The organism is Comamonas nitrativorans, assembly GCF_042654765.1.
Lineage (GTDB): Bacteria > Pseudomonadota > Gammaproteobacteria > Burkholderiales > Burkholderiaceae_C > Comamonas > Comamonas nitrativorans.
Map to the genome: position 1 here is coordinate 1 of NZ_JBHSEW010000002.1, position 115343 is coordinate 115343.

Here is a 115343-nt window from a genome sequence, read left to right on the forward strand (position 1 = left end):
CTTCGGCCGCCGACTCAAGACGCTCAAGGGCCTGACACCTTACGAATTCATCTGCAAGCAGTGGACAGATGAGCCCGAACGCTTCACGATCAATCCTATCCATCAAATGCCGGGACTGAACATCTTATGCCTCTGCCGCCTGGGTGATCTGCTCGATTTCCTCGCTCAGTTCCAGCCAGCGCTCCTCGCACTGCTCCAGCGCATCGCCCACGGCTTTCAGGCGCTTGCCGGCTTCGGCAATCTCTGCCGGGGGCAGGGGGGTGGCCAGCTTTTCTTCCAGGGCGGCTTTTTCCTCGCCCAGTTGCGCCATGCGGGCGTCGATTTTTGCTAGCTCTTTTTTCAGCGGCCTGGTCTTGTCGGCCAGCGTCTGGCGGGCCTGGGCGGCCAGGCGGCGGGCTTCGCGCGGGTCGATGGTCGGGGCGGCGGCGCTGACCGGCTCGGGGCTGGCAGCGGCATCGGCGGCCTTGGCGCTTTCTTTGGCCGCCTCGCGCAGGCGGCGTGATTCTTCCAGCAGGTAGCGCTGGTAGTCGTCCAGATCGCCGTCGAAGGTGTTCACCTGCCCGCGCCCGACCAGCCAGAAATCGTCGGCCACGGCCCGCAGCAAATGCCGGTCGTGGCTGACCAGTAGCACCGTGCCGTCGAAATCGTTCAGCGCCATCGCCAGCGCTTCGCGCGTGGGCAGGTCGAGGTGGTTGGTCGGCTCGTCCAGCAGCAGCAGGTTGGGGCGCTGCCAGACGATCATCGCCAGCACCAGCCGGGCTTTTTCGCCGCCGCTCATGCTGCCCACGCTTTGCGCCACCATGTCGCCGGTAAAGTTGAAGCTGCCCAGCCAGTTGCGCAAATCCTGCTCGCGGCTGGCCGCCGGGGCATCCGCACCCAGGTCACGCGCCAGGCGCACCATGTGCTGCAACGGGTTTTCGTCCGGGCGCAGCACGTCCAGCTCTTGCTGGGCGAAGTAGCCGATGCGCAGACCCTTGCCCTCCGTCACCTTGCCCGAAAGGGCGGTGATCTCCCGCGCAATGGTCTTGACCAGGGTGGATTTACCCTGGCCGTTGGCCCCCAGGATGCCGATGCGCTGGCCCGCCAGCACCGTGCGGCTGACGCCCTGCAGGATGGTGGTCACATCGCCCGCTTCGCCGGTGTAGCCAAAGGCCGCATCGGTAATCGCCAGCATCGGGTTGGGCAGATTGGTCGGCTCCTGAAAGGCAAAGGTGAAGTCTGCGCTGGCCAGCACGGGGGCCACTTTCTCCATGCGCTCGATCTGCTTGACGCGGCTTTGCGCCTGCTTGGCCTTGGTGGCCTTGGCCTTGAAGCGGTCGATAAAGCTTTTCAGGTGGGCGATTTTTTCCTGCTGGCGCTCGAATGCCGCCTGTTGCAGCACCAGTTGCTGGGCGTGCAGTTCCTCGAACTTGCTGTAGTTGCCGCCGTAGCGCGTCAGCCGCCCCTGGTCAATGTGCAGGGTGACGTTGGTGGTGGCGTCCAGAAACTCGCGGTCGTGGCTGATGATGATGAGCGTGCCGCTGTAGCGTTTGAGCCAGGCTTCCAGCCACACCAGCGCGTCCAGGTCCAGGTGGTTGGTCGGCTCGTCCAGCAGCAGCAGGTCGGACGGGCACATCAGGGCGCGTGCCAGTTGCAGGCGCATCTGCCAGCCGCCGGAAAAGCTGCCCACTGGGCGCTCCAGCTCGCTGGTCTTGAAGCCCAGCCCCAGAATCAGCGCCTGGGCGCGGGCCGTGGCGTCGTGCGCCCCGGCGTCCTGCAAATCCGCGTGCAACTGGGCAATCTGCATCCCGTCGCCCGTCACCTCCGCCGCCGCCAGCCGCCCTTGCAGCCCCTGCAGGCGCGTATCGCCCGCCAGCACAAAGGCGGTGGCGCTGTCGTCGGTATCGGGCAGGTGCTGGGCCACCTCGGCCATGCGCCACTGCGGGGGAATGAAAAAGTCGCCGCTGTCTTCATGCAGCCGCCCTGCCAGCAGCGCAAACAGCGAAGACTTGCCCGCGCCATTGCGCCCGATCAGGCCGACATGCTCGCCGGGATGGATGGTGGTGGAGATACCGTCCAGCACCAGCTTGGTGCCCCGGCGCAGGGAGATGTTTTTCAGGGAAATCATGGGGGCAGGATTATCGCCGTGCCTGCTGTGCTGCCGGGGAAGGCTGCGCCGATCCCCTGCAGCGCCTGGGCCAGATGCTCCACCAGCGCCCGCACCCGGCGGGGAACGAAGCGGCTGCTGGGCAGCAAGGCGTGCAGCGGGTAGGGGGCCGTGCGCCAGCCGGGCAGCAGCGGCACGAGGCGGCCGGCACGCAGGTCGGCCTGCAGGTCGATGTGGGATTTGAGGGCGATGCCATGTCCGGCCACCGCCCACTGGCGGGCCAGGGAAGCATCGTCCGTGCTGCGGTTGCCCTGCACGCGCACTTCCTGCCACTGGCCGCCGCGCTCGAAGCGCCAGACGGCGTGCAGCCGCCCGCTGCGCTGGGAGGTCAGGCAGTTGTGCTGCAGCAAATCCTGCGGGTGCTGGGGCGTGCCGTGGCGGGCCAGGTAGTCGGGCGCGGCGCAGGCCAGCGGCCGGGCATCGGCCAGGTGCCGGGCCACCAGGCGCGAGTCGGCCAGCTCGCCGTAGCGGATGGCCACGTCCACCGCATCGTGCAGCACGTTGCGCGGCTGGTCGCCGACGGCCAGCGACAGTTGCACGCCGGGGTGCCGTGCCAAAAAATCGTCCAGCAGCGGCAGCAGCACCTGCCGCGCCAGATCGGACGGTGCCGCCAGCCGAACGGGGCCGCGCAGTGCGGCGTGTTCGCTGTCGAGCTGGGCTTCGGCCTCGTCCATCAGCTCCAGCGCCCGCTGCATCTGGCCCAGCCAGCCCTGCCCGGCCGGTGTGGGGCGCACGTTGCGGGTGGAGCGCTCGAACAGGCGTGTGCCCAATTGCCCCTCCAGCCGCTTCAGTGCGGCGCTGGCGGTCTGGGGACTCAGCCCCAGGGCGTGGGCTGCCGCCGTGATCGAGCCGTGCCGGGCAATGTGCAGCGCCAGTTGCACGTCGAGCAGATTTTCAATTTTCATTTGAAAGTGATTCTTTGAAGTGATGGATTATCAATCCTTGCTGGATAGCCTAGAGTACGCTCATCCGTTCCACTCTTCCCCCTGAAATCATGAAAGCCATTGCCTTTACCCACTGTTTGCCCGCCACCGATGCCGCTGCCTTGCAGGACATCGAACTGCCCCGGCCGCAGCCCGGCCCGCACGACCTGCTGGTGCGCGTCCATGCCGTCTCGGTGAACCCCATTGACACCAAGGTGCGCAGAACCGCCCCGCCGGCCGAGGGCCAGCCGCGCGTGCTGGGCTGGGATGCGGTGGGCACGGTGGAGGCGCTTGGCCCGCAGGCCAGCGGCTTTGCCGTGGGGGACCGTGTGTATTACGCCGGGGCCATCAATCGCCCTGGCAGCAATAGCGAGTGGCAGCTGGTCGATGCCCGCATTGCCGCGCACGCGCCGCGCAGCCTGGGCGATGCGCAGGCTGCCGCCCTGCCGCTGACGACGATTACTGCGTGGGAGTTGCTGTTCGACCGCCTGGGCGTGCCCCAGGGCGGCGGGGCCGGGCAGACGCTGCTGATCGTCGGCGGTGCGGGCGGTGTCGGCTCCATGCTGATTCAGTTGGCGCGGCAATTGACGCAGTTGCGCGTGGTGGCCACCGCCTCGCGGCCTGAAACCGTGCAGTGGTGCCGGGAGCTGGGGGCGCACGATGTGATCGACCACCGCCAGCCGCTGGCCCAGGCGCTGCGCGAACAGACCGGGCTGGCCCAGGTGGAACTGGTCACCAGCCTGACGCAGACCGACCGGCACTTCACCCAGATCGCGGAACTGCTGGCCCCGCAGGGGCGGCTGGCCCTGATCGACGACCCGCAGGCCGTGGACATCCGGGCGCTCAAGCAGAAATCCATCGCCCTGCATTGGGAGTCGATGTTCACCCGCTCGCTGTTCCAGACCGCCGATATGCCCGTGCAAGGGCAAATCCTGGCCACTGTCGCCAAGCTGGTGGACGAGGGCCGCATCCGCAGCACCCAGCGTCAGCACCTGGGCCGCATCACCGCCGAAAACCTGCGCCAGGCCCATGTGCTGCAGGAGAGCGGCACCAGCATCGGCAAGACGGTGCTGGAGGGGTTTTGAGGCCGTAGGGGTAAAAAGCTCAATACGTGGCGCAGTGCGTCACGGTTGCAGCTCCAGCAGCGCCTGCCGGGTTATCAGTAGTACCTGATCGGCCCCGGCGCTGGTGTCCAGCCAGAACACCGGCAAACCGGGAAAGGCCGCTTCAAAAAAGGGCCGTTCGTTGCCGATTTCCAGCACCAGCACGGCGTTTTCCGTCATGCAGGCGGGGGCGGCTTGCAGCAGGGGGCGGATGAAGTCCATGCCATCGCTGCCCCCGGCCAGGGCCAGTTCGGGTTCGGCCAGATATTCGGCGGGCAGCCGCCCCATGCTGGCGCTGTTCACATAGGGCGGGTTGCACAGGATCAGGTCCCAGGGGCCGGGCGTTTGCGCCAGACCGTCGGACTGCACCAGGGTGACGCGCTGCTGCAAGCCGTGCCGGTCCACGTTGATGCGGGCCACGGCCAGGGCGTCGGGCGAGATGTCGGCGCCGGTGACGCGAACGTCGGGCCAGGCCATGGCTGCCAGGCAGGCCAGCGAGCCGTTGCCGGTGCAAAGGTCAAGCACCTGCCGGGTCTGGTCGGAGAGGAAGTCGTCGATGCTGCCGTCGGCCAGCAGCTCGGCAATGAAGCTGCGCGGCACGATGGCGCGTTCGTCCACGTAGAAGGGCACGCCCACCAGCCAGGCTTCGCGCGTGAGGTAGGCGGCGGGTTTGCGGCTGGTAATGCGCTCTTCAACAAGCGTAGCTACTTGCGCTTGCTGGGCGGGCGCTACAGGCTGATTTTCTATGGAATTTTCATCGTCGCCCAGGGCGCTGTCCAGCGGCAGGCCCAGGCGCCAAAGCACCAGCCAGGCCGCTTCCTGTGCCGCATCCAGGGTGCCGTGGCCAAAGCCGACGCCGGCATCCTGCAGGCATTGGGTGGCGGTACGAATAAGTTGCCCCACGGTGGTGCCGTGGGGCAGGGTGTAGTGGTGTGTCATGCGCTGAAGTGAAAGGGCGCGAAGGCGGGAGAACGGCTAGGACTTGCCTTCGGTGTCGAGTAGGAAATCGTGGAACGAGGCGCTGGAGATGGCCGGGATGGCCTGGGCCTGCTGTTTGGGTTCCACGGTTTTTTTGGGGGCAAAGGCGGCATTTTGCAGGCGCCAGGTCAGGTTGGTGGGCGAGTCGGCGTTGGCCAGCCCTTCTTCGCGGGAGATGGTGCCGCTCTGGATCATGCGGCACAGGTCTTCTTCAAAGGTCTGCGAGCCTTCGGCCATGGATTTTTCCATGTAGTCGCGCACGCCGGAGAAGTCGCCTTTCTCGATCAGTTCGGACACCAGCTTGGTGTTGAGCAGCACTTCCGCAGCGGCAATGCGCCCGCCTTCGACGGTGCGCACCAGGCGCTGGGTAATCACGGCCTTGAGCGAGGAGGACAGGTCGCCCAGCAGGGTCGGACGCACTTCGACGGGGTAGAAGCTCAGGATGCGGTTCAGCGCGTGGTAGCTGTTGTTGCCGTGCAGGGTGGCTAGACACAGGTGGCCCGATTGGGAGTAAGCGATGGCGGCGGACATGGTTTCGCGGTCGCGGATTTCGCCGATCAGGATCACGTCCGGCGCCTGGCGCAGGGCGTTTTTCAGGGCGATCTGCATGGACTGGGTGTCGGAGCCGACCTCGCGCTGGTTGACGATGGATTTCTTGTTGCGGAATTGAAATTCGATCGGGTCCTCAATGGTCAGGATGTGGCCGCTCATCTTTTCGTTGCGGCTGTCGATCATGGCGGCCAGCGAGGTGCTTTTGCCCGAGCCGGTGGAGCCGACCACCAGAATCAGCCCGCGCTTTTGCAGGATCAGCTCGCCCAGCACGGTGGGCAGTTGCAGCGATTCGAGCTTGGGCACGTGCTGCGAGATGAAGCGGATCACCACCGCGATCGAGCCGCGCTGGCGCATGGCGCTGATACGAAAGCGCCCCACGCCTTGCAGGGGCACGCCGATGTTCAGCTCCCCCGTTTCCTTGAGGGTTTCCATGTCGCGCGGCGTGACGATTTCCGCCAGCAGCGAGCGCGGCCCGTCCGGGGGCAGCAACTGGTTGTTGATGGGCAGGCACTCGCCGTTGATTTTGATGAGCACGGGCGAGTTGACGGCCAGATAAACGTCCGAAGCTTTTTTGTCGGCCATTAAACGCAGGATGCGCTCCATCGTACTCATACATACCTCTCGTAAATTCAGGCAGGGGGGATTGTGCGGGATGTCGGCACGCTTTTGGGGATTGCGCCCGGGTTCCGGGGCGGTATGCAAAATTTACTGACGCTGCACTGACATTCTCAGGCTTTCTTTATTGTTGGAATCACTAGGTGACCCTAAAGAACTTCATGTAATAAAGTGTTGCCAGGATTCAGGTATTTCTCGCCTGAAAAGGAGTTCAGACAGTGCTTGTGACGGCGCCAGCCATGTGGATGTTGAAGCGATTGGGGCTGAAAGGCAAGTTTGCCCTGGTCAGTGTTTTAGGGGTCGGCAGCATCGCGGCAGTGTGCTGGGCAGCCAATGATTTGGCGGCGGGGCAGGCAATGCTGGTGGCGCTGGCGGCTGCGGTGGTGCTTCTTTACTTTTTGTGGGCCTTGCAATGCAGCCTGGCCAGACAGTTGAGCCAGCTGGCCCAGGCCATGGAGAAAACCACGATCGGGGATTTGACCGTGCGGGTCGAGCCGGAGGGCCAGGACGAGCTGGCGCAGATGGCCCGGCTCCTGGACAAGATGGTGGTGGCCCTGTCCAGCATGGTGGCCGACATCCTGAGCAACGCGGCCCTGGTGTCGTACACCGGCTCGTCGCTGCTGCGCGACAACGAGCTGCTGGCCGAGCGTACCGACCAGCAGGCCAGCAACGTGGTGCAGACCGTCTCCAGCGTCGAGCAGATCACTGCCGTGGTGCAGAACAATTCCCAGGCCGCCACCGCTGCCGAGCAGCAAGCGCAGCAGGTGCGCACCAGCATGGATGCGGGGGTGGCGGTGATGGACAAGGCGGTCGGCTCGGTCGAGTCGATCGAGCGCAATGCCAGCCGCATGTCCGAGATCATCGGGGTGATCGACGGCATTGCGTTTCAGACCAACATCCTGGCGCTCAACGCTGCGGTCGAGGCGGCCCGTGCCGGGGAGCAGGGCCGGGGCTTTGCCGTGGTGGCTTCGGAAGTGCGCACCCTGGCCCAGCGCTCTGCCGACGCGGCCCGGGAAATCCGCGGGCTGATCGAGGAATCGGTACGCCAGGTCAGCGACAGCACCCGGCTCATCCGGCAGGCCGGGCAGGACATGCGCAAGGTGGCCCAGGGCATTCACGACGTGGCCGGGCACGTGCAGGCCATCGCCCAGTCGACCAGCGAGCAGGGGCACGGGCTGACGCAGATCAGCCAGGCCATTCACCAGATCGACCAGCTCACTCAGGACAACGCACAGATGGTGCGTGCCGTGGTGCAGCAGGCGCAAAGCCTGGAGGCCCGCGCGGGCACGCTGGGGCAGGCGGTCGATGGCTTCATCCTCCAGCAAGGCAAGCCGCAGGAGGCCATGCAGCTGGTGCAGCGGGCGGCGGATTTGCGCCGCAACCATGCCGCAGGGCCGCAGTTCTGGAAGATGCTCTCCGACCCGCAGCAAGGCTTGTTCAACAAGGATATGTATGTTTTTGTCCTCGATGCCCTGGGCAACTACGTGGTCTTTGCCGGCAATCCGGCCAAAGTCGGCACCAGTGTGAACGATGTGCCCGGCGTCGATGGCCCCGGCCTGCTGCGGGCCATCGTGGCCCAGGCGGAGTACGCGCCCGGCTGGGTGGAGTACGACTTCACCAATCCCGCCTCCGGGAAGGTGCAGACCAAGATGTCCTACGTGCGCAAGCTGGACGACGGCTACCTGGGCTGCGGCGTCTACAAGAAATTCGCGGGCTGATCGGGAAACCGGGCCGCAGTCACTACACCGGCGGCGTGCGCCGCGCCCGCGCCTTGGCCAGGGCGTTGGCAATGGCCGAGGCTTTGGCGCTGGCCGGATCGGCCCGAGCGGGCAGGGCAGCCTGTGGCGCAGCCGGCGGCGGTGCCAGCCGCGCCTGGTGCCGGGCGTAGCGCTGGCGGGCCTGCATGGCCTGTGCCTCGCTCCAGGCCTGCCAGCCGCTGGCCCCGGGCGTGACCACTTCCAGTTGAATGCAATCGACCGGACAGACGGGAATGCACAGTTCGCAGCCCGTGCAGTGCGCAGCCATGACGGTGTGCATGTATTTGTTCGCCCCCAGGATGGCATCGACCGGGCAGGCCTTGATGCACAGCGTGCAGCCGATGCACCAGTCTTCGTCGATGCGGGCCACGGTCAGCGGCCCTTCGATGCCGAAGTGCGGGTTCAGCGGCTGCTCCGGCTGACCGGTGAGGGCGGCCAGACGCTGCACGCCTTCCTGCCCGCCGGGAGGGCATTGGTTGATGGCCGCTTCCCCCGCAGCGATCGCCTGGGCGTAGGCAGCGCAATCGGGGTAGCCGCAGCGCGTGCACTGGGTTTGCGGCAGCGTTTGGTCAATGAGAAAAGCCAGCCCGGCCAGGGCTGGCTTTGGTGCGGAGGACTCGGGCATAGCGCCGTAGTTTAGCGCTTGGCGTTACGCCCTTTGTCCTTGCGCGAAGGCGCTGCGGGCCGCGCAGGCACAGGCTTGGCGACGGGCGCAGCCGCTGCTGCAGGGGGGGCCGTCGGCGTTGCCGAAGCAGCCGGCACAGCCGCAGATTTGGCAATTTCTGTAGCTTCTTCCGCAGATTGCAGCTTGATTTCAGATTGATTGTTGTCTGAAATCTTTTGTTCACCAGCGGAAGGTGCTACTTTATTTTCATCAGGGGCTGCCTGGACGGTTGCCACCTGCGCTGCGGCAGGCACAGGCGTGGATGCCGGTGCGGGCGTTTCTGCTGTTTTGGCCGCTGCGGGCTGCGCAGCGACTTGGTGGTGGCGCAGGATGAAGTCCCGCACCTGCGGATAGACCACATTGCGCCAGCGGCTGCCGCTGAAGATGCCGTAGTGACCGGCACCGGCGATTTCCAGGTGCTGGCGGGCATCCTGGGCGATATTGGCGCACAGGTCATGGGCCGCCTGGGTCTGGCCCAGGCCGGAGATGTCGTCCAGCTCGCCCTCGATGGTGAGCAGGGCGGTGGTACGGATGTCCTGCGGGCGCACGCGCTCCAGTTGCCCTTCGGGGTTGCGGATGTCCCAGGTGCCGCGCACCAGGCTGAAGTCCTGGAAGACCACGCGGATGGTTTGCAGGTAGTAGGGCGCATCCAGGTCCAGCACGGCGTTGTATTCGTCGTAGAACTTGCGGTGCTGCTCGGCGCTGGCCTCGTCGCCGCGCGTCAGGCTCTTGAAATAGTCGTAGTGGCTGCTGGTGTGCCGGTCGGGGTTCATCGCCACGAAGCCGGTGTGCTGCAAGAAGCCGGGGTAGACCCTGCGGCCTGCGCCGGGGTAGTTGTCCGGCACGCGGTGAATGACGTTGTTCTCGAACCACTCGAAGCTGCGCTGCATGGCCAGGTTGTTCACCGAGGTGGGCGAGCGCTGGGCGTCGATCGGCCCGCCCATCATGGTCATGGTCAGCGGGGTGGTCTCGCCCCGGCTGGCCATCAGCGAGACGGCGGCCAGCACCGGCACGGTGGGCTGGCACACGCTGATGACGTGGCAGTTGCCGTACCGTGCCTGCAGGTGGCGGATGAATTCCTGCACGTAGTTGATGTAGTCGTCCAGGTGAAATTCCCCTTCGGACTGGGGAATCATGCGGGCGTTTTTCCAGTCGGTGATGTAGACCTTGTGGTCGCCCAGCATGCTGCGCACGGTATCGCGCAGCAGGGTGGCATAGTGGCCGGACAGCGGGGCCACGATCAGCACGGCCGGCTGGGTCAGCAGGGTGTCCAGCGTGGCGGGGTGGTCGGAAAAGCGCTTGAAGCGGCGCAGCTCGCAAAACGGCTTGTCGATTTCCACGCGCTCGCGGATGGTCACGTCCACGCCATTGACCTGCACGGCGGTAATGCCGAACTGGGGTTTTTCGTAATCCTTGGCCAGACGGTAAAACAGGTCGAACGCCGCCACGGTGCGCTGCGTGATGGCCGACTTGGACAGAGGGGTCAGGGGGTTGCTGTAAAGCTTGGCGGTGGCTTGCGCAAAATCTGCAAACGGCTCGAGAAGGGCGCGTTGTGCTTCGTAGATGTGGTACAGCATGAATTTGAAAAAATGTTGCGGTGCAGCAAATATAGCAAGAGCGACTTTTCTCTGGCAAGAGGTATCGCTTTTCTTGACATTTGATTTTTTAAAAGAGATTTTGAAAAGTCTTAGTGCAATAAGGGTGTTTTGCTATCAACTTGCGTCAGGCCGAGTGTTGGCGATTTGCGAAACTTCCTGCGCAGAAAAGTCTTTCAAACGATGATTGCTCCAGGTCTGGCGCCAATGGCGGGCGCCGGGCAGGCCGTGGCGCAGGCCCAGCATGTGCCGCGCAATGGCGTACCAGTGCGTGCCGTGCGCGGCGGCTTCGCGCTGCATGTAGGCGACCATCTGCGCCTCCACCTCCTGGTGGGTCAGGGTGAAGGGCGCTGCGCCGAAGAACTGCGCATCCCACCGGGTCAGCCACCAGGGGTTGTGGTACGCCTCGCGCCCCACCATGACCCCATCGACCCGGGCGAGCTGCTCGGCCACGGTGGCGCTGTCCCTGATGCCGCCGTTGATGGCAATCGTCAGGTGCGGAAAATCCTGCTTGAGCCGTGCCACCACGCCGTAGCGCAGCGGTGGAATGTCGCGGTTTTCCTTGGGGGACAGGCCCTTGAGCCAGGCATTGCGGGCATGAACGATGAACACACCGCAGCCTGCCTCGGCCACCGTGCCGACGAAGTCGCGCACAAAGGCATAGCTTTCTTCCTGGTCGATGCCGATGCGGTGCTTGACGGTGACGGGGATGTCCACCGCATCGCGCATGGCCCGGACGCCATCGGCCACCAGATTCGGCTCGCGCATCAGGCAGGCGCCGAAAGCGCCGCGCTGCACACGCTCGCTGGGGCAGCCGCAGTTCAGGTTGATCTCGTCATAACCCCAGTCCTGTCCCAGCCGCGCCGCGCGGGCCAGATCGACCGGTTCGCTGCCGCCCAGTTGCAAAGCCACCGGGTGTTCCTCGACGTTGAAACGCAAATGCCGCGCCACGTCGCCATGCAGCAGCGCCCCGGTCGTCACCATCTCGGTATACAGCAGCGCCCGGCGCGAAAGCAGGCGGTGCAGGTATCGGCAATGCCGATCACTCCAATCGAGCATCGGCGCCACCGAAAGCCGCCAGGGCGAGTGCGATGCAGCGGCGGTCATGGATTGGTGTTCCAGCGGGTTTTGAAGTCGAACTCCAGCCGTTCGCAGTCTTCCTTGCCTTTGAAGTGAAGCGGCTTGTCGTCGTCGGGCTTGCGCTGCAACTCTTTCCAGCACTGGCGGATGGTTTCGCGCTCCACCCATTGCGCCTCGGTGTCGGGCGAGGCGGTAAACAGCACTTTGCTGACCAGCATCAGGATGGCAAAGAAACCGACCGGCAGGCCGATGGCCCAGCGTACTACGTTGATTTTCGAGGGGTCTTTTTCGGCAGGTGCGTTCATGGTGATCAAGCCCAATGCAAAAAGCCTGCTTCGGCAAAGCAGGCTTCAGGGAAGTGAATTATTTCAAGGTGCCAAGGAATAGTTGGCCTGTCCGGAAGCCGTCAGGCCAGGGGCGGTTGCCACACGGCGAGCGCCATTGAAACGGGTACGCCAGTACCGGGTATCCATGCTTTCGATTCGCACGCTGGCGCCGGAACGTGGGGAATGGATGAACTTGCCTTCTCCGAGGTAAATACCGACGTGGCTGAACGTTCTGCGCATCGTGTTGAAGAACACCAGGTCGCCTGGGCGCAACTCGTTTTTCTCGATCTTGGTGGTGGCTTTGGCCTGGTCGCGGGCCACCCGGGGCAGCACCAGACCCAGGGCCTGGGCGTAGACGTTGCGCACAAAGCCGCTGCAGTCAAAACCGGATGCGGCGTTGCTGCCACCACGGCGGTAGGGGGCACCGATCAGCCCCATGGCGGTACTGATGAGCTGCCCGGTGCGGTTGGCAACGGCTTCGCCCGCATGGGTGATTTCCGGCAGCCAGTCGTGTTTGGCGGCCACGTTGGGGGTGGTGCCTGCCGGCATGGCAGCGAACGATTCTGCGGCGATATCCAGATCCAGCGTCAACGGCGCCGTCATCGGGGCGAAGGTGTCTTCCAGCGCGTAGGAAAAGGACTGCACCAGGGTGGCGTTCTCGGCGACCGGGGCGGTTTGTGCCTGGGTGGCGCAGCTGGCAAACAGCGTCAGAGCAAAAAGGCATCGGAAAAAAGGCATCCGGCAAGGTTACCACGTTTGTTTTTCGTAGCGCAGGCCTTGAAGGCCTGAAAAACGGTAAAAATGCCCGCTTTCCCCGTGCCCGATTGGGTCGAGGTGCGGGCTGTGAATAGGGCGTTTGAAGGAGATGCGCAATGCTGTTGGATGTCGATGAATGCCAGTTGGTGCTGGTCGATTACCAGGAAAAATTGATGCCGGCGATGCTCGGCGGCGAGCAGGTCGTGGCCAACGCCTTGAAGTTGGCCCAGGCCGCGCGTTGGCTGGCGGTGCCGGTATGGGCCACCGAGCAGAATCCGCAGAAGCTGGGCGGCAACGTTCCGGCGCTGGCAGCGCTGGCCGACAAAACACTGCACAAGATGAGCTTCAGCGCTGCAACGCCAGAGCTGTTGAACGCCTTGCGCCCCCCGGCGCGTGCCGCATCGGGCAATGCACGCAGCCTGCCCAAGCATTTGCGCAAGCCCCAGGAGGCCGAGCCCGAGCGCCCCACCATCGTGCTGGCGGGCTGTGAAACCCATGTGTGCTTATTGCAAACGGCGCTGGATTTATTGACCGAAGAAATGGATGTCTGGGTGGTCACCGATGCGTGCAGTTCCCGCACCGAGCGCAACCGCGATGCCGCATTCGACCGTTTGGCTGGTGCCGGTGCCGAGCTGGTGACAACCGAAATGGTGCTGTTCGAATGGCTGCGTGATTGCGAGCATCCGCAGTTTCGCGAGATCCTTCAATTGATTAAGTGATGGCTTAGAACCTGTTCACGCCCGCAAGGCAACCCAAAGCCGCACTCGTCGTTGCGCACCTTTCTTAGATCGTAAACACGTTCTTACGGCGCCAGGCGTTCGCGCCGCCAGGCCCCGGCGTCATCGGCAAGGTAGCGCAGCCGGTCGTGCAGGCGGCTTTTGCGGCCTTGCCAGAACTCCCACTGCTGCGGCACCAGCCGGTAGCCGCCCCAGTGCGGGGGGCGCGGCGGGTTGAGCAGAAACTGGGCGCCGTACCTGGCGGCGTTGGTCACCAGCACGCTGCGGCTGGCGATCACCTGGCTTTGCGGGCTGGCCCAGGCGCCGATGCGCGAATCCAGTGGGCGGCTGTGGAAGTAGGCGTCGCTTTCTTCGGCGCTGACTTTTTCGACCCGGCCTTCGATGCGCACCACCCGCTCCAACTCCACCCAGTGAAACTGTAGTGCTGCAAACGGCACGGCAGTCAGCTCCTGGGCCTTGCGGCTCTGGTAATTGGTGTACCAGACGATGCCGCGCTCGTCATAGCCCTTGATCAGTACCACCCGTGTGCTGGGGCGCAGGTCGCCACTGACGGTGGCCAGCGTCATCGCATTCGGGTCGGGGAGTTCGGCGTTGATGGCTTCTTGCAGCCATTGCTCGAAAAGTGCGAGGGGATTGCCGGGGGCGCTGGATTCGTTGAGCTGCGCACGGCCATAGCTTTTGCGCAACTGGGCGATGGTATGGGGTAGGTCGGACATAAGAGTGGGCAAAGGAGAGGCCGCCCGATGTATGGGCGGCGCGTCGATTGTGCCACCAGGGTGGGTCACTACAATGGCGCTGCGCGGGCGTCGGCCTGGAGCCGTCCGGCAGGCTCTTGCTGCGCCTGATTCCATTTTTATTTCAAGGAGTTCCTTTATGTCCCGTGCGACAGACGACGATGATCAGCAACGCTTTGCGCTGGGTCTGGTGTTTACTTTGGTAGCCGTTGTGGTGGCCAGCGTGGTGGGTTTTGCCGCCTACCGCAGCACCGGCCCGTCTGCCGCAGGTGCGGATGCCGCCGCAGCCATGGCCGTGGCCCCGGCACCCGCAGAGCCGGCGGCCCTGGCGCCTGCTGCCGTGGTGTTGACCGAGCAGGCCGCCGTGCGGGTCGATGGCAATGTCGTCAAGTTCTTTTTTGCCACGGGCAAGACCGAAGTTGCCGCAGGTGCGCACGATGCGCTGGTCGATGTCGTCGAAGGGGCCAAGGCGGGCAAGCGCGTACAGATTTCGGGTTTCCATGATGCGACGGGCGATGCCGCAGTGAATGCCGATCTGGCCAAGCGCCGCGCCCAGGCGGTGCGCGATGCCTTGCAGGGGCTGGGCGTGGCAGAAGCCCAGATCGAACTGGCCAAGCCTGCGCAAACCCTGGCCAGCGGCAGCAACGACGAAGCCCGCCGCGTGGAAGTCTTTCTGCTCGACTGACCGTTCGGCTGTGCTTTTTGCCGAGTGAAAAAAGGCCGCTTGCCCAGTATGCAAGCGGCCTTTTGCGTTTTTGCATGGCTGGTGCACGCCAGCCATGCAGGGGCATCAACGGTCGAAATCTTCCTCGTGCAGCTGGGGGGCCGCGCGGCGAAAGCCCTTGGTCAGCCAGCCCAGGTAAATCAGCCCGACGGCAGCCCAGGAGATACCGGCCTTGAGCGAGGTTTCCTCCACTTCCAGCCACAGGGCGCCGATCGAGGCAAAGCCCAGCAGCGGCATGACGAAGAACTGCCAGATGTCCCGGGGCGTTTTCAACCGGCCATCGCGAAAGCCGTAGCTGCTGATGACCGACAGGTTCACGAAGCTGAACGCCGTCAGGGCACCGAAGCTGATCAGGGCGACGACGAACTCCAGGCTCAGGAAACCGGCGGTCAGGCACACCGCGCCGGCCAGCCAGATGTTGTAGGAAGGGGTGTAGCCCTTGGCCGAAATGTGGCCGAAGAAGCGTTTGGGCAGCACGCCGTCACGGCCCATGACGTACATCAGGCGCGAGACGCCCGCATGGGCGGCAATACCCGAGGCCATGACCGTCACGATGGCGAAACTCAGCACCACCGACTGGAACAATGCGCCGCCAACCAGCAGCAGGATTTCCGGCTGGGTTTCGTCCACCAGCTTGAAGTACTGGGCCGGGTCGCCGGGGAAGAACAGTTGCAGGAAATAGGTGCTGAAAATGAACAGCAGGCCGGAGATCAGCGCCGTCAGGAACATGGCCTTGGGCAGCGTCTTCTTGGTGTCCTTGGTTTCTTCGGCCAGGGAGCTGAGGGAGTCGAAACCGGTGAAGGAGAAGCACAGAATCGTCGCCCCGGTCACCAGTGCGCCCACCTGGGTTTTTTCACTCCAGAACGGGTTGAAGCTCCACAGCCCGTCCGCGCCCTGGCCGGCAATCGCGCCCAGGGCGTTTTGCCCGGCAGCGAGCTTTTCGTAGATCAGGAAGGTGAAGATGCCGATGATCAGAATCTGCAACACCACGATCAGGCTGTTGAAGTTGGCCACGAAGCGGATGCCGCGCAGGTTCACGCCCACCATGAACAGGGTCAGCCCGATGATCCAGACCCAGTGGTTCACCTCGGGGAACATGTCCGTCAGGTAAATACGCGCCAGCAGGATATTGACCATCGGCGAGAGCAGGTAATCCAGCAGCGACGACCAGCCCACCATGAACCCAGCGTTGGGGTGGATGGACTTTTGCACGTAGGTGTAGGCCGACCCGGACGAGGGGTACTTGCGGATCATGTGCCCGTAGCTGATCGACGTGAGCAAGACCGCGCCCAGGGCGAACATGTAAGCGGTGGGAACGTGCTGAAGGCTGTCGCGCGACACCATGCCGAAGGTGTCCAGCAAGGTCATGGGCTGGATATAGGCCAGGCCGATCATGATGACCTGCCACATGACCAGGGTTTTTTGCAAGCGGGCGACGGCGTGGGGAGGGTGCGAGGGGCTCACGGCAGTGCTTTCCTGACGGGTTAGAACAAGGGGGGCTTGGCGCCGGGACGGTGGGAAGCCGGGCAGGCAAAGTGCGTGGCGTGATCGATGGTGTGCGGGGCGGGGCGCTGGGGCATGGGAATCCTGCAAGCAAACACCCTGCTTGCGTGGGCAGAGCAGGGTGGTGGGGTTTTTGGAAAAAAGCGCCGGATTCTACACAGCCGCTGCCATTGGCCCGGGCTGCCAGGTATTGCAGCAATCTTTATTCAAAAATGGAATAAACAAAAAAAAATATATTGTTTTGAGTTTTAAGTACGGATTTGCACAATCGTCGCATTCATAACACTTCAGGGATGCCTGCGATGCTCTCCACCACTGTGAAATCTGTTGTTTTGGCGGCCGCCTTGGCCATCGGCGGTACGGCCCTGGCGCAGGACAAGCTTCTGAACGTCTCCTACGACGTGGCGCGGGAGTTCTACAAGGACTACAACGCCGCCTTCGTCGCCCATTACAAGAAGACCACCGGCAAGGACGTGAAGATCGACCAGTCCCACGCCGGCTCCAGCGCCCAGGCCCGTGCCGTCAATGACGGGCTGGAGGCCGACGTGGTCACCTTCAACACCACCACCGACGTGCAATTCCTGGCCGACAACGGCGTGGTCGCCAAGGACTGGGCCAGCCAGTTCCCGCACTCGGCAGCGCCTACGGCCTCGACCATGCTGTTCCTGGTGCGCAACGGCAACCCCAAGAACATCAAGGACTGGGAAGACCTGACCCGCCCGGACGTGAAAGTCGTCGTCGTGAACCCGAAAACCGGCGGCAATGGCCGTTATGCCTACCTGGGCGCCTGGGGCAGCGTGCGTGAAAAGGGCGGCAGCGATGCCGATGCGGCCGATTTCATCGCCAAGCTCTACAAGAACGTGCCCGTGCTGGCCAAGGGCGGGCGCGATGCCACGGCCACTTTCCTGCAACGCAACATCGGCGACGTGCTGATCACCTTTGAATCGGAAGTGGTGTCGGTCGAGCGCGAGTTCGGCAAGGGCAAGGTCGATGCCGTCTACCCCTCGGCCAGCATCATTGCCGAGAACCCCGTTGCCGTGGTGCAGCGCACCGTGGCCAAGCGCGGCTCGGGTGCGCTGGCCAAAGCCTATCTGGACTACCTGTATTCCGACGAGGCCCAGGAAATCGCCGCCAAGCACGCCATCCGCCCCCGCTCCGAAGCCGTGCTGAAAAAGCACCAGGACCAGTTCAAGCCCATCCAGCAGTTTGCCGTGAGCAAGTATTTCGGCTCCCTGGCCGAAGCGCAGAAGGTGCATTTCAACGACGGCGGTCAGTTCGACAAGCTGTACCAGGGCGCCAAGTAAGCAAGGGCTGGCAATGACTTCCATGGTGCTCGGCGCGACCGCCGACCGCAGCCCGCGCAAAGGCCCGGGCCGGGTGCTGCCCGGCTTTGGCCTGAGCCTGGGCTACACCCTGTTCTACCTCAGCGTGATCGTGCTGATTCCGCTGCTGGCGCTGTTCCTGAAAACCTTCACCATGACCTGGCCGGACTTCGTCTCTGCCGTCACGGCCCCGCGTGTGCTGGCGGCGTACAAGCTCTCGCTCGGCGCGTCGCTGCTGGCGGCCAGCGTCAATCTGGTGTTCGGCCTGCTCATCGCCTGGGTGCTGGTGCGTTACGAATTTCCGGCGAAAAAGCTGGTCGATGCCCTGGTCGATCTGCCCTTTGCCCTGCCCACGGCAGTGGCCGGCATTTCGCTGACGGCGCTGCTGGCCGGCAACGGCTGGGTCGGCCAGTACCTGGAGCCGCTGGGCATCCAGCTGGCCTTTCAGCCCGGCGGGATCGTGATTGCGCTGATCTTCATCGGACTGCCCTTCGTGGTGCGCACGGTGCAGCCGGTGTTGCAGGACTTTGAAAAAGAGCTGGAAGAAGCCGCCACCAGCCTGGGCGCCAGCCGCTGGCAGATTTTCAAGCTGGTCATCCTGCCCAGCATCACCCCCGCGCTGCTCACCGGCTTTGCCATGGCCTTTGCGCGGGCGCTGGGCGAATACGGCTCGGTCATCTTCATCGCCGGGAACATGCCCATGGTTTCGGAAATTACGCCTCTCATCATCATCGGCAAGCTGGAGCAGTACGACGTGCCCGGCGCGACGGCCGTGGCCGTCGTCATGCTGGGGATTTCGTTCGTGATGCTGCTGGTCATCAATCTGCTGCAAGCCTGGCAGCGCCGCCGTGCGGGGATGCAAGCATGAGTGCCCCATCTACTACCGACAACCGCCGTGCCCAGGCGGGCACGACCGAGGCGGCCTGGATACGCTGGCTGCTGATCGGCCTGAGCCTGGCCTTTTTGCTGCTGTTCCTGGTGCTGCCCCTGGCCGCCGTCTTTACCGAGGCGCTGCGCCAGGGCTGGGACGCCTACCTGGACGGCCTGCGCGAACCCGATGCCTGGTCGGCCATCAAGCTGACCCTGCTCACGGCCATCATCGCCGTGCCGCTGAACCTGGTGTTCGGCGTGGCGGCGGCGTGGTGCATTGCCAAGTTCGAGTTTCGCGGCAAGGCCTTCCTCGTCACCCTGATCGACCTGCCGTTTTCCATCTCGCCCGTCGTGGCCGGCCTGATGTACGTGCTGGTGTTCGGGGCCAACGGCTGGTTCGGCGGCTGGCTGGCGGCGCACGACATCAAGATCATCTTCGCCGTGCCGGGCATCGTGCTGGCCACCGTGTTCGTCACCTTCCCCTTCATCGCCCGCGAGCTGATTCCGCTCATGCAGGCACAGGGCAACGACGAGGAGCAGGCCGCCGTGGTGCTGGGCGCCAACGGCTGGCAGACCTTCTGGTACGTCACCCTGCCCAACATCAAATGGGGGCTGGTGTACGGCGTGATTCTGTGCAATGCCCGGGCGATGGGGGAGTTTGGCGCGGTCTCCGTCGTCAGCGGCCACATCCGGGGGCAAACCAACACCATCCCGCTGCACGTGGAGATTCTCTACAACGAGTACCAGTCCGTCGCTGCCTTTGCCGCCGCATCGCTGCTGGCGCTGCTGGCCCTGGTCACGCTGGTCATCAAGACCGTGGCCGAATGGAAGGCCGAGCAGCAGCTGAAGGCCGCCGCGCAATTGCCGCCGGAACGGCCAGCTACCATTGAAGTAGCTGCTACCGCTGGTATTTAAACGTTTTCATATATAAAACAACCTAAGTTTGTTGATTTACAAGCGGTAAAAGCTATTAAAAATGAGTATTGAAATACGCAATATCGACAAGCGCTTCGGCAATTTCCACGCCCTGCGCAATGTGAACCTGGATATCGCCTCCGGCGAGCTGGTCGCGCTGCTGGGGCCGTCGGGCTGCGGCAAGACCACGCTGCTGCGCATCATCGCCGGGCTGGAAGCGCCGGACAGCGGCAGCATCCACTTCAGCGGCCAGGACACCACCGGCGTGCATGTGCGCGAACGCGGCGTGGGCTTCGTGTTCCAGCACTACGCCCTGTTCAAGCACATGAGCGTGTTCGACAACGTCGCCTTCGGCCTGCGCATGAAGCCGAAAAAAGAGCGCCCCAGCGAAGCGCAGATTCGCGCCAAGGTGATGGAGCTGCTCTCGCTGGTGCAGCTCGAATGGGTGGCCGAGCGCTTTCCGGCCCAGCTCTCCGGCGGCCAGCGCCAGCGCATCGCCCTGGCCCGCGCCCTGGCCGTGCAGCCGCAGGTGCTGCTGCTGGACGAACCCTTCGGCGCACTGGACGCCAAGGTGCGCAAGGAGCTGCGCCGCTGGCTGCGCCGCCTGCACGACGAGTTGCACGTCACCAGCATCTTCGTCACCCACGACCAGGAAGAGGCGCTGGAAGTGGCCGACCGCGTGGTCGTCATCAACCAGGGCCAGATCGAGCAGGTCGGCACCCCGCAGGAAGTGTGGGACAACCCGGCCAGCCCCTTCGTCTACGGCTTCCTGGGCGACGTGAATTTGTTCCAGGGCCGCGCCCACGACGGCAGCGTCAAGTTCGACACCGGGCTGGAGCTGACCAGCGCCGAAGCCCAGGGCGCCAACGACGCCCAGGCCTGGGCCTACATCCGCCCGCACGAGCTGGACGTGGCCCGCCCCGTGCCCGGCCACACCGATGCACCCGGCGGGCTGCGTGCGCAGCTGGACCGCGCCATCGTCGTCGGCCCCGTCGCCCGGCTGGAACTTATTGCGCAGGATGCGCCCGAAGTGACCCACAATCGCGCTTCGGAAAAGCTCATCGAAGCGCACATTTCCGCCCACCAGTTCCACACCCTGGGGTTGCGCGAAGGGGAGACGCTGATCGTCACCCCGCGCCGCGCCAAGGTCTTTGTCGATCAAGGGGCTGGGATTTAATCGGCCTTGCAGACCTTGGAACGTAAACACGTTCTTAGGCGGGCTGCAGGGCAGCTTTCATGCAAGGACTTTTATGCAGTGGATTTTTACGGCCCCGCGCCGCGCCCTGGCACTGGTCAGCGCCATCTGTGTTGCCATGCTGGCCTTCGGCCTGTACCTGCAGCACGCCGTGGGGCTGGACCCCTGCCCGATGTGCATCGTGCAGCGCTATGCCCTGGTCGGCGTTGCCATCACCACCGGGCTGGCCAGCCTGAAGCCGCAAACGCTCTGGATCAAACTCTGGAGCCTGCTGGCCCTGCTGCTGGCCGGATTTGGCGCGTTTACAGCCGCCCGCCAAAGCTGGCTGCAGTGGAACCCGCCGGAGTTCGCCACCTGCGGGCGCGACTTTTACGGCATCGTTGAAAACTACTCCTTCAGCCGCGCATTGCCGATGATCTTCCGGGGCTCGGGCGACTGCTCTGCGGTGGACTGGACCTTTCTGGGCGGCACCATCGCCAACTGGTCGTTCCTGTGGTTCAGTGCCTTTGCCTTGTTCCTGCTGGCGCTGCTGGTGCGCCGCAGCCGTGCCTGATTGGCGTCGATGCCGCGCTACATCCTGTTCCACAAACCCTACGGGGTGCTGTCGCAATTCACCCCGGAAGACGGCGCACGCAGCCTGGCCGAATTTGGCCTGCCCGGCGGACTTTATCCCGCAGGCCGCCTGGATAAAGACTCCGAAGGGCTGCTGCTCCTGACCGACGATGGCCCGCTGATCGCGCAATTGCTGAATCCCCGCAACGCCAAGCCCAAAACCTACTGGGCCCTGGTCGAGCGCGTGCCCGATGCCGCTGCCTTGCAACGCCTGCGCAGCGGCCTGCGCATCGAGGACTACCAAACCCGGCCCTGCCAGGCGCACATCCTTACGCCCCAGCCCGAGGTGGCCCCGCGCGATCCGCCCGTGCGTGTGCGCAAGACGGTGCCGGACGTATGGCTGGAAATCACCGTGGTCGAAGGCAAAAATCGCCAGGTGCGCAAAATGACCGCCGCCATCGGTCACCCCACGCTGCGGCTGGTGCGTCGCAGCATCGCCAACCTGGCATTGGGCGATCTGCCCCCCGGCCAGTGGCGCGAAATTGCCCGCGCCGACATTGCCTGGGGCCAGGCCGTGCAAGGGCGTGCTGTGCAAAAAAAGCCACATTCGGCACAGTGGCGTCGGTAAAAACCCGGGGCAGCACGGCACAATGCCGACTTTCTTTCTGGAAGGCGGTACCCGATGAAGAAGTGGATGGCGTGTTTGCTGGCCGGCGTGTGTTCTGTCGCCTCGGCGGATTTGGTCTTTAAAAATGTTCCTCAGGACTTGGAAGTCCCCCTGCAAGGCCATGCCCTGACCCTGGCCGAAAAGGACGCGCAGGGCGTGCTGCAACTGCACAGCAGCAAGCCGGTGATTTCCGAGCTGGAATACAACAACTTCGTCATGCACGGCATCTGCTCCCACCAGTGGCGCAACCCGGCACGCTTTGCATCGTGGAACCTGTCCACGGTGCAGCTGTGGGCAGCCGACGGGCAGAAAGGCTATGCCTTCGATGCCAGCGGCGACGTCTGCGAGCAACTGGGCAAGTTCGGCCAGCCCGGACAGAACTACCGCAAGCTGGTGGCCGAGCGCACCACCGTGTGTCAGCAAGGGCAGTGCGGCAAGTGAACGCTCTCCAGGCAAGGGCACTTTGCAGAAATAAAACAAGGTTATAATCGGCGGTTTTCGTGCTTTTGGTACTTGGCCTTCTGATTGTGCTGGTGCGCTGTCAGCTTCTTGCTTGCATTGAATACACAAGACTGCTTCCAGTTGCTGTGTGCAAGGCTCCCCGTCAAGGCACCCATTCCTGATTCAAGAGATTTGCACACATGGCAAAAGAAGAACTGATTGAAATGCAAGGGCAGGTCACCGAAGTGCTGCCCGATTCGCGCTTTCGCGTCACCCTGGACAACGGGCACCAGCTCATCGCCTACACCGGCGGCAAAATGCGCAAGCACCACATCCGCATCCTGGCCGGCGACAAGGTCTCGCTGGAAATGTCCCCCTACGACCTGTCCAAGGGCCGGATCACTTTCCGCCACCTGGCTGGCCGGGGCCCCGGGCCAGCCAGCCGCTAAGACATCGGCGCTTTCCTTGCAAAACCTCAACCCTGTGTTGAGGTTTTTTTATGGAACAAACATGGCCAAGGTATTTACCTTTTGTTTCAGTGGATTACACTTCGACGCAACATAAACTGTTTAACGTCTGGTCTCATGTCTTTTTGGCCTCGAACGCTCAAGCGTAAAACAATCTGGGGGGTGGTGCTGGTTGCTTTGCTGGCAGTCGGTAATGTGGTGACCCTCCAGCTTATGCTTCGTCGCTCGGACGACATTGGTGCCACGGTGAATCTGGCTGGAAAGATCCGGATGCTCAGCCAGCGTATTGCGCTGGAGACTTTTGCCGAGTATCTGGCGCCTGGTGGCAATTGGCCGCATATCGTGTCGCGATATGCCAGCTTTGAAGAAACCTATACGGCGCTGCGTTCGGGAGGAACGGCCTACGGGTTAACCGTGCGTCCCGTGAGCCCGGCCTTGCAGCCCGCGCTGGAGCAATTGCATACGTCGTGGCAGCGCTTTCAAGATACGCTCAATGCCGCCTATGCAGAAATGCCGGGAGCTGCCCCGATTGAACATGCCCGGGTGCTGGAGATTATGGCCGCCAGCGACCACCTGTGGGCCCAATCCGAAAATCTGCTCAATCAACTGGTGGATTTTTCCAACCGCGTCCAGCAACGTGCCTTATGGGTCAGTCTGGTGCTGTTCTGGCTGGATATATTGCTGCTTTTGCTCGGTTATTTCCTGATCAAATCCCGGATACTCAATCCCATACAAGTGCTTTCCAATCAATGCACGGAAATGGCGGCAGGAAACTACAGCATACGATCGTCGATAAAAATAAACGATGAGCTGGGGCAATTGGGAGGGGTGCTGAATAAATCGGCAGCGCATATCGAACAGCTTCTGCTGGACATCGCCAAGGAGCGCAGTGCCGTGGCCCAGGTGCAGGCCATGTTCAATGGCCTGGCCGACAACGAGGTATCGGGCATTTATATGATTTCGCCCCGGATGGAGCTGATTTATGCCAGTCAGCAACTGGCAAAAATGCTGGGTTATCCGAGGGAGGTTCTGATGGGAAATTTCCCGCTGGAGCAGATGTTTGCCCCTGCATGTATGGGCAACGTGCGCGAAAGGGTGCTGGCCCGACTGGAAGGGCGGGTACGTTCCTCGCGGTATGAATCGATTGCAGTGCGTGCGGATGGATCGCAGTTTGAAGTCGAGGTGTTTGGTTCCGCAATGGAATACCAGGGGCGCACGGCCATTATTGGAATGCTGATCGATATCAGCACCCGCAAGCGTTCGGAGGCATCCATGCGCCGCGCGGCCTTGGTCTATGCCTATACCAGCGAAGCCATGGTGGTGACCGATCCGCATGGCGTGGTCCTGGACATCAATCCGGCTTTTTCCGAAATTACCGGCTATGCCGCCAATGAAATTATTGGGCGGCGCCTGAACGTACTCAGTTCTGGCCGGCACGATAGGGAGTTCTATCGTGCCATGTGGAACGATCTTCGTACCAAGGGAGGCTGGTCGGGTGATATTTACAATATCAGAAAAAATGGCGAAGAATTTATCGAGCGGCTGACCATTACCACTTCTTATAATGAAGACGGAGCGGTCGAAAATTATATCGGCCTGTTCACCGACGTCACCAGGTTGCGCCAGCGGGAGGCTGTAATCTGGCGCCAGGCCCACTATGATCATTTGACCCAGTTGCCGAATCGGCAAATGTTCCAGGAAAACCTGCTCTGTGCCATCGAGGAATCTCGCCGCAGGGAAAAAGTCTTTGCGCTGGTCTTTCTGGACCTCGATTTTTTCAAGGAAGTGAATGACACTTTCGGGCATGACGAAGGGGACGAGTTGCTGCGCCAGGTGGCGGCACGCCTGCAATCATGCGTGCGCAGCACGGATCTGGTGGCCCGGTTGGGTGGGGATGAATTTGTTCTTATTCTGCACGATACAAAAAGCCAGGAAGATATTTTTAATGTGTGCCATAAGGTATTGGATTTGATTGCCAAGCCTTATCGTCTGGCGAACAATACCGTCAATATCTCGGTCAGCGCAGGGGTTACTTTTTATCCCCAGGATGGGCAGGATGGTGTCAGCCTGCTCAAGCACGCAGATTTGGCAATGTATGCAGCCAAGGAAAAAGGACGGAATCAGTTTTCCGTCTTCGATCCGAGCATGGAAGAGGAAGCACAAAGCCGACGTCTGATGCTGCGTGATTTGCAAAAAGGCCTGGATAAGCAGGAATTTTTACTTTATTACCAGCCGATTGTTGCCATGCAGACCGGGCGAACGGTCAAGGCGGAAGCGTTGATCCGCTGGGACCAGCCTGTGCGCGGGCGCGTCAATCCCGGGGACTTTATTCCGCTGGCAGAAGAATCGGGCCTGATCGTGCCATTGGGAGAGTGGATCTTCAAGGAAGCCGCCCAGCAAGTGACGGCCTGGCGCAAGAGTTTTTCGCCTGATTTTGTCTTGAGTGTCAATGTTTCCCCGGTCCAATTGCTCAGTACCGAGCTGGATTGTTCCGCTTGGCTGAAGAATATCAAAGCGCTTGAAATACCGCCCAGCGCCTTGATAATGGAAATTACGGAGCGTATGCTGCTCGAATCGGATAAAGCCAGCGATGAGAAAATAACCGAACTGCAGGCAGCCGGGGTTCAGCTGGCACTGGATGATTTTGGAACCGGCTATTCTTCATTGTCGTACCTGAAACGGTTCAGCATTGACTACATCAAAATCGACCGCAGCTTCGTCTGCAACCTGCACCGCGATTCTGAGGATGTGGCGCTGTGCCAGGCCATTATCGTGATGGCCCATCAATTGGACATCCAGGTGGTTGCCGAAGGGGTGGAAACGCAGGAGCAGCACAATATATTGCTGGAAGCCGGATGCGATTTTGGGCAAGGCTATTGGTACTGCAAGCCGGTGACGGCAGCAGAGCTGACCCAGCGCCTGCAGAAAGAGTGTGAGCAGTCCTAAAATGGACACTAAAAAGTGGTTATAATGGACAGCTTAGTCGGAGCGTAGCGCAGCCTGGTAGCGCATCTGCTTTGGGAGCAGAGGGTCGCGAGTTCGAATCCCGCCGCTCCGACCATAAAAATCAAGGGCTTGCATCGTTTCGGTGCAAGCCCTTTTGTTTTTCCGATGCGTGGCACCCTATCCATGCTCTTTAGCGGTTCCGAAATTCCGAAGGGGACATGCCCGCGTAGGCCTTGAAAGCACGGCTGAAGTGGGCGCTGTTGTTGAAGCCGCAGGCCATGGCGATGTCGGTGATCGTGTGCTGGGCCAGTTCGGGCTGGCGCAGTTCGCGCATGACCAGTTGCAAGCGGCTGTGCTGGATGAATGCGCCCAGGCTGGTGTCTTGCCCGGCAAAGCCGTTGTGGACGTGGCGCTTGCTGCAGTTGAGGGCGGTGGCAATGGCCTCCACCGACAGGCCGGGGTCACGCAGGTGCGTGGCCACATACGCACAGATGCGATCGTGCAAGGCCTGGCGCTGGGTGCGGGCCGTGCCTTTGCCAGCCAGTTCCTGCAGAGACAGGTGGACCATTTCCACCAGCAGTTCGCCCGCGCGGTGGGCCAGGGGGGCGGACATGGTGCCCAGCTCCTGGTAGGTGCTGCGCATGGTTTCCAGCGCGATGCGGGCAATGCCGCTGCTGCCGCCGATGTTGCGCCCCATCAGCCCCTCCGGGTTCAGGCCGCGCTGCACGATGCTGCGCCGGGGCAGCATCAGGATCAGGTGTTCGGTGTGCTGGGGATTGGCCACCTCGTAGGGATGCGAAGTGTCGTAAATCACCCAGCTGCCATTGCTGGCGCTGGCCTGCTGCCCGTTCTGATGCACCTGGGCGGTGCCAGACCAGGGGGCCACGATTTTGAGGTAAGCCTCTTCGCTGTCGCGCAGGCGGTGGCTGTCGCGCACGACGCGGTGGCGCCCGGCATCGAGTCGCGTGAGGACGACCTCGCCGGCCGAGGCGACGTACAGATGGCCGTCGAACCGGGTATCGCCGTACAGGTCGGTTTGCAGCCCGTTGAACAGCTGCGCCATCCAGTCACGCCACGCAGGCGCGGTGTCCTGCTGCGGTATGCCATCGGTACTCAGTACACGCGCTGTGCTCATAGCTTGTCTCCTCATGCCTGCGGTCATTGCCGAGGCCCGCATTATCAGCACTTGCCCGGCAAGCGTGCCTCGGAACGCACCCAGCCAGGGCGGACTACTAGGGAAAGCCCTTGATCGCTTGCATGATTCATCAAGTGATTTATGCACGCTGTGCACAGCGTGACAAAGGGGCAGTTTTTATCATCCGCCCATCCCTAGCCGAAAAATTCACTCGATGGCAAGGCGATATGTCAAAAGTTTGCTGAAAAGCACTTGGGATGGCGGTTTTTTTCGATCTGTATCAAAAAAACCGGGCCATGCCTTTCCAGGCCGACCGCCTGTCGTTATCCCAGAGAACCAAGGAGAGACTTCCATGATTGAACAACCCATGCTGATTGGCGGGCAGGTTGCACAAGCCAGCAATGGCGCAAGCTTCGAGCGCAGGAATCCGCTGGATGGCAGCGTGGCCACCCGTGCACCGGCGGCGACGGCTGCCGATGCCGTGCGGGCCGTCGAGGCGGCCCAGGCCGCTTTCCCCGCGTGGGCTGCCGTGGGCCCCACGCAGCGGCGCCAGATGCTGATGAAAGCGTCCCAGGCCCTGGCGGCCAAGGCCGATGCCTTTGCTGCTGCCATGGCGGCAGAAACGGGGGCATCGGGTATCTGGGCCGGCTTTAACGTGCACCTGTCCGCCAACATGCTGCTGGAAGCGGCGGCGCTGACCACGCAGATCAACGGCCAGGTCATCCCTTCGGACGTGCCGGGCAGCATGGCCATGGCCGTGCGCCAGCCCGCCGGTGTGGTGCTGGGCATTGCGCCGTGGAATGCGCCCGTCATCCTGGCCACCCGGGCCATTGCCACGCCGCTGGCCTGCGGCAATACCGTGGTACTCAAGGGCTCGGAACTGTGCCCGGCCACCCACGGCCTGATCATCGAAGCCTTGCAGGAAGGCGGGCTGCCCCCGGGCGTGGTGAACTTCGTCACCAACGCCCCCGAGGATGCCGGCACCGTGGTGGAAGCCATGGTGGCGCACCCGGCGGTGCGCCGCGTGAACTTCACCGGCTCCACCCGCGTGGGCCGCATCATCGGCCAGACCTGCGCCAAGTACCTCAAGCCGGCGATTCTGGAACTGGGCGGCAAGGCGCCGTTCCTGGTGCTGGACGATGCCGACATCGATGCCGCCGTGGCCGGTTGCACCTTTGGCGCGTTTGCCAACTCGGGGCAGATCTGCATGTCCACCGAGCGCATCATCGTCGATGAGGCCGTGGCCGAAGAATTTCTGGCCAAGCTGGTGGCACGCGCCACCACGCTGCCGCTGGGCGACCCGCGCCAGGGGCCGGTGGTGCTGGGGTCGGTGGTGGACATGACCACCGTTGCCCGCGTCAACGAACTGATCGACGATGCCGTGGCCAAGGGCGCAAAGCTGCTGTGCGGCGGCAAGGCCAGCGACACGCTGATGCCCGCCACGCTGATCGACGGCGTGACGCCGCAAATGCGCATCTTCCGCGAGGAGACTTTCGCCCCGGTCAAGGCCATCGTGCGCGTGCGTGGCGAGGAAGAAGCCATTGCCATGGCCAACGACAACGAGTTCGGCCTGTCCTCGGCCGTCTATACCCGCGACGCCGCACGCGGCTGGCGCGTGGCGGCCCGCATTGAAGCCGGTATCTGCCACGTCAACGGCCCGACCGTCCACGACGAAGCGCAAATGCCTTTCGGCGGCGTGAAGAACTCGGGCTATGGCCACTTTGGCGGCCAGGCCGGCATCGATGCCTTTACCGATACCCGCTGGATCACCGTGCAGACCCAGCCGCGTGCTTACCCCTTCTGATCAAAAGGCCCTTGCCCGCACTTCCAAGGAGAACTATTCAATGTCCTTTTCCCTTTCTTCCACCCGTCGCTGGGCGCTGGCAGCCAGTCTGTCGGGCGTGGCGCTGGCAGCCGCTGCCGCCCCGCCGCAAGACATTGGCCCCGGCCAGCGCTATTACGAAAAAATCTGCGCCAAGTGCCATGAGGCCGGTATCGGCCCGGTACTCAAGGGCCGGGGCCTGTCGCCCGAAACCGTGATTGCCTTTGCCCGCATCGGGGTGAATGCCATGCCCGCTTTCCGCGTCACCGATATCGATGACGCCACCCTGCGCGACGTGGGGGTGTACCTGTCCAAAACCCCGGCGCCGCCACCGGCGGCCGCCAAACCGTGAGCGGAGGGCATGTGATGCACAGTGACCGCCGTTTCCTTCTGAAAAGCCTGGCGGTAACCGGCCTGGCCATCTCCGGCGTGGGCTGGGGAGCGTGGGCGCAGGCCACGCCTTTGGCGGGTCTGCCGACGGGTGTTGCCCCCGTGGACGCTGCTGCCGACGTGCTGGCGCTGACTTCGGGCCTGTCCGCCAGTGCCGGGGCGGGCGCACTGGACAGCGCCTTCATCACCGGCGTGCGCAGCGCTGCGCAAGCGGCCAGCCACACCGCCTTGCACGGGCTGGACAGTGCCCCCTTCCAGCGCCTGGGCCGGTTGCTCGGTGATGAGCGCAGCACCTTGCTGGTGGGCCTGCTGGACGATGCCAGTGCCACGCTGGTGCTGGATTTGGTGCGCTCTGCGGGTGGCCGTGTTCTGAGCGAACAAACCCATCGCATCGACGGCGATGCCGCCGCCTGGACGCAGGCACTGGGCCAGGCGCTGGCACTGGGCCAGCCTGTGCCCGCCGCCCCCGTGGCCGCCGGCGCACCGGCCCGCGTCGCCTTCCGCTGCCTGATTTAAGAAAGACATAGCACATGACAAGCAAATACATGGCCTTGCCCCAAGGCATGAACGAAAGCCAGTTCGATGCCGCCATTGCCCGCTTCCAGGCGGCCCTGGGCGCCGACAACGTGATGATCGACGGCGACCTGGTGCGCCCCTACAACAAGGTGATGATGGCCGTGCCCAGCGAGGAGCACACGCCGTCCGCCGTGGTCACCGCCACCACGGTCGAGCAGGTGCAGGAAGTCGTCAAGATCTGCAACGAGTTCAAGGTGCCGGTGTGGACCATCTCGACCGGGCGCAACTTCGGCTACGGCTCGGCCGCCCCGGTGCAGCGCGGCCAGGTGGTGCTGGACCTGCGCAAGATGAACAAGATCATCCACGTCGATCCCGAGTTGTGTACCGCCCTGGTCGAGCCGGGCGTGACCTACCAGCAGCTCTACGACTACCTGGAAGAGAACAACATCCCGCTGATGCTGTCCTTCTCTGCCCCTTCGGCCATTGCCGGGCCGCTGGGCAACACCATGGATCGCGGCGTGGGCTACACCCCGTATGGCGAACACTTTCTGATGCAGTGCGGCATGGAAGTGGTGCTGGCCAACGGCGACGTGCTGCGCACCGGCATGGGTTCGGTCAAGGGCGACAAGGCCTGGCAGGTGTTCAAGTGGGGCTACGGGCCGACGCTGGACGGCATGTTCACCCAGTCCAACTACGGCATCTGCACCAAGATGGGCTTCTGGCTCATGCCCAAGCCGCCGGTGTTCAAGCCGTTTGAAATCCAGTTCCCCGAGGACAGCGACATCAGCGAGATCGTGGAATTCATCCGCCCGCTGCGCATCGCCCAGGTCATCCCCAACTCGGTGGTGATTGCCGGCGTGCTGTGGGAAGCGGCCACCTGCAACACGCGCCGTTCGGACTACACCACCGCGCCGGGGGCCACGCCGGACGCCATCCTCAAGCAGATTCAGAAAGACAAGGGCCTGGGCGCCTGGAACGTCTACGCTGCCCTGTACGGCACGCCCGAGCAGGTGGAGGTGAACTTCAACATCGTGCAAGGCGCCCTGAAGCAGTTGGGCAAGGGCCGCCTGATTACCCAGGAGGAGGCGGGCGAGACCCAGCCGTTCAAGTACCGCTCGCAGCTGATGTCCGGCGTGCCCAACCTGCAAGAGTTCGGCTTGTACAACTGGCGTGGGGGCGGTGGCTCGATGTGGTTCGCCCCCGTGTCGCAGGCCCGGGGCAGCGAGTGCGACAAGCAGAAATCGCTGGCCAAGAAAATCCTGAACAAGCACGGCCTGGACTATGTGGGCGAGTTCATCGTCGGCTGGCGCGACATGCACCACGTCATCGACGTGCTGTACGACCGCTCCAACCCCGAAGAAACCCAGCGTGCCAACGCCTGCTTCAACGAGCTGCTGGACGAGTTCGAGAAGGAAGGCTACGCCGTCTACCGCGTCAATACCGCCTTCCAGGAGCGCGTGGCGCAAAGCTACGGCACCGTCAAGCGCAACGTGGAGCGCACGCTCAAACGGGCGCTGGACCCCAACGGCATCCTGGCGCCGGGCAAGTGCGGCATCGACATCTAAAACGAGAGCGGCGGCAACACAGCACCTACCAAGGTGGGCGCGGTGTTGCCGCCGTTGAAATAGGAGACAAACATGAAGTTTTCACACATTGCCAGTGCCGCAGCACTGGCCGCCTGGCTGGCGTCGGGCAGCGCCTGGGCAGACGGGCACTACGTTCCCGGCGTGGAGGGGCTGCAAGGCGCCAGCGTTCCTGGCCCCGGCGTGTATTACCTGGGCTATCTGGTGAACTACAACATCGACAGCCTGCGTGCGCCGGGCAGCAGCGCCGACATTCCCGGGCACAACACCGGCACCGTCACGGCCCTGGCCAATCGCCTCGTCTGGATGACGGGCCACAAGCTGCTGGGCGCCGATTACGGCATGGAAACCATCATTCCGGTGATGCGTACTTCGCTGACGTTCAACGCGGCAGGCATTTCCGATTCGCGCTCCGATGTGGGCGATGTCTACGTCGGCCCGCTGGTGCTGGGCTGGCATGGCCCGCAGTGGGATGCGGTGGCTGCTGCCGGCCTGTGGCTGGACAACGCCAGCGACCGCCACCCCGCTTCTGCGGGCAAGGGCTTCAAAAGCACCATGCTGACGGGCGGGCTGACTTATTACTTCGACGGGGCCAAGACCCTCTCCGGCTCGGCCCTGGCGCGTTACGAGTTCAACAGCAAAAAGGACGGCGGCTTTCGTCCCGGCCAGCAACTGACGCTGGAGTGGGGGCTGGGCAAATCGTTTGGCAGCTTTTCTGCCGGTGCGGTCGGCTACAGCCAGTGGCAAACCAGCAACGACAAAGGGCCGGGCGCCACCGATGACCGCGCCCGCCGCCATGCGCTGGGGGCGGAGGTGGTGTACCCCGTCCCTGGTGCCGGCATCTTCCTGAAAGGTGCGGCCTACAAAGAGTTCAGCGCCCGTGGCGGCAGCCAGCCGCAGACCAAGGGCACGCTGGTGCGCCTGAGTCTGGTGAAGGCGTTTTGATTTTTCCGGCGCATTGAAAAAGCCGATGGATGTTCTCCATCGGCTTTTTTGTGGCTGTTTTTTGTGGCAATTTTTTTAAAAAAGGAGCTGCTTGCGCAGATAAAAAAAGGGTTTCAGGTAGTTTTCTACCTGAAACCCTTTCAATAACAGCGGTAACAGCTATTTTTTCAGACAGCGCAGCAGGCTGGTAGCCGCATCACGCCGCGTTCAGTTGCTGCTCCAGCTGGTGCAGCACGCGGTAGCAGGGCAGCACCTGGGCCACGCTGGCGTTGGCTTCGCGGCCTTCGCGGATGGCGGCGAAAAATTCGCGGTCCTGCAGTTCGATGCCGTTCATGCTGACGGCCACCTGGCTGACGTCGATCTTTTCTTCCTTGCCGTTGAACAGGTCGTCATAGCGGGCGATGTAGGTCGCGCTGTCGCCGATGTAGCGAAAGAACGTGCCCAGCGGGCCGTCGTTGTTGAACGACAGGCTCAGGGTGCAGATGGCGCCATTGGCGGCCTTGAGCTGGATGCTCATGTCCATCGCAATGCCCAGCTCCTTGTGGATCGGCCCTTGCAGGGCGTTGGCCTGCACGATGGGGCTGCCTGCCTGGTAGGCGAACAGATCGACCGTGTGCGCGGCGTGGTGCCACAGCAGGTGGTCGGTCCAGCTGCGCGGCTGGCCCAGGGCGTTCATGTTGGTGCGGCGGAAGAAGTAGGTCTGCACATCCATCTGCTGGATGTTGAACGCGCCGGCCTGCACCTTCTGATGCACGTACTGGTGGCTGGGGTTGAAGCGGCGCGTGTGGCCGCACATGGCCACCAGCCCGGTCTGTTGTTGCAGGGCCAGGACTTTTTCGCCTTCGGCCAGCACGTCGCACAGGGGGATTTCCACCTGTACGTGCTTGCCCGCTTCCAGGCAGGCGATGGTCTGGCTGGCGTGCATCTGCGTGGGGGTGCAGAGGATGACGGCGTCCACTTCCTTGATCGCCAGGCTGTCGGCCAGGTCGGTGGTGACGTGGGGGATGCCGTATTTGTCGGCCACTTCCCGGGTCTTGCCCAGGTCGCGGCTGACGAGGGAGACGACTTCCACGTCCGGGATGTTCTTGATGCCGTCCAGGTGCTTGATGCCGAAGGCGCCTGCCCCGGCCAGGGCTACTTTGATAGTCATAGGTTGTTCTCCAGAATCAGGTGGCCCACTGCGGTGTTGCTGGCGGGCACGTGGAAAAAGCGGTGCGCGACGGTGGGGGCGTTGCCGCCGGCCACGTCGGCCATGGCACCCCGGGCGATGAGCCACATCACCAGCTCGATGCCTTCGCTGCCGGCTTCGCGCACGTAGTCGATGTGGGGCATGGTGGACAGGCCCTTGGGGTCGGCGATCAGGCGGTCGAGGAAGGCATTGTCCCATTCGGCATTGATCAGGCCGGCACGCGGGCCTTGCAGCTGGTGGCTCATGCCGCCCGTGCCCCAGATTTGCACGTTCAAAGGCTCGTCGTAGCTTTCGATGGCCTTGCGGATGGCCTGGCCCAGGGCAAAGCAGCGGGCGCCCGAGGGCACGGGGTACTGCACCACGTTGACGTGGAAGGGAATCACCAGGCAGGGCCATTCGGCAGGGCTGCCGAACATCAGGTTCAGCGGCACGGTCAGGCCGTGATCGACCTTCAGGTCGTTGACGATGGTCAGGTCAAAGTCCTGCTGGATGACCGACTGCGCGATGTGCGAGGCCAGGCGCGGGTGGCCCTTGACCTTGGGCACGGGGCGCGGGCCGTAGCCTTCGTCGGCAGGCTCGAACTCGGCGGCGGTGCCGATGGCGAAGGTGGGGATGACGCTCAGGTCGAAGTTGGTGGCGTGGTCGTTGTAGACGAGGAAGATCACGTCCGGCGTGTTCTTCTTCATCCAGTCCTTGCTCGGCTCGAAGCCTTTGAACATGGGCGCCCAGTAATCGTCGCCGGTCTTGCCGTGGTCCACCGCCGCGCCGATGGCCGGTACGTGCGAGGAATAGACCGAGGCGGTGACCCGCGCCTGGCCCGGCGTGGCGTTCTGGCTGGCGGCATCGGCCTGCTCGATGGCCTGGGCCAGTTGCTGCTGGGCCTGCCATTCCTTCCAGGCGTCGGACTGGCTCATCGGGCCTTGCGCGTCGCCGTCTTCGCCGACGAAGCGGTTGCCCTCGGGGCTGCGGCCGCCGGCGAGCATCATGGCGCGGTACTGCTGCTCGGTCATGCCGGTCATGCTGCCGGCCATTTGCTGGAAGCTCAGGCCGTCGGTGGCGCCCAGCTTGGACAGGAAGTAGATGTTGCCGCCGGTGCGCATCATCCAGTTCAGGTCACGCGCCCGCACGGCGGCACGCTGCTCGTCGGTCATGGGCCATTCGGCCAGATAGGCGTCTTCGTCGGCCTTGAAGCGGGTGCGGTTGTCCGCCTGCATCAGGCTCATGCAGAACTGGTTGAGCCAGTAGCCTTTGCGGCTTTGGTCGGCATCGAAAATCGTCGTGCCGGGCACGTTCAGATAGGGTTTTTCCAGAGCCATGTTTGTCTCCTTGGTTGCGGGTGTGGGTCAGGCGGCGGGGCCGGCCTCGTCAGGCCAGTACAGGCGCATCGGGTTGTCCACCAGCAGCTTGCGTTGCAGCTCGGCGGTAGGGGCGATGTGGGGGATGAAATCGACCAGCAGACCGTCGTCGGGCATGTGGTCCTTCAGGTTGGGGTGAGGCCAGTCGGTGCCCCACAGCACGCGGTCGGGGAACTCCTGCACCACGCGGCGGGCAAACGGCACCACGTCGCGGTAGGCGGCCTGTTCGCCATCCAGCGCCCTGGGGCCGGTGACGGACAGGCGCTCGGGGCAGCTCACCTTGCTCCAGACGTTGGGATGCTCGCGCATGAACTTCAGGAACAGGGCAAATTCTGCGCTGTCCACGCCCTTGGCTATATCGGGGCGGCCCATGTGATCGACCACCACGGTGGTGGGCAAGGCGGTGAAGAAGTCCCACAGCTCGGGCAGGTCCACGGCCTCGAAGTAGATCACCACGTGCCAGCCCAGTTGGGCGATGCGCCCGGCAATCTCCATCAGCTCGTCCTTGGGCGTGAAGTCCACCAGGCGCTTGACGAAGTTGAAGCGCACGCCGCGCACGCCGGCATCGTGCAGGGCTTGCAGTTCCTCATCGGTCACGCTGCGCTTGACGGTGGCCACGCCCCGGGCCTTGCCGCCGCTGGCAATGCAGGCATCGACCATGGCGCGGTTGTCCGCCCCGTGGCAGGTGGCCTGCACGATGACGTTGCGGGCAAAGCCCAGGTGGTCGCGCAGGGCAAAGAGCTGCGCCTTGCTGGCATCGCAGGGCGTGTATTTGCGCTCGGGCGCAAAGGGAAACGCGCTGCCGGGGCCGAAGACGTGGCAGTGCGCGTCCACGGCACCGGCGGGCAGCTTGAACTGCGGCTGGCTGGGGCCGGCGTACCAGTCCAGCCAGCCGGGGGTTTTTTCAAAGGCGCTCATGGCGGTGCCCCCTTAGTCGATGTAGCGCAGCCCGGCCTTGGCCAGACCTTCGCGCATCTTGTAGTAGTCCAGGCCCAGCACGCCGCTGGCGAAGATGTCGCGCTTGCCCGCTTCGTTGGCTTCGCGCTTTTGCGCGGCGTCCAGCGTGGTGGCGGCCTTGTCGCGCGGCACGCAGACGATGCCGTCGTCATCGGCCACGATCACGTCGCCGGGGTTCACCAGCATGCCGGCGCAGACGATGGGGATGTTCACCGAGCCGAGCGTGGCCTTGATGCAGCCCTTGCTGCTGACGGCCTTGCTCCACACGGGAAAGCCCATTTCCTGCAAGGTTTTCACGTCGCGCACGCCGCCGTCGATGACGAGGGCGCGGGCGCCCCGGGCCTGGAAGCTGGTGGCCAGCAGGTCGCCGAAAAAGCCGTCCGTGCATTCGGCGGTGACGGTGGCTACCACCACGTCGCCGGGCTGAATCTGCTCGGCAGCGACGTGCATCATCCAGTTGTCGCCCGGTTGCAGCAGCACGGTGACGGCGGTGCCGGACACCTGTGCGCCGGGGTAGATGGGGCGCATATAGGGCTTGAGCAGGCCGACGCGGCCCATGGCCTCGTGGACGGTGGCCGAGCCGAAGGCGGCCAGCGCATCGGCGGTGGCGCGGTCGGTGCGCTCGATGTTGCGGTACACCACTCCCAGTTCGTACATGGCAGGATTCCTTTGCAGTATTTCTATGGTTTCAGGAGCTTCTTCCGATGGATTTGCAAGGATTTCAGGTTTGAAACTATCTGAAGTCCATTGTTTTCAAGCGCAAGAAGCTATCTTTTATGGGTTTACAGCCCTTTGGCCTTGAGCGCCGCATCCAGGCGCGTGAACACGCGGCGGGCGTTGCCTTCGTAGACCGCGTGCTTTTCCTCGGCGGTGAGGTTCTGCGTGGCCTCGATGTAGCGCTTGGTGTCGTCGTAGTAGTGGCCGGTCTGCGGGTCGATGCCGCGCACCGCGCCGATCATTTCGCTGGCGAACAGGATGTTCTTCACCGGAATCACCTCGGTCAGCAGGTTGATGCCGGGCTGGTGGTACACGCAGGTGTCGAAGTAGATGTTGTTCAGCAGATGCTCTTCCAGCAGGGGCTTTTTCAGCTCCTGCGCCAACCCCCGGTAGCGGCCCCAGTGGTAGGGCGCTGCGCCGCCGCCGTGGGGGATGAGGAATTTCAGCGTGGGAAAGTCCTTGAACAGATCGCCCTGGATGAGCTGCATCACCGCCGTGGTGTCGGCGTTGATGTAGTGCGCCCCGGTGGTGTGAAAGCACGCATTGCAACTCGTGCTGACATGTACCATGGCGGGGATGTCGTACTCCACCATCTTTTCGTAGATGGGGTACCAGCTGCGGTCGGTCAGCGGCGGGCTGGTCCAGTGGCCGCCCGAGGGGTCGGGGTTCAGGTTGATGCCCACGTTGCCGTACTGCTCCACGCACTTGACCAGCTCGGGGATGCAGGTCTTGGGATCGACGCCGGGCGACTGCGGCAGCATGGCGGCGGGGATGAAGTGATCGGGGAACAGTTCGCTCACGCGAAAGCACAGCTCGTTGCACAGGGCGGCCCAGGTGCTGGAGGTTTCGAAATCGCCGATGTGGTGCGCCATGAAGCTGGCGCGGGGGCTGAAGATGGTCAGGTCGCTGCCGCGCTCCTTCATCAGCCTGAGCTGGTTGGCCTCGATGGTTTCGCGGATCTCGTCGTCGCTGATCTTCAGGTCGGCTGCCTTGGGCTTTTTGCCGGGGTCTTTCAAGGCGGCAATCTGCAGATCGCGCCAGGCGCCCAGGGCGGCGGGGGCCGTGGTGTAGTGGCCGTGAACGTCAATAATCATGGCAAGGTCCTTTCAAAAAACTTCGGGTCAAACGGGTGCGGCAGCAGCCTGCGGGGCGGCCTTGGGGCTGGCGATCTGCTTGACGATCAGCGCCGCCATGGCGATCAGGCCGGGGACGGCCAGCACCGTGAAAATCTGGCTGAAGCCCAGTTCCCGCGCCGCCAGCTCGGCCACCAGGAACGAGCCGGCAATGCCGCCGAAACGGCCAATGCCCAGCATCCAGGCCACGCCGGTGGCCCGTCCCTCGGTCGGGTAGAAAGCAGCGGCCAGCGCCGGCAGCGACGATTGCGCGGTATTCATGATGGTGCCCGCCACAAACACCGCCACCACCAGCCAGCCCAGGTTGCCGACGGCCTGGCCGATCCACCAGATGGCGGCTGCCGTCAGCGCGTAGCCGATGGCGATGATGCGGTTGGCCTCGAACCGGTCCATCAGCCAGCCGAAAGCGATGGCACCGACGCCGCCCAGCGGGAACAGTGCCGCCACCAGGGTGGCCGTCTTGGGGTTCAGGCCGCCGTCCTTGAACAGCACCGGCATCCAGTTCATCAGCGCATAGAAAATCACCAGCCCCATGAAGTAGGCCACCCACAGCATCACCGAGCCGACCCAGTACGGACGCGACAGCACCACGCCGATGCCGCTCTTGCCCTGGACTGCGGGCTTGTTCTCGGTCAGCACGAACTGCCGGACACCGGCCACGGCAGAACCGGCAATGCGCGTGAGCACGCGGCGGATGCGCTCCGGCGCCTGGCCGCGGGCCACCATGTAGCGCACCGATTCCGGCAGCAGCAGCACCAGCAACACCACCAGCAGCAGCGGCACGATGCCGCCCAGGTGCAGCACGCTGCGCCAGCCCCAGAGCGGAATCATCCACGCCGCCAGAAAGCCGCCGAAGGCCGCGCCCAGCGGAAAGCCGCAGAACATGGCGTTGGTGATCATGGCGCGGCGCTTGTCCGGGCAGTATTCGCTCATCAGCGTGACGGCATTGGGCATGGCGGCGCCCAGGCCCAGGCCGGTGACGAAGCGCCACACCGTCAGCTGATCGAGGTTGTGGCTGTAGCCCGATGCCAGGCAGGCCAGCGCAAACACCAGCACCGAGGCGACCAGCACTGCCTTGCGGCCAAAGCGGTCGGCCAGCGGCCCGGCGCACAGGGCGCCCCCGGCCAGGCCGAACAGCGCGGCGCTGAGTACCGGGGCCAGCGCGGGCTTGGCGATGCCCCATTCGGCCATCAGCGAAGGGGCGATGTAGCCGATGGCCGCCGTATCGAAGCCGTCCAGCAGCACGATGCAGAAGCACAGGGCAAAAATGATCCACTGAAAGCGGGAGAAGGGGTGTTCGTTGAGTACGGCCTGCACGTTGGCGGTGGCCGATGGGGTGTCGTTCATTGCAATGTCTCCGAATATTGTTGTCAAAACCAGCCAGAAAAGTGGCTTAGAACGTGAACACGTTCTTACACCGGCTGCATTCCCTGGCGCTGTTTGGCCGGTGCCGCCTGGGCGCTGGCTAGAAAGGCCAGGAAATCCCGCACCGCACCCGGCGCCGGGGAGCCCGTGACCACCGCGCCCGAGAACACGGTGTCGATCGCCACGGCCGGCGGCAGCGTGCCCAGCACCGTGATGCCGGGCACGTGCAGCAATTCGCTCAGCTGCTGAAAGCCCAGGGCCGCTTCGCCCTGCGCCACCAGTTGCCCCACCGGCACGCCCGGACGGGCCTGCACCAGCCGGGGCTGCAACTGCGCAGTCATGCCCCACTGCTCGAACAGGCGCAGCAAGGCCGTGCCGCTGGGGCCGGTGGAGTAGCCGATGCGGGGCGCGGCCAGCACGGCAGCCTGCAGGGCGGCCTCACTGCCGATGTTCGGCAGCGCAGCACCCTCGGGCACGGCCACGGCGGTGCTGGAGCGCACCCAGTCGACCTTGCTGCCTGCCACGGCATGGCCGTCGGCCAGCAGCTTGTCGATGGCATCGCTGGCCAGCAGCACCATGTCCAGCGCCTCGCCGGCCTGCACGCGCCGGGCCGCATCCACCCCGCCGACCGATTCGATGGCGACCGGCTGGCCGCCTGCGGCCTGCCAGGCCGTCGCCAGATCGGCCAGTACCTGGCGCGTGGCCATGGAGGAAATACCGCGAAGGGGAGGGGGCATAGCGTGGCCTCGGGCTGGGTTGGGATGTCTGCATTGTTGTGACTTCACCGCGCTTGCGCCAACCCGCAGCGGGCACTAGCAGCTATGCCGAAGCAGCATAGCTTGGCGGGCCAATCATTCATTCAATGGAGTCCTTTGTTTTTCAGGGGCGAGGAGGGCATGGCGTGCGGTTTTTCCGGCTGGCAGGGCTTCACCTAGGGTAAGCACCATATTGCGACGGTGCAAAATAGTTATTTATCATAACTAAATCGCAATCCGTCAGGCCCAGGGATTTCACTCAGCAAACCTTGTCCTGGCATTTTTCAACCCAAGGAAAATCTCTTATGACAACCTCTCCCCGTACCGAAGAGCAAACCGTTGCCTGCACCGTGGAAAACCGCATCGCCTGGGTGCGCTTCAACCGCCCCGAAAAGCGCAACGCCATGAGCCCCGCGCTGAATCGCCAGATGATGCGCGTGCTGGACGAGCTGGAGTTCCGCGACGACGTGGGCGTGCTGGTGCTGACCGGCGAAGGCACGTCCTGGACGGCCGGCATGGACTTGCAGGAATACTTCCGCGAAACCGAAGTCCACGGCCTGGGCGGCACGCGCAAGGCCCAGCGCGAGAGCTATGGCTGGTGGCGCCGCCTGCGCTGGTACCAGAAGCCCACCATCGCCATGATCAACGGCTGGTGCTTTGGCGGCGGCTACGGCCCGCTGTTTGCCTGCGACCTGGCCTTTGCTGCGGACGAGGCCAAGTTCGGCCTGTCCGAAATCAACTGGGGCATCCTGCCCGGCGGCGGCGCCTCGAAGGTGGCGGCCGAGCTGCTCAACTTCCGCCGCGCCATGTACCACGCCATGCTGGGCGAGAACATCGACGGCAAGACCGCTGCCGAATGGGGCCTGGTCAATGAATCGCTGCCGCTGGCCGACTTGAAGACCCGCGTCACCGCCGTGGCCGAGGCGCTGCTCAAGAAGAACCCCGTGGCGCTCAAGGCCACCAAGGATGCCGTGCGCCGCGTACGCGAAATGACCTACGACAACGCCGAGGACTTCCTGGTGCGGGCGCAGGAAGCGGCCAACAGCTACGACGACGAGGGACGCAAGGAAGGCCTGCGCCAGTTCCTGGACGAAAAAACCTACAAGCCCGGCCTGGGCGCTTACGACCTGAGCAAACAAAAAAGCGTGTAACCCACCGACGACCGGGCGCGGGGCACGCCATGCCCCGCGCCCATCTGCCCTGCAGGAGACATCCGTGACCCATTCCCCCCAGGCCGCGCAGAGCGCAGCGGCTTCCCCCATCGGGCGCATGTTGCGCCCGCGCTCCATCGCCATCGTGGGTGCATCGCCCACGCCCGGTGCCCTGGGCGCCAAGCTGCTGGCCAATCTGGAGCGCAACGGCTTCGGTGGCGCCATCCACCTCATCAACCCCAAGCGGGCCGAGATCAACGGCCGCCCCTGCCTGGCCTCGGTCGATGACCTGCCCGAAGGCGTGGACGTGGCCGTGCTGGCCATTCCGCAGCCAGCCGTGCTGGACGCCGTGCGTGCCCTGGCCCGGCGCAAGACCGGTGCGGTGGTGATTTTTTCCGCCGGTTTTGCCGAAGGCGGGGCCGAAGGCCTGGCCCAGCAGCAGGAGATGGCCCGCATCGCCCAGGAGGCGGGCATGGTCATCGAAGGCCCGAACTGCCTGGGCAGCATCAACTACCTGGATCGCGTGCCGCTGACCTTCATCGACACCGACATCAGCGCCGCGCAGGCCGCCTTCAACCGCGCCCAGCCCAGCATCGCCTTCCTCTCGCAAAGCGGCGCGATGATGGCCGTGGTGGCCCGCACCCTGGCCGACCGCGCCCTGCCGATGTCGTTTGCCGTCTCCACCGGCAACGAGGCCGCCAGCACCATCGAGGATTACCTGGAATACGCCCTGGAAGAACCCGGCACCCGCGTGCTGGCGCTGTTTGCCGAGTCGTTCCGCCATCCGCAGCGCCTGCTGGCCGCGGCCCGGCAGGCGCAGGCGCTGGGCAAGCTGGTGGTGCTGCTGCACCCCGGCAAGAGCAGCGCCGCCCGCGAATCCGCCGCCACCCACACCGGCGCACTGGCGGGCGACTACGCCGTGATGCGGGCCAAGGTGGAGCGTGCCGGTGTGGTGTTTGCCGAAACGCTGGAGGAGCTGGGCGACATCGCCGAAATCGCGCTGCGCTGCCAAAACCTGCCCCGGCAAGGGCTGGCCGTGGTGGGCGAATCGGGCGCGTTCAAGGCGCTGTGCCTGGACTGGTGCGAGGAACTGGGGCTGGAACTGCCGGTCGTGCAGGACGCCGATTCGCCCGCGCTGCGCGAGGCCATTCCGCCCTTTGTGGCCTTGAGCAATCCGCTGGATTTGACGGCCCAGGGGCTGGTAGACCCCGACCTGTACCGCCGCACGCTGGCCGCGCTGCTGGGCGATGCACGTTTCAACGCCGTGGTGATCAGCGTGATTCAGCGCGACGCCATTGAAGTGAAGATGCCGCCCATCATCCAGGCACTGCGCGAATCGGGCAGCGCCGCGCACAAGCCGGTGATCGTCGTGGGGCTGGATGAAGGCGCGGATGTGCCTGCGCATTTCATTGCCGAGTTGCGCACGCTGGGCGTGCCGTACTTCCCCAGTTCGGAACGGGCGCTACGTGCCTTGCAGCGTTTGACGGCGCTGGCCGAGCGCAGCTTTGAGGGCAGCGGCAGCGCTCCGGCTGCTCTGGCTTTGCCCGCGCACCGCAAGGTGGTGCCGGAATACGAGGCCAAGGCGCTGCTGGCCCCTGCCGGCATCGCCTTCGGCGCCAGCCGGTTCGCCCGTGACGTGGAAGAAGCCGTGGCCGCTGCCGATGCGCTGGGTTGGCCCGTGGCGCTGAAGGCGCAGTCCGAGCAGCTTTCGCACAAGAGCGATGCGGGCGGCGTGGCGCTGAACATTCAGAACGCCGATGCGCTGCGTGCCGCCTGGGCGCAGATGCAGGACAGCGTGCGGGCCTACGACGCCAGCATCGTGCTGGACGGCATCCTGGTCGAGCGCATGGGCCAGCGCGGGCTGGAGCTGATCGTCGGCGCCAAGAACGATCCGCAATGGGGGCCGGTGATCCTGGTCGGCCTGGGCGGCGTGACGGCGGAAGTCATCCAGGACGTGCGCCTGCTGGATGCCGACCTGTCGCAGGCCGAGATCGTGGCCGAACTGAACCGGCTGAAGAGTGCGGCGCTGTTCCACGGCTTCCGGGGCGCTCCGGTGCTGGACGTGGCCGCCGTCGCCGCCCTCATCGAACGCCTGGGCCAGGTGCTGCGCGGCACCCCGGCCATCCGCGAGATCGACCTGAACCCGGTCATCGTCTACCCGCAAGGGCAGGGCGTGCTGGCGCTGGATGCATTGATGCTGCTGGAATAAAAAAAGGAGCTTCTACCGCATGTTTTTAAAAGGTTTCATAGGTAAAACAATATGAAATCTAATGAATACCAGCGGTAGAAGCTCCTTTTTCAGAAGTATTTCATCCCATGCCAAGGAATCAAGGAAGCAAGGAATCCGCATGAGCGACCACAGCCACTACACCCCTCCGCTGGCCGACATGGCCTTTGTCATCGACCACTGGCTCGACGCCCCGGCCGACTGGCAGCGTATTCCGGCTTTTGCTGCCGTGGATGCCGATACCGCCCGCATGGTCTGCGAAGCGGCGGGCGATTTCTGCGCCGGGCAGTTGGCGCCCCTCAACGGCAGCGGCGATCTGCAAGGCTGCACGCTGCAAGGCGGCCAGGTGCAAACCCCCGAGGGCTTTGCCGCCGCCTACCGCGCTTATGTCGAAGCAGGCTGGCCCGCGCTGGCCTGCGACCCCGAGGCAGGCGGCCAGGGCCTGCCCGGCCTGCTGGATGCGGCGCTCAATGAAATGATCGCCAGCAGCAACCACGGCTGGGCCATGTATCTGGGCATATTGCACGGCGCCTATGCCTGTCTGCACGCGCATGGCAGCGACGCACTCAAAGCCCAATATCTGCCCAAACTGGTCAGCGGCGAATGGCTGCCCACCATGTGTTTGACCGAACCGCAAGCCGGTAGCGACCTGGGCCTGCTGCGCACCCAGGCCGTCCCCGCAGAGGACGGCAGCTACCGCATCAGCGGCAACAAGATTTTTATCTCGGGCGGCGAGCAGGACTGGACGGACAACATCGTCCACCTGGTGCTGGCCCGCCTGCCCGATGCGCCGCCAGGCACCAGGGGCATCTCGCTGTTCCTGGTGCCCAAGCGCATTCCCCAGGCGGATGGCAGTTTCAGCCCCAATGCGGTGTTTTGCGACGGTATTGAAAAGAAGATGGGCATCAAGGCCAGCGCCACCTGCGCCATGCGCTTCGAGCAGGCGCAGGGCTGGCTGATCGGCCAGCCGCACCGGGGGCTGGCCGCCATGTTCGTCATGATGAACTCGGCCCGCCTGCACGTCGGCCTGCAAGGGCTGGGCCATGCCGAAACCGCCTACCAACTGGCCCTGGCCTATGCCCGCGAGCGCCAGCAGATGCGGGCCGTGGTGCGCCCCGCCGGTGCCGCAGGCGCGGCGGATGCCATTGTCCACCACGCCCCGGTGCGCCGCATTCTGTGGAATTTGCGCGTGTGGACGCAGGGCATGCGGGCGCTGGGCTACTGGTGCGGCCATGTGATCGACCTGGCCGCCCATGCCCCAGATGCCGGGGAACGCGCCCGCGCGGCGGCGCTGGCCGCGCTGCTTACGCCCGTGGTCAAGTCCTTCTTCACCGAGCGCGGCTTTCAACTGGCCAGCGATGCGCTGCAGGTGTTCGGCGGCTACGGCTACGTGCATGAATACCGCATCGAGCAGACCCTGCGTGACAGCCGCATCGCCATGATTTACGAGGGCACCAACCAGATTCAGGCGCTGGATCTGTTGCAGCGCAAGGTGCTGGCGGCCTCCGATGGACAAGGGCTGGCCCCGCTGCTGGAGGCCTTCCGGGCCGAAGCGGCCCTGCCGTCCGTCCATGCGGCGACGTTGCACAACTGGTGCGGCAAGCTGGCCCAGGCCACCGATGCGCTGGCCCGGGACGCCGCACAGGATGCCGAACTGCCCGCCCGCGCTGCCGAGGACTACCTGCGCCTGATCGGCACCGTGGCCCTGGCCTTTGCCTGGTGCCGCGCCGCCCGCGTGGCGGATGCGGCCCACGCCGACAAGCGCGAAAGCGCCCGCTACTTCTTCGACTACGTGCTGCCCGATGCCGAGCATTGGTTGCGCCTGGTGCAGGCCGCACGCCACCCCGTCGCGCCGGTGTGATGCCGGTGCGGCACTTTTATCAAAGCAAAAGGAGACAACGATGAAACCCACAATCCGCAAGCGCGGCATGGCAGTGGCCGGCATGGCGTTATTGGCCGCCGGGGCGGCCAGCGCCCAGAGCAATGTGCAGGTCTACGGCATGGTCGATGCCGGGGTGGAATACCTCAGCCGCGTCGGCGGCAGCGGCTCGCTGATGCGGATGCCGACGGTCACCTCCGGCATCATGCCTTCGCGTGTGGGCTTTCGTGGCACGGAAGACCTGGGCCGTGGCCTGAAGGCCGTGTTCGTGCTGGAAATGGGCCTGGCGCTGGACAGCGGCGAGCTGATGCAAAGCGGCCGTGGCTTTGGCCGCCAGGCCTACGTCGGCCTGTCGGGCGACTGGGGCGCGCTGACGCTGGGCCGCCAGTACGCCATGGGGTTGTACGCCATGATGGGTTCCGACCTGATGGGGCCGGCAGTGTTCGGCCTGGGCTCGCTCAATGCCTACATCCCCAACCAGCGCCTGGACAACGCCGTGGCCTACCGGGGCAAATTCGGCCACTGGGAGGTGGGTGCGCTCTACTCGGCCGGGCGCGATTCCCTGCGGCCGTCCAACTGCGCCGGGGAAAACGGCAGCAGCGACTGCGATGCCTATTCCGCCATGGTCAAGTACGCCACCCCGGCCTGGGGCGCCACCCTGGCACACGACCGGCTCAAGGGCGGGGCCGGTTCGGCCTTCTTCGGCCAGCCTGCGGGCCTGGCGATCGGCAAGGGCAGCCGGGACGACCACACCTATCTGACCGGCTACTACCTGCTGGACAAGACGCGCCTGGGCGCCGGCGTCATCCACCGCAGCCTGAAGGCCGTAGGGGAAACCTACCGTAGCAATCAGTACTACCTGGCCGCCAGCCACCCCGTGACCGACAGGGTGGTGCTGGATGCCACGTACACCTACCTGGATGCCAACCGCAAAAAGGCCAACGCCCAGCTGCTGTCCGTGCGTGGCAATTACCTGTTCAGCAAGCGCACCAAGGCCTATGCCTTGATCGGCACGGTACACAACGATGCCAACGTGGGCTACAGCGTCTCCGGGGGCACGGCAGCCCCGGCCTCGCCCGGACTGGGCAAGGGCCAGACGGGGGTGATGGTCGGGCTGTTCCACGCTTTCTAAGCCAGTCGTACGCCGCACTGTTGCCAAGGCGGCCGGTGCGGCGTGGACATTTTTGACAGAGGCAGAGGATGCAAGACATAACGGTAGATGGGGCAGCGCCGGGGGCCGCCGGGCCGGGGCGGCCTGCTTCCCGCTTCGGCATCGGCCGGCAGCTGGTGCTGGCCTTCGGATTCGTGCTGTTGGTGATGTGCGTCTTTGTCGGTGGCGCATTGCTGCAGCAGAAAGCCATCGAAGCGTCCCTGCACAAGTTCGGCGCGGTGGAAATCGACCGCATCCGCAAGGTGGACTACTGGATTCGCATTTCCGAAGATGCCGCCCTGCGTTTCATGGCGGTGAACAAGTCCAACGACCCGGGCATCCAGGAGTTTCTGGGCACGGCGCTGGACGAACACATGCAGCAGGCCGAGGCCCTGGCCGTTGAAATCACCACCGCTGCCGCCACGCCGCAGGAGCAGGCCTGGCTGGCCGATTTCACCCGGATACGCGCTGCGCTGCACACGGCGCTGCAAGCGGTCGATGGCTACAAGAAGATCGGTGACGCCGCAGGCGCCAGCGCCTTGTTCGATACCGAATTCGTCCCGGCCCAGCAGGCCTACAGCGCGGCCCTGCACCGCTATGGCGAGTTGCAGCGCCAGGGCCTGGAGGCCCGGCTGGAGGAGGTGCAGGCCTCTGGCCGCCGCAAGGCGCTGTTTGCCGCCGGCGCGGCCCTGCTGATGACCTTGCTGGGCGGCGTGCTGGCCTGGCGCATCGTGCGGCACATCCAGCGTTCGCTGGACATGGCGGTGCGTGCCGCCAAGCGCGTGGCCCGGGGGGACTTGTCGCTGGCCGTCAAGGTGTCCGGGTCGGACGAGTTCGCCGCGCTGATGCACGCCATGGCGGCCATGAATGCCGGGCTGGAGCGCATCGTCGGCGAGGTGCGGGCCGGTACCGAAGGCATTGCTGCCGCCGCGCAGGAGATTGCGCAGGGCAACGGCGAGCTGTCCGACCGGACGCAGCAGCAGTCCGCCAGCCTGGACCAAACCACCACGGCGATGGAGCAGCTCACCGGGGCCGTGCAGCGCAACACCGCCACCGCCGGCAAGGCCGATGCCCACGCCCGCGAGGCCACCGGGGTGGCCCGGCAGGGCGATGCCGTGATGGCCCGGCTGGTCGGCACCATGGCGGGCATCGACCAGGCATCGCGCCGGATCGAGGAAATCATCGGCGTCATCGACGCGATTGCCTTCCAGACGAACCTCCTGGCCCTGAACGCCGCGGTCGAAGCCGCCCGCGCCGGCGCCCAGGGGCGCGGCTTTGCCGTGGTGGCCCAGGAAGTGCGCGGCCTGGCCCAAAGCGCGGCCCAGGCCGCCCGGGAGATCAAGGCGCTGATCGCCGACTCTGCCCGCCAGGTGCGCAGCGGCAGCACCGAGGTCGAGCAGGCCCGCGACGCGATGCAGCAGACCGTGGCCACCATCCAGAACGTCAGCACGCTGATGGGCGACATGAGCATGGCCGCCGCAGAACAGGCCACGGACATCGGCCATGTGCATGCCTGCATAGGGCAACTGGAGGCGATCACGCAGCAAAACGCCGTTCAGGTCGGGCAGGCCTCGGCGGCGGCCCGGCGCCTGCACCGGCAGGCGCAGCGGTTGCAGGGGGCGGTGGCCTCTTTCCGTCTGGCATCGGCAGCCCTGCCGGAAACAGCGCAGTGAAATCACTATCATCGCCGGGCAGAAAATGCCGCGAAACGCTACCGGCGTTGATTTTTCGAATTTCTGGAGAGCCGTATGCCATCCCCCCGCCCCTTGGGGCCTTTCACCGTGCAGCACGTCGGCCTGGGCTGCATGAACCTGAGCCACGCCTACGGCCAGCCGCCCAGTGCCGAGCAGGCGCACACCCTGCTGCACGCCGCACTGGATGCGGGCGTGACCCTGTTCGACACCGCCGCGCTGTACGGCTTTGGCGCCAACGAGCGCCTGGTCGGCCCGGTGCTGGCCCCGCACCGCGATCGCATCACCCTGTGCAGCAAGGGCGGCATGGCCGGAGTGGCGGGCGAGGACGGCGTGCTGCGCCGCGTGATCGACGGCCACCCGAAAACCCTGCGCCAGAACTGCGAAGACAGCCTGCGCCGCCTGGACACCGAGGTGATCGACCTGTATTACCTGCACCGCTGGGACCCGCGCGTGCCCATCGAAGAATCGGTGGGCGAAATGGCCCGCCTGAAGGAGGAGGGCAAGATTCGCGCCCTGGGCCTGTCCGAAGTGGGGGTGGCGACTTTGCGCCGCGCCCACCGCGAGCATCCGATTGCCGCGCTGCAAAGCGAATACTCGCTGTGGTCGCGCAATGCCGAGCTGGGCACGCTGGCCGCGTGCCGGGAACTGGGCATTGCCTACGTGGCCTTCAGCCCGCTGGGCCGCGCTTTTTTGACCGGCGCCTTGCAGGACGTGACCAGTTTGGTGGCAGGCGACATCCGCGCCGCCATGCCGCGCTTTGCCCCGGCGGCCTATGCCCGCAACCTGCAACGGCTGGCGCCGATGCAGGCCATCGCGCAGGAGGCGGGTTGCACCCTGGCCGAGCTGGCCATCGCCTGGGTGCTGCACCAGGGTGAGCACATCATCGCCCTGCCGGGCACGACCAGCGTGGCGCATCTGCACGAAGACCTGCGCGGTGGCACCGTCGCCCTGAATGCGCAGACCCTGGCGGCGCTGGATGCGCTGTTTCCGCCCGAGGCCATCGTGGGCGACCGCTACGGCCCCCAGGGCCAGCGCGAGGTGGATACGGAAAAATTCCCCTTCGAGCAGCGCTGACGCGCAGGGCCGGGCGTTGCCATGAATTTGCAGCAGATCGAAACCTTTGTGCGCGTGGCCGAGGCGGGTAGCTTCAGCAAGGCCGCCGTGCTGCTGGACGTGGCCCAGCCGGCCCTGAGCCGCCAGGTGCGGGCGCTGGAGCTGGAGTTGCGCGAGACGCTGCTCATCCGCACCGGCCGGGGCGTGCAGCCCACCGATGCCGGGCGGCGGCTGCTGGAACACGGCCACGCCATCCTGCAACGCGTGGCGCTGGCCAAGGAAGATTTAGGCGCCCTGCGCGACGAGCCGGTGGGCCGCATCACCGTGGGCCTGCCGCCCAGCATGGCGCGGTGCCTGACGCTGCCGCTGGTCGAAGCCTTCGCCCAGACCATGCCCAAGGCGCGGCTGGCGCTGGTGGAGGGCTTTTCCGTGAACATCGCCGAATGGCTGGCCACCGGGCGCATCGACCTGGGGCTGGCCTACACGCCCGAGCCGCACCCGCTGATCGAAATCACTCCGGTGTTACAGGAGAACCTGTGCCTGATCGGCCCGGCGCAACGGCTGGCGGGCCGGGCCAGCGTGCCGTTTTCCCGGCTGGGGGAGTTCCCGCTCATCGTGCCGCAGCGCGGGCAGGTGTTTCGCAAGCTGATGGAGGCGCAGGCCGCGCTCTCGCAGGTCAAGCTGGACGTGGTGTGGGAAGTCTCCAGCGTGCCCGCCATTCTCGATCTGGTGCGCGGCGGCCACGGCTTTGCCGCCCTGACCAACAGCGCCGTGCGTGGCGATGCGGGCAGCGCCGCCCCGTTGCCGGGACTGGTCAGCGTGCCCATTGGCGGGCCGCGCATCGTCAGCACCTTGTGCCTGGTGCAGTCGGCCAAGAAAAAAACCACCCCGCTGGTGCGCCGCACCGCCGAGCTGCTGCGCAGCCTGAGCGTCCAGGTCTGCACGCAGGCAGGGCAGGACGATTAAAAAAGAGCTTCTTCCGCATGGTATGAAAGGATTTCAGATGGTTTTTGCATTGAAATCCATGTATCACGAGCGGAAAAAGCTCTTTTTTTGAAAGCAATCAATCCGCTGTCGCCGTGCTGGCCGCCCCCAGGTAGGTGTCGATGACGCGGGCGTCGTGCGCCAGTTCGTGGGCCGGGCCATGCAGGCTGATCTCGCCCATCTCCAGCACGTAGCCGTAGTCGGCCACTTCCAGCGCGGCGCGGGCGTTCTGCTCGACCAGCAGGATGGAGACGCCCGTCTCGCGCAGCGCCTGCACGTTGGCCAGGATTTCCTGCACCACCAGCGGGGCCAGGCCCAGGCTGGGTTCGTCCAGCATCAGCAGTTGCGGGCGCGACATCAGGGCGCGGCCCACGGCCAGCATCTGGCGCTCGCCGCCCGAGAGCGTGCCGGAGACTTGCAGCCGCCGCTCCTTCAGGCGCGGGAACAGGGCATACACCTCGTCGATCTGCGAGCGCCACTGGCGCTGGCCCAGGCGCATCTGGCGAAAGCCGCCCAGCACCAGGTTGTCTTCCACCGTCATGGTGGCGAATAGCTCGCGCTTTTCCGGCACCAGGGCGATGCCGAGCATGACGCGCTCTTCCAGCGTCATGGTCTGCACCGGCTGGCCGCCGTAGGCGATGCCGCCCTGGCCGGGCAGGATGCCCATCAGCGTGTTCAGCAGCGTGGACTTGCCCGCGCCGTTGGGGCCGATGACGGTGACGATGCGGCCTTTGTCCAGCGTCAGGTCGATGCCGTGCAGCACCTGCGCCCGACCATAGCCGGCGTGCAGGCCGGTGATTTGCAAAAGAGGAACTGGCATTTCATGCCTCCATACGGTTTTTTTATCGTTGAGCGACGGCAACACTGGCGCGGCGGGAGCGGCGGTCGGCCAGCAAGGGCCGACCCGCAGCAAAGGCCGACGACCCCCTGGGGGCTAGTGTTCCGTTCCAAGGTATGCGGCGCGAACCTTCTCGCTGCGCTGCACTTCGGCAGGCGTGCCTTCCATCAGGTGGGTGCCGAACTCCATCACCACGATGTGGTCGCAGATGTCCATCACCAGGCCCATGTCGTGTTCCACCAGCAGGATGGCCATGCCTTCGGCACGCAGGGTGCGCAGCACCCCGGCCAGTTCCTGCTTTTCCTTGTGGCGCAGGCCGGCAGCCGGTTCGTCCAGCAGCAGCAGGGCCGGGTCGGCGCACAGGGCGCGGGCAATTTCCAGCAGGCGCTGCTGGCCCATGGCCAGGTCGCCCGCCTTGTGGTGCAGCAGCTCGCCCATGCCCACGCGGCACAACTGGCGTTCGGCCTCGGCAAACAGCGTGCGCTCTTCGACGCGGTCCAGGCGCAGCATGGCGGCGGCGGCGTTGCTGCGGCTGCGCAGGTGGGCACCCAGGGCGACGTTTTCCAGCACCGTCATCTCCGGCACCATCTTGACGTGCTGGAAGGTGCGCGACACCCCGCGCTGTGCAATGGCGCGGGCACCCAGGCCGCTGATGCGTTCGTCCCGAAAGCGCACCTCCCCGCCGGAGAGGCTCAGCACGCCGGTGATCAGGTTGAAGGTGGTGGACTTGCCCGCCCCGTTGGGGCCGATCAGGCCGGTGATCTGCCCGGCGCGTACCTGAAAGCGGATGTCGTTGACCGCCAGCAGCCCGCCGAACTGCTTGCGGATGGCCCGCACGTCCAGCACCACCGCACCGGCAGCGGGCTTGGGCTGCACGGGCAGGGCCGGGGCATCGGCCCAGTCCTGGCGGCGCGGGGCGGACGGCAGGCGCCGGGCAACGGCATCCCACAGGCCATCGGGCAGGTACTTCAGCACCAGCACGATGAGGATGCCGAAGACGATCAGCTCGTAGTTGCCGCTGGTGCCGATCAGCTTGGGCAGCAGCACCTGCAACTGGTCTTCCAGCAGCTTGACGATGCCCGCGCCCGCCACCGCGCCCCAGACGTGGGCCGCGCCGCCCAGCACGGCCATGAACAGGTACTCGATGCCCATCTTCAGCCCGAAGGGCGAGGGGTTGACCGTGCGCTGGAAGTGCGCGAACAGCCAGCCCGAGATCGAGGCCAGCAGCGCCGCGAACACGAACACGCCGACCTTGTAGCGCAGGGTATCGACGCCCATGGCCTCGGCCATCTGCGTGCCCCCGGCCAGCGCCCGGATGGCGCGGCCCGTGCGCGAATCGAGCAGGCGCACCACGGCGATGCAGGCGGCCAGCGCCAGCACCCAGACCAGGGCGTAGAACAGGCGCAACTGGCCCAGGTCGGTGCCGAACAGGGTCAGCCCCGGCACGCCCAGGATGCCGTCGTACTTGCCCAGCGCATCCAGGTTGCCCATCAGGTAGAACAGCGCCAGCGCCCAGGCCAGGGTGGCCAGCGGCAGGTAGTGGCCGGACATGCGCAGCGTGATCGCGCCGATCAGCGCCGCGCTGATGGCCGTCAGCCCCAGGCCGACGAACAGCGTCAGCCACGGCGACAGGCCCAGGCTCACCGTCAGGTAGGCGCTGGTATAGGCGCCGATGCCGACGAAGGCTGCCTGCCCGAACGAGGTCAGGCCGCACACGCCGGTGAGCAGCACCAGGCCCAGCACCGGCAGCACGTAGATGCCGATGTAGTTGAGCTGGATGATCCAGAAGTCGGGCAGCGGCAGCAGCGCCAGCAGGGCCAGCAGTGCTATCGCGGCGGGCAGGCCGAGGGCACGCAGGCGGTGCGCGGCGCTGGCCGCCGGGGCCGCAGAGGAGGGGGATACGGATACAGCGGATGTCATGATGTCAATGCTCCTCGCCAGCGTGGGGCGAACGCAGCGAACGCCACAGCAGCACCGGCAAAACCAGGGTGAACACGATCACCTCCTTGAAGGCGCTGGCCCAGAACGAGCCGAAGGCCTCGATCACCCCCACGCCCAGCGCCCCCAGCAGGGCGCCGGGGTAGCTGTGCAGCCCGGCCACCACGGCGGCGACGAAACCCTTGAGGCCGATCAGAAAGCCCGAGTCGTAGAACACCGTGGTGGTCGGCCCGATCAGCAGGCCCGACAGCCCCCCGATCAGCGCCGCCATGGCAAAGGTGAGCTGGCCCGCGCCGGTGGTGGAAATGCCCATCAGCCGCGCCCCCAGGCGGTTCACGGCGGTGGCTTGCAGCGCCTTGCCGTACAGGCTGCGCTCGAAGAACAGCCACAGCAGCACGATCAGCGCCGCCGAGGTCAGGAAGATGATCAGCGCCTGGCCGCTGAGCGACAGCGGCCCCAGGTTCAGCCGCGCATCCCAGAACGACGGATTGCGAAAGCCCTCGGCGCCGAAGAACAGCAAGGCCAGCCCCGTCATGGCGAAATGTACCCCCACCGAAATGATGAGCAGCACCAGCGTACTGGCCCCGGCCAGCGACTGGTAGGCCACGCGGTAGATCAGCGGCCCGTAGGCGGTGACGATGGCCAGCGACAGCAGCGCCTGCACCACCAGGGGGAAGTTGTGCGGCGCAGCCCACAGCCCGACCAGGCCCACCACCAGCGCCGGCAGGCCGGTCAGCAGCGCAGCCCGCACGGCCAGCCCGGCGTTGCGGCGGTGCTGCCAGACGGTGACCAGCTCCATCAGCGCCGCTACGGCGGCCAGGATGAACAGCAGCCACACCGTGCCGGGCACCTGCCCGGTCTGGAAGATGGCCAGCGTAAGTGCGCCGTAGGCGACGAATTCGCCCTGCGGAATGAAAATGACCCGGGTGACCGAGAACAGCAGGACGATGCCCATGCCCAGCAGCGCGTACACCGCGCCATTGGTCAGTCCGTCCACCGTCAGCACGCCGGCAATGGTGAAATCCATGGCTGAAATCCCAAAAATTCATGGCCTGTACGCACGCGGAAGCCGTTGCGCTTCCGTGGGGCCAGGCCATGCAAAAGAAACGATTTAAGGGGCGACCTTGAACTCGCCGCCGACGACCTGGAGCATCACTCCGGTTTCATTGGTAAAGCCCCAGTGGTCGGCGGGCGTCCACTCCAGCACGCCTTGCGAGACCACGGTGCGGCCCATGTTCTCGATGGCATCGCGCAGCGCGGCGCGGAACTCGGGCGTGCCGGGTTGGGCTTTGGGCAGCGCGGCTGTGGCGGCCTTGTCCAGCACGGTGTAGGCATCGAAGCCGTGGGCGGCAAACTGGGTGCGCGTGTTCGGGCCGTAGGCTTTTTCATACGCCTGCACGTAGGCGATGGACAGCGGCTTGGACGGGTGGCTGTCCGGCAATTGCTCGGCCAGCGGGCCGGGGCCGGAAACCACGTAGGCCCCCTCGGCATCCTTGCCGGCGGTACGCATCAGGTCGCGCGTGGCCGCAGCGTGGGTCTGGTAGACCTTGCCCTGGTAGCCCCGCTCCTTGATGGCCTTTTGCGGCATCCCGGCACCGCTGCCCGAGGCGACGATCAGCACCGCATCGGGCCGGGCCGAGGCGATTTTCAGCGCCTGGGCGGTCACGCTGGTGTCGTTGCGGCCAAAGCGCTCGGTCGCCACCAGCTGGATGCCGACCTTGGCCGCAGCGTCATTGAAGCCCTTGAGCCACAGCTCGCCATAGGCATCGGTGTAGCCCAGGAAACCCACGGTCTTCACGCCTTGTTTGTGCATGTGCTGCACCAGCGCATGGGCCATCACGCCGTTGCTTTGCGCCAGGCGGAACGTCCATTTGTCCTTGCCCGGCGGCAGCGCTGCGGGGGAGGTGGCCAGTTGCAGCGTGCCCGAGGCGGCCGCCGCATCGGCCATGGCGATGGCCACCGGCGTGGCCGCCGAGCCGATGATGACGTCCACCTTCTCCTCGGTCACCAGGCGCTGCGTGGCCTTGACGCCGGCCGTCGGGTCGCTGGCGTCGTCCAGCGTGATGACCTTCAGGTTTTCGCCCGCCAGGGTCTTGGGCCAGATGGCAATGGCGTTCTTGATCGGAATGCCCAGGCCGGAAGCCGGGCCGGTCAGCGGCAGAACAACGCCGACGGTGATGTCGGCATGGGCCAGCCCGGTCAGCGCCAGGGCCAGGGCGGCAGCAAGGGAGGAAGGGCGCAGGGGGATAAGCATGGTGGGGGTGTCTCCTGAGTTGGTTTTGCGAAAGCCCGTGCCGATGGATTCACAGGACTTGCTGCTTATTTTGATTATGAAACATAACTAATTCAAGTCAAGGACGCCCATTTTTCATTGGGAGTTACCCTTGCCACGCCCACCCCTTGTCACACCCGCGAAGCTCCCGCCTGCACCGGGGATGAAGGTCGATTTCAGTTCCCGTCCCGCCATGCGGCAGCCGCCGCCGGGCAGGCCGGGCGGCGGGGCAGTGGCAGGAGGGGACGGGGGGTTCGCCGGGATGCCGGGCGGAAGATCAGTCGTAGACCTTCTGCAGCAGGCGGATCAGGGTCTTGCGCTCGCTGGCGGTCAGGTTGGCCGTGGCATCGACTTCCAGTTGCGCCACGGCCTGCTCGGCTTCGGTGGTGAGGGCTTCGCCGTCCGGCGTCAGGTACAGGCCCATGGCCCGTCCGTCGCTGGGGTGGGGGCGGCGTTCCAGCAGGCCGCGCTTTTCCAGGGCCGTGACCAGGCCGACCAGGTTGGGCGGCATGATGCTCAGTGCCGCGCAGACATGGCGGGACGTCAGCCCCGGGTTGTGCGCCAGCAGCGACAGCACCGAGAACTCCACCACCTTGAGTTCGTAGGCGGCCATGCGCTCCATGAATATGCCGATGATGTGCAGCGCCGCCCGCCGCGCGTTGTAGCCGACCTGGGTGCGCAGGAAGGAGATGTCGATGCCCTCGGTATCGGTGCCGGGCGTGGTGGCGGAACGGGGTTTGGTGGAACGAAGGCGGGGCATGGGAGCAAAAGCGGCGGAAACAGGGGGTGCAGGGATGGATGGGTGGGGTTTGTAGATGCTGGCGACCTTGGGCGCAAGGGTCAGGGCTATTTTTTACTAAAAAAGGAGCTTCTTCCGATTGAAAACAAAGGTTTTCAAGGTATTTTTATCTTGAAACCAATGTATGAAAAGCACAAGCAGCTCCTGATTATGAAGTCAAAGGTACTTGTGGAGCGGCCTCCGCCCCGATGGCTGCCTGCCGGTAGGCGGCCGGCGCCTGGCCCGTATGGCGCCGGAAGAAGCGGCTGAAGTAGGCCGGATCGCTGAACCCCAGGTCGAACGCCAGTTGCGATACCGGCGCCTGCACATGCACCAGCAGGCGGCAGGCTTCGCGCACCAGACGGGCGTGGACGACGTGCTGGGCGCTGTGCCCGGTCTCGGCCCGCACCAGGCGGTTGAGCCGCTCGGCGGACAGGCCCAGCTGGTCGGCATAGCGGGGAATGGGCCAATGCTCGGTGTAGTGCTGTTCCACCAGCACCAGCCAGCGCGTGTACAGCGCATGTCGGCCCTGCACGCGCGGCGGGCCGTCGCAGCGCGAGCGCCATTGCGCCAGATGCCACAACACGCTGCACGCCAGCCACAGCGGCACCGGCGCGGGGTGGGTGGCGGCAGGGTGCTGCGCCTCGGCGTGCAGGGCCTGCCACAGCGTCTGCAACTGTTGGGCGATGGCGTCCTGGGCCGGCAGGGGCAGGGCGGTCGGGGTGGCAAACAGGGTGTGCAGGGCGGTGCCGATGGTGCTGCCGTCCTGCTCGGCCAGCACGCTGGCGTCGAAGGTCAGCACATAGCCCTCGGTGTGCGGGGCAAAGCGAAAGGCGTGCGCCACGCCCGGGGGCACCACCAGGGCCAGCGGGCCGGTGCCCTGGATACGTGTTTCGTCCAAGAGGGCGTGTACGCTGCCCTGCCACACCCACAGCAGCTGGTGCAGGCCGTGGTGGACGTGGGCGTCGATCTCCCAGTCGTACAGGCGGCTGCGCGAGACGATGGATTCGATGTGCAGCATCCGCAGCATCCCGCTGCGCCCCTCGCCATACAGGGCGAATACCGGCAGGCGGCGCAAGCTGCGCCGGGGCCTGGCAGCGGGCTTGACCGAAGCGTGGGGAAGGGGGGAAGGCGGGTGTGACATGCGCGCCAATGTACGCGAAAAGTACCAGCCATTGCCGTGTTTCGTCCACGCAAGCCGAGGCCGGTTTTTTGACAATAAAACTTGTCTTAAGTCAATTTTTCAGGAGACATTTTTCATGAAGACACAAGTTGCCATCATTGGCGGCGGCCCTTCCGGCCTGCTGCTGTCCCAATTGCTCGACCGCAAGGGCATTGCCAACGTGGTGCTGGAAAAGCACACCCGCGACTACGTGCTGGGCCGCATCCGTGCGGGCGTGCTGGAGCATGGCTTTGCCGCGCTGATGCGCGAGGCCGGCGTGGGCGAGCGCATGGACAGCGAGGGCGAAATCCACGAAGGCTTCTACATCGCCACCAATGGCGAGCGCCGCCGCGTCGATCTGCATGGCCTGACCGGCGGCAACTCGGTCGTGGTGTACGGCCAGACCGAAATCACCCGCGATCTGTACGATGGCCGTGAAAAATCCAAGGGCCAGGTGATCCACGAAGCCCTGGACGTGCAACTGCACGGCATGGAAACCGATGCGCCCTACGTCACCTACCGCAAGGATGGCGAAGACCTGCGCATCGACTGCGACTACATCATCGGCTGCGACGGCTACCACGGCGTCAGCCGCGCCAGCATCCCCGCCGACCGCATCCGCACCTACGAGCGCGTCTACCCCTTCGGCTGGCTGGGCCTGCTGTCGCACACCAAGCCGGTCTCGCCCGAACTGATCTACGCCCGCCACGAGCGCGGCTTTGCGCTGTGTTCGCTGCGCTCGCAGACCCTGAGCCGCTACTACGTGCAGGTGCCACTGACCGACAAGGTGGAAGACTGGTCGGACGACCGTTTCTGGGGCGAACTGTCCAGCCGCCTGCCCGAAGACGTGGCCGCCAGCCTGCAAACCGGCGCCTCGATCGAGAAAAGCATCGCCCCGCTGCGCTCCTTCGTGGCCGAGCCGATGCGCTACGGGCGCCTGTTCCTGGCCGGCGATGCCGCGCACATCGTGCCGCCCACCGGCGCCCGCGGCCTGAACAGCGCCGCCTCGGACGTGTACTACCTGTACCACGCCTTCCTGGCGCACTACCACGAGGGCGACTCCAGCGGCCTGGACGCCTATTCGGACAAGGCGCTGGCGCGGGTCTGGAAGGGCCAGCGTTTCTCGTGGTGGATGACCAACCTGCTGCACACCTTCCCCGACCACATCCCCTACGACCGCAAGTTGCAGCAGACCGAGCTGGACTACCTGTTCTCCTCGCGCAACGCCCTGGCCTCGCTGGCCGAGAACTACGTCGGCCTGCCGTTCTAAGAACCTGTTCACGATCTCCGCGCGGGTGTGCCGTCGCGGCCTCGGGCGCTCTGCGGCGTTGCAAATCCTCGCCATAGCACCGCTATGGCTGCGGTCTGCGCCTAGCAGATCATCCCGATCCGCATCCCGCACCCCTTCGCGCCAAGATCGTGAACAGGTTCTAAACAGCCGCAACACGCCCCTGGCCTGAATGCCATTGCCCCTTGCTCCACTGCCGCAACAGTGGAACAAGGGGCATTTTTGTGGGCCGCTCGTGCGGCTGAAACTAGCGCAGGCCGGTACCGGCAGCGCTGCTGTCCCGGCGCTCGATCAGCTCGATCTTGTAGCCGTCCGGGTCGGTGATGAAGGCGATCACCGTGCTGCCGCCCTTGACCGGGCCGGGTTCGCGGGTGATCTGGCCGCCGGCGGCGCGGATTTTGTCGCACGCGGCGTAGGCATCGGGCACGCCCAGGGCGATATGGCCGTAGGCGTTGCCCAGGTCGTAGCTGTCGGTGCCCCAGTTGTAGGTCAGCTCCAGCTCGGCCTGGGCCGGGTTGCCGCCGCCGAAGCCCAAAAAGGCCAGAGAATATTGGTACTCCGGGTTTTCCGAGGTGCGTAGCAACTGCATTCCCAGAACCTGGGTGTAAAAATCGATGGAGCGTTGCAGGTTGCCAACGCGAAGCATGGTGTGAAGAAATTGCATACCGCTATTGTGCGGTAGCTTGCTATTGGATGTGCGTACTGTCGAAGAACCCGAAAATGCCCCTTTATGCACCTACCTGAAAAATTGCCCCTGCCGTGCCAGCCACGGGTGGTTGCGCTGCTGATGAACGAGCTGCGCCAGGAAATGCCCAGCCTGCGCCGCCTCAATCAGCTCTTTGGCAGCGACCCGGTGCTGGCCGCCTGGCTGCTGGCCCAGGCGAATGCGGGCGTCTACCAGTTGAGCGGAGCGGTGCAGAGCATCCCCCAGGCGGTGGCCCTGCTGGGGGTGGCCCAGTTGCGCGGCCTGCAAAAAAAGGCCTACGGCCACATCGCCCAGCGGGTGGTGGGCCTGGAGCAGCTGGGCGCCTTCAGCAGCGCCTGCGCCCGGCTGGCCCGCAGTCTGGCGCAGGCGCTGTCGCTGGATGGCGGACTGGTTTATGCCGCCGGGCTGCTGCATGGCCTGGGCTATCTGGTGGTGCAGCACACGCCGGTGCAGGCGGTGACGGGATTGGCCCCCTGGGACCCGCTGCGTCCCCACTGGGAAGAAAAAAACCTGGGCTATACCGCCGCACAGGCCGGCGCCCACCTGTTGCAGCAGTGGGGGCTGCCCGCGCCGCTGACCCGCCTGATCGACGAGCTGGAGCATCCGCTGGACATGGCCGAGTTCGACCCCCTGGTGGCCGTGCTGCACCTGGCCGTCTGGGTGCAGCGCGGGTATTACTCGCACTGGCCGGAGCGGGAAATGGTGCGCAATTTCCCGATCGAAGTGGCCCTGGCCGTGGGGCTGGACATGGATGTGGTGCTGCAACAGGAAGCGCCCGACTGGTCGCAGTCGGTCTATTGACGATGGATGGCCATGGTGAGCAATGATTTGACGAACGATTTCCCCCTGACCCCGGCAATGGCCGGGGTGCTGCGCGGGCTGGCGCGGGCCGCCCGGCCTGCGCTGCATACGCTCACGCCCCGGCAGGCGCGGGCCGCCTACGCTGCCGGCAGCGACGTGCTGGAAGTGGACAAGCCCGCCCTGGCCCGGGTGCAGCCCCTGGCGCTGCCGGCCCGCGATGGGGCCGGGCTGCCCGCCACCCTGTTTGCTCCGCGCACGGCTGCCCGGCTGCCGGTGCTGCTGTACCTGCACGGCGGCGGCTTCACCATCGGCAGCGTGCAGACGCACGAAGTGCTGTGCCGCACCCTGGCGCAGCAGGCCGATTGCGCGGTGCTGGCGCTGGACTACCGGCTGGCGCCGGAGCATAAATTTCCCACCGCGCTCAACGATGCCTGGGATGCCTTGCAGTGGCTGGCCAGCCACGGCGCAGGCCTGGGGCTGGATACGCAGCGCCTGGCCATCGGCGGCGATAGCGCAGGCGGCACCCTGGCGGCGGTCTGTGCGGCGCTGGCCCGCGATGCCGGGCTGGCCTTGGCCTTGCAGATGCTGATTTACCCCGGCACCAGTGCCCACCAGGACAGCGCCAGCCAGCAGCGCTATGCGCACGGCCTGGTGCTGGAGCGGCTCGCCATCGACTGGTTCTTCGGCCATTACCTGCGCAGCCCGGCCGACCGGGAGGACTGGCGCTTTGCCCCGCTGCTCCTGCCCGATGCCCAGGGCCTGGCCCCCGCGCACTTCTGTCTGGCCGAACTCGACCCCATGGTCGATGAAGGCATCGAATACGCCGACTTGCTGCGCATGGCCGGCGTACCGGTGAGCCTGGAGATTTACAAGGGCGTCACCCACGAGTTCATCAAAATGGGGCGAACCCTCCCTGAGGCGCGGCAGGCCCATGCCGATCTGGCCCAGGCATTGCGCCTAGCCTTTGGCGCGTAACAAGAAAGAGTAAAGATGATGTCTTCCGAATCCCCCCTGCGCCTGCGTCTGCAATTGGGCGCGTGGAACGACCTGGGCCGTTTTGCCAGCCCGCTGCGCATGGCCGTGTTTGTGCGCGAGCAAGGCGTGCCGCCCGCGCTGGAGATGGATGAACTCGACCCCCTGTGCCTGCACATCGTGGCCTTCGACGCCGGCGGGCAGGCCGTGGCCACGGGGCGGCTGCTCAAAGACCCGGACACTCCCGGCACCGCCAAGATCGGCCGCATGGCCGTGGCCCAGGCCGTGCGCGGCCAAGGGGTGGGGCGGCAGGTGCTGGATGCCCTGGTGGCCGCCGCCCGCCAGCGCGGCGATACCCAGGTCGTCCTCAGCGCCCAGCTCCATGCCCGCAATTTTTACGCCCAGGCCGGTTTCGTCGCCGAAGGGGAGGTGTACGAGGATGCCGGCATTCCTCACATCACCATGCGCAAGCACTTGAACACATAAAAATGGGAGCTGCCAGCGCAGCATCCATCAGCGAAAAGCCCGTTTTTCTTCAATATCTTATGACACACCCGATCTACGAGGTGTGCGCAGATGACCGCCGTCGCCAGCGTCGGTAGCGGCGTTTCGTGGATGGCTTGTCGATGCCTTGCCTGGCAATTCTGCTGGACATGGCCAACTTGCCCGGGTGCTACCGGCGGCGCTTGGGCTTGCTAGTCGTAGCCCTTGCGGCATGAAACCTTGATGGTCGCCAGCGAGGTGGGCCTTGCAAGACCTCCTTGTGCCCGGTATTCAATTCATGCGCCTCCACCGGAACATCCTGGAGGCATGCCGGTTCGCGCCGCTGACGAGGAGTGCCAACGGCGGAATCCCCCCAAGCATCTGCTGGCCCCTTTGGAAATACCTATGGGCTATTGATGATGCGAGCGCCACCTCTGATCAAGGGCATGAAACATAAATGCTTTGTGCAGATTCGCAGGCAAGTGACGTTAGTTCCTCTTAATACTGCACGATGGCTGACTTTCAGAAAATTCTTATTTAGAGCTGATTGTAGATTAAGAATCCTCTTATATCTTAGGCGGGAGAGATCTATAAAGTATCAACTGTGCTCAGTGCAAAAGCACAGAACACAACTGCGATAGAGCTTTTAACTGCGACATGTGCGCAACTGGCTCCATCGATCGACCAACCCTCATTTCATAGAGATCTAGGAAAATGAAAAAAGCTATCCTCAGCATCGCTGTCCTGTCCGCCCTGGGCTTCTCGGCCATGTCTCACGCCGCCACCGTTGGTGCTTCCGGCATGATCAACTTCACCGGCTCTATCAACGCCGACTCCTGCGTTGCTCACTCCAACGGCGCAGGTAGCGCTGGTGGTGCCAACCTGACCTATGACATGGGTGCGGTTTCCAAGAGTGCTCTGGGCACCGAGGCAACCCCCAATGCTTCCGCCGGCAGCAGCAGTACTTTTCCTGTTTCCATGAACCTGGCACTGGAATGCTCGAGCGGTACTTCGGTTGAACTGAAGCTGACCCCCACCGTTGTCTCGGGTAAGGGTATTGGCCTGGCTCCTGTTGCTGGTGCCGCTACCAACGTGCAGATCATGCTGATGCAAGCTGGTCAGGCACTGGATTTCACTTCCGGCTCCGTGACCCTGGATGCTCCCCTGGTCAATGGCGTGGCTAGCGTTCCCCTGATTGCTTACTACACGCTGCAAGCTGGTAAGACAACTACCGATGTGGACGCTGGTACCGCCAACGGTTCTGCTGCTTACGTTCTGTCGTACGACTAAATCGGCTTCTCTTTCGCAGGCTGAATGGCCTGCGAAAGAGGCTGCATGAAAAGAGTAACCGGGGCTTTGGCGATTCTTTGATTGATTCACGCAATTCGGGTCCATCGCCTCGGTTTTTCTTGCAGACAGATTCGGGAGTTTCTACTCAGGAGGGTTTTATGCAGGTCTTCTGCTGCCCCGGATGGCATTTATTGGCATCGCTACAGGCTTGGCAGTGACGAACAGGACTTGTCCGGAGCTTGCGGTAATCACAAACTTTATTTCGGTACTCTTTTCGGCCGTGCTTTGCATTGAGCAAGCCATCAACCGGGATATGCGTGCAACCGGCTTCAGCGATCGTCTCTCCCTCACCTCATAGGTTTTAACAGAAATGAAAAAGGCAATCCTCAGCCTTGCCGTTTTTTCCGCTTTAGGTTTCTCCGCCGTTTCTCACGCTGCCAGCATTGGAGCAACCGGCAACATCAGCTTCAACGGTGGGCTCACTGCAGAAACATGTTCCTTGGAAAACAGTGGTGCTACCGGGACTGGCGGCAATCTGAGCTACGACATGGGTGTGGTGACAACGAAGTCTCTGGGCTCCGAAGCTGCGCCCGCCACCCCTGTAACGGTCGGCGGCATTGCCTCGTCCACCACCATGAATCTGAAACTGGCTTGCGCCAGCGGCTCTTCGGTTGAGCTGAAGCTGACCCCCACCACCCGCGTGAACAAGGGCATCGGCGTGAGCGGCGGCGCAACCAATGTGCAGATCATGCTGATGCAAGGCTCCAGCACTTTGGACTTCAGTACCGGCTCCGCGACCTTGACCGCTCCGCTGAGCGGCGGCGTTGCCAACTTTGTCCTGAATGCTTACTACACGCTGCAAGCCGGCAAGACTATCGCCCAAGTGACGACTGGTTCTGCTAACGGTTCTCTTGCATACGTTCTGTCTTATAACTAAAAACTAAATCGGTTTCCCTTTCGCGGGCTGCATGTTCAGTTCTGCGGAAGGGCTTTCATGGAAGGCTCACACAGTGACCGTATCTCGTATTCATACCTTCGCTCGGCGCGTGCTGCTGGCCCTGATGCTCACGGGCGCTGTCGGTGCATATGCCGATATCTCGCTCAACACCACCCGCGTCATTTTCGACGGCAAGAACAAAGAAGCCAGCCTGGTTGTGCGCAACGGAGCCAATCCCGTTCTGATCCAGTCCTGGCTGGAAAGCAATACTCCTGGCGACAAGGGCGAGCTGCCTTTTGCCATCACCCCGGCGCTGGCCAGAATGCAGGTCAACGGCCAGCAGCTGCTGCGCGTGCTGTATGCCGGCGGTGCCAACGCCATGCCTTTGGACCGCGAGTCGGTGCTGTGGGTCAATGTGCAGGAAATTCCGCAACAGGCGGAAGCAGAAAACACCTTGCAGATCGCCATTCGCCAGCGTATCAAAATGTTTTTTCGGCCCACAGGCCTTCCAGGCTCGGCCGCAGAAGCGCCCTCGGCCCTGCGCTGGAGCATAGACAGCGCTGACGGCAAGCAGGTTTTAAAAGTGCAGAACCCAACAGCGTTCCACGTCTCCACCACGGGCATCGATATGGGCTCTGACGCCGACAAGCAGCGCATCAGCGAGGCCGTCATGATTGCCCCTGGAGAAAGTAAGACCTTTGCGCTCAAGAGCGGCACGGTTCCCGCTTCTTCGGTGAGCTTCACGGCCATCAATGATTACGGCGGCTCCCAGTCGTATCAGTCACCCATCGGCGGCGCATTGCCAGCACAGGCAAGCCAGGCCACCGAGCCTTAGCCAAAACTAAAAACCAGGCGCTGCGTGCCTACCTTCGCGGGATCCTACAACCGAAGACTCGTGAGTCTGGATCGCTGAGGTGATCCCGGGCGGTGGGGGGCTTTTGTCCAAAATTCACTATTCCCAAGCGTTCGATCATGAGCAAGCTGAAGTCCAAGATCCCCGTTGCGCCGTCTCGCGGCAACCGTACAACGTTTCGCCTGAACCCGCTGTACCAGATTCTGTTTGGTTCGCTGGGCGTGTTCCTGCCCAACTGGGCTTTTGCGCAAGAAGTCTCGGCGACCGCTGTGGAATCGGCGCAGATGGTGGCGCAACTGACCCCGCCGTCAACCGGTGAGCAAGCTGCCGCCCAGGTCGCAGGCAGCGCCGCCGCTACAAACCAGAAACAGAAAGCGCTCGTGCAGGTAGCCGCGCTGGATGTTGCTGCGCTGGACCATGCTGCCCTGAGCCAGGGTGTGATGAAGGGTTTCAGCACGGCATTTCTGCAGGGGCTAGGTACCAGCGTCGACGTCAAGACCCTGCTGTCCAGCAGCGAGATCGTTGCCGGTAACTACCGCGTCGACCTGTATGTCAACACGCTGCAGACCAGCCGTATCGACGTGAACTTCACGATGAACGCCAGGACCGGCGAGGTCGAACCCTGCTTTACCAAAGACATGCTCACCCAGGCCGGCGTGGATATGGCCAAGATCGACTGGGATCAGGCTGCCAGCCAGAACCCGTCCTGCCTGCGCCTGCCCGAGCTGATTCCTCAAGCCACTGCGCAATTCGATGCTGCACGCCTGCGTCTGAGTCTGAACATTCCCCAGGCCTATATGAGCCAGGCACGTCGCGGCTATGTGGAGCCTTCGCAGTGGAGCGAAGGCGTGCCCGTGGCCTTTGCCAACTACAACTTCAGCTCGCGCCACACCAGCAGCTCGGGGGGAATGGCCGACCAGCGCACTACCAATCTGGGCCTGAACATGGGCGTCAATATTGGCCCCTGGCATTTCCGCAACAACTCCTACCTCAGCAGCGGCTCGCAGCAATCGACACAGTTCCGCAGCCAGAACACCTATATTCAGCGTGATCTGACCGATCTGCGCAGTCAGCTCTGGTTGGGCGAGACCTACACTTCGTCGCCGCTGTTCGACAGCGTGCGCTTTCGCGGTGTGCAGATAGCCTCTGACGACGCCATGCTGCCCGACAGCATGCAAGGCTATGCGCCCGTGATTCGCGGCAATGCCGAGTCGAATGCAACCATCGAGGTGCGCCAGAACGGCTTTCTGATCTACACCACCAACGTGGCTCCGGGCCCGTTCGAGATCACCGATCTGGCGCCTTCGGGCACGAACGGCAATCTGGAGGTCACCGTCGTTGAGGCTGACGGCAGGCGCCGCGTCTCTGTTCAGGCATTTTCCGCCCCGCCACTGATGGTGCGTGAAGGTCGTTTGAAGTACGACGCCACGGTCGGTCAGTTTCGCAACAACTACAACGGCGGCAGCACACCGGCATTTGGCAACGGCTCGTTCTTGTATGGCTTGACCAGCAACATCACGCTGGCCGGCGGCGTGCAGGCAGCCCCAGGCTATCAGATCCTCTCGGGGGGCGCGGGACTGAACACCACGGCCGGTGCTTTCTCGCTTGACGCCGCGTATTCTCGCAGCAGCGTCAACGGCGACACCCACTCCGGCAGCCGCATGCGCTTTATCTACCGCAAATTCTTCGAAAGCACTGCGACCCAGGTTTCCTTCACGGCACAGGAAAGCCTGACCGAGGGCTTTCGCAATCTGAACGACCATGTCCAGGCTAGGAACTGGGTTGGCAATGCAAGCGGGCTGAGCTTTCGCTCCATTCTGCCCCGCACGCAGCTGAGCATGTACCTGAGCCAAAATCTGGGTGTTGGCACGCGCTACGGAAGTATCTACACCAGCGCTTCTGCAGGTCGCAACTGGGATGGCTCCAAGTCGAACAGTGTGTCGGCCGGCTATAGCAATACCCTGGGCCCTGCCTCTTTCAACCTGAGCCTGACGCATTCGCGCAATGTCGCCAGCGTGCAGTATGCGGGCGGTCGCTATAGCGATACCGGGGTATTTCTGTCCGTCACCTTCCCGCTGGGCAAGGGCAGCAATGCTCCCAATATGTACACCAATGTGGGCCACCAGAAGGCCGGCACCAATGTGCAGACGGGTATCAACGGCAGGCTGCCGAACGACCGCGACATCAGCTACTCGGTGATGGGGCAGCGTGACCCCAACGGCGACGCTTCGGCCTCCGCATTCCTGGGGGCTGCCACCTCGGTGGCCGTGCTCAACGCTGGCTACTCTTATGGCAATCGCTCGAGCACGGCGTCGGTGCAGGCCAATGGCTCCATCGTCGCGCACCAGGGCGGCGTCAACTTCGGCCAGCCCGTGGGCGAAACCTTTGCGTTGGCCCAGGTCGCGCCAGCGGTGCCCGACGTGCGGGTGTCCAGCTACAGCGGCGTGGCTACGGGCAACAATGGCTATGCCATCGTTCCCAACGCCGTTCCCTACCGTGCCAACTGGATTGCCATCGACGGCAATGGTTTGAGTGCCGACATCGAGATCGAAGGCGGTATGGAGCAGGTCGTGCCGCGCCGCGGTGCGGTACCGCTGGTCACCTTCAAGAGCGAAGAGGGCCGTCGCGTGCAGTTCGAGCTGACCCAGCCCGATGGCTCTCCCATGCCGTTTGGCGCGATTGTGGAAAGCGCCGACGGCACCCGACTCGGCATTACCGATACCCGTGGTCGCGTGCTGACCATGCTGGAGCCGAATCAGGTCCAGGGCCAGTTGCGTATTACCTGGGAAGAGCAGGAGTGCCGCATTGGCTACGACCTGCCTACTAAGGCTCAGGGCGAGAACTACCAGCGTGTTGTGCTGAGTTGTACCGATGCCAGGCCTGTGCCGTCTTCTCCCAACAAAAACGGATCCGGCGTGGCCCAGACCACCGATCCCGATCTTGTGTCCAAGCTGGGGTCCTGAGCCCAAGCCTAAGCCCAAGTTCACAGTACCCCATAAGGAGTTCGATCTATGTTTCGATCCATCAAAGCCCGTATTTATCCGTCCTCATTCCCTGGCAGCCAGTCTCAGCGCTGGGGCTGGCTGGCCAAGGCCGCGGTAGCCTGCGCCATGACCGCCGGTGCCCTGCATGCGCCCGCTGCCTTGGCGAGACCAACATGTACTAATGGCAATATGGTCAAGGAGTCAGACTGGGCCATCACGGGCAATTTTGCCAATATTGCAAACGGTGTTTCGATTGCCCATGTTATGTTCAGCCAGACCGTCACGGCCTCACAAACGAATATTGGCAACCAGGTGTATGCCGTGATTGGGAGACCCGCCGCTGGGCCTTACCAGACCATTCCGTTGGCTACATTTCCAGGCTTGGGGATGAAGTTGAGTTTCGTCGGTTATATCAATGATTTAAACGCGGAGCTCAACCCCAATAATTTTAATGCCCTTATTGGGACAGTCATTGCTGGTTCCACAAGTAACTTTGGAACTTCGACGTTCTCCACCGGCACCACCACCAGCAACAGGAAATTCAGGCTCGTATGGAGGCTGGATCTTGTGGTGACCGACGTGAAGATCTACGCGGGCGGTACAGGCAATTTCTTGAACGAACCAAATCTGGGTGCAAACATAACGTTTATTGCTCCTATTATTTATGACGGCACTGTAAACCAGGCGTGCTACAACGTTACTTCCAACTTTCAAAATGCACTGGCCAGTGGCGGAGCCATCCAGCTGCCAGAGTTGCCCAAGCCGCCAACGCCGACTTGCCAGTTTCCGATTTCCACCATGAATCAAACCATTCCGCTCGCTTTCTCTACTACCGGCAGAGTGCCTGCGAATGGCTCTGCCCGTACGGAAGGGGCAATGGCCGAGACGCGATTTAATATCCAAGCGAACAACTGTGGCGCCGATAGCAACTACGCCATCTACTTTACCGACGCCAATGCGGCCGGGGCGACCAAGGATTATCTGAATAGCTCAGGGGCGCTTGCGGGCAAGGTCAACCTCAGACTGTTTCAGGGCGCTAACAACGTGCCCGTACAGTTTGGTCCAGCGCCCACGGGCAGCAGCTTGCCGACCCATCCCGCTGGCGTGACGAACAGCCTGACTCCGGCAAACTCGAATTTCGTGCACGATTTTTATGTGCAATACGTTCGGGCGCCTGGTGTGGATGCCAGCGCGGTGGGGCCGGGCTCGCTGGCGGCGCAGACCATCGTCACGGCGGTGTATCCCTGAACTTCTCGAGCCCTAGAAGCCAGCATCGAAGACACCACCCGCGCCACCAGAAGATGCGCATTTACCCGCCACACGCGTCTTGCCCCCTTGCCCCTTATGCCTCTGGGAGCTGCTCTCTATTGGGACTGCTGAAGCGTCACCTTGAATAGGTGGGTTTTAACACCACAACATGGGCTAGCTGTTCAGTCCCGGCATTAGATGGATCGGATCAATCCTGAACCGCTCAGGCTCGGATGTCCACTGTTTGCAGATGAATTCGTAGAGTGTCAGGCCCTCATCGGGCGCTTGATGGATCCTGGCTGTAGCGTTCTGGCTGTGCAGCCCCAATCCTGGCCAAAATCGACTCGATGGCCGCTTCCATTGCGGCCCGTACTGGCTTTGTGACTTCAGAGCCGTGCGCACCGAGTGCTTTACAACTTCGAGGAAGTTCTCATAGCTCCATTCTTAAACGAAGGAGCTTTTTCTATTCTGGTCGCAATTCAGTCTGTTGTTTGACGCTGCGCTTGCTGCTTGAAGATCGAAAAAATTGAACCGCTAATTTTTCCGTTCAACCGAACTCATCGGTGGGCCCAGCGCCTTTTACAAGGCGTTGTGCTGCTTCCTGTTCATGGAGCAGTAACGGGTTTTGTTTTTGTTCGACGGGTCTATGCCTCGACCCTACAGGCTGGGCATTGATCTTGCATGCGGCAATGTTTCCCTTTGCATTGGAATATTCTGAGTTTTTGAGTGCATCAATACCATGGCGATTAAAAATATCGAATAGATACTTTGAATTGCATGAATAGAAATATGCATTTGCGAAAATATTTTTAAAAATTCCAAAAAATCAATATCTTTTTTAACTATCCGATAGCATGAAATTTAAGAATTGTCTTATGGTTTTTTTCATAAATTCATGAACAATGAGTGTATGAATTTGAAAAATATATGTGGAGATGGAAACTCATCTTTTTCTAACTTGAGAGTTGCAAGGCTTCTTTTGCGTGTTTTGGCGTTAGGGGGAGGAATTTTCTTATTTTTGGCTTTTGTGATTTTGATGGGAGCTGCTTTGAATAATGAAGTTTGGCAGATTCGCAGACACATGAATGCTGCTATGTTTGAAGCCAAAACATATCTTGATGAAAAAGAAATTTTGCTTGAGCATCTTGCGCGTAATATTGCGGTTAAAAATGAAGGGCTTGGCTATTTGTTGTCTGACGATCAGCCAGTTTATATTAGTATAGGTGCATTTGAAAAGAAACTATCTATTTTTCTGGCGCCGGAAGATATTAAAGAACTAAATCAAAAGAAATTGAATTTATTTTACATTGATTATGAATCTGAAAAGAAAATATTTACTCTACATAATGGGGGGAATAAAGAGGATACCTTGTCAAGGAAAATTATAAATTATATTGACGATGAGGATTTTAAATTTGATAATGATGATTTTGTATGGATGTCTGATAATTCTTCGGAACGCTCAAAAATATTTATTCTGAAGAAAATAAAAAATAGGGACGGTGTTAACTGGTTAGGGTTGCAAATAAGCATGAAGGAGCTAGAAAAAACTTTGCAATACCCAGATGCTGGTCACTATGTATTGATTAATAAGAACGCCGAAGTGGTTTTGGGAGATAGTTTTCTGCAAAATATTGCAAAAAATCTGCGAGCCAATTTCGGAACAGATTATTTTGGATTTGATGGTGGGCAACTATTGGATAGCAGATTGATACTGGTAAAACATGTCGGAGCATCGGATTGGTCTCTGATATATTATTATGATTTCAAGGAATTGCTGCTGCCGTTAATTCCAAAACTTTTGTTTGGTTTTTTAATTATTGTCACGGGCTTTTATTTTCTATATCTATTGCATAGAACATTGCATAAAAGACTTATTATTCCTGAGCAAAAGCGTATCTGTTCAATAATTGAAAATGATAATTTTTCGCGAACCATAATACAAACCGCGCCTGTTGCGCTCTGCGTGTTGAGACGACGTGATGCGGAAGTTGCTCTGGAAAATAGGCTTGCACAGAAATGGCTCGGCAGTGGTGAAGTGCGCAGAGCATGGAGTCTTGGCTGGATAGAGAACGCGTTTGAGTCTGACGATACGGAGCACGACAGAGAAATTATTACGCCAACCGGTAAAAATCTTTTGTTGAGTTTTTCTGCCGCAAGTTATTCTGGTGAAGATGTGCTGTGCTGTGCATTCAGTGATATCAGTGAGCGAAAGCAGACTGAGGAAGCTCTTGAAATGGCGAAAAAACTTTCTGATGAGGCCAATCAAGCGAAAACATTATTCTTGGCAACCATGAGCCATGAAATAAGAACTCCACTTCATGGCCTGTTAGGTACAATAGAACTCCTAAGCCGGACAATACTTAATTCTCAACAAGAGGGATATCTAAGAGCTTTACAACGATCTTCTTCTACGCTGCTGCAATTGATTAATGATGTGCTTGACGTATCGAAGATTGAAGCCAGAAAATTAAAGTTAAACAAATCTGTTTTTTCTCCTGCAGAGTTAACGCTTGACATTGTTTCTTCATTTGCTGCTTCTGCTCGTGCCAAAGGTGTTTATTTATACGCTTGTATCGATCCATCCGTTCCTGGTTTTGCTCAAGGCGATGATTCGAGGATCAGGCAAATTCTGAATAATTTAATAAGCAACGCAGTAAAATTTACCGATCATGGGCGTATAGTTATGAGAGTTAAATCTGGAGTACGGACTGAAAATTCAGTTATTAATTTGAATTGGCAAATATCTGATACTGGTGCTGGAATAGCTATCGAAAATCAAAAATTTCTCTTCGATCCTTTCTTTCAAGTATCTGAAAATTCAAAGAATACTCCAGGAACAGGTTTGGGGCTATCGATCTGTAAACGACTGGCAGATTTAATGCAGGGGGAGCTTCGTGTCGTCAGTGACGTCGGATTGGGAAGTAGTTTTACATTAAATCTTCCTTTGGAGAAAATTAAACTGGATGAAGATATTAATGAAAAATTGCTTGATAAGAAAATTCTAGTTCACACACCTGTTAAAGAATTAACAGAAAATTTTTGTGCATGGATTGAGTATTGGGGAGGGCATGCACAAGTTTTTCAAATGAATTACCAAAACAATGATGATTGTGATGCTGTTCTATTGGAACTGCGTTTTAATTCTTGTCAACAGATTCCTTTTTCTGCATGGAAAGATTCAAGAGTCATTGTTTCGGATCTTGGGGGAGAGCAGCCAAGAAAAGAAGGGCTTGAGTGGCACATCGGTAGATTTAATTTAAAAGGTATTTTCAAGGCACTTAGTTTGGCTCAAAATAATTCTGCGGGAATTACATCAAATTCTTATGAGTTTTTCAATGACGACAAGCTGTCTTTGAATATATTGGTTGTTGAAGATAATCCTATAAATCAAATGGTTATTCGCGATCAATTGGAAATTATTGGTTGCAGTGCAATTTTGGCATCTGATGCAACCGAAGCATTAAAAATATGGATGGATAAAAATCTTGATCTAATCATAACGGATGTCAATATGCCGGGTATATCAGGATTTGATTTTGCTAAGCAGCTTAGAAATATGGAGTGCAACTTGCCGATAATAGTTACAACTGCCAATGTGATGCCTGAAGATGAAGACATGTGCAAATCTATTGGAATTCAAAAAATTCTAACCAAGCCAATAAATATAAAAACATTATACTCTTGCTTGCTAAGTTTTTCTATGGAGAAAAAATAATGTTTTCACCTAGAATACTGATTGTTGAGGATCAAGAATTTCAAAGAGAATATTTAAAAAATATTTTTTTGAGTTTGGGTTTGGATTTGAGTCATGTATCTTCTGCAGAAAATGGTGAAGATGCTATCAAAATTATTGAAGAAAGTAATTTTGATCTTGTAATAAGCGATTTGATGATGCCTGATCTAGATGGTGTTCAATTAATTCAGAGGTTGGCATTACTTGAACAACCTCCAATTCTTGCAATCATCAGTTCTGCTTCGAGACAAATAATTTCTGGAGCATCTATGGTCGCGCGGGCACATGGCTTGATAGTACTGGAGAATATTTCTAAGCCCGCACGTGTTGCATCTATTTGCAAGCTGTTGGAAAACCTAAAAAAAACTTTGGATTCAAATGTCAAAAAATGTCATTCTGGACTTTTTCTTGCTGAAAAGCCTGCAATCGAAGAGATAATCAATGGTTTGGGCAACAATGAGTTTTGTGCATGGTTTCAGCCAAAAACATCACTGATTGATGGGTGCATCTATGCTGCAGAGGCATTGGTTCGCTGGAATCATCCTACAAAAGGAATTCTCCGGCCCATCATGTTTATGGATAAAATTATAGAAGCTGGTTTGGAAGAGAAGCTGTTATGGTTGATTCTTGAGAATTCAATTAATATACAGAGAGTTTGGAAGAAACAAGGTTTTAAAATTAAAGTCGCAATCAACTTGCCTACCAATTTGCTCGATAGTGATAATTTCCCTGATAGAGTTTATGATTTTGTTATTAATCAGGGAGGCAGTCCATCCGATATTGTTCTGGAATTGCTCGAATCTACTCGTGCCGAGGCGATCACTAGATATTATGCTGGTACATGTCGTCTACGGATGCGGGGATTTGGACTAGCACAAGATGATTTTGGTCAGGGGTATAGTTCCATGCATAATCTGGTTTCCACCCCTTTTACTGAATTGAAAATTGATCGTTCGCTTGTTCATGGATGTTTCAATGACAAAGGGTTGGCGGCTGCACTGACCAGCATCATAAAATTGGGACGGAAATTGGGTCTTGAGATTGTTGCTGAGGGAGTGGAGCACCCTGATGAGATAGCACTTTTGAAAAGTTTGAACTGTGATTATGTTCAAGGGTATTTGATTTCAGAACCTGTGCCGCACGATGTTTTTTTTCGTTTGCTTCAAGATGGTAGTTTTTTGTCGAGATCTTAGAATCTATTCAAAATTTTTTTGATACCGTCGTTGGCCATGTTTTCAATTTTTGTCATTTTCCTGCAGTCATTCTCACATAAGCGGGGATTCGGTAGCAGCAGCCTTACTTTCATCGCTGCGATGATATCTATCGTTGTCGATACTGCTGCGGGGCGTCTGCTTTCGCGAGTGTGATGTAGTGATGTAGGAAGGTACGCGGGTGTGGGGATGTGCAGGAAGGAGGGCGGGTGTGTGTGGTGGGCCTGCTGCCCAGCGAACTTCCCAAATGGCGTACTGTGTACGTGTACTTTTCCATTTCCAGAGTGCTCCGTGAGTAGAGAGGGGCTAACCTGCTGCTGGGGCAGGCTTCAAAAAAATAGTTGGTATGGTTCGAGAGAGGCTGTGGCGTAGTGCCTGCAGTGTGTTCTTGAGCGTGGACGGCACAGAGTGTGAAGCACACGGGCACAGTGTGCCAAAGGCATGACGCGTCCAAGAAGATCTCGCGGGTTGTCCAAGTTGCCGCATCCAAGGAGCCATGGCAGTGCCCATGATCGGGGCGACGGACCGATCACCAGGATCTTTTGCTCAAAAGATTTTGAACAGGTTCTGAAGATTTTTATGACTTATTGTTCTATTTTTTGAGATAATTTTTATGGTAAAAGTATGTATTTTATACAAATTCCATCCTGAAGTGAAATAATTATTTATTTCAAGAAATATGCTAAAAAAATTTACTATCAACTCATTGCGCCATAATTTTATTTTTTTGGGTGGGTTGTCTTTTTTATTAATACTGTTTGCTATAAGTCTTTGGGCTGTAAATCGTGTAATTCAAGATGAATATGACAAAAAAATCATACATTTCTCTAGATTGATTGGTGATATTAGAGAAAATGAGAAATTTTTGTCTGGGATTGCTGAAAAGAGTCATCAGACAAATTATTCCAATAAAAACGAGATCATTAACTATCAAAGTCGATTGATTTCATCGGATAATGCTACAGAACTTTTTGAGAGCAGGGAGTTTTCCTTCGCCTTGCCATTTAATTTGTTTTTAAATAAAAATGAATTAAATTCAAAGAATTATTTTTCACTGGGTATTCGGTTTTCTAATTATTATAGCAGTTTTTGGAGTCTTTCCAATTATCCGCCTCCTCAAATAGTTTGGGCTTCTTCTGACACTGAGTTTGGAGTCTTCATTCCAGCCATTGGTCAAATTTATAACAATCAAAGAATCAGCCAGAGAACCTATCTCTCTCTTGTTGAAGAGGCAAAAATTAATTTGGAGGCGCAAAAGAACCACCCAGGAAATGTTAAGTGGTTTAAATCAAATGGTTTGAAAAATTTTACAGGCAACCGTTTGGTTGCCTTTATAAAAATTAACAAAGGAAAATTTTCTGGAAATGAAAATTACATCTCTGGATTTGCATTGTCTATTGTTGATATCGATGAGGTAAATGATTTTCTTAATTTTCTTGAAAAACCGATTTTTGATTCTTTGACTTTAATATCTCCCGATGGAGTGTACCTTGATAACAATGGTATTGAAGGTGAGAAGTATGAAGATGGATTTAATTTATTGAAGCAAGGTATTCTTTTTAAAATTTCTGCTCCTGTGCATGCAGGGTGGCAAGGCTTGTACCTGCTCAGTTATTCCAGTTTTTTTAGATATGCGAAGTGGCACATTATTAGTGGATTTGCTGTTTTTTCATTAATTATTCTATTGGCCTGGATCTTTTCCAGATGGTATTCAAAAAATGTGGTTGCTCCAGCAAAAAAAGCTCATAGCGAGTTGATTGAAAGCGATTCATTTAGCAGGGTAATTATTCAAACTGCCCCTGTAGCATTGTGTGTTTTAAGAGATCACTCTGGAAAAATTGTTGTTTTAAATCATCTGGCTGATTTGTGGTTGGGAGGGGCTGATCAAATAGAAGCGCTTAGTAAAGAGTGGAAAATTTTTATTTCCAAACAGGAAAAAGAAGAGGAAATACTGAATATCAATGAAAAATTCTTATATGCTTCATTTTCACGTGCGCGTTATAAAGGGGATCAGGTAATATTATGTGCATTCAATGACATAACGCCTTTGAAAAATGCAGAAAGAGTTCTTGAGGAATCAAAAAAATCTGCAGACATTGCAAATGAAGCGAAATCTTTATTTTTAGCAACGATGAGTCATGAAATTAGAACTCCAATGTATGGTGTTCTTGGTACGCTGGAATTGCTTAGTTTGACTAAGCTCACGACACAGCAAAGAAATTACCTGAGCACAGTGCAGCAATCTTCTTCTATATTATTGCAACTGATTAGCGATATTTTGGATATATCAAAAATCGAAGCGGGCCAAATGGCAATTGATCTTGTCGATTTTAATCCGATCGAGTTGGTGGAAGATGCTGTATCTGGATATTCCGCAATTGCGGCAGAGAAAAATTTGGAAATATATGCCTGTATCGATGTAAAAACCCCGAGAATTGTCAGAGGAGACCATGTTCGTATACGTCAGGTTATTAATAATTTGCTTAGCAATGCTGTCAAGTTTACAGATTTTGGTCGTGTAGTTCTAAGATTAAAATTATTGGATATAAATGCCAATTGTGCCAGATTGCAGTGGCAGGTGACGGACACGGGAATTGGCATTTCACAAGAACAGCAATTGCGACTTTTTGAACCGTTTTATCAAGCTGACAATCAAAACCATACAGTAAGTGGGACAGGTTTAGGGCTATCAATTTCATCACGTTTATGCGAAATAATGGGTGGAAAATTGAGTGTTATTAGTGAATCCGGGTTGGGGAGCAGTTTTTCATTTTTCCTGGATTTGCCTATTCCCTCTTTGGAATTGATCGAAGAAGATTCGAAAAGACTGAATTCGGAAATTGTTTATTTGCGTTCACCTTTCAAAGAGTTATCAAATCAGCTGGCAGATTGGATTAATTATTGGGGGGGGAATCCAGTTGTTGTTGATTGCATTTCGGCGGATGCACATGAAAACGCAGTGCTTCTGGATGTGCTAAATAACTGTGATAAAGATTTATCTTGGACCGGGGCGCGTGTTTGTGCAATCTCAAATTCATCTTTATCTCTACAAAGGAAAACGGATGGTTCATGGATGGTTAGTGTTCATCGTCTCAATGATATTCTTCAGGCCATCCAGTTATCTCAGAACATAGATAATCGAAAAGAAGTGTTTTTGAAACAAGATAAATATGAAAGTTTGGGCTTTAAGGTTCTGATTGCCGAAGATAATCCGATTAACCAGTTATTGATCAAAGAGCAATTGGAAAACCTTGGTTGCAGTGTTTTCTTGGCAGAGAATGGTGAAATTGCTTTTAAGAACTGGAAACCAAAAAATTTTGATGTGCTGATCACGGACGTTAATATGCCAGTGATGAATGGTTATGAGCTGGTCAAGAAAATAAGAGCAGTGGATTCGGAATTTCCAATAATTGGAGTGACTGCAAATGCTTTAAAAGAAGAGGGAGAACGATGCATTGCTGTTGGCATGAATGCATGGCTTGTCAAGCCAATGAGCTTGAAGCAGTTGCGTGATATTTTAGTGAAGATTTGCGGAGTTAATACCGAAAGCAAAGCGCAACAAATTATTCATGATGATCGTTACGTAGATAATTGTTTTTTTAATATGTCGGAAAAAATGCGAGATATTTTTATCAAAACAATGCGGGAAGATATTGATGCTATTGAAAAAGCAATAAATGAAAATGATGTAATTTCAATACAAAAAAATGTTCATCGGATAAGAGGTGCGTTTTCTGTTGTCTATGCTGACTCTTTAAGCGAAGAATGTGCTCAGATTGAGTTGCAGATCTCAACTGGCAGTGACGGGCATCTAATAATGGATGGGGTGAAAAAATTAATTATCAATATTGAAAATTTTTTGTTGCAAATTTAGATAAATAAAATGCATGAGAATTGAGAGTTCAAAATGAAAAAATTCAAGGTTGTTATTGCTGATGATCATCCGATAGTTCTTATGGGGGTACGTGAATTAATTGAAAAAGATATTTTATTCGAGGTTACAGAGCAGGCAGGTACTCCCAGCGATTTGATAAAAATTTTAAATGTCAGTAGCCCCAATATCGTGATTACGGACTTCAATATGCCCGATGATCATGTTTATGGTGATGGTATAAAATTGATCAATTATATATTGCGCAATTATTCTTCCACTGATATTATTGTTCTGACAATGCTGACGAATAGTTTAATAATATCCAGTCTTTATGATCTGGGGGTGCGTGGTGTAGTCTTTAAAAATGGCGATTTGAAAGAGCTGATCGTTGCCTTGAATGTGGTGTCGCAAGGTGGGTGCTATTATCCGCCTAATTTTTCATTAAAACCTATGTCTTTGCGCAATCAGGAAGATGTGAAAAAGAAGATATCGAAAATATCCGTCAAAGAATTTGAAATTTTAAGGCACTTTGTCTCGGGATTGAGCGTTGGGGAAATTGCAGTTCTACTTAATAGAAGTATTAAAACCGTAAGTGCCCAGAAGATATCGGCAATGAGAAAGCTTGAGCTTGAAAGTGATCAAGATTTATTGAAATTCTGCATTGCCAAAAATATTTTCGATAATTAAATTTATTCTACGATAATATAAATTCGTTTTCAATATATCGAATCGGCATTGTTCTATTCCAGGTGATTTATTTTTTGAGCAGACAATATATTTTTCATTTTAAGATTTTTCTTATTTACATTGTAAATTCTTGTGATTACCATGGCTGGCATGGTTGTATGAATTTTGTATGTACTTTTTTATAAATTAATTGTGTTGACGGTAGTATATGCTTTAATTGATTCATACAACTTGCATTAATAGAATTGCAATTAGTATGAGAGCATTATACAGTTTCATCGCCTCCAAAGATCAAGTTTTCAAACTCGGAAGAATTGAGATTGCCAAAGAGTTATATAGCTCTTTTGGTAATAATGAATTGAAAATGAAAGAATTGTTGAAAAGGCATGCGGCATGCGACTGGGGGCATCCACCTTTCGAATATCGGAGCTTATTGTCAAATAATAATAAAAAACTTGTTTCAATCTTTCCTTACAATGACCATTTCATCTTGATTGAGACAGCGTGGGATTGCAGTCAAACTAAAGTAAAGCTTCTTAAATGAATGAAGCGTGCAGCAGTACGCCGGATTACGATGCACAGAGGCCGCGCTTTGGTTTATTCCAGGGGCAGTGCATCGTCGTAGATGCGCGGTGGGATTCCGTTGGCAGTCTTTGCCAGCGGCGCGAATCGGCATGCTTCAAAGTTAAATATCGTCGCGCAACGGGTAGGGCAGGGGCAGCAGCGTCAGCGCCACCCCGTTGCTGTGCAGGGTTTGCTCGGCTGCACCGGTTTGCATAGCTATTACCGCTGACCATTGGCCGATCTGGACAGGGTTTGGTGCTGATAACACCACCACGCCAACGGGCTGCTCTACATTATTCGTAGCAAAGACTTCGGCCCCCGGCGGCACCTCTGCGCTGGCCTGGGCAAGGTACGCCCGGCGTTTGAGCGTGCCGCGAAACTGGCTGCGGGCCACGATTTCCTGGCCGGGGTAGCAGCCCTTTTTGAAGTTCACGCCGCCGACGGATTCGTAGTTGAGCATCTGCGGCACCAGCTGTTCGTAGATGGCCTGGCTGACCAGGGGCACGCCGCTCATCACTTCCAGCCAGCGCCAGATGGCCGGGGCCAGCGGCGCCACATTCGGGGCCGGCGTGCCTGCCGGTGCCAGCCACAGGGCGCGTGCCTGACCCTGGGCCGGGTACAGGCCGATCACCTGTGCGGCCCCTTGCGGCAGCACCTGCCAGGGGGTGTTCAGCCCGGCAGGCACGGCGCTGCCGGTCAGGCCCAGCAGGGTGAAGGCGGCGCTGGCATCCTCCAGCTGGCATTTGGCCCGCAGGACGAACATGCGCAGGCGCTTGAGTACCTGGGGCAGCAGATCGCGCTCGCACACCAGCAGGATGTCTTCGGCGCTGGGCCGGATGGCGATGAAGCTGGCCTGCATCCGCCCTTTGGCATTGCAGAAAGCGGCCAGGCGGGCGCTTTCGGGGCCGAGCAGCAGAAAGTCCTGCGTGAGCTGGCTGTGGATGAAGGTGGCCGCGTCGGCGCCCTGGGCACGAATCACGCCCCAATGGGGCAGGGGGCTTGCGCCTGAAAAAGTCTCGGTCATGGGTGAATTATCATCCCGGGTCTTTTCCCCTCAAGGCATGGGCCTGTGCGTCGTTTTTTTCAAACTCTTTTATTGTTGTGTGTCCTGGCTGCGGCGGCAGTCGGCGCGGGTGCCTGGTGGCTGAGTCAGCCGCTGGCGCTGACCGCTCCCGCTGTGGAGCTGGAGGTCGAGCCGGGCACCACGCCCCGGGCGGTGGCCCAGGCGGCGGTCGCCTCGGGCGTGCAGACCGATGCCCGGCTGCTGTATGCGTGGTTCCGCCTGTCGGGCAAGGATCGGCAGATTCGCGCCGGCAACTACGAGATTCCCCCCGGCACCACGCCCTACAGCCTGCTCATGAAGCTGGTGCGCGGGGAAGAAAGCCTGATGGCGATCACCTTTGTCGAGGGCTGGACCTTCCACCAGATGCGCTCGGCCATCGCCCGGGAGACCACGCTCAAACAGGACACCGCCGACTGGAGCGAGGCGCAGATCATGGCCGCGCTGGACAAGCCCGGTATCCCCGCCGAAGGGCGCTTCTTCCCCGACACCTACACCTACGCCAAGGGCAGCAGCAGTCTGGCCGTGCTGCGCCGCGCTGCTGCGGCGATGGACAAGCGCCTGGCCCTGGCCTGGGAGATGCGCGACCCGGCCACCCCGCTGCAAAGCCCCGAGCAGGCCCTGATCCTGGCCAGCATCGTGGAGAAGGAAACCGGCCAGGCCAGCGACCGCCCGCAGGTGGCCGGGGTCTTCACCAACCGCTTGCGCAAGGGCATGTTGCTGCAAACCGACCCGACCGTCATCTACGGGCTGGGGCCGCAGTTCGACGGACGTCTGCGCAAAATCCATTTGCAGACCGATACCCCCTGGAACACCTACACCCGCCCGGGCCTGCCGCCCACGCCGATTGCCATGCCCGGCAAGGCCGCACTGCTGGCTGCCGTGCAGCCGGCGACAACGGATGCCCTGTATTTTGTCGCCCGGGGCGACGGCAGCAGCCAGTTCAGCACCACGTTGCAGGAACACAACCGGGCGGTCAATCGCTATATCCGGGGCCAGTCCGCGCCCCAGGGCACCCCACAGAAAGCGCAGTAGCAAGCATGGCGGCAAGCAAGCAGGGTTTTTTCCTCAGTTTTGAAGGCATCGACGGCGCGGGCAAGTCCTCGCACATCGACGCCCTGGCCCGGGCGCTGCGCCAGGCCGGGCGCACGGTCACGCTCACACGCGAACCCGGCGGCACGCCCCTGGCCGAACAGGTGCGCACGCTGCTGCTGCACGAGGCCATGGATGCGCATACCGAAGCGCTGCTGGCCTTTGCCGCCCGGCGCCACCATGTCGGCCATGTGATCGCCCCGGCGCTGGCGCGGGGGGAGGTCGTCATCAGCGACCGTTTTGCCGATGCCACCTTCGCCTACCAGGGCGCCGGGCGTGGGCTGGACTGGTCGGTGCTGCTGGAACTGGAGCGCATCACGCTTTCCGGCTTTGGGCTGAATCCCGATGCGGTGCTGAAACCGGATTTGACCCTGTGGTTCGACCTGCCTGCGGCCACTGCCGCCCAACGGCTGGCCGCCGCCCGCGTGCCCGACCGTTTCGAGGCCCAGCCGGAGCATTTTTTTGCCGCCGTGGCCGGTGGCTATGCCCGCCGCTGCGCCGAGGACGGTGCCCGCTTTGCCCGCATTGCCGCCGATGCCGACCGGCCCGGCGTCTGGCAGCAGGTCCTGGCGGCGGTGCAGGCCCATGGTTTGCTGGAGGGCGCTGCGTGAACGCCGCTGCAAGCTCCGCCACCGAGTCCACCCTGGCCCCCTGGCTGCTGGCCCAGCAAGACAGCCTGCTGCGCCAGCGCGGCCATGCCTGGCTGCTGCACGGCCCGGCGGGCCTGGGGCAGTGGGATTTGGCCCTGGCCCTGGTGCGCTCGTGGCTGTGCGAGGCCGACGATGCAGCCACTGCCGGGGCCTGCGGCCATTGCGCCAGTTGTCATGCCATCGACATCCACACCCACGCCGATCTGCTGGTGCTGATGCCCGAAGTGCAGCTGCTGGAGCGCGGCTGGCCCCTGCCGGAAAAGGCCCAGGCCGAGATCGACGAGAAAAAGCGCAAGCCCAGCAAGGACATCCGTGTCGATGCCCTGCGCCAGGCCGTGGAGTTCTGCCAGCGCACCAGCGCCCGCGGGCGGGGCAAGGCCGTGCTGGTCTACCCCGCCGAGGCGATGAACACCATTGCCGCCAACACCCTGCTCAAGACCCTGGAGGAGCCGGTGGGCAACGTGCGCTTCGTCCTCGCCACCGAGGCCGCGCACCAGCTGCTGCCGACCATCCGCAGCCGCTGCCTGGCCCACACCATGGTCTGGCCCGCATCGGCGGCGGCCCAGGCGTGGTTGCAGGCCCAGGGCGTGGCGGCAGACGCGGCGGCCACCGCCTTGCGTGCCGCTGGCGGCAGCCCCGAGCAGGCGCTGGCCCTGGCCCGCAGCCCGGTGGGGCTGCGTCTGGCGCAGGAGCTGCCCCGGTGGGTGCGCGAGGGCGACCTGACCGTGCTGGGCACCCTGGCGCCGCAGGAATTGCTGCTCTGGCTGCACAAGCTGTGCCACGACCTGATGTGCGTGGCCCAGGGCGCCGCGCCGCGCTACTTTCTGCCGCAGGATTTGCCCCGGCCCCCGGCGCTGCGGACTTTGCTGCGCTGGGCGCAGGCTCTGGCGCAGGCGCTGCGCACGGCCGAGCATCCCTTCCAGCCCGCGCTGATGGTGCAGGCGCTTGTCGTGCAGGCCCGCAGCGTCCTACACTCCAAAAGTTGAAACAAATTATTTTTCGGCATGAATACTCCGTCGTCTCCCCGTCCCAGCGTTTTGCAACTGGCCCTGAAGGAAAAGGGCGCGTTGTACGCGGCGTACATTTCCCTGTTTGCCGAAGGCGGCATCTTTGTGGCCACCAACCGGGAGTTTCGCCTGGGCGACGACGTGTACGTGCTGCTGACCCTGCCCGACGATGCCCAGCGCTACCCGATTGCCGGCAAGGTCGGCTGGGTCACGCCCGCTGGCGCCGGCCACCGCGCCCAGGGCATCGGGGTGCGCTTTCCGGCCGAGCCCAAGAGCGAGGAACTGAAAGCCAAGATCGAAACCGTCCTCGGCTCCTGGCTGGGTTCCGACCGGTCTACGCAGACGATCTGACGCGCCGCTCCCCTGTCCGCACCAACCTCCCCCTGGCAGCCCCTGTGCGGGCTGCATCCATTGCATGTTTACCGATTCGCATTGCCACTTGAATTTCCCGGAGCTGCAGGGCCAGCTACCGGCTGTCCTGCACGCCATGGCGCAGGCCCAGGTCACCCGCGCCCTGTGCATTTCCTGCACGATGGAGGACTTTCCCCAGGTTCACGCGCTGGCGCTGGCCCATCCGCACCTGTGGGCCACGGTGGGCGTCCACCCGGATACCGAAGGGCTGCACGAGCCGGATGTCGATGAGCTGGTGGCCGCCGCCGCCCTGCCGCGTGTGGTCGGCATCGGGGAGACGGGACTGGACTACTACGGCATGGAAGACCGCAAGGGCGGGCGCAGCATTGCCGACCTGGACTGGCAGCGTCAGCGCTTTCGCACCCACATCCGCGCGGCCCGGCGCTGCGCCAAGCCCCTGGTCATCCACACCCGCGCAGCGGCGAACGACACGCTGGCCATCCTGCGCGAGGAGGGCGAAGACGGCAGCGCGGGCAGCGCCGGCGGCGTGTTCCACTGCTTTACCGAGAGCCTGGCCACGGCCAAGGCGGCGCTGGATCTGGGGTTCTTCATCTCCTTTTCCGGCATCGTCACCTTCAAGAACGCGCAGGACTTGCGCGACATCGCCGCCTATGTGCCGCTCGATCGCCTGCTGATCGAAACCGACAGCCCCTACCTGGCCCCCGTGCCCTACCGGGGCAAGCTCAACACGCCGGCCTACGTTCCGCACGTCGCGCACTGCCTGGCGCAGGTGCGCGGCATGGCCGTGGAGGAGATGGCGCAGCTGACCAGCGCCAACTTCGACCGGCTCTTTACCGGGGTGACGGCGCCATGATGCGCCGCCGCCAAACGGTGCGCCTGCTTCTGCGCCCGATCCTGGGCATGGCGGCTGCGGCGCTGCTGGCCGGGGCGGCGCTGCCGGCTGCGGCCGATGCGCTGGAGGATTTCCGCACCGCCATCGTGCGGGACAACGACCGCGCCGTCGTCAACCTGCTGCTGCGCGGCATGGATGCCAATATGGTCGATGCCCAGGGCCAGCCCGCGCTGGTCAGGGCGCTGCGCCTGGAATCCTGGCGGGCCGCCGATGCCCTGCTGCTGGCGCCGGGCCTGAACGTCGATGCTGCCAACCCCCAGGGCGAGACGGCGCTGATGCTGGCGTGCAACAAGGGGCGGCTGGACTTCGTGCAGCGCCTGTTGGCCAAGGGGGCCGCCGTCAATCGCCCCGGCTGGACGCCGCTGCACTACGCAGCCAGCGCCGACCACCCGGACAGCGTGGCCATTGCCCGCCTGCTGGTGCAGGAGCATTACGCCTATATCGACGCCGCCTCGCCCAACGGCAGCACGCCGCTGATGCTGGCCGCGCAATACGGCTCGCAGGCCATGGTCGAGCTGCTGCTGGAAGAGGGGGCGGACGTGCAATTGCGCAACCAGCTGGGCCTGAGCGCCATCGACTTCGCCCAGCGCTCGCAGCGCGGCTATCTGGCCGACATCCTGCAGGCCGGGCTGCGCAGCCAGCGGCGCACGCCGCCTGCGTGGTAGGGCTGCCTGGGTAAATATTCAAAAAGAGAGCTGCTACCGCTGATGAATCAACGATTTCAGGTCGTTTAATGCCTGAAATCGTTATGAATCAAGCGGAAACAGCTCCTTTTTATTGCTGCCCTTCCTGCCCGCTGTACGCCTGCAGGCGGGCGTACAGGCCATCGAGCGCTAGCAGCTGGGCGTGCGTGCCCTGCTCGACGATGCGGCCCTGCTGCATCACCACCACGCGGTCGGCGTGTTCGATGGTCGAGAGGCGGTGGGCGATCACCAGCGTCGTGCGCCCCTGCATCAGCCGTTGCAGGGCCTGCTGCACCAGGCGCTCGGATTCGGTGTCCAGCGCGGAAGTGGCCTCGTCCAGAATCAGCATCGGCGCGTCCTTGTACAGGGCGCGGGCAATCGCCAGGCGCTGGCGCTGCCCGCCCGAGAGCTGGCTGGCGTTGTGCCCCAGCGGGGTATGGATGCCCTGGGGCAGGCTGCGCACGTGTTCGGTCAGGTTGGCGGCTTCCAGGCAGTCCCAGACGCGGGCCTCGTCCACGGCGCCGCTGCCCAGGGCCACGTTGGCAGCCACGGTGTCGTTGAACATCACCACGTCCTGGCTGACCATGGCAAATTGCTGGCGCAGGTACGCCAGATCCCATTCGGGCAGGGGCACGCCGTCGATCAGTATCTGTCCGCTGCCGGGTTGCAGGAAGCGCGGCAGCAAGTTCACCAGCGTCGTCTTGCCCGCCCCCGAGGGGCCGACCAGCGCCACCACTTCGCCGGGCCGCACGTCCAGGTCGATCTGCTGCAAGGCCGGGGCCAAGTCTTGGCCAAACGAAACGCCCACCTGTTGCAGCGCGATATGCCCGCGTACCGGCGCGGGCCGGGCGTTGCCGCCGCTTTCGGCCAGGTTGCCTTCCAGCAGCGCCAGCCCGCGCTCCAGGGCGGCAATGCCCGAGGTCATGGGCTTGGCCACGTCGGCCACCCGGCGCAGCGGGGCGATCAGCATCAGCATGGCGCTGATGAAGGCCACGAAGCTGCCTACCGACACCTGCCCGCCGATGGCCGCGTCGCCCCCCTGGCGGCTTTGCCACAGGGCGATGCAGATCACCGCCGACAGCGCCATCGCCGCCATGAGCTGGGTGGCCGGCGTCATGGCCGAGGAGGCAATCGTCGATTTGATGTTCAGGCTGCGCAACTGGCGGCTCAGATCGCCAAAGCGCCGGTTCTGCGCCGCCTGCGCCCCATGCAGGCGCACGATGCGGTGCGCCAGCACGTTTTCCTCGACCACATAGGCCAGGGCGTCGGTGGCCTCCTGGCTGGTCTTGGTGATGCGGTACAGCCGTTTGGAGAGGGTTTTCATGATCCAGGCCACGCCCGGCACGATCACCGCCACGGACATGGTCAGCTGCCAGTTGAGGTACAGCAGATAGATCAGCAGGGCCACCAGGGTGAAGCCGTCACGCGAAATCACCAGGAAGGCCTGCACCAGCTGGGTGGCGCCGGTTTGCACCTCGTAGACCACGGTGTTGGACAGGGCACTGGCCGAATGGCGCGAGAACAATCCCATCTGCGCCTGCTGCACCCGCTCGAACAGGTCTTTGCGCAGCGCCAGCATGCCATCGTTGGCCACCCGCGCCAGGGTGTACTGGCCGATGAACTGGGCCACGCCGCGCACCAGGAACAGGCCGATGATGAACAGCGGCACCAGCCACAGGTTCAGGTCGCCCTGGGTGAAGCCGTTGTCCAGCAGCGGCTTGAGCAGGGCTGGAATCAATGGTTCGGTGGCTGCCCCGACCAGGGTGGCCAGCGCCGCCCCGGCCCAGGTTCCGCGCAGCCCGGTCCAGAAATACGGGGCGACCCGGCGCAGGCGCTGGCGCAAGGGCATGGATTGCACGCCGCTCAGGGCATGGTTGGGTAAAGAGTGGGAGGCATCAGGCATGGCGGGCGATTCTACGTGGCGCCCCCTGGTTTCCAGGCGAGCCGGATGCCGTTGGATACGGGTTCACCCTGGGAGACTTGGCACAAAAGCGGCCAAGACTGTGTACCATTGCCGCTGGTTGAAGAACGTGCTGACGCTTCTTTTTTCCTGGCGGCCTTTCATGACAACGCATTCCTTCTCTCCCGTGTTCTCTCCAAATACTCTTTCCAGCAGCGGCGCGGCCACCTCGCGGCGCAGTCTCTTAGCTTTGCTGGCAGCGGCCCCTGCGGCGCCGGCCCTGGCGCAGTTCCGGGTGGAAATCGCCGGCGTCGGCCTGCGCCAGATTCCCATTGCCCTGCCCGCCCTGCGCGGCGAAGGCGCCGCGCCCCAGAAAATCGCCCAGATCGTCCAGGCCGACCTGGAGCGCAGCGGCCTGTTCCGGGGCGTCGAGGCGCAGGACGCGCAGCTGGACGAAAACTCCGTGCCCGACATGGCCCAGTGGCGCCAGCGCAGCGCCGATGCCCTGTCCTGCGGCAGCATCACCCGGCTGGCCGATGGTCGCTTCGACGTGCGCTTTCGCCTGTGGGACGTGGTCAAGGCGCAAGACCTGGGCGGCCAGGGCTTTGTCGTCGTGCAGGGCGATCTGCGCCTGGTTGCGCACCGCATTGCCGACTTCATCTACGAAAAGCTGACCGGCGAGCGCGGCGTGTTCTCCACCCGCATTGCCTACGTCACCAAGGCCGGCGGGCGCTACGTGCTGTGGGTGGCCGATGCCGACGGGGAGAATGCCCAGTCGGCCCTGGCCAGTACCGAACCCATCATTTCCCCGGCCTGGTCGCCCAACGGCACGCAACTGGCCTACGTTTCGTTCGAATCACGCAAGCCCGTGGTGTACGTGCACGACGTGGCCAGCGGCCAGCGGCGCGTGGTGGCCAATTTCCGTGGCTCCAACAGCGCCCCGGCCTGGTCGCCCGACGGCAGCCAGCTGGCCGTCACCTTGAGCCGCGACGGCCTTTCGCAGATCTACCTCATCAGCGCCGAAGGCGGCCAGCCCCGGCGTCTGATGCAAAGCAGCGGCATCGATACCGAGCCGGTTTTTGCCCCCGATGGGCAAAGCCTGTACTTCGTCAGCGACCGGGGCGGTGCGCCGCAGATTTACAAGGTCGGCCTGGGGGGCGGCGGTGCCCAGCGCATCACCTTCAGCGGCGGTTACAACATCTCACCCAGCATCAGCCCCGATGGCAAGTGGCTGGCCTATATTTCCCGGGTGGGCGGCGCCTTCAAGCTCCATGTCATGGATATGGGCACGGGCGATGTCACCGCCCTGACGGAAACCGCCGATGACGAGAGCCCCAGCTTTGCCCCCAATAGCCGCCTGCTGGTCTATGCCACCCGCCAGGGCGGCGGCGAAGCCCTGATGACCACCACCCTGGACGGGAAAATCAAGGCCCGCCTGGCCGGCAAGGGCGGCGATTTGCGGGAACCGGCCTGGGGCCCATTCCAGAAATATTGAGCCAGTAAACCTTTTCTTCACTTGCACGTTTCTTGAAAGCCTAGGATTTTCTAGGGTAGGAGAATTTTTCATGCTCACTTTTAAACGTATCGCTTTTATCGCCGCAGCCGCAGCCGTCATGGCCGGTTGCAGCTCGGGTGTCAAGCTCAATGACGCTTCGGTGGAAGACCGCAACGCCAACAACGCCACCAGCGGTGTGGCCGGCGTAGACCTCACCGGCAGCGACATCGGCGCCGATGGCGGCCCGCGCAACGTCGGCCGCGTGGTGTACTTCGACTTCGACAGCTACGTGGTCAAGCCCGAAGCACAGGGTCTGGTCGATGCCAACGCCCGTTTCCTGAAGGCCGATGCCAGCCGCAAGGTCGTGGTTGAAGGCCATACCGACGAACGCGGTGGCCGCGAATACAACTTGGCCCTGGGCCAAAAGCGTGCCGAAGCCGTGCGCCGTTCGCTGAACCTGCTGGGCGTGCAGGACAGCCAGGTCGAAGCCGTCAGCTTCGGCAAGGAAAAACCCGCTGCTGAAGGTGCCAACGAAGCCGCTTACGCACAAAACCGCCGCGCCGAGCTGTCCTACCGCCGTTAATCTTTTTCCAAGAGATGCAGATATTCCACTCCCCAGTCCGCCATATCGTCCGTGCCAGCGCGGTGCTGGGCATCAGCCTTGCCTGCCTGCCCAGTGCCCATGCCTTGTTTGAAGATGCCGAAGCGCGGCGTGCCATCCTGGAACTGCGCCAGCGTTTCGACGCCAGCGCCCAGGAAAACGCCCAGATGCGCCGCAGCTTGCTCGACTTGCAGGCCCAGATTGAAACCTTGCGTTCCGATTTGGCTCGCTTGCGCGGTCAGAACGAGCAGTTGGCCCGCGAGGCCTCCGAAATCCAGCGCACGCAAAACGATCTGGTGCAGGGAGTGGATGAGCGCCTGAGCCGGTTCGAGCCCGCCGAGGTGCAGGTCGATGGCCTGCGCTTCATCGCCCAGCCGCAGGAGCGCAACGATTTCGAGGTGGCGCTGGAACAGTTCCGGGCCGGGGACTTTGCCACGGCACGCAAATCCTTCGCCGCCTTCATCAACACCTACAAGCAAAGCGGCTACATCCCCTCGGCGCGTTTCTGGCTGGCCAATACCCAGTACGCCGCGCGGGACTACAAGAACGCGGTGCAGAACTACCGGGCCGTGGTCAATGCCGGGCCGCAGCACGAGCGTGCGGCCGAAGCTGCCCTGTCGCTGGCCAATTGCCAGATCGAGCTGAAGGACACCAAGGCGGCCCGTCAGGTGTTGCAGGCACTGCTGCGGGACTATCCTGGTTCCGAGGCTGCCGCGACCGGCAAGCAACTGCTCGATAGCTTGAAATAACGCCGCATGTCTGCGCAACCCCCTGCCATCGCCGACGTTGTCGGCGATGCTTTTTTTTCCGACCAGAATTTTTCCGATGCCGATCTGGAGCGCCGTTTCGGCGGTCTGCAGCGTTTGTATGGCGTTGACGGCGCGGCCCGAATCCGGGCCGCGCACGTCGTTGTCGTCGGCATTGGCGGCGTGGGTTCCTGGGCCGCCGAAGCCCTGGCCCGCAGCGGTGTGGCCCGCCTGACCCTGGTCGATCTGGACCATATCGCCGAATCGAACATCAACCGGCAGATTCATGCCCTGACCGCCACTGTCGGGCAGGCCAAGGTTCTGGCCATGCAGGAGCGCATTGCGCAAATCCATCCGGCCTGTCAGGTGACGGTGGTCGATGACTTCGTGACGCCCCGGAACTGGCCCGGTGTGCTGGCCGGCCCGGTTGATGCCGTGATCGACGCCTGCGACCAGGTCAGCGCCAAACAGGCCATGGCGCAGTGGGCGCGGCAGACGCGCCAGTGCTTCATCACCGTCGGGGCGGCAGGCGGCAAGCGGCTGGCGCACAAGGTGGATATCGACGATCTGGCCCACACTACCCACGACCCCCTGCTGGCGCAACTGCGCTATCGGCTGCGCAAGCACCATGGCGCGGCGCGGGACGGCAAGAAAATCGGCGTTCCCTGCGTTTTCAGCCGCGAGGCGGTGGCCCCGCCCGATGCGTCCTGCCAGCTGGCACAGGGCACCGATGGCAGCCTCAATTGCCATGGCTACGGCTCGGTGGTGGCCGTGACGGCCACCTTTGGCCAATGTGCGGCAGGATGGGTGCTGGATCAGCTGGCCCGGCAGGCTAAAAAAGCCTAGTTTTTTCTGGAGCGCAAAAAATTACTGCTAGAATTGCGGTCTTCGCTGATTGCGGTTTGCCGTAACCAGCATGGGTCTTTAGCTCAGTCGGTAGAGCAGCGGACTTTTAATCCGTTGGTCGTGGGTTCGAATCCCACAGGACCCACCACTTCTCTTTCTGTCGCTCGAACCTCTGGTTCGGTGAGCGCGGGTCTTTAGCTCAGCTGGTAGAGCAGCGGACTCTTAATCCGTTGGTCGAGGGTTCGAATCCCTCAGGACCCACCATTCTCTTTTTGTCTTCTGTCGCTCGAACTTCGGTTCGTCTGGCGCGGGTCTTTAGCTCAGTCGGTAGAGCAGCGGACTTTTAATCCGTTGGTCGTGGGTTCGAATCCCACAGGACCCACCATTTTTCTTGTTGTCGCTCGGACTTCGGTTCGGTTGGCACGGGTCTTTAGCTCAGTCGGTAGAGCAGCGGACTCTTAATCCGTTGGTCGAGGGTTCGACCCCCTCAGGACCCACCAGAACAGATAACCCGCTACAGCTTTCCAGTTGTAGCGGGTTTTCTTTTCAGATCGTAAATACGTTCTCAGATCAGCGCTGCTCAACAGCCGGGCTGGACGCCCAGTTTGCGCAAGATGCCCTCCAGCAGACACCATTTCGTCAAGCCGCTTTGCAGCAGGTTTGCGCCGACGAATGCAGTGAATGCCAGGAACCATTGGCTGACGAAGACCGGGCTGCCGGGGGTGCCCAGGGCCAGGGATGCGAGGATGAAAATGCCGGCCAGCAGGCGGACGAGTTGCCAGGAGGTCATGGTGGTGTGCCTTTCCAGAGTGGGTAAAAAATCAAGAGAAAAGTGGCTTTAGCCCTTATGGGTTAAGCGCTGAAAGCTATTAGTTTTGGTTGTTGGGCTGGCTTGCCGCCAGGCTTTGGTTGGCGTGCTGCAAGGCGCTCTCATCCAGTTGGCCGGCCAACTGGGCCAATTGCAGTTGTGCTACCAGCAGGCTGCTGCGGGCCTGGGCCAGCGCCAGGGTGGTGGCGGCATGGTCGTTGTCGGCGTGCAGCACGTCCAGCACGGTGCGGTCGCCTGCCGTCTGGCCGGTGCGCGTGGCGTCCTGGCGGGCGGCGCTGGCGTGCAAGGCGGCTTCCAGGGCACGCACCTGCTGCACGCCGGTTTGCTCGCCCAGCCAGGCAGCATGGACTTGCCGGGCCACTTCGGCCTGGGTGGCTTCCAGCTGGGCCTGGGCGGCCAGCCATTGAGCCTGGGTTTCTTCGGCCTTGGCCGAGCGGTAGCCGCCGGTGTAGAGCGGCACGGTGAGCTGCACGCCGATCAGCGCCTGGGTGTCTTTGGTGCGGGCATGGTGGCCAAAATCGCCCCGGCCCGACAGGCGCTGCTGCTGCGCCTGGGCGATCAGGTCCAGTTTGGGTGCTGCGCTGGCGCGGTGCTTGCCGGCCTCGGCCTGTGCGGCATCCACCGCGCGTTGTTGCAGGCGGATATGGAAGTTGTATGCAGCCGCACGCTCCTGCCACAGTTCCAGCGCCTGGCCCAGGGGGGCGATGGCGGTCGGCAGGTGCGGGGCCAGAGTTTCCGCCGGCAGGCCGGTGGTGTCGTGCAGCTGGCGGCGCTGCACTTCCAGCGTCGCTTGCGCTGCCAGGCGCCGGGCCTGCAACTGCGCCTGCTGGGCGCGGGTTTCGTGGACGGCGGTGATGGGGGCGGCGCCCAGGTCGAAGCGCTCCTGCGCTTCGGCAAAGGCCTGATCGACGGCGGCCAGTTGCTGGTCGAGGACGCGCAACGCCTCCTGCGCCACGGCCAGATCGAGGTAGTGCCGGGCCGTGCGCAGCATGGCCGCTTGCTGGGCGGCTTGCCATTGCAGATCGCCCATGTCGGCGCTGGCGTTCAGTTGCTGCTGCTGGGCCCGGCGCTCCGGGTTGAAGAGCGGCTGGCTGGCCTGTAGCGCCACCTGGGTGGCGTTGCCGTGGGTGACCGAGGTGCCGAAGTCCACTCCGTTGCTGGTGCCCATGCCGGGTGCGGTGAACTGCGCCCCCTGCATCTGCGTTTCGCCATAGCCGCGCCCGGCGCTGGCTGTCAGGCCGATGCTGGGCCGCCACAGCGCCTTGGCCTGCTGGCGTTGCGGCTGGGCGCTGCCGTGCGCGGCCCGGGCGGCAAGCAGTTGGGGATCGTGGGTCTGTGCGGCCTGCCAGGCTTGCAGCAAATCGGTGGCCTGGGCGGGCAGGGCCGTGAGCAGGGCGCAGGCCAGGGCCGCTATCGCCAGGGGGCCGGATTTTGAATGAAATTGGCCTTTTTCCATTGATGGACTTGCGGTAATAGCTCTTTTAATCATAGTCATGCGGCCTCTCCTTGGGGGCTGGCCTGGGCTGCCGGGCCGCGCACCACGTCCAGGCGGTGGCGGTAGGCGATGTAGTACAGCAGGGGGATGACGACCAGCGTCAGCACCGTGGAGACGGCGATGCCGAAGATCAGCGAAATCGCCAGCCCGTTGAAGATCGGGTCGTCCAGGATGAAAAACGCCCCCAGCATGGCTGCCAGCCCGGTCAGCAGGATGGGCTGGGCGCGGGTGATGGCCGATTGCACGATGGCTTGTTTAAAGTCCTGCCCGGCCTGCACCTGCAGGCGGATGAAGTCCACCAGCAGGATGGAGTTGCGCACGATGATGCCGGCCAGCGCAATCATGCCGATCATGCTGGTGGCGGTGTATTGCGCCCCCAGCAGGGCATGGCCGGGCATGACGCCGATGATGGTCAGCGGGATGGGCGCCATGATGATGAGCGGCGTCAGGTACGAGGCAAAGTGCGCCACCACCAGCAGGTAGATCAGCAGCAGCCCCACGGCGTAGGCGGCGCCCATGTCGCGGAACGTCTCGTAGGTGATCTGCCACTCGCCATCCCACTTGATGGCGTAGCCCCGGTAAGGGTCGCCGGGCTGGCGGATGAAGTATTCCTCCAGCGTGCCGCCATCGGGCGCAACGATGTCGGCAATCGCACTGCGGGCGGCAAACATGCCGTACAGCGGGCTATCGACTTTGCCCGCCATGTCGGCCACCACCAGATTCATGGGCAGCAAATCCTTGTGGTAGATGGGTTGCTCGCGCAGGGTGTCGGTCAGCGTGACCAGTTCCCGGATGGCCACGGTACGGCCATCGGCGGTGCGCACGGGCAGTTGCAGCAGGGCCTGCAGGTCGCCGTGGCGCTCCTGCGGCAGTTGCAGCAGCACGGGAGTGGGGTATTTGCTGCCCGCATCGCGCAGCCAGGTGGCGGCTTCGCCGGCCAGGGCGGCGTGCAGGGCGCTGACGATGGCTGCCTGCGGCACGCCCATCAGCGCGGCCTTGCGCTGATCGACCAGCACCAGCTGGCGCGGCGCGGCGGTGATCGAGGAGTCGTCCAGATCGACAATGCCCCGGGTTTTTGCCAGCGCGGCCCGCACGGCCAGCGCCATCTGGCGGCGGCCTTCGGCGTCCGGCCCGTAGATTTCCGCCACGATGGGCGAGAGGACGGGCGGGCCGGGCGGCACTTCCACCACTTTCACATTCGCGCCCAGCTTGGCACCGATGGCTTGCAGCGCCGGGCGCTCGCGCATGGCGATGGCGTGGCTCTGGTCCTTGCGGTCGTGTTTGTCCTTCAGGTTCACCTGGATGTCGCCCACCTCGCCGCCGCTGCGCAGGTCGTACTGGCGCACCAGACCGTTGAAGTTGATCGGCCCGGCGGTGCCCGCGTAGGCCTGGTAGTCGGTCACTTCGGGCACGGTGGCCAGGTGGGCGGCCAGTTCGTGCAGCACGGCTGCCGTGGCCTCGGGCGGGGTGCCCGCCGGCATATCGACGATGACCTGGAACTCGGATTTGTTGTCGAAGGGCAGCATCTTCAACTGCACCCAGCCCAGCACCGGCAGCAGCATGGACAGGGCGATCAGGCCCACCACCGCCAGCCCGAGCAGGCTGCGGTTGCGCCGGCCCGATTGTTCGTCCAACAGCGGGCTGAAGATGCGTCCGAACAGCGGCGCCAATTTGGCGGAAATGCCGGTGTGCCCCTGTGCGGCTGCGTGGCTTGCGCCATGGCTTTTCATCCACAAGCGGGCCAGCCAGGGCGTGACGGTAAAGGCCACGGCCAGCGAAATCACCATGCCCATGCTGGCGTTGATCGGGATGGGGGCCATGTACGGCCCCATCAGCCCGCTGACGAAGGCCATCGGCAGCAGCGCGGCAATGACGGTGAAGGTGGCGAGAATCGTCGGCCCGCCCACTTCATCGACCGCACCGGGGATGAGCTGGGCCAGGGTCTTGTCCGGGTGCAGCGCCTGATGGCGGTGGATGTTCTCCACGACCACGATGGCGTCATCGACCAGGATACCGATGGAAAAAATCAGCGCGAACAGCGACACGCGGTTCAGCGTGAAGCCCCAGGCCCACGAGGCAAACAGCGTGGCCGCCAGCGTCAGCCCCACGGCCACGCCGACGATCACCGCCTCGCGCCGCCCCAGGGCAAAAAACACCAGGGCCACCACGCTGGCGGTGGCAAACAGCAGTTTCTGGATCAGCTTTTGCGCCTTGTCGTTGGCCGTGGCGCCGTAGTCGCGGGTTTCGGCCACCTGCACGTCTGCCGGGATGACGGTGTTGCGCAGTTCATCGACGCGCTGCATCACGGCCCGCGCCACGTCGATGGCGTTGGCACCGGCTTTTTTCGTCACCGCCAGGGTCACGGCCGGGTATTCGGCGGCCTGACCGTCGGCAACCTGGCCATGCCAGACATAGTGCTGCGCAGGCCGGGGGCCGTCGCTCACTTCGGCAATGTCTTTCAGAAAGACGGGTTTGCCTGCGCGGGCGCCGACCATGATGTCCGCCACCTCCTGGGCGCTGGCCAGCAGCGGCCCGGCTTCCAGCGTGACCGACCGGTTGCCGCCCAGCAGCTCGCCCAGCGGCAGGCCCTGGTTGGCCGATTGCAAGGCGCCGCGCAGGTCGTCCACGGTGATGCCGCTGCTGGCCATCCGCGCGGCATCGAGCTGCACCAGCACGGCGCGGCCTGGGCCGCCGATGGTGGTCACGGTGCGGGCGCCGGGCACGCGCATCAGCTCGGCCTCCATGCTGTGCGCCACGCGCTCCAGGGCAAAGGCGCCGGTGTCCGGGGTGTCGCTGAACAGTGTCAGCGTGACCACCGGCACGTCGTCGATGCCTTTGGGGCGGATGATCGGTTCCAGCGCCCCCAGGCCGCGCGGCAGCCAGTCGGCGTTGCTGCGCAGGGTGTCGTGCAGGCGCACCAGCGCCTCGGTGCGCGGCACGCCGACCGCAAATTGCACCGTCAGCACCGCCATGCCGGGGCGCGAGACGCTCATCACATGCTCCACGCCCAGCATCTGCGCCAGCACCTGCTCGGCAGGGGTGGCAATCATCTGCTCCACGTCCCGCACCGCAGCGCCGGGGAAGGGCACGATGACGTTGGCCATGGTCACGTCGATCTGCGGCTCTTCCTCGCGCGGGGTGACGAGTACGGCAAACAGGCCCAGCAGCAGCGCCAGCAGGGCGAGCAGGGGGGTGATCTGGGCGCTTTGGAAGGCGGCGGCAATGCGGCCGGAGATGCCCATGTGCCCTGGGGTGTGTTCTGGTATCCGGCTCATATCAGCGCACCCTGGCGGCTTTTTGCGGTTCCAGCGCGATCTGGTCGCCGGGGCGCACGCCACTCAAAATTTCGATCTGCTCGCCTTGCGCCAGCCCCAGGCGCACCTGGCGCAGTTGCGGCTGGCCGTTGGCCCCTTGCACGTACACCCCGGTCATCTCGGCGCGGCGTACCACGGCCTGGGCGGGGACAAGGATGCGCCCGGGGCGGGTTGCCGGGTCTGTGCTGGCGCTGGTGGCATCGGCAGGCAGCCACAGGCGGGCAAACATGCCGGGCACCACCCCGGGCAGGTTCCGGGGCAGGGCCACCCGTACCGGCACGGTGTGCGTCAGCGGGTCGGCACTGGGCAGCACCTGCACCTGGGCGGCCGCCACGGTCAGGCGCGGGGCCGTGCTGCCGGTCAGTTCGACCTGCACCTCGGCGGCGTGGCGCAGGGCTTCGGCCTGCGGGCTGGACAGTTGCGCGGTAATGCGCAGGGCGTCGGGGTCGTACAAGGCCACCAGCGGCGTGCCGGGCATCGCCATGTCGCCCAGGGTGACGGGCACGCGGGCCACGGTGCCGTCAAACGGCGCTTGCACCGTGTGCCATTGCGATTGCGTGGCTGCTGCCCCGGCCTGGGCCTGCAGGGCACGCACCTGCGCCTGGGCGGCCTGCCACTGGGCCTGGGCGCTGTCCAGGGCGGCCTGGCTGATGTAGCGCTTGGCAAAAAGCTGCTGCTGGCGCTCGTATTCCTTCTGCGCCACGGCCAGTTGTGCCTGGGCGGCGCCCACCTGGGCCTGGCTGGCGGCTGCGCCCTGGCGGGCCATGCGGGCATCGATCTGCAGCAGGGTCTGGCCCTTTTGCACCGTGTCGCCGGCCTGCACGTTCAGGGCGACGATGGCCCCGGGCACCTGGGCCGCGATCAGGGCATCGCGCACGGCCTCGACCCGGGCCTCGTGGCCCGTCCAGCCGGCATGGTCTGCGGCTTGTACGGTGTGGTAGGGCAGCGGGGCAGCAGGGGTGCCGGTTTGCGCCCAGGCCAGGCTGCAGGCGGTCAGCCCTGCAAGCGGGAGCCAGCGCAGCCAGGGGAAGGCGGAGACAGCCATGACGATTCCTTTATTAGTTATTTAAGCAATCAATTAAATAATCAATAATGTATCATGATTTCCCGTTTCTGCCCTTTCCTGCCATCCTCCTCCGCCGCCATGCAAGACCTTCCCCCCCAAGCCCTGGAACAAGTCGCCGCCTACTTTCAAGTGCTGGCCGAGCCTACCCGGCTGCACATCCTGAACCTGCTGCGCCAGCGCGAATACAACGTGGGGGAACTGGCCCAGGCCTGCGGCTATACGGCGGCGAACATCTCGCGCCACCTGTCGCTGATGACCAAGCAGGGCATGGTCACGCGCGAAGGGCGCGGCACCAGCGTGTACTACCGCCTGGCCGACGATTCGGTGGATGCGCTGTGCGATCTGGTCTGCGGCAACATCGCGCGGCGGCTGGCGCAGGCGGCTGCGGCCAGCGATGCTTTCCGGGCGGCGCTGTAGACAGGGCAAAGCGTTGCTGCTCTTGTAAATGGAGCTTTTACCGCAGATGTAAAAAGGGTTTCAGATGATTTTCTATCTGAAACCCTTTGTTTGTATGCGGTAGAAGCTCTTTTATCAATAGCTTTCCCGCCATGTCCGGTCTGGACGGCTAGGCGTCAGCAGTCACCGGCTCGGCCATCCCCTGGTGGCGCAGCAAGGCATCCAGTTGCGGCGCCCGGCCCCGGAAGGCGGTGAAGTTTTCCAGGGCGCTGCGGCTGCCGCCGCGTTCCAGGATTTCGTGCAGGTAGCGCTCGCCGGTGGCGCGGCTGTGGCTGCCGTCGGCGTTCTGCGTTTCTTCAAACGCGGCGTAGGCGTCGGCGGACAGCACTTCGGCCCATTTGTAGCTGTAGTAGCCCGCCGCGTAGCCGCCGGCGAAGATGTGACTGAAGGTGTTGGTGCTGCGGTTGTAGGGCGTGGTGGGCAGCACGGCGACTTCGTCGCGCACCTGTTGCAGCAGGGCCAGGTAGTCGCCTGCCGGGTCGTGGCGGGTGTGCAGCAGCATGTCGAACAGGGCAAATTCCACCTGGCGCAGGGTTTGCATCCCGGCCTGGAAGTTTTTGGCGGCGACCATTTTGTCGAACAGGGCACGCGGCAGCGGCTCGCCGGTCTGCACGTGGGCGGTCATGTGGCGCAGCACTTCCCATTCCCAGCAGAAGTTTTCCATGAACTGGCTGGGCAGCTCCACCGCATCCCACTCCACGCCGTTGATACCGGACACGTCCTTTTCCGCCACCTGGGTGAGCATGTGGTGCAGGGCGTGGCCGGATTCGTGGAACAGGGTGATCACGTCGTCGTGCGTGAGCAGGGCGGGCTGGCCGTCTACCCCGTCGGCAAAGTTGCACACCATGTGCGCCACCGGGGTTTGCAGCTGGCCGTTGTCCGGGCGCTGCCAGCGGCTGCGCACGTCGTCCATCCACGCGCCGCCGCGCTTGCCGGTGCGGGCGGGCTGGTCGAGGTAGAACTGCGCAATCGTCTTGCCGCCGCGCTGCAGGGCGTAGAACTGCACGGCGGGGTGCCACACCGGGGCCTGGTCGGGCACGATGGCCACGTCGAACAGGGTTTCGATGATCTTGAACAGCCCGGCCAGCACCTTGGGCGCGGTGAAGTATTCCTTGACCTCCTGTTCGTTGAAGGCGTAGCGCTGTTCCTTGAGCTTTTCGGCGATGTACGTCCAGTCCCAGGGCTGCGGGTCGTTCAGGCCCAGGTGCTGGCGGGCGAAATCGCGCAGGTCGCGCACGTCCTGCTCGGCATAGGGGCGGGCGCGGTGGGCCAGATCGCGCAGGAAGGCGATGACTTCCTCGGGCGTATCGGCCATTTTGGGCACCAGGGACACCTGGCCGAAGTTGTCGTAGCCCAGCAACTGTGCTTCTTCGCGGCGCAGGGCCAGGATTTCTTCGATGACGGCGCGGTTGTCGTACTGCCGGCCTTCGCCCTCGGCCTGGTCGGAGGCGCGGGTGACGTAGGCGCGGTAGAGCTTTTCGCGCAGGGCGCCGCTGTCGGCAAACTGCATCACCGGCAGGTAGCTGGGGATTTTCAGGGTGAGCTTGTAGCCGTTCTTGCCCTCGGCCTGGGCAGCGGCGCGGGCGGCCTGCTGCACGTCGGCGGGGATGCCGGTCATTTCCTCGGCGCTGGCGTAGTAGGCCCAGCGGTCGGTGGCGTCCAGGGTGTTTTCGCTGAACTTCTGCGCCAGGGCGGCGCTGCGCTCCTGGATGGCGGCAAAGCGCTCTTTGGCCGCGCCCTGCAATTCGGCGCCCGAGAGGACGAAGCTGCGCAGCGCATTGGCGTGGGCCTTGCGCTGTGCGGGGTTCAGGGCGTTCACGTCCATGGCCTTGTACTTGGCGTACAGGCGCTCGTCGGCGCCCAGGCGCGTCCAGAACTCGGTCACCACCGGCAGGGCGGCGTTGAAGGCGGCCCGCAGTTCGGGCGTGTCGGCCACGCTGCTTAAATGGCTGACGGCGCCCCAGGCGCGGCCCAGGGCTTCGGTGGCGGTGTCCAGCGTTTTGGCGACGGCCTGCCAGTCGGCGGGAAAGTCCGGCGCGGTGACGGTTTCCAGCGCCGCGTCGGCGCGGGCAACGAGCTGTTCGATGGCGGGGGCAACGTGGGTGGCCTGGATCTGGTCGAACAGCGGCAGGCCCGAAGTGTCAAGAAGGGGATTGGTGGTCATGGCTGGCATGTTGTGGTGCGGCGTGGGGATTCAAGCTTTTGTTTTTACGATAGCTTGTACCGCTTATAACACAATGGTTTCAGCATCATCCAATGCTGAAACCATTTGACCATCAGCGCAAAGAGCTATTCATTTTGCGGCCCTGCCAGACCATCACCACCAGTACCAGCACCACCAGCGGCTGCATCCCCAGGTTGATGCCGTTCCAGCCGACGCTGTGCAGCAACTGCCCGGAGCCGAACGAGGCCACGGCCACCGTGCCGAACACCAGGAAGTCGTTCAGCGCCTGCACCTTGGTGCGCTCGGCAGGGGTGTAGCACTCGGTCAGCATGGCGGTGGCGCCGATGAAGCCGAAATTCCAGCCCACGCCCAGCAGGATCAGCGAACCCCAGAACTGCGGCAAATCCTCCCCGGCCATGGCCAGCAGGCCGGAGGCGGCGATCATCACCAGCCCCAGGGCGGTGATCTTGCGCTTGCCGAAGCGCCCGATCAGCCGCCCGGTAAAAAAGCTCGGGCCGAACATGGCCAGCACGTGCCACTGGATGCCCAGGGCGGCTTCGCCCACGCTGTGCCCGCAGCCGACCATGGCCATCGGGGCCGCCGTCATCAGGAAGGCCATCAGCCCGTAGCTGACCACCCCGGCCGCAGCGGCGGCGATGAATTGCGGCGTGGCGGCAATCTGCGCCAGAGGGCGGGCCGTGCCGGTGGCGGCCAGCTTTTTCGGCGCGGGCAGGCGCAGCAGCAGCACGACCGGCAGGGCCAGCGCGGCCAGGGCGGCCTGGCTGTAGAAGCTGCCGGCAAACGGCGTGGCGGGCAGGGCGTCGCGCGTCCAGATCACCACCTGCGGGCCGATGATGGCGGCAATCAGCCCGCCGACCATGATGCGCGAGATGGCCTTGGCCTGCAGGTGCGCCTCGGCCACCGCATCGGCAGCGGCAAAACGGTAGCTTTGCACGCAGGCGGCGTAGAAACCGGCCAGGGCCGTGCCCAGGCAGAAGGTGAAGAAGTCCGATTGCGCAATCCCCTGCGCGGCGACGATGCCCGACACCACCCCCAGCACCGCGCCCAGCACGTAGGCCCAGCGCCGGCCCAGCCGCTGCATCAGCCAGGCGGCCGGCAGGGTCGAAAGCGCCAGCCCCAGCTGGTAGATGCTGACCGGCAAGGTGGTCGCCGTGGGGTTGCTGGACAGCTGCTGGCCGACCAGCCCGCCCAGCGAGATGATGATCGGCGGCGAGGCCCCGCCCAGCGCCTGGGCCGCCACCAGCAGCCCCAGGTTGCGGGCTTGCAGGGCCGAAGTGGAGGATGGGGTGGAAGGGTCGGAAGAGGGCGCGGCGGCGTTTGGCATAGGCCGTGATTATGGCCTATTTCGTTATTTAATTATTTAGTTAAATTATTCGGGTGATTGCTGGCTGCGCAGCACCAGCACGTCGATGGCCGCAGGCACGCCCAGGCGCAGGGTGAACCCGGCCCACAGCCCGGCGCCGCTGCTGACGAACAGCACCATGTCGCCCACGTCGTAGCGCCCGCGCACGAAGCCGTTGTTCGCCGGGGCCACCACCCATCGGTCGAAGCCCCGGATGTGCCCGCCGTGCGTATGCCCGGCAATCTGCAGATGCACGCTGTGCTGGGCGGCGTACTCGCGGGCCAGCTTGGGCTGGTGCCCCAGCAGGATGTGGAACTGGGCCTGCTGCGCCTGGGCCTGCCGGGCGACGCTGGCGATGTCCGGGGGTACGCCGCCGCCGGCGTTGTGGCTTTGCGCGTAGGCCGGGTCGCCCACGCCCGACAGCGTCAGGCGCTTGCCGCGCACGGTGATGGTGTGGGCCTGGTTGGCCAGGTAGGGCAGGCCCAGGCCGGCAAACACCTTGGCCCAGGCGTCGTAGCCGCTGTAGTACTCGTGGTTGCCGGGCGCTGCCCAGACGCCGTGGGGGGCGCTCAGATCGGCCAGGGCGGCAATGTTCACGGCCTGGGTGGCCACGTCGCCGTCGATCAGATCGCCGGGCAGCACGATCAGGTCGGGCCTGGCCGCATTGGTGCGGTTGACCACCTCGCGCACGTAGAAGGCATTGTTGATCGGGCTGGCGTGCAGGTCGGCAATCACCGCGATGCGCAGCCCGTCCAGCTCGGGGGGCAGCCTGGCCAGCGCCAGCTCCTGCTCGCGCACCTCGGGCAGGCGCAGCCCCTGGATGGCCCCGTGGCCGCAGACCAGCAGCAGCACGCTCATCGCCAGCAGGGTGTAATGCGGCTGCCACAGGTGCCGGGCCAGCCCCGGTGCGCCCAGCATCTTGCCCAGCAGCGCCAGCCCATCGCGCAGCAGCGCCAGGAGCCACGCCGCTGCAATGCTGGCAAACAGCCAGCCGGCAGGCACTTGCAGGTAGGCCACCGTTGTGTAACTGACGGCGGTATTGCGTGCCGCCCAGATCAGCAGCACAGGCATGGCCCCCAGCAATGCCGTCACCACCGTCGCCGCCGCGTAGTAGCGTTTGCCTGTGGCCAGCAAGGGATGCCACAGCCACAAAGCGGCCAGCAGTGCGATAGGGGGAAGCAAATTCAGCATGGATTCTCGAAAAATTGGTACGTATGTTGTGCCCTGCAGGCAAAGCAGGTGAGCATAACAAGCGCTTGTGTAACGCTTGCGTAAACGGAGGTAACGCCCACAGGGGGCGGGTGTTTGCGCAAAGAGGTGTAAACGGTCGTAAGAACGGGTACGCAAGGGCATCGGCGGCCCGGTGCTGGGCTACGCTTTGGCGTTTTTTTACTTTTGAGAGAGAAAGGGGATTTATGCGCAAGACATTGGCAGCAACGGTGTTGGCGGGCAGCCTGGGTTTGGCCGGTTGCGTCACGATGGACGTGAACAGCGCCGTGGGGGTGGGTGCCACGGCCATGAAGGCCATGTCGCTGACGGACGACGAGGTGGTGGCCATGTCCAACCAGTCGTGCGAGGAGATGGACGCCCAGAACAAGGTCGCCCCGGCGAAAAACAAATACACCACGCGCCTGAACAAGGTGGTGGCCAAGATGCCCAAGGAAATCGACGGCAAGAAGGCGGTCTACAAGGTCTACCTGACGTCCGACGTGAACGCCTGGGCCATGGCCAACGGCTGCATCCGGGTCTACAGCGGTCTGATGGACTTGATGAACGACGACGAGCTGCGCGGCGTGCTGGGCCATGAAATCGGCCACGTTGCCCTGGGGCACAGCAAGAAGCGCATGCAGACGGCCTATGCCGCCACTGCCGCCCGCCAGCTGGCCGCGCAAAGCAGCAACGCCACCGTGGCGGCGCTGACGCGCTCGCAGGCGGGCGATCTGGCAGAGAAGTTCCTGAACGCGCAGTTCTCGCAATCGCAGGAGCTGGATGCCGACGGCTACTCCTTCGACCTGCTCACCAGCCTCAAGCTGGAGCGCAAGGGGCTGGTCACCGGCTTCCAGAAGCTGTCCAAGATCAGCGGTGGCGATGGCTCCCTGCTCAGTTCCCACCCCGGTTCGGACGAGCGGGCCAAGCGGATGCAGGAGCGCCTGAGCGCGAAGAAATAAACTGTCGCCTTGCATCGGTGCAAAAAGGCACGCGGCAACCGGCGCCGCGTGCCTTTTTTCGTTGCGCATCCGGGAGTGCATGGGGCGCGGGGATAATCCCGCCCCTTATGTCCTTGCAGATCACCTTTCCCGAGTCGCTCCCCGTATCCGCCCGCCGCCAGGAGATTGCCGATGCCTTGCAGGCGCATCAGGTCATCATCGTCTGCGGTGAAACCGGCTCCGGCAAAACCACGCAGCTGCCCAAGATCGCCCTGGCGCTGGGCCGGGGCGTGTGCAACGCGCCAGAGGGGCAGCGCGGCAGGCTGATCGGCCACACCCAGCCCCGGCGCATTGCCGCCAGCAGCGTGGCCAAGCGCATCGCGCAGGAGCTGAACACCCCGCTGGGCGAGGTGGTGGGCTTCAAGGTGCGTTTTCAGGACACGTTGCAAAAAGGCGCGTCGGTCAAGCTGATGACCGACGGCATCCTGCTGGCCGAAACGCAGACCGACCCGCTGCTGAAAGCCTACGACACCCTCATCATCGACGAGGCGCACGAGCGCAGCCTGAACATCGACTTCCTGCTGGGCTACCTGAAGCAGATATTGCCCAGGCGGCCCGACCTGAAGGTGGTCGTCACCTCTGCCACCATCGATGCCGAGCGCTTTGCCCGGCACTTTGCCGATGCCCGGGGGCAGGCCGCGCCGGTCATCATGGTGTCCGGGCGCACCTACCCGGTGGAAATGCGCTGGCGGCCCTTCGAGGAAAAGAAGGATTACGGCCTGAATGACGCCATTGCCGATGGCGTGGACGAGCTGTGGGCCGGTGGGCAGGGCGGCGACATCCTGGTCTTTCTGCCCGGCGAGCGCGAAATCCGCGAGGCCGCCGACCACCTGCGCAAGCACTTGCAGCATGACCCGGCGCTGCGCAACAGCGAGGTGCTGCCCCTGTTCTCGCGCCTGTCGCAGGCCGAGCAGGATCGGATTTTCGACAGCCACAGCCAGCGGCGCATCGTGCTGGCGACCAACGTGGCGGAAACCTCGCTTACCGTGCCCGGCATCCGTTACGTGATCGACACCGGCACGGCCCGCATCAAGCGCTATTCATTCAGAAGCAAGGTGGAGCAGCTGCTGGTCGAGCCGATCAGCCAGGCCGCCGCCAACCAACGCGCCGGGCGCTGCGGGCGCGTGGCCAACGGCATCTGCATCCGCCTGTACGACGAGGCGGATTTCAACCAGCGCGATGCGTTTACCGACCCGGAAATCCTGCGCTCGTCGCTGGCCGGCGTCATCCTGCGCATGAAAAGCCTGGGGCTGGGCGACGTGGTGCATTTCCCCTTCCTGCAAGCGCCGTCGGGTAGGGCGATTGCCGACGGCTACCAGCTTTTGCAGGAGCTGGGCGCGGTGGACGAGCAGGGCACGCTGCTGCCCATGGGCAGGGCTTTGTCGCGCCTGCCGCTGGACCCGCGCGTGGGCCGCATGATCGTCGAGGCCCGCGAGTGCGGGGCGCTGGCCGAGGTGCTGGTGATTGCCGCCGCCCTGAGCGTGCAGGACGTGCGCGACCGCCCGCTGGAGGCGCAGGCCCAGGCCGACCAGCAGCACGCCAAGTTCGACGACGAGAAAAGCGAGTTCTCCGGCTACCTGCGCCTGTGGCAATGGCTGACGGATGCACGCGGCGGCAAGGCTGTCGCCAAAAGCCGCAAGGAGATGGCCGCCGGGGCCGCCCAGCCTGCGCGGGCACGCAACCAGGCGGCGCTGCCGGTGGGCCAGCGGCTGTCCGCATCCGCCCTGGCCGATGCGGCATCCGATCAGGCTGTGTCGTCGGCCCACGACACCCACAAACTCAGCAACCGCCAGTGGGAGCAGTTGCTGCGCCAGAACTTCATCAACATTCGCCGCGTGCGCGAGTGGCGCGATATTTATTCGCAACTGCTCACCGTGGTGAAAGAGCAGCAATGGCAGGTGAACACCCAGGCGGCGGGCTACGAGGCGGTACACCTGTCCATGCTCTGCGGCCTGCTGGGCAACATCGGCTTCAAGGGCGAGGAAAGCGACGCCTACCTGGGCGCCCACGGCATCAAGTTCCACCCCCACCCCGGGGCGCATCTGAGCAAGAAGCCGGGCCGCTGGATCGTCGCTGCCGAGCAGGTGCAGACCTCGCGCCTGTATGGCCGGGGCATCGCCGCGATCGAGCCGCAATGGCTGGAAGAAGTCGGCGGCCATCTGCTGAAAAAGCAGTTGCTCGACCCGCACTGGAGCAAGAAACGCGCCGACGTGATCGCGTTTGAACGCGCCACGCTCTACGGCCTGGTGGTCTACAACAACCGGGGCGTGAGCTATGGCCGCAAGGACCCGCAGGACGCACGGCAGATGTTCATCCGCCGTGCCCTGGTCGAAGGCGAATGGGACACCGCCTGGCCCTTTCTGGCCGCGAACCAGAAAACCATCCGCAAGGTGGAGGAGCTGGAACACAAAAGCCGCCGCCAGGACGTGCTGGTGGACGATGCGCTGATCTACGCCTTCTACGACCAGCACATCCCCGAAGGCATTTTCAGCGGCGCGACCTTCGACAAGTGGTACCGCCAGGCCAGCAAGGAGCAGCCGCAGCTGCTGCGCCTGTCCAAAGACGAACTCATGCGCCACGAGGCGGCGGGCATCACCACCGACGCCTTCCCCAAGCTGGTGCGCCTGGGCGGCGTCGATTGCGCGGCAAGCTATCTGCACAGCCCCGGCGACGCCCGCGATGGCCTGACGGTGACGGTGCCGCTGTTCGCACTCAACCAGGTCAGCGAAGACCGCGCCGAATGGCTGGTGCCGGGGATGCTGAAGGAGAAAATCCAGGCCCTCCTGAAAAGCCTGCCTCAGCGCCCGCGCAGCCGCCTGGTGCCGCTGCCCGACAGCGCCGAGCGCCTGGCCGCGCTGTTCACCCAGCAGGAGCGCTGGGCGCAGGCCGGCCTGCTGGATGCGCTGCTGGAACAGGTGCGCCAGGAAACCGCGCTGGACGTGAAACGTGCCGACTTCAAGCCCGACATGCTGGGCGCCCACCTGTTCATGAACCTGCGCATCACCGACGAGCATGGCCGCCAGTTGGCGCAGGGGCGCAACATCGCCGCCCTCAAAGCCCAATGGGGCAGCAAGGCGCGGGGGGCATTCCAGGCATTGGCTTCATTAAAAATAGCTTCTTCCGCAGATAAACAAACGATTTCAGAATCAAAATCATCTGAAAACAAGAAAACAAAAGCGGAACAAGCTCCTGAAAAAGATAAATCCTCGGCAACTGCCCCGGCCCATGCCGCTGGCACGCGCCACACCGCCTGGGACTTCGGCCAGTTGCCCGAGCTGATGGAAATCCAGCAGGGCAAGCAGACGCTGATCGGCTTTCCCGCGCTCATCGACCAGGGCGATGCCGTCACCATCGAAGTCTTCGACGAGCCGGAGATCGCCGCCGCCCGCCACCGCCAGGGGCTGCGCCGCCTGTGCGCCCTGCAGGTCAGGGACGCGCTCAAGTACCTGGAGAAGAGCATCCCCGACCTGCAAAAGATGGCCGTCGCCTACATGCCGCTGGGCACGCTGGAGGAACTGCGCAGCCACATCCTGGACGTGGCGCTGGAGCGGGCCTTCGTGCAGGACCCCTTGCCCCAGGACGCCGCCCAGTTTGCCCAGCGCGTGCAGGAAGGCCGCGCCCGCCTGACCCTGATCGCCCAGGAAGTGGCCCGTCTGGCCGCCGCCATCCTGGCCGAATACGCCAGCGCCCAGCGCAAGATCAAAGACACCAAGAATGCCCCCGAAGCCACGGCAGATGCGGGAAAGCAGCTACAAAACCTGATGCCCAGGGACTTCATCGCCAGCACCCCCTGGGGGCAGTTGCAACACTTTGCCCGCTACCTGAAAGCCATCACCATCCGCCTGGACAAATACCGCGCCGACCCGGCCCGCGATGCCGCAAGGATGAAGGAATTGCAGCCGCTGGAACAGCGCTACACCCGCCTGCTGGCCCAGCGCAAAGGCCAGCACGATGCGCGGCTGCAGGAATACCGCTGGATGCTGGAGGAGCTGCGCGTGAGCTTTTTCGCCCAGGAACTGCGCACGCCGTACCCCGTCAGCAGCAAGCGCCTGGACAAAGTCTGGGCGCAGTTGCAGCATTGACGGCTTGAAAAAAACCACCCTCCCGCCATGACCACCGACAACCCCACCGCCCTGGCCACCCCCGCCGATCTGCCGCGTTTGACCAAGGAGGTGATGGTGCTGACCACCCTCCTGCAAGGCGCCGGCATCTATACCCTGATGGATGGCTGGTGGGGGCCAGCCGGGGCGCTGCGGCTGATCGCCATCTCCCTGCTGCTGGCCGTGCCCGGCTTCTTCGTGCTGTGCGTGCGCCAGCTGGGCGACCGCCTGCTGTGGCGCGGCATGGCGGTGTTGGCGCTGCTGCTGCTGGCCTTGCATGGCAGCGTCTGGTGGCTGCTGGGCAGCCGGAATGTGTGGCGCGGCAGCGCCTGGGCGCCCTGGCTGCTGTGCCAGGGTGCATTGCTGTTCATCGCCCTGGCGTGGATGCAGGCATGGCTGCAACAGCGCAGTCTGCGCCGCGTGCCGTATGCCCTGCTGTTCGATCACGCCTGGAACAACGCCGTGGTGCTGGGCTTTGCCCTGCAGTTCGTCGCCCTGGGCTGGGCCGTGCTGGGGCTGTGGGCCGGGCTGTTTGCCCTGGTCAAGGTCAGGCTGTTTGCCGAAACTTTTACCGCCCCGGCTTTCGTCTACATGGCCACGGGACTGATGGCGGGCCTGGGCGTGCTGCTGGCACGCGGCCAGCCCCGGCCGCTGCGCCTGATGCTGCAACTGGTGCTGGCCCTGTACCGCCTGCTGCTGCCGCTACTGGCGCTGGTGGTGGTGCTGTTCGTCGCCTTTTTGCCCTTCACCGGCGTGCAGCCGCTGTGGGAAACGCGCAAGGCCGCCCCGCTGCTGATGGGCGTGCTGCTGTGCCTGCTGGTCTTCGTCAATGCCGTCTACCAGGACGGCAGCCGCCAGACGGCACCTTATCCCGCTGCGTTGCGTGGCCTGATTGCAGCGGCCCTGGCGCTGATGCCGGTGCTGGCCGCCCTGGCCCTGTGGGCGGTTGCATTGCGCGTGCGCCAGTACGGCTGGACGCACGAGCGCATCTGGGCCTTGACGATCGCCGGCACGCTCATGCTCTATGCCCTGGGCTACGCCTGGGCCGCGCTGGAGCGCGATGCCGCCGCATGGCTGCAACGGATCGGCCGCATCAACCCGGCGATGTCCTGGCTGGTCATGGCGCTACTGGTACTGCTGCATACGCCGCTGCTCGACCCCTACCGCATCGGCGCGGCCAGTCAGTACCAACGCCTGGCGGACGGCACGCAGGCGCCGACGTTGCAGGCCTTGCAGGATTTGAGCTTCGACCATGGCCGCCATGGTCTGCCTGCATTGCAGCGCCTGCAAGGCTTGCCCGCCTTTGCCCAGGGGCAGGTGGCGCAGGACGTGCGCCAGATGCTGGATGCTGAAGCCAAGCGCTACCTGCCCCGGCAGGCCGCCGCGCTGTCGGCAGACGATTGGCGCGGCTTGCTGGCCGTTGCTCCGGGCCATATCCCTCCGCCCGAGGACTGGTGGCAGGCGCTGGCCGACAAGGACATCATCAGTGGCAGCGTCTGTCAGGGCGCCGCCCAAACAGAGGGTGCGCCGCAAGCATCCGATCCGCAAACCGCCACTTGCCTGATCCTGCAAGCGCCCCTGGACAGCGCCAGCGAGCAACCCCAGCAGTTGCTTTGCACGACGGCGAGGTACAACCCGGTGTGCCGGGTGTTTGCCCGTGGCGCCGAGGGGGCGCAGGAGCGCTGGCAGCAGGTCGGGGAAGTGCGCTGGCACCAAGTCACCGGCCAGCAGCACGCGCAACTGGTACAGGCTTTGCGGGAGGGCCGCGTTCAGGTGCAGGCTTCGCCCTGGCGCGACCTGGCCGTGCCGGGGCTGCCTGCCGGACGGGTGCAATGAATACCTGCCCGCAGAGGGCGTATCTGTATCTACATCGCCCCGCGCCCGCCGAGCTGCCCGCCAATGATGCCCTTGAGCGCATCACGCACGTTCTGCGCCACCACGCGCATGGTTTGCGGGTCGGCCTCGGCGTTGATGGCGTTGAGTTCGTTGTAGTGCATCAGCAGCAGGCCGCGCAGGGTGCGGAAGGCATTTTTGCAATTCTGGATGTCGCACAGGCTGGTGTCGTTGGCCAGTACCCGCTCGGCAATGCCGGGGTCGAGCAGGCGGATTTTGCAAATGATGGCCAAACGCACGATTTCCAAATCCAGCTCCTTGAGCCGTGCCTCACGGTCCGTGGGCAAAAAGCGGCTGGCGTTGGTGTTCATACAGGCTCCTGAATCCAGAAAAAAAAGCAAAACTGGCAGCTTAAGACCACAATGCCCGATTGGTCAATGCAACACCTGGATACAACCAAGTGAAACACTCTGCCTTAAGAACCTGTTCACGATCTCGGCGCGAAGGGGTGCGGGAAGCGGATCGGGATGGGCTGCCAGGCGCAAACCGCAGCCATAGCGGTGCTATGGCGAGGATTTGCAACGCCGCAGAGCGCCCGAGACCGCGACTGCACACCCGCGCGGAGATCGTGAACAGGTTCTAAGCGCCAACAGCCCCGGACGGGGCTGTTGCTGGTAATAGGGCCGGGGTGTCCGGCAAGGGGCAGAGGTTCAGCGCTCCAGCATCCCCAGCTTGCCGTCCTTGCCGTTCCACTCGTCGGCATCGGGCATCGACGCCTTGCGCTTGGTAATGCTGGTCCACCCCTTGGCAAAGGCCAGGTCGGCATTGAGCTTGATGAACGGCAGCTGATCGGCGGGCACATCCTCCTCGGCAAAAATGGCGTCGGCGGGGCACTCGGGGATGCAGACGGCGCAGTCGATGCATTCGTCGGGGTCGATCACCAGCATGTTCGGGCCTTCGCGGAAGCAATCCACGGGGCAAACGTCCACGCAATCGGTGTATTTACATTTGATGCAGTTTTCGGTGACGACGTGTGTCATGGCAGTCTTTTTATTGGTGAAGAATCGGCGGAACCTCGGATTTTAGGGATTTTCCGCAGTGCTGACAGCTCAAGGCCCTATTGACAATGCTGGCAGTACCCGGATCCCCTGAAAATTTGTGCGTTCAGGAATTCCCGAGCAAGGTAAAACAAGGCGTTTCAGGCCGTTTTTCAGTGGCCCGGCCCTGTACCGGGGGGTGAATATAATCCGCAGCCTTTGCCAGCCTCTTGTAAGCCTTAGCGTGACCGATTTGAACCCTGCCTCGAAAAATAATTGCCTGACTGAAAACTCTGCTCCCATCGCCGTGATCGGCATGGCGTTTCGCTTTCCTGGCGATCATAGCGACGAGGTGGAGTTTTGGGCCGCGCTGCAAAACCGGCAGGACTTGATCACCCAGGTGCCGCCCGAGCGCTGGGCGACGCAGGAGTTGCAGCATGCCAAACGCTCCGAGGCCGGGCGCAGCATCACCTACTCTGCGGGCGTGCTCTCGCGCATCGAGGAGTTCGATGCCGGTTTTTTCGGCATTTCCCCGCGCGAAGCCGCCTGGCTCGACCCCCAGCAGCGCTTGCTGCTGGAGCTGTCCTGGGAGGCGCTGGAGAACGCCGGCGTGCCCGCGTCCCGGCTGGCGGGAACCGATTGCTCGGTCTACGTCGGCATCTCCGGGCTGGATTACGGCACCCGGGCACTGGACGATCTGGCCAGCCTTTCGGCCCACACCATGACGGGCAATACCCTGAGCGTGGCGGCCAACCGTATTTCTTACGTGCTTGACCTGCATGGTCCGTCGCTGGCCGTGGATACGGCCTGTTCCTCTTCTCTGGTCGCGTTGCACCATGCCTGCAACAGCTTGCGGACAGGCGAGGCTTCGACGGCCCTGGTCGGTGGCGTCAATCTGCTGCTGCACCCGTACCCGTTTGTCGGTTTCACCAAGGCGTCCATGCTGTGTGCAGACGGGCGCTGCAAGCCTTTCGATGCCGCCGGCAACGGTTATGTACGCTCCGAAGGCGGTGCCGTGCTGCTGCTCAAACCCTTGGCGCAGGCACAGGCCGATGGCGATGAAATCCATGCTGTCATCCGTGCCACCGGGGTGAATGCCGATGGTTCGCGCAAAACCGGTATCACCATCCCCAGCTGTGCTGGGCAGATCGACCTGATGCGCGACGTGCTGGCCAAAAGCGGCCTGGCGGCGGACGACGTGGATTTCATCGAAGCCCATGGCACGGGCACCCCCGTCGGCGATCCGATCGAGACGGCTGCCATTGGCGCCGTCTATGGCCAGGGGCGCAGCAAACCGCTGCCGATCAGCTCGGTCAAGGCCAACCTGGGCCACATGGAGCCCGCTTCGGGCATGGCCGGTTTCGTCAAGGCCCTGCTGGCTTTGAAAAACCAGTCCCTGCCGCCCACGCTGCATTTGCAGACCCCCAACCCCAACATCGACTTTGCCGGGTTGAACCTGCAACTGGTGTTTGACCGGCATCCCTTGCCGACCACGCCCGGCAAGCCCCTGGTCGCCGGGGTGAACTCGTTTGGTTTCGGCGGCGCCAACGCCCACGTGCTGCTGGAGCAGTACCTGCCTCGGGCCAGTGCAAGCGATGCCGCACCAGCCGCAGATGTGGCGCTGGCGCCGCTGCGGCTTTCCGCCCGTTCGCTGCCTGCCTTGCGTGCCCTGGCACAGCGGTATGCGCAACTGCTCCAGTCCCAGCCGCAGCGGTATTACGACATTGCCTATGCGGCGCTGTTCCAGCGGGAATGCCTGCCCCACGGCCTGCTGTTGGCCCCGGCCAGCGTGACGGAAGCCGTAGAGAAGCTGCAACGCTTTGCCCAGGGCGAGGAAGCGGACACGCTGCCGGGCCTGGTGCAGGAAGAAACCCTGGCTTCCAGCGGCAGCATCGCCTTTGTCTATGCCGGCAATGGCGCCCAGTGGGTCGGCATGGGGCAGACCCTGCTGCAAACCAGCCCCCGCTTCGCTGCCCTCGTGCAGGAGCTGGACGCCGCCATGCAGCCCCAGGCCGGCTTTTCCCTGCTGGAGCAATTGCAGGCCGATGCCGCACATTCCCGCTTGCAGGACACGGCTGTGGCCCAGCCGCTGCTGTTTGCCATGCAGGTGGCCATTACCCGGCTGCTCCAGGAGCAGGGCGTGCAGCCCGCTGCGGTCTTGGGCCACAGCGTCGGCGAGATTGCCGCCGCCTGGGCGTGCGGTGCCTTGAGCCTGGAACAGGCCATCGCCGTCATTTGCGCCCGCAGCCAGGCGCAGAACCTGACCCGTGGCCAGGGGCGCATGGCCGCCGTCGGAATGTCGGCCACGGCGGCTGAAGAAGCCATCGCCCGATTGGGCGCCGGTGTGGATATCGAAATCGCCGGTATCAACAGCCCGGCCAACGTCACCCTGTCCGGCAGCCTGGAAGACTTGCAGCGCCTGGAAGCACTGCTGGCGCCGCAAAAGGTGTTTTTCCGCCTGCTCGATCTGGACTACGCCTTTCACAGCCACTACATGGACGGCGCCCGGGACGATCTGGCCCGGCGTCTGCAGGGGCTGGCCCCGGCAGCGGCCACCCAGGCGCAATTCATCTCTACCGTCACGGGCGATGTGCTGGCCGGAACGGAGCTGGATGCCGATTACTGGTGGCGCAACGTGCGCCAGCCGGTGCGCTTTGCCGATGCTGTGGCCCAGGCGGCGGCCCAGGGCTGCCGTGTTTTTGTGGAAATCAGCCCCCACGCCATCTTGCAGCGCTACGTCAAGGAAAGCCTGGACGCGGTGCAAGCCGCAGGTCGCGTGCTTCCTACGTTGCAACGCAATTTCGATAGCTATCAGCGCTTGCAGGGCGCGGGGTTGAAGGCGATTTTGCTTGCAGATGCGCAAGCGCTGAAAGCCCATTTCCCCCACGCTGGCCAGCGCATCCGCCTGCCCAACTATCCGTGGCAGCGCGAACGCCACTGGCAGCCCACCACGGTCGAGAGCCTGCAGGCCTTGCAGCGCCGCCGCGTGCATCCGCTGCTGGGCTGGGCCATTCCCGATGCCGTGCTGACCTGGGAAAACGTGCTCGACCCCACCATCCTTCCCTGGCTGCTCGATCACCAGGTGGGCGGCGCCATCGTCTTTCCGGGGGCAGCGTATGCCGAAATGGCCTTGGCCGCTGCCCGCCAGTGGCTGGGCAGCGGGCCATGCGCACTGCAGGAGCTGGACATCATTTCCCCGCTGGTGTTCGATGGCGAACACGCCCGTAATCTGCGCCTGGTGGTGCAGCCGCGCGATGGCAGCTTCCAGATTTTCAGCCGCCAGCGCCTGTCCGGCGATGCCTGGTCGCTGCACGCCGCAGGCCGTCTGCTCCAGGCCACCCAGCAAGTGCCGCAGGCGCGTATTGGTATGGCGCTGGCTGCGGCCCCTGGCGGCCCTGCCGCAAGCCTGCAGCAGATCGACCATTCCCGGCATTACCAGCTTGCCAGCGCTTTGGGGCTGGACTATGGCCCGGCGTTTCAGGGCATTCACCACGCGGTGGTCGATACGGCCAGCCATTGCCTGCACGCCCAGCTCCAACTGGATGAGGGTTTGCACAGCGCTGCGTATGTGCTGCACCCTGCCGTGCTGGACTTGTGCTTTCAGGCGCTGGTGGACTTCTTTGTCGAACCCATTGCCAGCGGACGCGGCATTGCTCTGCTGCCGATCAAGATCGGCAAGCTCGACGTGCGCAGCAGTGCGCAGGCGGTGTCCCTGCGTGCCCATTTGCGCCGTTTCGGCACGCGCTCGGCGCTGGCCGATTTCGAGCTGTTCGATGCCCAGGGCCAGTTGGTTGCCGTGGCCCAGGGCTGCCGCTTCCGCGCTGCCCACCTGAAGCGCGATGCGGGTACCGCCATCCAGCAATGGCACATCGCCCCCTGGCTGCTGCCGCACCCGGCCGCCACGGCCCGGCCCATTGCCAACGTGGCCGATCTGGCCGCGCATCTGGCCCACGGCAACAGTTCCGAGGAGCGCCAGCGCTGGTTTACCGAGACGCTGCCCCTGCTGGAAGCCTTGTCCCTTTCCTTCGCATTTGAAGCCTGCCGGCAATTGCAGCAACGCCAGCCTGCCGATTGGCAGTCCACCCTGGCGCAGACACCCTACGGCCAATGGCTGCTGGATTTGCTGCGCAGCCAGGATTTGCTGGATGGCGCAGCCCTGGTGGCGGATGCCGATCTGCCCCCAGCGCAGGAGCTGTGGCAGGCGCTGTTGCGCGATGCCCCGGCGTGCCTGCCCCAACTGTCCCTGCTGGGCACGGCGGGGGCTGCCTTGCCCACATTGCTGACCGAACCGGATGCCCGCCAGCCGCTGCACGCCCAATTGCAGCGCTCGCCCATTGCCGAATCGCTGTACCACACCGACCCGGCCTACCTGGGTACGCGCAGCCTGTTGCAGGTTTTGCTGCAACGCCTGGCAGCCGCTTTGCCGCAAGGGCAGCGCCTGCGGGTGCTGGAGCTTTCTGCCGGGTTGAGTGAATTGCCGAAAACGGCCCTCCATGCCTTGCCTGCCGACCATCTGGATTACGTGCTGGCCTTGCCCAGCGAAGATCTGGCAACACGCCAGGCGGCGGAATACGACGAGGACGCCCCCGTCACCGTGGCCCACTATGCCGCCACTGATGGGGTGCTGACCGCCGAGCGCAGCCTGCCCGCGCACTTCGATCTGGTCATCGTGCAGCACAGCCTGCACCGCATGTTCAATCCCGAAGCGGTTCTGGCAAAACTACAAGCCAAATTGGCCCCTGGGGCAATCCTGGCAATCGCTGAACGCTATCCGGATTGGAGCGTCAATCTGATCCAGGGACTGGATGGCGCCTGGTGGCGGCACGACAGCCAGGGGCGGGTTGTTTCCAGCCTGCTGGCCCCGGCTGCATGGCAGCAATCGCTGGCCAATGGAGGCTGGCAGCACACGGCACTGATCGAGGAGCCCGCGGCCCGGCAATTGCACGAAGGCGCCTACCTGCTCCTGGCGCAAGCCCCTGTCCAAACTGCCGATGCGCCGGTGGCGGAGCCTGTGGCCGCCCAGTCCTGGCGACTGCTGGCAGACCAGGGCGCAACGGCGGTTGCCCAGAATTTGCAGCAGCGCTTGCAAGCCAAAGGGCAGCATGTGCTGTCGCAGGATGCAGCGGCTGCCGTAGCGACCCATATCGTCTGGATGCAAGGCTGGCAGGACAGCCCCGAAGACAGCGTTGCCACCGCCACCCGCCTGCTGGAACTGGTGCAGGTCGTACAGCAGCAGGAAGTGCCGCCGCGCCTGTGGATCGTTACCCGCCAGGGGTTGCGCAGTCCGGCCCAATCGGCGCTGTGGGGCTTGGCGCGTGTAGCGATGAATGAGTGCCCGCAACTGGCCTGCACCCTGATCGACCTGGACGCTGCCGTACCGCAGGCCGACTTGCTGGTGCAACTGGAACGCGAGTTGCTGCAACCCGACGGCCAGAACGAAATTCTGCTGACCGAAGATGCCCGCCATGTTCCGATGCTGTCCGAGCATGAACCAACGGCGACCACTGTGCAGCCATCAGGCAAGGCGGCAGAGGAGGGCGCACGCTTCAAGCTCGATTTCCTGGTGCCCGGCCAGTTGCGCAACCTGCTATGGCTGCCGCAGGAAGCAGCGCCGTTGCAGGCGCATGAAATCGAAGTACGCACCCAGGCCACGGGCCTGAACTTCCGCGACGTGATGTACCTCATGGGCCTGCTGCCCGATGAGGCGGTGGAAAAAGGCTTTGCCGGTGCCAGCCTGGGGCTGGAGTTTTCCGGTATCGTCAGCCGCGTCGGCAGTGGCGTGACGCATTTGCAGGCGGGCGATGCCGTCATGGGTTTTGGCTCTTCGTGCTTTGCCAGCCACATCGTCACCCGTGCCGATGCCGTGGCCCCCATGCCGCAAGGCTGGGCGTTTGAAGCCGCAGCCACCGTGCCCACGGTGTTCCTGACGGTGTATTACGCCCTGA

The 115343-nt window shown here is 62.5% G+C and carries 92 protein-coding genes, 5 tRNA genes and 3 pseudogenes (1 of these 100 running past the window's edge); 61 read left to right on the forward strand and 39 right to left on the reverse strand.

The window, feature by feature from the left end; genetic code table 11:
* A pseudogene (locus tag ACFO3A_RS02530) lies at window positions 1–121 on the forward strand (IS481 family transposase); the annotation flags it as partial.
* A 3-nt stretch (window positions 122–124) separates the two neighbouring features.
* Here ACFO3A_RS02530 and ACFO3A_RS02535 read toward each other — a convergent pair.
* Both ACFO3A_RS02535 and ACFO3A_RS02540 read right to left on the reverse strand, forming a co-directional pair.
* On the reverse strand, window positions 125–2107 hold the full coding sequence (locus ACFO3A_RS02535; protein WP_377723719.1) for an ABC-F family ATP-binding cassette domain-containing protein: 1983 nt from the start codon (window positions 2105–2107) through the stop codon (window positions 125–127).
* Complete coding sequence (locus ACFO3A_RS02540) at window positions 2104–3051, reverse strand: LysR family transcriptional regulator (protein WP_377723721.1); 948 nt, start codon at window positions 3049–3051, stop codon at window positions 2104–2106. Before ACFO3A_RS02540 ends, ACFO3A_RS02535 begins: the two co-directional genes overlap by 4 nt.
* Window positions 3052–3140: 89 nt before the next feature.
* Between ACFO3A_RS02540 and ACFO3A_RS02545 the strand changes: the two genes are divergently transcribed.
* Window positions 3141–4154: a zinc-binding alcohol dehydrogenase family protein gene (locus ACFO3A_RS02545; protein WP_377723722.1), complete on the forward strand. Its 1014-nt coding sequence runs from the start codon at window positions 3141–3143 to the stop codon at window positions 4152–4154.
* A gap of 39 nt (window positions 4155–4193) precedes the next feature.
* On the opposite strand, the gene prmB is transcribed toward ACFO3A_RS02545, so the two are convergent.
* Together prmB and ACFO3A_RS02555 are read right to left on the reverse strand one after the other, a co-directional pair.
* Window positions 4194–5111 carry a 50S ribosomal protein L3 N(5)-glutamine methyltransferase gene (gene prmB, locus ACFO3A_RS02550; protein ID WP_377723724.1) on the reverse strand — a complete coding sequence of 306 codons (918 nt, stop codon included), beginning with the start codon at window positions 5109–5111 and terminating at the stop codon, window positions 4194–4196.
* Between the two features lie 36 nt (window positions 5112–5147).
* Complete coding sequence (locus tag ACFO3A_RS02555) at window positions 5148–6314, reverse strand: PilT/PilU family type 4a pilus ATPase (RefSeq protein WP_377723726.1); 1167 nt, start codon at window positions 6312–6314, stop codon at window positions 5148–5150.
* 242 nt (window positions 6315–6556) lie between these two features.
* Here ACFO3A_RS02555 and ACFO3A_RS02560 point away from each other — a divergent pair, with 242 nt between their 5' ends.
* The gene (locus tag ACFO3A_RS02560; RefSeq protein WP_377723728.1) at window positions 6557–8035 is read left to right on the forward strand and encodes a methyl-accepting chemotaxis protein; all 1479 of its coding nucleotides are present in this window, start codon (window positions 6557–6559) and stop codon (window positions 8033–8035) included.
* A 22-nt stretch (window positions 8036–8057) separates the two neighbouring features.
* On the opposite strand, the gene ACFO3A_RS02565 is transcribed toward ACFO3A_RS02560, so the two are convergent.
* The 5 genes from ACFO3A_RS02565 to ACFO3A_RS02585 form a co-directional block, all read right to left on the reverse strand.
* Window positions 8058–8699, reverse strand: a complete 642-nt coding sequence (locus ACFO3A_RS02565) for an RnfABCDGE type electron transport complex subunit B (protein WP_377723730.1) — start codon at window positions 8697–8699, stop codon at window positions 8058–8060.
* Between the two features lie 11 nt (window positions 8700–8710).
* Entirely contained in the window at window positions 8711–10315 is a 1605-nt protein-coding gene (locus ACFO3A_RS02570) for a polyhydroxyalkanoate depolymerase (RefSeq protein WP_377723732.1), read from the reverse strand.
* A 135-nt stretch (window positions 10316–10450) separates the two neighbouring features.
* Complete coding sequence (gene dusA / locus ACFO3A_RS02575; RefSeq protein WP_377723734.1) at window positions 10451–11440, reverse strand: tRNA dihydrouridine(20/20a) synthase DusA; 990 nt, start codon at window positions 11438–11440, stop codon at window positions 10451–10453.
* The gene (locus ACFO3A_RS02580) at window positions 11437–11718 is read right to left on the reverse strand and encodes a hypothetical protein (RefSeq protein WP_377723736.1); all 282 of its coding nucleotides are present in this window, start codon (window positions 11716–11718) and stop codon (window positions 11437–11439) included. The genes dusA and ACFO3A_RS02580 overlap by 4 nt, the downstream gene beginning before the upstream one ends.
* Before the next feature lie 63 nt (window positions 11719–11781).
* Window positions 11782–12288: a C40 family peptidase gene (locus ACFO3A_RS02585; protein WP_377724318.1), complete on the reverse strand. Its 507-nt coding sequence runs from the start codon at window positions 12286–12288 to the stop codon at window positions 11782–11784.
* Window positions 12289–12611: 323 nt separating this feature from the next.
* Here ACFO3A_RS02585 and ACFO3A_RS02590 point away from each other — a divergent pair, with 323 nt between their 5' ends.
* Window positions 12612–13214: an isochorismatase family protein gene (locus ACFO3A_RS02590; protein WP_377723738.1), complete on the forward strand. Its 603-nt coding sequence runs from the start codon at window positions 12612–12614 to the stop codon at window positions 13212–13214.
* An 83-nt stretch (window positions 13215–13297) separates the two neighbouring features.
* On the opposite strand, the gene pdxH is transcribed toward ACFO3A_RS02590, so the two are convergent.
* Window positions 13298–13948, reverse strand: coding sequence for a pyridoxamine 5'-phosphate oxidase (gene pdxH, locus ACFO3A_RS02595; protein ID WP_377723739.1), 651 nt, complete (start codon window positions 13946–13948; stop codon window positions 13298–13300).
* A gap of 157 nt (window positions 13949–14105) precedes the next feature.
* Here pdxH and ACFO3A_RS02600 point away from each other — a divergent pair, with 157 nt between their 5' ends.
* Window positions 14106–14651 (forward strand): OmpA family protein, encoded by a 546-nt coding sequence (locus tag ACFO3A_RS02600; RefSeq protein ID WP_377723741.1) that lies wholly within the window; start codon window positions 14106–14108, stop codon window positions 14649–14651.
* A gap of 105 nt (window positions 14652–14756) precedes the next feature.
* Here ACFO3A_RS02600 and ACFO3A_RS02605 read toward each other — a convergent pair whose 3' ends face one another.
* Window positions 14757–16154, reverse strand: coding sequence for an APC family permease (locus ACFO3A_RS02605; RefSeq protein WP_377723742.1), 1398 nt, complete (start codon window positions 16152–16154; stop codon window positions 14757–14759).
* 114 nt (window positions 16155–16268) lie between these two features.
* Between ACFO3A_RS02605 and ACFO3A_RS02610 the strand changes: the two genes are divergently transcribed.
* From ACFO3A_RS02610 to ACFO3A_RS02660, 11 genes are all read left to right on the forward strand, one after another.
* The gene (locus ACFO3A_RS02610; RefSeq protein WP_377723744.1) at window positions 16269–16445 is read left to right on the forward strand and encodes a hypothetical protein; all 177 of its coding nucleotides are present in this window, start codon (window positions 16269–16271) and stop codon (window positions 16443–16445) included.
* Between the two features lie 50 nt (window positions 16446–16495).
* Window positions 16496–17497 carry a sulfate ABC transporter substrate-binding protein gene (locus ACFO3A_RS02615; RefSeq protein ID WP_377723745.1) on the forward strand — a complete coding sequence of 334 codons (1002 nt, stop codon included), beginning with the start codon at window positions 16496–16498 and terminating at the stop codon, window positions 17495–17497.
* A 13-nt stretch (window positions 17498–17510) separates the two neighbouring features.
* Window positions 17511–18383: a sulfate ABC transporter permease subunit CysT gene (gene cysT, locus ACFO3A_RS02620; RefSeq protein ID WP_377723747.1), complete on the forward strand. Its 873-nt coding sequence runs from the start codon at window positions 17511–17513 to the stop codon at window positions 18381–18383.
* Window positions 18380–19300 carry a sulfate ABC transporter permease subunit CysW gene (gene cysW, locus ACFO3A_RS02625; RefSeq protein WP_377723749.1) on the forward strand — a complete coding sequence of 307 codons (921 nt, stop codon included), beginning with the start codon at window positions 18380–18382 and terminating at the stop codon, window positions 19298–19300. The genes cysT and cysW overlap by 4 nt, the downstream gene beginning before the upstream one ends.
* Window positions 19301–19361: 61 nt before the next feature.
* The gene (locus ACFO3A_RS02630) at window positions 19362–20477 is read left to right on the forward strand and encodes a sulfate/molybdate ABC transporter ATP-binding protein (RefSeq protein WP_377723751.1); all 1116 of its coding nucleotides are present in this window, start codon (window positions 19362–19364) and stop codon (window positions 20475–20477) included.
* A gap of 73 nt (window positions 20478–20550) precedes the next feature.
* A complete protein-coding gene (locus tag ACFO3A_RS02635) occupies window positions 20551–21048 on the forward strand; it encodes a disulfide bond formation protein B (RefSeq protein ID WP_377723752.1) in 498 nt (165 codons plus the stop codon).
* 9 nt (window positions 21049–21057) lie between these two features.
* Complete coding sequence (locus ACFO3A_RS02640; protein WP_377723754.1) at window positions 21058–21675, forward strand: pseudouridine synthase; 618 nt, start codon at window positions 21058–21060, stop codon at window positions 21673–21675.
* Between the two features lie 54 nt (window positions 21676–21729).
* Complete coding sequence (locus ACFO3A_RS02645; RefSeq protein ID WP_377723755.1) at window positions 21730–22155, forward strand: hypothetical protein; 426 nt, start codon at window positions 21730–21732, stop codon at window positions 22153–22155.
* A gap of 200 nt (window positions 22156–22355) precedes the next feature.
* Window positions 22356–22604, forward strand: coding sequence for a translation initiation factor IF-1 (infA, locus tag ACFO3A_RS02650; RefSeq protein WP_377723757.1), 249 nt, complete (start codon window positions 22356–22358; stop codon window positions 22602–22604).
* Window positions 22605–22739: 135 nt separating this feature from the next.
* Window positions 22740–25568 carry an EAL domain-containing protein gene (locus ACFO3A_RS02655; protein WP_377723759.1) on the forward strand — a complete coding sequence of 943 codons (2829 nt, stop codon included), beginning with the start codon at window positions 22740–22742 and terminating at the stop codon, window positions 25566–25568.
* Between the two features lie 38 nt (window positions 25569–25606).
* A tRNA-Pro gene (locus tag ACFO3A_RS02660) sits at window positions 25607–25683 on the forward strand.
* A 75-nt stretch (window positions 25684–25758) separates the two neighbouring features.
* On the opposite strand, the gene ACFO3A_RS02665 is transcribed toward ACFO3A_RS02660, so the two are convergent.
* Window positions 25759–26703 (reverse strand): AraC-like ligand-binding domain-containing protein, encoded by a 945-nt coding sequence (locus ACFO3A_RS02665; protein WP_377723761.1) that lies wholly within the window; start codon window positions 26701–26703, stop codon window positions 25759–25761.
* Between the two features lie 352 nt (window positions 26704–27055).
* Between ACFO3A_RS02665 and ACFO3A_RS02670 the strand changes: the two genes are divergently transcribed.
* The 6 genes from ACFO3A_RS02670 to ACFO3A_RS02695 all read left to right on the forward strand — a co-directional run bounded on the left by ACFO3A_RS02670 (window position 27056) and on the right by ACFO3A_RS02695 (window position 32150).
* Window positions 27056–28507, forward strand: coding sequence for an aldehyde dehydrogenase (locus ACFO3A_RS02670; RefSeq protein WP_377723763.1), 1452 nt, complete (start codon window positions 27056–27058; stop codon window positions 28505–28507).
* A 40-nt stretch (window positions 28508–28547) separates the two neighbouring features.
* Entirely contained in the window at window positions 28548–28877 is a 330-nt protein-coding gene (locus tag ACFO3A_RS02675) for a c-type cytochrome (RefSeq protein WP_377723765.1), read from the forward strand.
* Between the two features lie 14 nt (window positions 28878–28891).
* Complete coding sequence (locus tag ACFO3A_RS02680) at window positions 28892–29431, forward strand: hypothetical protein (protein WP_377723767.1); 540 nt, start codon at window positions 28892–28894, stop codon at window positions 29429–29431.
* A 14-nt stretch (window positions 29432–29445) separates the two neighbouring features.
* Window positions 29446–30996, forward strand: coding sequence for an FAD-binding oxidoreductase (locus ACFO3A_RS02685; RefSeq protein ID WP_377723770.1), 1551 nt, complete (start codon window positions 29446–29448; stop codon window positions 30994–30996).
* A gap of 72 nt (window positions 30997–31068) precedes the next feature.
* Window positions 31069–31959: a SphA family protein gene (locus ACFO3A_RS02690; protein WP_377723771.1), complete on the forward strand. Its 891-nt coding sequence runs from the start codon at window positions 31069–31071 to the stop codon at window positions 31957–31959.
* Between the two features lie 29 nt (window positions 31960–31988).
* Complete coding sequence (locus ACFO3A_RS02695) at window positions 31989–32150, forward strand: hypothetical protein (RefSeq protein ID WP_377723772.1); 162 nt, start codon at window positions 31989–31991, stop codon at window positions 32148–32150.
* Window positions 32151–32155: 5 nt separating this feature from the next.
* On the opposite strand, the gene ACFO3A_RS02700 is transcribed toward ACFO3A_RS02695, so the two are convergent.
* From ACFO3A_RS02700 to ACFO3A_RS02735, 8 genes and pseudogenes are all read right to left on the reverse strand, one after another.
* Window positions 32156–33109, reverse strand: coding sequence for a Gfo/Idh/MocA family oxidoreductase (locus tag ACFO3A_RS02700; RefSeq protein WP_377723774.1), 954 nt, complete (start codon window positions 33107–33109; stop codon window positions 32156–32158).
* Complete coding sequence (locus tag ACFO3A_RS02705; protein ID WP_377724320.1) at window positions 33106–34005, reverse strand: class III extradiol dioxygenase subunit beta; 900 nt, start codon at window positions 34003–34005, stop codon at window positions 33106–33108. The genes ACFO3A_RS02700 and ACFO3A_RS02705 overlap by 4 nt, the downstream gene beginning before the upstream one ends.
* 87 nt (window positions 34006–34092) lie before the next feature.
* Window positions 34093–34464, reverse strand: a pseudogene (gene ligA, locus ACFO3A_RS02710) (protocatechuate 4,5-dioxygenase subunit alpha); the annotation flags it as partial.
* A 27-nt stretch (window positions 34465–34491) separates the two neighbouring features.
* Entirely contained in the window at window positions 34492–35421 is a 930-nt protein-coding gene (locus ACFO3A_RS02715; RefSeq protein WP_377723776.1) for an amidohydrolase family protein, read from the reverse strand.
* A 12-nt stretch (window positions 35422–35433) separates the two neighbouring features.
* Entirely contained in the window at window positions 35434–36117 is a 684-nt protein-coding gene (ligK, locus tag ACFO3A_RS02720; RefSeq protein WP_377723778.1) for a 4-carboxy-4-hydroxy-2-oxoadipate aldolase/oxaloacetate decarboxylase, read from the reverse strand.
* Between the two features lie 125 nt (window positions 36118–36242).
* Window positions 36243–37271: an amidohydrolase family protein gene (locus tag ACFO3A_RS02725; protein ID WP_377723780.1), complete on the reverse strand. Its 1029-nt coding sequence runs from the start codon at window positions 37269–37271 to the stop codon at window positions 36243–36245.
* A 27-nt stretch (window positions 37272–37298) separates the two neighbouring features.
* Window positions 37299–38657: an MFS transporter gene (locus ACFO3A_RS02730; RefSeq protein ID WP_377723782.1), complete on the reverse strand. Its 1359-nt coding sequence runs from the start codon at window positions 38655–38657 to the stop codon at window positions 37299–37301.
* A 65-nt stretch (window positions 38658–38722) separates the two neighbouring features.
* Window positions 38723–39412 (reverse strand): substrate-binding domain-containing protein, encoded by a 690-nt coding sequence (locus tag ACFO3A_RS02735; protein ID WP_377723783.1) that lies wholly within the window; start codon window positions 39410–39412, stop codon window positions 38723–38725.
* A 323-nt stretch (window positions 39413–39735) separates the two neighbouring features.
* On the opposite strand from ACFO3A_RS02735, the gene ACFO3A_RS02740 reads away from it, so the two are divergent.
* The 7 genes from ACFO3A_RS02740 to ACFO3A_RS02770 all read left to right on the forward strand — a co-directional run bounded on the left by ACFO3A_RS02740 (window position 39736) and on the right by ACFO3A_RS02770 (window position 49550).
* Entirely contained in the window at window positions 39736–40581 is an 846-nt protein-coding gene (locus ACFO3A_RS02740; RefSeq protein WP_377723785.1) for a p-hydroxycinnamoyl CoA hydratase/lyase, read from the forward strand.
* Window positions 40582–40645: 64 nt separating this feature from the next.
* On the forward strand, window positions 40646–42790 hold the full coding sequence (locus ACFO3A_RS02745; protein WP_377723787.1) for an acetate--CoA ligase family protein: 2145 nt from the start codon (window positions 40646–40648) through the stop codon (window positions 42788–42790).
* Between the two features lie 139 nt (window positions 42791–42929).
* Window positions 42930–44669 carry an acyl-CoA dehydrogenase family protein gene (locus ACFO3A_RS02750; protein ID WP_377723790.1) on the forward strand — a complete coding sequence of 580 codons (1740 nt, stop codon included), beginning with the start codon at window positions 42930–42932 and terminating at the stop codon, window positions 44667–44669.
* A gap of 40 nt (window positions 44670–44709) precedes the next feature.
* Window positions 44710–45819, forward strand: a complete 1110-nt coding sequence (locus ACFO3A_RS02755; protein WP_377723791.1) for a porin — start codon at window positions 44710–44712, stop codon at window positions 45817–45819.
* Window positions 45820–45887: 68 nt separating this feature from the next.
* Window positions 45888–47510: a methyl-accepting chemotaxis protein gene (locus ACFO3A_RS02760; RefSeq protein ID WP_377723793.1), complete on the forward strand. Its 1623-nt coding sequence runs from the start codon at window positions 45888–45890 to the stop codon at window positions 47508–47510.
* Window positions 47511–47585: 75 nt separating this feature from the next.
* Window positions 47586–48605: an aldo/keto reductase gene (locus tag ACFO3A_RS02765; protein WP_377723795.1), complete on the forward strand. Its 1020-nt coding sequence runs from the start codon at window positions 47586–47588 to the stop codon at window positions 48603–48605.
* Between the two features lie 21 nt (window positions 48606–48626).
* Window positions 48627–49550, forward strand: coding sequence for a LysR family transcriptional regulator (locus ACFO3A_RS02770; protein WP_377723797.1), 924 nt, complete (start codon window positions 48627–48629; stop codon window positions 49548–49550).
* A 97-nt stretch (window positions 49551–49647) separates the two neighbouring features.
* Here ACFO3A_RS02770 and ACFO3A_RS02775 read toward each other — a convergent pair whose 3' ends face one another.
* The 6 genes from ACFO3A_RS02775 to ACFO3A_RS02800 all read right to left on the reverse strand — a co-directional run bounded on the left by ACFO3A_RS02775 (window position 49648) and on the right by ACFO3A_RS02800 (window position 56538).
* Window positions 49648–50388, reverse strand: coding sequence for an ABC transporter ATP-binding protein (locus ACFO3A_RS02775; RefSeq protein WP_377723799.1), 741 nt, complete (start codon window positions 50386–50388; stop codon window positions 49648–49650).
* A gap of 114 nt (window positions 50389–50502) precedes the next feature.
* The gene (locus tag ACFO3A_RS02780) at window positions 50503–52326 is read right to left on the reverse strand and encodes a branched-chain amino acid ABC transporter ATP-binding protein/permease (RefSeq protein WP_377723800.1); all 1824 of its coding nucleotides are present in this window, start codon (window positions 52324–52326) and stop codon (window positions 50503–50505) included.
* A 4-nt stretch (window positions 52327–52330) separates the two neighbouring features.
* On the reverse strand, window positions 52331–53371 hold the full coding sequence (locus tag ACFO3A_RS02785) for a branched-chain amino acid ABC transporter permease (protein WP_377723802.1): 1041 nt from the start codon (window positions 53369–53371) through the stop codon (window positions 52331–52333).
* An 84-nt stretch (window positions 53372–53455) separates the two neighbouring features.
* Entirely contained in the window at window positions 53456–54598 is a 1143-nt protein-coding gene (locus tag ACFO3A_RS02790; protein ID WP_377723804.1) for an ABC transporter substrate-binding protein, read from the reverse strand.
* 295 nt (window positions 54599–54893) lie between these two features.
* On the reverse strand, window positions 54894–55376 hold the full coding sequence (locus tag ACFO3A_RS02795; RefSeq protein WP_377723805.1) for a MarR family winged helix-turn-helix transcriptional regulator: 483 nt from the start codon (window positions 55374–55376) through the stop codon (window positions 54894–54896).
* 187 nt (window positions 55377–55563) lie between these two features.
* A complete protein-coding gene (locus tag ACFO3A_RS02800; protein WP_377723807.1) occupies window positions 55564–56538 on the reverse strand; it encodes a helix-turn-helix domain-containing protein in 975 nt (324 codons plus the stop codon).
* A gap of 115 nt (window positions 56539–56653) precedes the next feature.
* Here ACFO3A_RS02800 and pobA point away from each other — a divergent pair, with 115 nt between their 5' ends.
* Window positions 56654–57826, forward strand: a complete 1173-nt coding sequence (gene pobA / locus ACFO3A_RS02805) for a 4-hydroxybenzoate 3-monooxygenase (RefSeq protein ID WP_377723809.1) — start codon at window positions 56654–56656, stop codon at window positions 57824–57826.
* 265 nt (window positions 57827–58091) lie between these two features.
* Here pobA and gloA read toward each other — a convergent pair whose 3' ends face one another.
* Window positions 58092–58508 carry a lactoylglutathione lyase gene (gene gloA / locus ACFO3A_RS02810; protein ID WP_377723810.1) on the reverse strand — a complete coding sequence of 139 codons (417 nt, stop codon included), beginning with the start codon at window positions 58506–58508 and terminating at the stop codon, window positions 58092–58094.
* A 66-nt stretch (window positions 58509–58574) separates the two neighbouring features.
* Between gloA and ACFO3A_RS02815 the strand changes: the two genes are divergently transcribed.
* From ACFO3A_RS02815 to ACFO3A_RS02850, 8 genes are all read left to right on the forward strand, one after another.
* Entirely contained in the window at window positions 58575–59351 is a 777-nt protein-coding gene (locus ACFO3A_RS02815; RefSeq protein ID WP_377723812.1) for an HDOD domain-containing protein, read from the forward strand.
* A 57-nt stretch (window positions 59352–59408) separates the two neighbouring features.
* On the forward strand, window positions 59409–60326 hold the full coding sequence (locus ACFO3A_RS02820) for an alpha/beta hydrolase (RefSeq protein WP_377724322.1): 918 nt from the start codon (window positions 59409–59411) through the stop codon (window positions 60324–60326).
* 18 nt (window positions 60327–60344) lie between these two features.
* On the forward strand, window positions 60345–60809 hold the full coding sequence (locus ACFO3A_RS02825) for a GNAT family N-acetyltransferase (RefSeq protein ID WP_377723814.1): 465 nt from the start codon (window positions 60345–60347) through the stop codon (window positions 60807–60809).
* Between the two features lie 711 nt (window positions 60810–61520).
* Entirely contained in the window at window positions 61521–62096 is a 576-nt protein-coding gene (locus ACFO3A_RS02830) for a fimbrial protein (RefSeq protein ID WP_377723815.1), read from the forward strand.
* Between the two features lie 370 nt (window positions 62097–62466).
* Window positions 62467–63033: a fimbrial protein gene (locus tag ACFO3A_RS02835; protein ID WP_377723817.1), complete on the forward strand. Its 567-nt coding sequence runs from the start codon at window positions 62467–62469 to the stop codon at window positions 63031–63033.
* Between the two features lie 73 nt (window positions 63034–63106).
* Window positions 63107–63868 carry a fimbrial biogenesis chaperone gene (locus ACFO3A_RS02840; RefSeq protein WP_377723819.1) on the forward strand — a complete coding sequence of 254 codons (762 nt, stop codon included), beginning with the start codon at window positions 63107–63109 and terminating at the stop codon, window positions 63866–63868.
* A gap of 137 nt (window positions 63869–64005) precedes the next feature.
* Window positions 64006–66849 (forward strand): fimbria/pilus outer membrane usher protein, encoded by a 2844-nt coding sequence (locus ACFO3A_RS02845; protein ID WP_377723821.1) that lies wholly within the window; start codon window positions 64006–64008, stop codon window positions 66847–66849.
* A 48-nt stretch (window positions 66850–66897) separates the two neighbouring features.
* Window positions 66898–68118: a fimbrial protein gene (locus tag ACFO3A_RS02850; protein ID WP_377723823.1), complete on the forward strand. Its 1221-nt coding sequence runs from the start codon at window positions 66898–66900 to the stop codon at window positions 68116–68118.
* 174 nt (window positions 68119–68292) lie between these two features.
* On the opposite strand, the pseudogene ACFO3A_RS02855 reads toward ACFO3A_RS02850, so the two are convergent.
* Window positions 68293–68394: pseudogene (locus ACFO3A_RS02855) on the reverse strand (IS481 family transposase); the annotation flags it as partial.
* 634 nt (window positions 68395–69028) lie between these two features.
* On the opposite strand from ACFO3A_RS02855, the gene ACFO3A_RS02860 reads away from it, so the two are divergent.
* The 4 genes from ACFO3A_RS02860 (at window position 69029) to ACFO3A_RS02875 (ending at window position 77626) form a co-directional block, all read left to right on the forward strand.
* Window positions 69029–71836, forward strand: a complete 2808-nt coding sequence (locus ACFO3A_RS02860) for an ATP-binding protein (RefSeq protein WP_377723825.1) — start codon at window positions 69029–69031, stop codon at window positions 71834–71836.
* Entirely contained in the window at window positions 71836–73047 is a 1212-nt protein-coding gene (locus ACFO3A_RS02865) for an EAL domain-containing response regulator (RefSeq protein ID WP_377723826.1), read from the forward strand. Before ACFO3A_RS02860 ends, ACFO3A_RS02865 begins: the two co-directional genes overlap by 1 nt.
* Window positions 73048–73744: 697 nt before the next feature.
* Complete coding sequence (locus ACFO3A_RS02870) at window positions 73745–76939, forward strand: hybrid sensor histidine kinase/response regulator (RefSeq protein ID WP_377723828.1); 3195 nt, start codon at window positions 73745–73747, stop codon at window positions 76937–76939.
* Between the two features lie 33 nt (window positions 76940–76972).
* A complete protein-coding gene (locus ACFO3A_RS02875; RefSeq protein ID WP_377723830.1) occupies window positions 76973–77626 on the forward strand; it encodes a response regulator in 654 nt (217 codons plus the stop codon).
* A 685-nt stretch (window positions 77627–78311) separates the two neighbouring features.
* Here the strand turns inward: ACFO3A_RS02875 and ygfZ are convergent.
* Entirely contained in the window at window positions 78312–79214 is a 903-nt protein-coding gene (gene ygfZ, locus ACFO3A_RS02880) for a CAF17-like 4Fe-4S cluster assembly/insertion protein YgfZ (protein WP_377723832.1), read from the reverse strand.
* A 45-nt stretch (window positions 79215–79259) separates the two neighbouring features.
* On the opposite strand from ygfZ, the gene mltG reads away from it, so the two are divergent.
* From mltG to ACFO3A_RS02910, 6 genes are all read left to right on the forward strand, one after another.
* Window positions 79260–80285 (forward strand): endolytic transglycosylase MltG, encoded by a 1026-nt coding sequence (mltG, locus tag ACFO3A_RS02885; protein ID WP_377723834.1) that lies wholly within the window; start codon window positions 79260–79262, stop codon window positions 80283–80285.
* Window positions 80286–80290: 5 nt separating this feature from the next.
* Window positions 80291–80953 carry a dTMP kinase gene (gene tmk, locus ACFO3A_RS02890; protein WP_377723836.1) on the forward strand — a complete coding sequence of 221 codons (663 nt, stop codon included), beginning with the start codon at window positions 80291–80293 and terminating at the stop codon, window positions 80951–80953.
* On the forward strand, window positions 80950–81978 hold the full coding sequence (locus tag ACFO3A_RS02895) for a DNA polymerase III subunit delta' (protein ID WP_377723838.1): 1029 nt from the start codon (window positions 80950–80952) through the stop codon (window positions 81976–81978). Before tmk ends, ACFO3A_RS02895 begins: the two co-directional genes overlap by 4 nt.
* A gap of 18 nt (window positions 81979–81996) precedes the next feature.
* On the forward strand, window positions 81997–82350 hold the full coding sequence (locus tag ACFO3A_RS02900) for a PilZ domain-containing protein (protein ID WP_377723839.1): 354 nt from the start codon (window positions 81997–81999) through the stop codon (window positions 82348–82350).
* Between the two features lie 64 nt (window positions 82351–82414).
* A complete protein-coding gene (locus tag ACFO3A_RS02905; RefSeq protein WP_377723841.1) occupies window positions 82415–83224 on the forward strand; it encodes a TatD family hydrolase in 810 nt (269 codons plus the stop codon).
* Entirely contained in the window at window positions 83221–83928 is a 708-nt protein-coding gene (locus tag ACFO3A_RS02910; protein WP_377723842.1) for an ankyrin repeat domain-containing protein, read from the forward strand. The genes ACFO3A_RS02905 and ACFO3A_RS02910 overlap by 4 nt, the downstream gene beginning before the upstream one ends.
* A 109-nt stretch (window positions 83929–84037) precedes the next feature.
* Here ACFO3A_RS02910 and msbA read toward each other — a convergent pair whose 3' ends face one another.
* Complete coding sequence (gene msbA, locus ACFO3A_RS02915) at window positions 84038–85849, reverse strand: lipid A export permease/ATP-binding protein MsbA (protein ID WP_377723844.1); 1812 nt, start codon at window positions 85847–85849, stop codon at window positions 84038–84040.
* A gap of 160 nt (window positions 85850–86009) precedes the next feature.
* Between msbA and tolB the strand changes: the two genes are divergently transcribed.
* From tolB to ACFO3A_RS02955, 8 genes are all read left to right on the forward strand, one after another.
* A complete protein-coding gene (gene tolB / locus ACFO3A_RS02920; RefSeq protein WP_377723846.1) occupies window positions 86010–87341 on the forward strand; it encodes a Tol-Pal system beta propeller repeat protein TolB in 1332 nt (443 codons plus the stop codon).
* Window positions 87342–87411: 70 nt separating this feature from the next.
* A complete protein-coding gene (gene pal / locus ACFO3A_RS02925; protein ID WP_377723847.1) occupies window positions 87412–87924 on the forward strand; it encodes a peptidoglycan-associated lipoprotein Pal in 513 nt (170 codons plus the stop codon).
* Window positions 87925–87938: 14 nt separating this feature from the next.
* Window positions 87939–88691, forward strand: coding sequence for a tol-pal system protein YbgF (gene ybgF / locus ACFO3A_RS02930; protein ID WP_377723849.1), 753 nt, complete (start codon window positions 87939–87941; stop codon window positions 88689–88691).
* Window positions 88692–88697: 6 nt separating this feature from the next.
* Window positions 88698–89534, forward strand: coding sequence for a tRNA threonylcarbamoyladenosine dehydratase (locus tag ACFO3A_RS02935; RefSeq protein ID WP_377723851.1), 837 nt, complete (start codon window positions 88698–88700; stop codon window positions 89532–89534).
* A gap of 72 nt (window positions 89535–89606) precedes the next feature.
* A tRNA-Lys gene (locus ACFO3A_RS02940) sits at window positions 89607–89682 on the forward strand.
* A 40-nt stretch (window positions 89683–89722) separates the two neighbouring features.
* Window positions 89723–89798: transfer RNA gene (locus ACFO3A_RS02945), tRNA-Lys, on the forward strand.
* Between the two features lie 45 nt (window positions 89799–89843).
* A tRNA-Lys gene (locus ACFO3A_RS02950) sits at window positions 89844–89919 on the forward strand.
* A gap of 39 nt (window positions 89920–89958) precedes the next feature.
* Window positions 89959–90034: transfer RNA gene (locus ACFO3A_RS02955), tRNA-Lys, on the forward strand.
* A gap of 80 nt (window positions 90035–90114) precedes the next feature.
* On the opposite strand, the gene ACFO3A_RS02960 is transcribed toward ACFO3A_RS02955, so the two are convergent.
* The 4 genes from ACFO3A_RS02960 to ACFO3A_RS02975 form a co-directional block, all read right to left on the reverse strand.
* Window positions 90115–90324: a YgaP family membrane protein gene (locus ACFO3A_RS02960; RefSeq protein ID WP_377723853.1), complete on the reverse strand. Its 210-nt coding sequence runs from the start codon at window positions 90322–90324 to the stop codon at window positions 90115–90117.
* Between the two features lie 79 nt (window positions 90325–90403).
* Window positions 90404–91819, reverse strand: a complete 1416-nt coding sequence (locus ACFO3A_RS02965) for a TolC family protein (protein ID WP_377723855.1) — start codon at window positions 91817–91819, stop codon at window positions 90404–90406.
* Window positions 91820–91854: 35 nt separating this feature from the next.
* Entirely contained in the window at window positions 91855–95133 is a 3279-nt protein-coding gene (locus ACFO3A_RS02970) for an efflux RND transporter permease subunit (RefSeq protein ID WP_377723856.1), read from the reverse strand.
* Window position 95134: 1 nt separating this feature from the next.
* Complete coding sequence (locus ACFO3A_RS02975; protein ID WP_377723857.1) at window positions 95135–96217, reverse strand: efflux RND transporter periplasmic adaptor subunit; 1083 nt, start codon at window positions 96215–96217, stop codon at window positions 95135–95137.
* Window positions 96218–96316: 99 nt separating this feature from the next.
* Between ACFO3A_RS02975 and ACFO3A_RS02980 the strand changes: the two genes are divergently transcribed.
* The gene (locus ACFO3A_RS02980; RefSeq protein ID WP_377723859.1) at window positions 96317–96655 is read left to right on the forward strand and encodes an ArsR/SmtB family transcription factor; all 339 of its coding nucleotides are present in this window, start codon (window positions 96317–96319) and stop codon (window positions 96653–96655) included.
* Between the two features lie 148 nt (window positions 96656–96803).
* Here the strand turns inward: ACFO3A_RS02980 and ACFO3A_RS02985 are convergent, their stop codons facing one another.
* The 3 genes from ACFO3A_RS02985 to ACFO3A_RS02995 all read right to left on the reverse strand — a co-directional run bounded on the left by ACFO3A_RS02985 (window position 96804) and on the right by ACFO3A_RS02995 (window position 101412).
* A complete protein-coding gene (locus ACFO3A_RS02985) occupies window positions 96804–98858 on the reverse strand; it encodes a M3 family metallopeptidase (protein WP_377723861.1) in 2055 nt (684 codons plus the stop codon).
* 112 nt (window positions 98859–98970) lie between these two features.
* Entirely contained in the window at window positions 98971–100203 is a 1233-nt protein-coding gene (locus tag ACFO3A_RS02990; protein ID WP_377723862.1) for an MFS transporter, read from the reverse strand.
* Window positions 100204–100248: 45 nt separating this feature from the next.
* Window positions 100249–101412: a metallophosphoesterase gene (locus ACFO3A_RS02995; RefSeq protein ID WP_377723864.1), complete on the reverse strand. Its 1164-nt coding sequence runs from the start codon at window positions 101410–101412 to the stop codon at window positions 100249–100251.
* Between the two features lie 224 nt (window positions 101413–101636).
* Between ACFO3A_RS02995 and ACFO3A_RS03000 the strand changes: the two genes are divergently transcribed.
* The 3 genes from ACFO3A_RS03000 (at window position 101637) to ACFO3A_RS03010 (ending at window position 108364) form a co-directional block, all read left to right on the forward strand.
* Complete coding sequence (locus tag ACFO3A_RS03000) at window positions 101637–102389, forward strand: M48 family metalloprotease (RefSeq protein ID WP_377723865.1); 753 nt, start codon at window positions 101637–101639, stop codon at window positions 102387–102389.
* 107 nt (window positions 102390–102496) lie between these two features.
* Complete coding sequence (gene hrpA / locus ACFO3A_RS03005) at window positions 102497–106510, forward strand: ATP-dependent RNA helicase HrpA (protein ID WP_377723867.1); 4014 nt, start codon at window positions 102497–102499, stop codon at window positions 106508–106510.
* A gap of 27 nt (window positions 106511–106537) precedes the next feature.
* Entirely contained in the window at window positions 106538–108364 is a 1827-nt protein-coding gene (locus ACFO3A_RS03010; RefSeq protein WP_377723869.1) for a DUF4153 domain-containing protein, read from the forward strand.
* A gap of 29 nt (window positions 108365–108393) precedes the next feature.
* On the opposite strand, the gene ACFO3A_RS03015 is transcribed toward ACFO3A_RS03010, so the two are convergent.
* Both ACFO3A_RS03015 and fdxA read right to left on the reverse strand, forming a co-directional pair.
* On the reverse strand, window positions 108394–108732 hold the full coding sequence (locus ACFO3A_RS03015) for a hypothetical protein (protein WP_377723871.1): 339 nt from the start codon (window positions 108730–108732) through the stop codon (window positions 108394–108396).
* 339 nt (window positions 108733–109071) lie between these two features.
* Window positions 109072–109401, reverse strand: coding sequence for a ferredoxin FdxA (gene fdxA / locus ACFO3A_RS03020; RefSeq protein ID WP_377723872.1), 330 nt, complete (start codon window positions 109399–109401; stop codon window positions 109072–109074).
* Window positions 109402–109642: 241 nt separating this feature from the next.
* Between fdxA and ACFO3A_RS03025 the strand changes: the two genes are divergently transcribed.
* Window positions 109643–115343, forward strand: the 5' portion of a protein-coding gene (locus ACFO3A_RS03025; RefSeq protein ID WP_377723874.1) for an SDR family NAD(P)-dependent oxidoreductase. Its footprint extends 1874 nt past the window's final position; the window shows 5701 of its 7575 coding nt (coding positions 1–5701); the start codon lies at window positions 109643–109645; its stop codon lies off the right edge, out of view.

Coding starts and splice junctions, on each gene's coding strand:
- ACFO3A_RS02535 (WP_377723719.1), bottom strand. CDS start 2,107: ATGATTTCCCTGAAAAACATCTCCCTGCGCCGGGGCACCAAGCTGGTG.
- ACFO3A_RS02540 (WP_377723721.1), bottom strand. CDS start 3,051: ATGAAAATTGAAAATCTGCTCGACGTGCAACTGGCGCTGCACATTGCC.
- ACFO3A_RS02545 (WP_377723722.1), top strand. CDS start 3,141: ATGAAAGCCATTGCCTTTACCCACTGTTTGCCCGCCACCGATGCCGCT.
- prmB (WP_377723724.1), bottom strand. CDS start 5,111: ATGACACACCACTACACCCTGCCCCACGGCACCACCGTGGGGCAACTT.
- ACFO3A_RS02555 (WP_377723726.1), bottom strand. CDS start 6,314: ATGAGTACGATGGAGCGCATCCTGCGTTTAATGGCCGACAAAAAAGCT.
- ACFO3A_RS02560 (WP_377723728.1), top strand. CDS start 6,557: ATGTGGATGTTGAAGCGATTGGGGCTGAAAGGCAAGTTTGCCCTGGTC.
- ACFO3A_RS02565 (WP_377723730.1), bottom strand. CDS start 8,699: ATGCCCGAGTCCTCCGCACCAAAGCCAGCCCTGGCCGGGCTGGCTTTT.
- ACFO3A_RS02570 (WP_377723732.1), bottom strand. CDS start 10,315: ATGCTGTACCACATCTACGAAGCACAACGCGCCCTTCTCGAGCCGTTT.
- dusA (WP_377723734.1), bottom strand. CDS start 11,440: ATGACCGCCGCTGCATCGCACTCGCCCTGGCGGCTTTCGGTGGCGCCG.
- ACFO3A_RS02580 (WP_377723736.1), bottom strand. CDS start 11,718: ATGAACGCACCTGCCGAAAAAGACCCCTCGAAAATCAACGTAGTACGC.
- ACFO3A_RS02585 (WP_377724318.1), bottom strand. CDS start 12,288: ATGCCGGCAGGCACCACCCCCAACGTGGCCGCCAAACACGACTGGCTG.
- ACFO3A_RS02590 (WP_377723738.1), top strand. CDS start 12,612: ATGCTGTTGGATGTCGATGAATGCCAGTTGGTGCTGGTCGATTACCAG.
- pdxH (WP_377723739.1), bottom strand. CDS start 13,948: ATGTCCGACCTACCCCATACCATCGCCCAGTTGCGCAAAAGCTATGGC.
- ACFO3A_RS02600 (WP_377723741.1), top strand. CDS start 14,106: ATGTCCCGTGCGACAGACGACGATGATCAGCAACGCTTTGCGCTGGGT.
- ACFO3A_RS02610 (WP_377723744.1), top strand. CDS start 16,269: ATGGGAATCCTGCAAGCAAACACCCTGCTTGCGTGGGCAGAGCAGGGT.
- ACFO3A_RS02615 (WP_377723745.1), top strand. CDS start 16,496: ATGCTCTCCACCACTGTGAAATCTGTTGTTTTGGCGGCCGCCTTGGCC.
- cysT (WP_377723747.1), top strand. CDS start 17,511: ATGACTTCCATGGTGCTCGGCGCGACCGCCGACCGCAGCCCGCGCAAA.
- cysW (WP_377723749.1), top strand. CDS start 18,380: ATGAGTGCCCCATCTACTACCGACAACCGCCGTGCCCAGGCGGGCACG.
- ACFO3A_RS02630 (WP_377723751.1), top strand. CDS start 19,362: ATGAGTATTGAAATACGCAATATCGACAAGCGCTTCGGCAATTTCCAC.
- ACFO3A_RS02635 (WP_377723752.1), top strand. CDS start 20,551: ATGCAGTGGATTTTTACGGCCCCGCGCCGCGCCCTGGCACTGGTCAGC.
- ACFO3A_RS02640 (WP_377723754.1), top strand. CDS start 21,058: ATGCCGCGCTACATCCTGTTCCACAAACCCTACGGGGTGCTGTCGCAA.
- ACFO3A_RS02645 (WP_377723755.1), top strand. CDS start 21,730: ATGAAGAAGTGGATGGCGTGTTTGCTGGCCGGCGTGTGTTCTGTCGCC.
- infA (WP_377723757.1), top strand. CDS start 22,356: ATGGCAAAAGAAGAACTGATTGAAATGCAAGGGCAGGTCACCGAAGTG.
- ACFO3A_RS02655 (WP_377723759.1), top strand. CDS start 22,740: ATGTCTTTTTGGCCTCGAACGCTCAAGCGTAAAACAATCTGGGGGGTG.
- ACFO3A_RS02665 (WP_377723761.1), bottom strand. CDS start 26,703: ATGAGCACAGCGCGTGTACTGAGTACCGATGGCATACCGCAGCAGGAC.
- ACFO3A_RS02670 (WP_377723763.1), top strand. CDS start 27,056: ATGATTGAACAACCCATGCTGATTGGCGGGCAGGTTGCACAAGCCAGC.
- ACFO3A_RS02675 (WP_377723765.1), top strand. CDS start 28,548: ATGTCCTTTTCCCTTTCTTCCACCCGTCGCTGGGCGCTGGCAGCCAGT.
- ACFO3A_RS02680 (WP_377723767.1), top strand. CDS start 28,892: ATGCACAGTGACCGCCGTTTCCTTCTGAAAAGCCTGGCGGTAACCGGC.
- ACFO3A_RS02685 (WP_377723770.1), top strand. CDS start 29,446: ATGACAAGCAAATACATGGCCTTGCCCCAAGGCATGAACGAAAGCCAG.
- ACFO3A_RS02690 (WP_377723771.1), top strand. CDS start 31,069: ATGAAGTTTTCACACATTGCCAGTGCCGCAGCACTGGCCGCCTGGCTG.
- ACFO3A_RS02695 (WP_377723772.1), top strand. CDS start 31,989: ATGTTCTCCATCGGCTTTTTTGTGGCTGTTTTTTGTGGCAATTTTTTT.
- ACFO3A_RS02700 (WP_377723774.1), bottom strand. CDS start 33,109: ATGACTATCAAAGTAGCCCTGGCCGGGGCAGGCGCCTTCGGCATCAAG.
- ACFO3A_RS02715 (WP_377723776.1), bottom strand. CDS start 35,421: ATGAGCGCCTTTGAAAAAACCCCCGGCTGGCTGGACTGGTACGCCGGC.
- ligK (WP_377723778.1), bottom strand. CDS start 36,117: ATGTACGAACTGGGAGTGGTGTACCGCAACATCGAGCGCACCGACCGC.
- ACFO3A_RS02725 (WP_377723780.1), bottom strand. CDS start 37,271: ATGATTATTGACGTTCACGGCCACTACACCACGGCCCCCGCCGCCCTG.
- ACFO3A_RS02730 (WP_377723782.1), bottom strand. CDS start 38,657: ATGAACGACACCCCATCGGCCACCGCCAACGTGCAGGCCGTACTCAAC.
- ACFO3A_RS02735 (WP_377723783.1), bottom strand. CDS start 39,412: ATGCCCCCTCCCCTTCGCGGTATTTCCTCCATGGCCACGCGCCAGGTA.
- ACFO3A_RS02740 (WP_377723785.1), top strand. CDS start 39,736: ATGACAACCTCTCCCCGTACCGAAGAGCAAACCGTTGCCTGCACCGTG.
- ACFO3A_RS02750 (WP_377723790.1), top strand. CDS start 42,930: ATGAGCGACCACAGCCACTACACCCCTCCGCTGGCCGACATGGCCTTT.
- ACFO3A_RS02755 (WP_377723791.1), top strand. CDS start 44,710: ATGAAACCCACAATCCGCAAGCGCGGCATGGCAGTGGCCGGCATGGCG.
- ACFO3A_RS02760 (WP_377723793.1), top strand. CDS start 45,888: ATGCAAGACATAACGGTAGATGGGGCAGCGCCGGGGGCCGCCGGGCCG.
- ACFO3A_RS02765 (WP_377723795.1), top strand. CDS start 47,586: ATGCCATCCCCCCGCCCCTTGGGGCCTTTCACCGTGCAGCACGTCGGC.
- ACFO3A_RS02770 (WP_377723797.1), top strand. CDS start 48,627: ATGAATTTGCAGCAGATCGAAACCTTTGTGCGCGTGGCCGAGGCGGGT.
- ACFO3A_RS02775 (WP_377723799.1), bottom strand. CDS start 50,388: ATGCCAGTTCCTCTTTTGCAAATCACCGGCCTGCACGCCGGCTATGGT.
- ACFO3A_RS02780 (WP_377723800.1), bottom strand. CDS start 52,326: ATGACATCCGCTGTATCCGTATCCCCCTCCTCTGCGGCCCCGGCGGCC.
- ACFO3A_RS02785 (WP_377723802.1), bottom strand. CDS start 53,371: ATGGATTTCACCATTGCCGGCGTGCTGACGGTGGACGGACTGACCAAT.
- ACFO3A_RS02790 (WP_377723804.1), bottom strand. CDS start 54,598: ATGCTTATCCCCCTGCGCCCTTCCTCCCTTGCTGCCGCCCTGGCCCTG.
- ACFO3A_RS02795 (WP_377723805.1), bottom strand. CDS start 55,376: ATGCCCCGCCTTCGTTCCACCAAACCCCGTTCCGCCACCACGCCCGGC.
- ACFO3A_RS02800 (WP_377723807.1), bottom strand. CDS start 56,538: ATGTCACACCCGCCTTCCCCCCTTCCCCACGCTTCGGTCAAGCCCGCT.
- pobA (WP_377723809.1), top strand. CDS start 56,654: ATGAAGACACAAGTTGCCATCATTGGCGGCGGCCCTTCCGGCCTGCTG.
- gloA (WP_377723810.1), bottom strand. CDS start 58,508: ATGCAATTTCTTCACACCATGCTTCGCGTTGGCAACCTGCAACGCTCC.
- ACFO3A_RS02815 (WP_377723812.1), top strand. CDS start 58,575: ATGCACCTACCTGAAAAATTGCCCCTGCCGTGCCAGCCACGGGTGGTT.
- ACFO3A_RS02820 (WP_377724322.1), top strand. CDS start 59,409: ATGGCCGGGGTGCTGCGCGGGCTGGCGCGGGCCGCCCGGCCTGCGCTG.
- ACFO3A_RS02825 (WP_377723814.1), top strand. CDS start 60,345: ATGTCTTCCGAATCCCCCCTGCGCCTGCGTCTGCAATTGGGCGCGTGG.
- ACFO3A_RS02830 (WP_377723815.1), top strand. CDS start 61,521: ATGAAAAAAGCTATCCTCAGCATCGCTGTCCTGTCCGCCCTGGGCTTC.
- ACFO3A_RS02835 (WP_377723817.1), top strand. CDS start 62,467: ATGAAAAAGGCAATCCTCAGCCTTGCCGTTTTTTCCGCTTTAGGTTTC.
- ACFO3A_RS02845 (WP_377723821.1), top strand. CDS start 64,006: ATGAGCAAGCTGAAGTCCAAGATCCCCGTTGCGCCGTCTCGCGGCAAC.
- ACFO3A_RS02850 (WP_377723823.1), top strand. CDS start 66,898: ATGTTTCGATCCATCAAAGCCCGTATTTATCCGTCCTCATTCCCTGGC.
- ACFO3A_RS02860 (WP_377723825.1), top strand. CDS start 69,029: ATGAATTTGAAAAATATATGTGGAGATGGAAACTCATCTTTTTCTAAC.
- ACFO3A_RS02865 (WP_377723826.1), top strand. CDS start 71,836: ATGTTTTCACCTAGAATACTGATTGTTGAGGATCAAGAATTTCAAAGA.
- ACFO3A_RS02870 (WP_377723828.1), top strand. CDS start 73,745: ATGCTAAAAAAATTTACTATCAACTCATTGCGCCATAATTTTATTTTT.
- ACFO3A_RS02875 (WP_377723830.1), top strand. CDS start 76,973: ATGAAAAAATTCAAGGTTGTTATTGCTGATGATCATCCGATAGTTCTT.
- ygfZ (WP_377723832.1), bottom strand. CDS start 79,214: ATGACCGAGACTTTTTCAGGCGCAAGCCCCCTGCCCCATTGGGGCGTG.
- tmk (WP_377723836.1), top strand. CDS start 80,291: ATGGCGGCAAGCAAGCAGGGTTTTTTCCTCAGTTTTGAAGGCATCGAC.
- ACFO3A_RS02900 (WP_377723839.1), top strand. CDS start 81,997: ATGAATACTCCGTCGTCTCCCCGTCCCAGCGTTTTGCAACTGGCCCTG.
- ACFO3A_RS02905 (WP_377723841.1), top strand. CDS start 82,415: ATGTTTACCGATTCGCATTGCCACTTGAATTTCCCGGAGCTGCAGGGC.
- ACFO3A_RS02910 (WP_377723842.1), top strand. CDS start 83,221: ATGATGCGCCGCCGCCAAACGGTGCGCCTGCTTCTGCGCCCGATCCTG.
- msbA (WP_377723844.1), bottom strand. CDS start 85,849: ATGCCTGATGCCTCCCACTCTTTACCCAACCATGCCCTGAGCGGCGTG.
- tolB (WP_377723846.1), top strand. CDS start 86,010: ATGACAACGCATTCCTTCTCTCCCGTGTTCTCTCCAAATACTCTTTCC.
- pal (WP_377723847.1), top strand. CDS start 87,412: ATGCTCACTTTTAAACGTATCGCTTTTATCGCCGCAGCCGCAGCCGTC.
- ybgF (WP_377723849.1), top strand. CDS start 87,939: ATGCAGATATTCCACTCCCCAGTCCGCCATATCGTCCGTGCCAGCGCG.
- ACFO3A_RS02935 (WP_377723851.1), top strand. CDS start 88,698: ATGTCTGCGCAACCCCCTGCCATCGCCGACGTTGTCGGCGATGCTTTT.
- ACFO3A_RS02960 (WP_377723853.1), bottom strand. CDS start 90,324: ATGACCTCCTGGCAACTCGTCCGCCTGCTGGCCGGCATTTTCATCCTC.
- ACFO3A_RS02965 (WP_377723855.1), bottom strand. CDS start 91,819: ATGGAAAAAGGCCAATTTCATTCAAAATCCGGCCCCCTGGCGATAGCG.
- ACFO3A_RS02970 (WP_377723856.1), bottom strand. CDS start 95,133: ATGAGCCGGATACCAGAACACACCCCAGGGCACATGGGCATCTCCGGC.
- ACFO3A_RS02975 (WP_377723857.1), bottom strand. CDS start 96,217: ATGGCTGTCTCCGCCTTCCCCTGGCTGCGCTGGCTCCCGCTTGCAGGG.
- ACFO3A_RS02980 (WP_377723859.1), top strand. CDS start 96,317: ATGCAAGACCTTCCCCCCCAAGCCCTGGAACAAGTCGCCGCCTACTTT.
- ACFO3A_RS02985 (WP_377723861.1), bottom strand. CDS start 98,858: ATGACCACCAATCCCCTTCTTGACACTTCGGGCCTGCCGCTGTTCGAC.
- ACFO3A_RS02990 (WP_377723862.1), bottom strand. CDS start 100,203: ATGCCAAACGCCGCCGCGCCCTCTTCCGACCCTTCCACCCCATCCTCC.
- ACFO3A_RS02995 (WP_377723864.1), bottom strand. CDS start 101,412: ATGCTGAATTTGCTTCCCCCTATCGCACTGCTGGCCGCTTTGTGGCTG.
- ACFO3A_RS03000 (WP_377723865.1), top strand. CDS start 101,637: ATGCGCAAGACATTGGCAGCAACGGTGTTGGCGGGCAGCCTGGGTTTG.
- hrpA (WP_377723867.1), top strand. CDS start 102,497: ATGTCCTTGCAGATCACCTTTCCCGAGTCGCTCCCCGTATCCGCCCGC.
- ACFO3A_RS03010 (WP_377723869.1), top strand. CDS start 106,538: ATGACCACCGACAACCCCACCGCCCTGGCCACCCCCGCCGATCTGCCG.
- ACFO3A_RS03015 (WP_377723871.1), bottom strand. CDS start 108,732: ATGAACACCAACGCCAGCCGCTTTTTGCCCACGGACCGTGAGGCACGG.
- fdxA (WP_377723872.1), bottom strand. CDS start 109,401: ATGACACACGTCGTCACCGAAAACTGCATCAAATGTAAATACACCGAT.